The organism is Sphingobacterium sp. UBA7855 (genome assembly GCA_002500745.1).
Classification (GTDB): domain Bacteria; phylum Bacteroidota; class Bacteroidia; order Sphingobacteriales; family Sphingobacteriaceae; genus Sphingobacterium.
On sequence record DLST01000016.1, the window covers coordinates 32,386 to 147,728 of the forward strand.

The 115,343-nt window shown below is 40.5% G+C and carries 92 protein-coding genes, 1 tRNA gene and 1 other annotated feature (1 of these 94 running past the window's edge); of the genes, 41 read left to right on the top strand and 52 right to left on the bottom strand.

Annotated features, from left to right (window positions below):
• Nucleotides 1–79 precede the first annotated feature (79 nt).
• The 6 genes from B2107_RS13900 to B2107_RS13925 form a co-directional block, all read right to left on the bottom strand.
• Nucleotides 80–153: transfer RNA gene (locus tag B2107_RS13900), tRNA-Asp, on the bottom strand.
• Between the two features lie 73 nt (nucleotides 154–226).
• Nucleotides 227–1,300 carry a peptide chain release factor 1 gene (gene prfA / locus B2107_RS13905; protein WP_293956251.1) on the bottom strand — a complete coding sequence of 358 codons (1,074 nt, stop codon included), beginning with the start codon at nucleotides 1,298–1,300 and terminating at the stop codon, nucleotides 227–229.
• A 98-nt stretch (nucleotides 1,301–1,398) separates the two neighbouring features.
• Entirely contained in the window at nucleotides 1,399–1,728 is a 330-nt protein-coding gene (locus B2107_RS13910) for a DMT family transporter (protein ID WP_293956252.1), read from the bottom strand.
• A 61-nt stretch (nucleotides 1,729–1,789) separates the two neighbouring features.
• Entirely contained in the window at nucleotides 1,790–2,380 is a 591-nt protein-coding gene (locus B2107_RS13915; RefSeq protein ID WP_293956253.1) for a Crp/Fnr family transcriptional regulator, read from the bottom strand.
• Complete coding sequence (locus B2107_RS13920) at nucleotides 2,362–3,117, bottom strand: UDP-2,3-diacylglucosamine diphosphatase (protein WP_293956254.1); 756 nt, start codon at nucleotides 3,115–3,117, stop codon at nucleotides 2,362–2,364. Before B2107_RS13920 ends, B2107_RS13915 begins: the two co-directional genes overlap by 19 nt.
• A gap of 59 nt (nucleotides 3,118–3,176) precedes the next feature.
• A complete protein-coding gene (locus tag B2107_RS13925; protein ID WP_293956255.1) occupies nucleotides 3,177–5,306 on the bottom strand; it encodes a M1 family aminopeptidase in 2,130 nt (709 codons plus the stop codon).
• Between the two features lie 360 nt (nucleotides 5,307–5,666).
• On the opposite strand from B2107_RS13925, the gene B2107_RS13930 reads away from it, so the two are divergent.
• The gene (locus B2107_RS13930; RefSeq protein ID WP_293956256.1) at nucleotides 5,667–7,790 is read left to right on the top strand and encodes a prolyl oligopeptidase family serine peptidase; all 2,124 of its coding nucleotides are present in this window, start codon (nucleotides 5,667–5,669) and stop codon (nucleotides 7,788–7,790) included.
• Nucleotides 7,791–7,904: 114 nt separating this feature from the next.
• Here B2107_RS13930 and B2107_RS13935 read toward each other — a convergent pair whose 3' ends face one another.
• From B2107_RS13935 to B2107_RS14020, 18 genes are all read right to left on the bottom strand, one after another.
• Nucleotides 7,905–9,143, bottom strand: a complete 1,239-nt coding sequence (locus B2107_RS13935) for a thioredoxin family protein (protein WP_293956257.1) — start codon at nucleotides 9,141–9,143, stop codon at nucleotides 7,905–7,907.
• A gap of 111 nt (nucleotides 9,144–9,254) precedes the next feature.
• Nucleotides 9,255–10,442, bottom strand: a complete 1,188-nt coding sequence (locus B2107_RS13940; protein ID WP_293956258.1) for an aminopeptidase C — start codon at nucleotides 10,440–10,442, stop codon at nucleotides 9,255–9,257.
• 267 nt (nucleotides 10,443–10,709) lie between these two features.
• The gene (locus tag B2107_RS13945) at nucleotides 10,710–11,762 is read right to left on the bottom strand and encodes a TerC family protein (protein ID WP_209578728.1); all 1,053 of its coding nucleotides are present in this window, start codon (nucleotides 11,760–11,762) and stop codon (nucleotides 10,710–10,712) included.
• 1 nt (nucleotide 11,763) lies between these two features.
• Nucleotides 11,764–12,735, bottom strand: a complete 972-nt coding sequence (locus tag B2107_RS13950; protein WP_293956259.1) for a polyprenyl synthetase family protein — start codon at nucleotides 12,733–12,735, stop codon at nucleotides 11,764–11,766.
• Between the two features lie 47 nt (nucleotides 12,736–12,782).
• Nucleotides 12,783–13,349, bottom strand: a complete 567-nt coding sequence (locus B2107_RS13955) for a DUF3109 family protein (RefSeq protein WP_293956260.1) — start codon at nucleotides 13,347–13,349, stop codon at nucleotides 12,783–12,785.
• A 5-nt stretch (nucleotides 13,350–13,354) separates the two neighbouring features.
• The gene (locus B2107_RS13960; protein WP_293956261.1) at nucleotides 13,355–14,140 is read right to left on the bottom strand and encodes a DUF3108 domain-containing protein; all 786 of its coding nucleotides are present in this window, start codon (nucleotides 14,138–14,140) and stop codon (nucleotides 13,355–13,357) included.
• Between the two features lie 117 nt (nucleotides 14,141–14,257).
• Complete coding sequence (locus B2107_RS13965; protein ID WP_293956262.1) at nucleotides 14,258–14,779, bottom strand: DUF2480 family protein; 522 nt, start codon at nucleotides 14,777–14,779, stop codon at nucleotides 14,258–14,260.
• 61 nt (nucleotides 14,780–14,840) lie between these two features.
• Entirely contained in the window at nucleotides 14,841–16,940 is a 2,100-nt protein-coding gene (locus B2107_RS13970; RefSeq protein ID WP_293956263.1) for a peptidylprolyl isomerase, read from the bottom strand.
• Between the two features lie 245 nt (nucleotides 16,941–17,185).
• Complete coding sequence (gene lptC / locus B2107_RS13975) at nucleotides 17,186–17,854, bottom strand: LPS export ABC transporter periplasmic protein LptC (protein ID WP_293879497.1); 669 nt, start codon at nucleotides 17,852–17,854, stop codon at nucleotides 17,186–17,188.
• Nucleotides 17,820–19,145, bottom strand: a complete 1,326-nt coding sequence (locus B2107_RS13980; protein ID WP_293956264.1) for a hypothetical protein — start codon at nucleotides 19,143–19,145, stop codon at nucleotides 17,820–17,822. The genes lptC and B2107_RS13980 overlap by 35 nt, the downstream gene beginning before the upstream one ends.
• A gap of 175 nt (nucleotides 19,146–19,320) precedes the next feature.
• Nucleotides 19,321–20,304 carry a DUF6427 family protein gene (locus tag B2107_RS13985; protein WP_293956265.1) on the bottom strand — a complete coding sequence of 328 codons (984 nt, stop codon included), beginning with the start codon at nucleotides 20,302–20,304 and terminating at the stop codon, nucleotides 19,321–19,323.
• A gap of 18 nt (nucleotides 20,305–20,322) precedes the next feature.
• Nucleotides 20,323–20,532, bottom strand: coding sequence for a CcmD family protein (locus B2107_RS13990; RefSeq protein ID WP_046672332.1), 210 nt, complete (start codon nucleotides 20,530–20,532; stop codon nucleotides 20,323–20,325).
• 146 nt (nucleotides 20,533–20,678) lie between these two features.
• Nucleotides 20,679–21,341: a cytochrome c biogenesis protein CcsA gene (ccsA, locus tag B2107_RS13995; protein ID WP_293956266.1), complete on the bottom strand. Its 663-nt coding sequence runs from the start codon at nucleotides 21,339–21,341 to the stop codon at nucleotides 20,679–20,681.
• 37 nt (nucleotides 21,342–21,378) lie between these two features.
• Nucleotides 21,379–22,038: a heme exporter protein CcmB gene (locus tag B2107_RS14000; protein WP_293956267.1), complete on the bottom strand. Its 660-nt coding sequence runs from the start codon at nucleotides 22,036–22,038 to the stop codon at nucleotides 21,379–21,381.
• A gap of 78 nt (nucleotides 22,039–22,116) precedes the next feature.
• Nucleotides 22,117–22,515 carry a hypothetical protein gene (locus B2107_RS14005; RefSeq protein WP_293956268.1) on the bottom strand — a complete coding sequence of 133 codons (399 nt, stop codon included), beginning with the start codon at nucleotides 22,513–22,515 and terminating at the stop codon, nucleotides 22,117–22,119.
• Nucleotides 22,516–22,618: 103 nt separating this feature from the next.
• Entirely contained in the window at nucleotides 22,619–24,454 is a 1,836-nt protein-coding gene (locus B2107_RS14010) for an ABC transporter ATP-binding protein (protein WP_293956269.1), read from the bottom strand.
• A 164-nt stretch (nucleotides 24,455–24,618) separates the two neighbouring features.
• The gene (locus tag B2107_RS14015) at nucleotides 24,619–25,179 is read right to left on the bottom strand and encodes a hypothetical protein (protein ID WP_293956271.1); all 561 of its coding nucleotides are present in this window, start codon (nucleotides 25,177–25,179) and stop codon (nucleotides 24,619–24,621) included.
• Between the two features lie 317 nt (nucleotides 25,180–25,496).
• Nucleotides 25,497–26,294, bottom strand: coding sequence for an SAM hydrolase/SAM-dependent halogenase family protein (locus B2107_RS14020; RefSeq protein WP_293956272.1), 798 nt, complete (start codon nucleotides 26,292–26,294; stop codon nucleotides 25,497–25,499).
• Between the two features lie 352 nt (nucleotides 26,295–26,646).
• Between B2107_RS14020 and B2107_RS14025 the strand changes: the two genes are divergently transcribed.
• The 13 genes from B2107_RS14025 to B2107_RS14085 all read left to right on the top strand — a co-directional run bounded on the left by B2107_RS14025 (nucleotide 26,647) and on the right by B2107_RS14085 (nucleotide 38,292).
• Nucleotides 26,647–27,612 (top strand): PhoH family protein, encoded by a 966-nt coding sequence (locus B2107_RS14025; RefSeq protein WP_293956273.1) that lies wholly within the window; start codon nucleotides 26,647–26,649, stop codon nucleotides 27,610–27,612.
• Between the two features lie 149 nt (nucleotides 27,613–27,761).
• Complete coding sequence (locus tag B2107_RS14030; protein ID WP_293956517.1) at nucleotides 27,762–28,712, top strand: phosphoribosylaminoimidazolesuccinocarboxamide synthase; 951 nt, start codon at nucleotides 27,762–27,764, stop codon at nucleotides 28,710–28,712.
• A 33-nt stretch (nucleotides 28,713–28,745) separates the two neighbouring features.
• The gene (locus tag B2107_RS14035; RefSeq protein ID WP_046672339.1) at nucleotides 28,746–29,126 is read left to right on the top strand and encodes an STAS domain-containing protein; all 381 of its coding nucleotides are present in this window, start codon (nucleotides 28,746–28,748) and stop codon (nucleotides 29,124–29,126) included.
• 1 nt (nucleotide 29,127) lies between these two features.
• Nucleotides 29,128–30,039: a ribonuclease Z gene (locus tag B2107_RS14040; protein ID WP_293956518.1), complete on the top strand. Its 912-nt coding sequence runs from the start codon at nucleotides 29,128–29,130 to the stop codon at nucleotides 30,037–30,039.
• Between the two features lie 82 nt (nucleotides 30,040–30,121).
• Nucleotides 30,122–31,180 (top strand): histidinol-phosphate transaminase, encoded by a 1,059-nt coding sequence (gene hisC, locus B2107_RS14045; protein WP_293956274.1) that lies wholly within the window; start codon nucleotides 30,122–30,124, stop codon nucleotides 31,178–31,180.
• 4 nt (nucleotides 31,181–31,184) lie between these two features.
• Nucleotides 31,185–32,324, top strand: a complete 1,140-nt coding sequence (gene hisB, locus B2107_RS14050; protein WP_293956275.1) for a bifunctional histidinol-phosphatase/imidazoleglycerol-phosphate dehydratase HisB — start codon at nucleotides 31,185–31,187, stop codon at nucleotides 32,322–32,324.
• A gap of 1 nt (nucleotide 32,325) precedes the next feature.
• Nucleotides 32,326–32,916 (top strand): imidazole glycerol phosphate synthase subunit HisH, encoded by a 591-nt coding sequence (hisH, locus tag B2107_RS14055; protein ID WP_293956276.1) that lies wholly within the window; start codon nucleotides 32,326–32,328, stop codon nucleotides 32,914–32,916.
• A 21-nt stretch (nucleotides 32,917–32,937) separates the two neighbouring features.
• Nucleotides 32,938–33,690, top strand: a complete 753-nt coding sequence (locus B2107_RS14060) for a HisA/HisF-related TIM barrel protein (protein ID WP_293879509.1) — start codon at nucleotides 32,938–32,940, stop codon at nucleotides 33,688–33,690.
• A gap of 1 nt (nucleotide 33,691) precedes the next feature.
• Nucleotides 33,692–34,444, top strand: coding sequence for an imidazole glycerol phosphate synthase subunit HisF (gene hisF / locus B2107_RS14065; protein ID WP_293956278.1), 753 nt, complete (start codon nucleotides 33,692–33,694; stop codon nucleotides 34,442–34,444).
• Nucleotides 34,445–34,568: 124 nt separating this feature from the next.
• Nucleotides 34,569–35,153 carry a bifunctional phosphoribosyl-AMP cyclohydrolase/phosphoribosyl-ATP diphosphatase HisIE gene (hisIE, locus tag B2107_RS14070; RefSeq protein ID WP_293956280.1) on the top strand — a complete coding sequence of 195 codons (585 nt, stop codon included), beginning with the start codon at nucleotides 34,569–34,571 and terminating at the stop codon, nucleotides 35,151–35,153.
• A 258-nt stretch (nucleotides 35,154–35,411) separates the two neighbouring features.
• A complete protein-coding gene (locus B2107_RS14075; RefSeq protein ID WP_293956281.1) occupies nucleotides 35,412–36,314 on the top strand; it encodes a WD40 repeat domain-containing protein in 903 nt (300 codons plus the stop codon).
• A gap of 123 nt (nucleotides 36,315–36,437) precedes the next feature.
• Nucleotides 36,438–37,658, top strand: coding sequence for an LVIVD repeat-containing protein (locus B2107_RS14080; RefSeq protein WP_293956283.1), 1,221 nt, complete (start codon nucleotides 36,438–36,440; stop codon nucleotides 37,656–37,658).
• A 31-nt stretch (nucleotides 37,659–37,689) separates the two neighbouring features.
• Nucleotides 37,690–38,292: a hypothetical protein gene (locus tag B2107_RS14085; RefSeq protein ID WP_293956285.1), complete on the top strand. Its 603-nt coding sequence runs from the start codon at nucleotides 37,690–37,692 to the stop codon at nucleotides 38,290–38,292.
• A gap of 133 nt (nucleotides 38,293–38,425) precedes the next feature.
• On the opposite strand, the gene B2107_RS14090 is transcribed toward B2107_RS14085, so the two are convergent.
• The 7 genes from B2107_RS14090 to dacB form a co-directional block, all read right to left on the bottom strand.
• Complete coding sequence (locus B2107_RS14090; RefSeq protein WP_293956287.1) at nucleotides 38,426–38,902, bottom strand: GAF domain-containing protein; 477 nt, start codon at nucleotides 38,900–38,902, stop codon at nucleotides 38,426–38,428.
• A gap of 459 nt (nucleotides 38,903–39,361) precedes the next feature.
• The gene (locus B2107_RS14095; protein ID WP_293956289.1) at nucleotides 39,362–39,814 is read right to left on the bottom strand and encodes a hypothetical protein; all 453 of its coding nucleotides are present in this window, start codon (nucleotides 39,812–39,814) and stop codon (nucleotides 39,362–39,364) included.
• Nucleotides 39,815–39,865: 51 nt separating this feature from the next.
• Entirely contained in the window at nucleotides 39,866–40,846 is a 981-nt protein-coding gene (locus B2107_RS14100; RefSeq protein ID WP_293956290.1) for a hypothetical protein, read from the bottom strand.
• Between the two features lie 60 nt (nucleotides 40,847–40,906).
• Entirely contained in the window at nucleotides 40,907–41,209 is a 303-nt protein-coding gene (locus B2107_RS14105) for a hypothetical protein (RefSeq protein WP_293956292.1), read from the bottom strand.
• A 542-nt stretch (nucleotides 41,210–41,751) separates the two neighbouring features.
• The gene (ruvA, locus tag B2107_RS14110; protein WP_293939479.1) at nucleotides 41,752–42,333 is read right to left on the bottom strand and encodes a Holliday junction branch migration protein RuvA; all 582 of its coding nucleotides are present in this window, start codon (nucleotides 42,331–42,333) and stop codon (nucleotides 41,752–41,754) included.
• Nucleotides 42,334–42,365: 32 nt separating this feature from the next.
• Nucleotides 42,366–44,648 carry an NADP-dependent malic enzyme gene (locus B2107_RS14115; RefSeq protein ID WP_293956294.1) on the bottom strand — a complete coding sequence of 761 codons (2,283 nt, stop codon included), beginning with the start codon at nucleotides 44,646–44,648 and terminating at the stop codon, nucleotides 42,366–42,368.
• Between the two features lie 93 nt (nucleotides 44,649–44,741).
• On the bottom strand, nucleotides 44,742–46,166 hold the full coding sequence (gene dacB / locus B2107_RS14120; RefSeq protein WP_293956296.1) for a D-alanyl-D-alanine carboxypeptidase/D-alanyl-D-alanine endopeptidase: 1,425 nt from the start codon (nucleotides 46,164–46,166) through the stop codon (nucleotides 44,742–44,744).
• Nucleotides 46,167–46,403: 237 nt separating this feature from the next.
• On the opposite strand from dacB, the gene B2107_RS14125 reads away from it, so the two are divergent.
• A complete protein-coding gene (locus tag B2107_RS14125; RefSeq protein WP_293956297.1) occupies nucleotides 46,404–48,179 on the top strand; it encodes an aminopeptidase P family protein in 1,776 nt (591 codons plus the stop codon).
• Nucleotides 48,180–48,338: 159 nt separating this feature from the next.
• On the opposite strand, the gene B2107_RS14130 is transcribed toward B2107_RS14125, so the two are convergent.
• From B2107_RS14130 to B2107_RS14165, 8 genes are all read right to left on the bottom strand, one after another.
• Nucleotides 48,339–50,192 carry an alkaline phosphatase gene (locus B2107_RS14130; RefSeq protein ID WP_293956299.1) on the bottom strand — a complete coding sequence of 618 codons (1,854 nt, stop codon included), beginning with the start codon at nucleotides 50,190–50,192 and terminating at the stop codon, nucleotides 48,339–48,341.
• Nucleotides 50,186–51,706, bottom strand: a complete 1,521-nt coding sequence (locus tag B2107_RS14135) for a RagB/SusD family nutrient uptake outer membrane protein (RefSeq protein ID WP_293956300.1) — start codon at nucleotides 51,704–51,706, stop codon at nucleotides 50,186–50,188. The genes B2107_RS14130 and B2107_RS14135 overlap by 7 nt, the downstream gene beginning before the upstream one ends.
• A gap of 180 nt (nucleotides 51,707–51,886) precedes the next feature.
• The gene (locus B2107_RS14140; RefSeq protein ID WP_293956302.1) at nucleotides 51,887–55,234 is read right to left on the bottom strand and encodes a SusC/RagA family TonB-linked outer membrane protein; all 3,348 of its coding nucleotides are present in this window, start codon (nucleotides 55,232–55,234) and stop codon (nucleotides 51,887–51,889) included.
• Nucleotides 55,235–55,301: 67 nt separating this feature from the next.
• Nucleotides 55,302–56,246, bottom strand: a complete 945-nt coding sequence (locus tag B2107_RS14145) for a FecR family protein (RefSeq protein ID WP_293956304.1) — start codon at nucleotides 56,244–56,246, stop codon at nucleotides 55,302–55,304.
• 100 nt (nucleotides 56,247–56,346) lie between these two features.
• Nucleotides 56,347–56,874: an RNA polymerase sigma-70 factor gene (locus B2107_RS14150; RefSeq protein WP_293956305.1), complete on the bottom strand. Its 528-nt coding sequence runs from the start codon at nucleotides 56,872–56,874 to the stop codon at nucleotides 56,347–56,349.
• A gap of 136 nt (nucleotides 56,875–57,010) precedes the next feature.
• Nucleotides 57,011–57,235 carry a hypothetical protein gene (locus tag B2107_RS14155; RefSeq protein WP_293956307.1) on the bottom strand — a complete coding sequence of 75 codons (225 nt, stop codon included), beginning with the start codon at nucleotides 57,233–57,235 and terminating at the stop codon, nucleotides 57,011–57,013.
• A 38-nt stretch (nucleotides 57,236–57,273) separates the two neighbouring features.
• The gene (locus B2107_RS14160) at nucleotides 57,274–57,588 is read right to left on the bottom strand and encodes a hypothetical protein (RefSeq protein WP_293956309.1); all 315 of its coding nucleotides are present in this window, start codon (nucleotides 57,586–57,588) and stop codon (nucleotides 57,274–57,276) included.
• A gap of 34 nt (nucleotides 57,589–57,622) precedes the next feature.
• Nucleotides 57,623–58,693 (bottom strand): S41 family peptidase, encoded by a 1,071-nt coding sequence (locus B2107_RS14165; protein ID WP_293956311.1) that lies wholly within the window; start codon nucleotides 58,691–58,693, stop codon nucleotides 57,623–57,625.
• Between the two features lie 577 nt (nucleotides 58,694–59,270).
• On the opposite strand from B2107_RS14165, the gene B2107_RS14170 reads away from it, so the two are divergent.
• From B2107_RS14170 to B2107_RS14210, 9 genes are all read left to right on the top strand, one after another.
• Entirely contained in the window at nucleotides 59,271–60,998 is a 1,728-nt protein-coding gene (locus tag B2107_RS14170; RefSeq protein WP_293956312.1) for a hypothetical protein, read from the top strand.
• A 10-nt stretch (nucleotides 60,999–61,008) separates the two neighbouring features.
• The gene (locus B2107_RS14175; RefSeq protein WP_293956313.1) at nucleotides 61,009–64,506 is read left to right on the top strand and encodes a DEAD/DEAH box helicase; all 3,498 of its coding nucleotides are present in this window, start codon (nucleotides 61,009–61,011) and stop codon (nucleotides 64,504–64,506) included.
• 13 nt (nucleotides 64,507–64,519) lie between these two features.
• Nucleotides 64,520–64,822: a hypothetical protein gene (locus B2107_RS14180; RefSeq protein ID WP_293956315.1), complete on the top strand. Its 303-nt coding sequence runs from the start codon at nucleotides 64,520–64,522 to the stop codon at nucleotides 64,820–64,822.
• The gene (locus B2107_RS14185) at nucleotides 64,806–65,459 is read left to right on the top strand and encodes a hypothetical protein (RefSeq protein WP_293956316.1); all 654 of its coding nucleotides are present in this window, start codon (nucleotides 64,806–64,808) and stop codon (nucleotides 65,457–65,459) included. Before B2107_RS14180 ends, B2107_RS14185 begins: the two co-directional genes overlap by 17 nt.
• A 6-nt stretch (nucleotides 65,460–65,465) precedes the next feature.
• Nucleotides 65,466–66,227 (top strand): hypothetical protein, encoded by a 762-nt coding sequence (locus tag B2107_RS14190; RefSeq protein WP_293956317.1) that lies wholly within the window; start codon nucleotides 65,466–65,468, stop codon nucleotides 66,225–66,227.
• Between the two features lie 108 nt (nucleotides 66,228–66,335).
• Nucleotides 66,336–66,707 (top strand): hypothetical protein, encoded by a 372-nt coding sequence (locus B2107_RS14195; protein ID WP_293956318.1) that lies wholly within the window; start codon nucleotides 66,336–66,338, stop codon nucleotides 66,705–66,707.
• Nucleotides 66,708–66,827: 120 nt separating this feature from the next.
• The gene (locus B2107_RS14200) at nucleotides 66,828–67,151 is read left to right on the top strand and encodes a hypothetical protein (protein ID WP_293956320.1); all 324 of its coding nucleotides are present in this window, start codon (nucleotides 66,828–66,830) and stop codon (nucleotides 67,149–67,151) included.
• A 131-nt stretch (nucleotides 67,152–67,282) separates the two neighbouring features.
• On the top strand, nucleotides 67,283–70,534 hold the full coding sequence (locus B2107_RS14205) for a SusC/RagA family TonB-linked outer membrane protein (RefSeq protein WP_293956321.1): 3,252 nt from the start codon (nucleotides 67,283–67,285) through the stop codon (nucleotides 70,532–70,534).
• Between the two features lie 135 nt (nucleotides 70,535–70,669).
• On the top strand, nucleotides 70,670–72,190 hold the full coding sequence (locus B2107_RS14210; RefSeq protein WP_293956323.1) for a RagB/SusD family nutrient uptake outer membrane protein: 1,521 nt from the start codon (nucleotides 70,670–70,672) through the stop codon (nucleotides 72,188–72,190).
• 48 nt (nucleotides 72,191–72,238) lie between these two features.
• Here the strand turns inward: B2107_RS14210 and B2107_RS14215 are convergent, their stop codons facing one another.
• Both B2107_RS14215 and B2107_RS14220 read right to left on the bottom strand, forming a co-directional pair.
• The gene (locus B2107_RS14215) at nucleotides 72,239–73,327 is read right to left on the bottom strand and encodes a Gfo/Idh/MocA family protein (protein ID WP_293956324.1); all 1,089 of its coding nucleotides are present in this window, start codon (nucleotides 73,325–73,327) and stop codon (nucleotides 72,239–72,241) included.
• Nucleotides 73,328–73,341: 14 nt separating this feature from the next.
• Entirely contained in the window at nucleotides 73,342–73,989 is a 648-nt protein-coding gene (locus B2107_RS14220) for a hypothetical protein (RefSeq protein WP_293956325.1), read from the bottom strand.
• 584 nt (nucleotides 73,990–74,573) lie between these two features.
• Here B2107_RS14220 and B2107_RS14225 point away from each other — a divergent pair.
• The 7 genes from B2107_RS14225 (at nucleotide 74,574) to B2107_RS14255 (ending at nucleotide 86,437) form a co-directional block, all read left to right on the top strand.
• Nucleotides 74,574–75,194, top strand: a complete 621-nt coding sequence (locus tag B2107_RS14225; protein WP_293956326.1) for an RNA polymerase sigma factor — start codon at nucleotides 74,574–74,576, stop codon at nucleotides 75,192–75,194.
• 63 nt (nucleotides 75,195–75,257) lie between these two features.
• The gene (locus tag B2107_RS14230; RefSeq protein ID WP_293956327.1) at nucleotides 75,258–76,247 is read left to right on the top strand and encodes a FecR family protein; all 990 of its coding nucleotides are present in this window, start codon (nucleotides 75,258–75,260) and stop codon (nucleotides 76,245–76,247) included.
• Between the two features lie 116 nt (nucleotides 76,248–76,363).
• Complete coding sequence (locus B2107_RS14235) at nucleotides 76,364–80,017, top strand: SusC/RagA family TonB-linked outer membrane protein (RefSeq protein WP_293956329.1); 3,654 nt, start codon at nucleotides 76,364–76,366, stop codon at nucleotides 80,015–80,017.
• A 12-nt stretch (nucleotides 80,018–80,029) separates the two neighbouring features.
• On the top strand, nucleotides 80,030–81,682 hold the full coding sequence (locus B2107_RS14240) for a SusD/RagB family nutrient-binding outer membrane lipoprotein (RefSeq protein ID WP_293956330.1): 1,653 nt from the start codon (nucleotides 80,030–80,032) through the stop codon (nucleotides 81,680–81,682).
• Nucleotides 81,683–81,747: 65 nt separating this feature from the next.
• A complete protein-coding gene (locus B2107_RS14245; RefSeq protein WP_293956331.1) occupies nucleotides 81,748–82,941 on the top strand; it encodes a purple acid phosphatase family protein in 1,194 nt (397 codons plus the stop codon).
• 159 nt (nucleotides 82,942–83,100) lie between these two features.
• Nucleotides 83,101–83,940: a glycerophosphodiester phosphodiesterase family protein gene (locus B2107_RS14250; RefSeq protein WP_293956332.1), complete on the top strand. Its 840-nt coding sequence runs from the start codon at nucleotides 83,101–83,103 to the stop codon at nucleotides 83,938–83,940.
• A 133-nt stretch (nucleotides 83,941–84,073) separates the two neighbouring features.
• Nucleotides 84,074–86,437 carry a glycoside hydrolase family 3 N-terminal domain-containing protein gene (locus tag B2107_RS14255; protein WP_293956333.1) on the top strand — a complete coding sequence of 788 codons (2,364 nt, stop codon included), beginning with the start codon at nucleotides 84,074–84,076 and terminating at the stop codon, nucleotides 86,435–86,437.
• Here B2107_RS14255 and B2107_RS14260 read toward each other — a convergent pair whose 3' ends face one another.
• The 6 genes from B2107_RS14260 to B2107_RS14285 form a co-directional block, all read right to left on the bottom strand.
• On the bottom strand, nucleotides 86,438–86,848 hold the full coding sequence (locus B2107_RS14260; protein ID WP_293956334.1) for a hypothetical protein: 411 nt from the start codon (nucleotides 86,846–86,848) through the stop codon (nucleotides 86,438–86,440).
• A 55-nt stretch (nucleotides 86,849–86,903) separates the two neighbouring features.
• Nucleotides 86,904–87,938 carry a sialidase family protein gene (locus tag B2107_RS14265; RefSeq protein ID WP_293956335.1) on the bottom strand — a complete coding sequence of 345 codons (1,035 nt, stop codon included), beginning with the start codon at nucleotides 87,936–87,938 and terminating at the stop codon, nucleotides 86,904–86,906.
• A gap of 160 nt (nucleotides 87,939–88,098) precedes the next feature.
• Nucleotides 88,099–89,535, bottom strand: a complete 1,437-nt coding sequence (locus B2107_RS14270) for an alpha-L-fucosidase (RefSeq protein ID WP_293956336.1) — start codon at nucleotides 89,533–89,535, stop codon at nucleotides 88,099–88,101.
• Nucleotides 89,536–89,607: 72 nt separating this feature from the next.
• Nucleotides 89,608–91,188 (bottom strand): SusD/RagB family nutrient-binding outer membrane lipoprotein, encoded by a 1,581-nt coding sequence (locus B2107_RS14275; RefSeq protein ID WP_293956337.1) that lies wholly within the window; start codon nucleotides 91,186–91,188, stop codon nucleotides 89,608–89,610.
• A gap of 11 nt (nucleotides 91,189–91,199) precedes the next feature.
• Nucleotides 91,200–94,424, bottom strand: coding sequence for a SusC/RagA family TonB-linked outer membrane protein (locus B2107_RS14280; RefSeq protein ID WP_293956338.1), 3,225 nt, complete (start codon nucleotides 94,422–94,424; stop codon nucleotides 91,200–91,202).
• A 3-nt stretch (nucleotides 94,425–94,427) separates the two neighbouring features.
• Nucleotides 94,428–95,615, bottom strand: coding sequence for an ROK family protein (locus tag B2107_RS14285; RefSeq protein WP_293956339.1), 1,188 nt, complete (start codon nucleotides 95,613–95,615; stop codon nucleotides 94,428–94,430).
• A gap of 250 nt (nucleotides 95,616–95,865) precedes the next feature.
• Between B2107_RS14285 and B2107_RS14290 the strand changes: the two genes are divergently transcribed.
• From B2107_RS14290 to pnp, 4 genes are all read left to right on the top strand, one after another.
• Complete coding sequence (locus B2107_RS14290) at nucleotides 95,866–97,077, top strand: acyltransferase family protein (protein WP_293956340.1); 1,212 nt, start codon at nucleotides 95,866–95,868, stop codon at nucleotides 97,075–97,077.
• 103 nt (nucleotides 97,078–97,180) lie between these two features.
• Nucleotides 97,181–97,459, top strand: coding sequence for a 30S ribosomal protein S15 (gene rpsO, locus B2107_RS14295; RefSeq protein WP_046674145.1), 279 nt, complete (start codon nucleotides 97,181–97,183; stop codon nucleotides 97,457–97,459).
• A gap of 550 nt (nucleotides 97,460–98,009) precedes the next feature.
• Nucleotides 98,010–98,771: a hypothetical protein gene (locus B2107_RS14300; RefSeq protein ID WP_293956341.1), complete on the top strand. Its 762-nt coding sequence runs from the start codon at nucleotides 98,010–98,012 to the stop codon at nucleotides 98,769–98,771.
• 183 nt (nucleotides 98,772–98,954) lie between these two features.
• Nucleotides 98,955–101,141 carry a polyribonucleotide nucleotidyltransferase gene (pnp, locus tag B2107_RS14305; protein ID WP_293956342.1) on the top strand — a complete coding sequence of 729 codons (2,187 nt, stop codon included), beginning with the start codon at nucleotides 98,955–98,957 and terminating at the stop codon, nucleotides 101,139–101,141.
• Nucleotides 101,096–101,190 (top strand) — a sequence feature (Trp leader region). It overlaps the preceding gene by 46 nt.
• 58 nt (nucleotides 101,191–101,248) lie before the next feature.
• Here pnp and B2107_RS14310 read toward each other — a convergent pair.
• The 4 genes from B2107_RS14310 to B2107_RS14325 all read right to left on the bottom strand — a co-directional run bounded on the left by B2107_RS14310 (nucleotide 101,249) and on the right by B2107_RS14325 (nucleotide 106,680).
• Nucleotides 101,249–102,910 carry an IPT/TIG domain-containing protein gene (locus B2107_RS14310; RefSeq protein ID WP_293956343.1) on the bottom strand — a complete coding sequence of 554 codons (1,662 nt, stop codon included), beginning with the start codon at nucleotides 102,908–102,910 and terminating at the stop codon, nucleotides 101,249–101,251.
• Nucleotides 102,911–102,932: 22 nt separating this feature from the next.
• Complete coding sequence (locus B2107_RS14315; RefSeq protein ID WP_293956344.1) at nucleotides 102,933–103,688, bottom strand: hypothetical protein; 756 nt, start codon at nucleotides 103,686–103,688, stop codon at nucleotides 102,933–102,935.
• Nucleotides 103,689–103,993: 305 nt separating this feature from the next.
• Nucleotides 103,994–104,320, bottom strand: a complete 327-nt coding sequence (locus tag B2107_RS14320) for a DUF493 domain-containing protein (RefSeq protein WP_293956345.1) — start codon at nucleotides 104,318–104,320, stop codon at nucleotides 103,994–103,996.
• Nucleotides 104,321–104,397: 77 nt separating this feature from the next.
• Nucleotides 104,398–106,680: a GH92 family glycosyl hydrolase gene (locus B2107_RS14325; protein ID WP_293956346.1), complete on the bottom strand. Its 2,283-nt coding sequence runs from the start codon at nucleotides 106,678–106,680 to the stop codon at nucleotides 104,398–104,400.
• Between the two features lie 148 nt (nucleotides 106,681–106,828).
• On the opposite strand from B2107_RS14325, the gene B2107_RS14330 reads away from it, so the two are divergent.
• Nucleotides 106,829–107,839 (top strand): LacI family DNA-binding transcriptional regulator, encoded by a 1,011-nt coding sequence (locus B2107_RS14330; RefSeq protein WP_293956348.1) that lies wholly within the window; start codon nucleotides 106,829–106,831, stop codon nucleotides 107,837–107,839.
• On the opposite strand, the gene B2107_RS14335 is transcribed toward B2107_RS14330, so the two are convergent.
• Nucleotides 107,829–108,209 (bottom strand): methionine-R-sulfoxide reductase, encoded by a 381-nt coding sequence (locus tag B2107_RS14335; protein ID WP_293956349.1) that lies wholly within the window; start codon nucleotides 108,207–108,209, stop codon nucleotides 107,829–107,831. The genes B2107_RS14330 and B2107_RS14335 overlap by 11 nt on opposite strands.
• 438 nt (nucleotides 108,210–108,647) lie before the next feature.
• Here B2107_RS14335 and B2107_RS14340 point away from each other — a divergent pair, with 438 nt between their 5' ends.
• The 5 genes in view from B2107_RS14340 to B2107_RS14360 are tightly spaced (at most 37 nt apart) and all read left to right on the top strand, a layout consistent with a single transcriptional unit that may run on beyond the window.
• Complete coding sequence (locus tag B2107_RS14340; RefSeq protein WP_293956350.1) at nucleotides 108,648–109,910, top strand: cytochrome c3 family protein; 1,263 nt, start codon at nucleotides 108,648–108,650, stop codon at nucleotides 109,908–109,910.
• A 37-nt stretch (nucleotides 109,911–109,947) separates the two neighbouring features.
• Nucleotides 109,948–112,962, top strand: a complete 3,015-nt coding sequence (locus B2107_RS14345; protein WP_293956351.1) for a TAT-variant-translocated molybdopterin oxidoreductase — start codon at nucleotides 109,948–109,950, stop codon at nucleotides 112,960–112,962.
• A 29-nt stretch (nucleotides 112,963–112,991) separates the two neighbouring features.
• Nucleotides 112,992–114,476, top strand: coding sequence for an NrfD/PsrC family molybdoenzyme membrane anchor subunit (gene nrfD, locus B2107_RS14350; RefSeq protein WP_209578659.1), 1,485 nt, complete (start codon nucleotides 112,992–112,994; stop codon nucleotides 114,474–114,476).
• 6 nt (nucleotides 114,477–114,482) lie between these two features.
• A complete protein-coding gene (locus tag B2107_RS14355) occupies nucleotides 114,483–115,019 on the top strand; it encodes a DUF3341 domain-containing protein (protein WP_293956352.1) in 537 nt (178 codons plus the stop codon).
• Nucleotides 115,003–115,343: the 5' portion of a c-type cytochrome gene (locus B2107_RS14360; RefSeq protein ID WP_409529476.1), read on the top strand. 298 nt of this gene lie beyond the right edge of the window; 341 of the gene's 639 nt are visible here — the first part of the coding sequence; it begins with the start codon at nucleotides 115,003–115,005; its stop codon lies off the right edge, out of view. The genes B2107_RS14355 and B2107_RS14360 overlap by 17 nt, the downstream gene beginning before the upstream one ends.

Below are 115,343 nucleotides of genomic sequence, written 5' to 3' on the forward strand. Positions count from 1 at the left end.
ACCAGCTGAACTACCAGACCTAAAAATCTTAAAAACTTATTTTGTTAAAGAACGTAAGAGATTACTCTCTCTTTTGAAGCGGTCTGGACGGGACTCGAACCCGCGACCCCATGCGTGACAGGCATGTATTCTAACCAGCTGAACTACCAGACCTCAACCCTTCTCCTCAGAAGGTGTGCAAATATAGCGTTTGTTTACGTATCTGCAAAGATTTTTTGAAAAAAAACTAATCTACTTGGCCGTCTTTCATCTTCTCTGCATTCTCTGCAAATTGCAGTGCATCGATAATTCCTTGAATATCACCGTCCATAATTGCCGGTAAGTTGTACATTGTCATTCCGATACGGTGCTCGGTCACTCGACCTTGTGGGTAATTATAGGTACGAATCTTTGCCGAACGGTCTCCTGTTGATACCAATGTTTTTCTTTTTGCGGCGATGTCGCCGTTCTTTTTGTTCAACTCGAGCTCGTAAAGTTTGTTACGCAACATCTCCATCGCTAACTCACGGTTGGCCAATTGGGAACGTTCGACCTGACAAACAACAACGATACCCGTCGGTTTATGTGTTAATTGTACTTTTGTTTCTACCTTGTTGACGTTCTGTCCACCGGCACCTCCCGAACGGGACGTCTGTAATTCAATGTCACCTGGATTTATCTCAACATCCACATCTTCCGCCTCAGGAAGAACTGCTACTGACGCTGCGGACGTATGTACCCGACCTTGTGTTTCAGTATCTGGAACGCGTTGTACGCGGTGTACACCTGATTCGTATTTCAGTTGTCCATAAACGTCTTCACCGATTACCTTTAATATTACCTCCTTGTAACCGCCAGAAGTTCCTTCGGTAACATCCATGACCTCATTACGCCAACCTTTCGTCTCAAAATAACGGGTGTACATGCGATAGAGGTCGCCAGCAAATAAAGCTGCTTCATCACCGCCCGATCCCCCACGAATTTCGATAATGGCGTTTTTCGCGTCTTCAGGATCCTTCGGAATCAACATTAAGCGAATTTCTTCCTCTTTTTCTTCTTTTGCTACGTATAAAAGATCCAATTCCTCTTTAGCCATCTCACGAAGTTCTTGATCCTTCTCGTTCATGATGATGTCCTTATTAGTGTCAATATTGCTGACCATATTTCTGTAAATATGGTACTGATCCACAATCTTGCCCAAATCTTTGTATTCTTTATTCAATTTGGCAAAACGTTTCATATCTTGCATGGTTTCAGGGTTGCTCAATTCAGCTTCCACTTCTTCCCATCTTTCCTTTATCGCTTGTAATTTGTCTAACATATTTCAAAAATGCTTCTTCTAGGAATGTATGCCCTAGGTTACTATTGAGTGTACAAAAGTAAGGAAATTTTGTTGCTTTTAAACTACCTAGCCGGCTATTAATGAGAGGAAACTGCTTTTAGTCCCACAATAGAGGCAATGAGTGTGAAAATAAAGAATATGCGCCAGAAATCTGCTGGCTCCTTGAAGAAAATGATTCCCATTAAAACTGTTCCTACGGCACCGATGCCAGTCCAAACAGCGTAAGCTGTACCTAGCGGAAGTGTCTGTGTAGCTTTGATCAATAAGCCCATACTCGCAAAAAGGAAGACCACAAAGGCCCCATACCAAAGCCATTGTCCAGTCCCCGTTGCATCTTTCGCTTTGCCCAAACAGGTGGTGAAACCAATTTCACATAATCCACCCAATATTAAAAATATCCAGTTCATACCCTTTTCTTTGTTTATAGACAAAGTTCCTTCTTTTGGGTGATAATAGTTTTTACAAATGTTAAAAATTTGCATGAATATTCGCTCGAATCCGACTTAAAGTAACTTGACTGACACCAAGATAGGAGGCGATGTAACCCAGTTTGATGCGCTGGATATATTGGGGATATTTTTGAAGTAACTCGGCATAGCGCTCTTGGGCAGTATTAAAGAGCTTGGACATGGTTCGTTGTTCGGCCTTGATGAATTCGAGTTCAGCCATCTTTCTTCCCCAGTTGGCAATCGCGATATCATTTTCATAGAGCTCAAAAAGCTGTTGTTGGTTAATGCGATAAACAACACTGTCTTCCAGCAAATCGATGTTTTCGTAACCTGGGGTATCATGCACATAACTATTCATGGAAATGAGTGTTCCACCGGGTGAAACAAAATCAAGGGTAATCTGACGTCTGGGCGTCTCGTAATAAACCCGGGCTAAACCCGAGGCCAAAAAATAGATGTCTTTTTGCGTTTTGTCCTGTTCGATCAATAGGGTATTTCTTTTGACTGTGATCTTTTTACTAAGCTGCTCCAATTTTGAAGTGCTTTCTACCGAAAGAAAGTGATAACCATTCAGGCAATCGGATAGCGAAATTAAGGTCTGCCCGCCCATTTCTCCAAACGTAAAGTTTCACCATCCCACACCGCATAGGTATGGTAGTTTATCCATTCGCCTAAATTTATGATGCGGCTATTGGCATTCAGGTTAATGTCATAGGGAAGATGTCGATGTCCAAAAATATAATAGTCGTGATGCTGTATGGACTCAACTTCCTTCGCATAGCCAATTAGCCATTCTTTTTCTTCACCCAAAAACTTTTCGTCCTCATTATTCGAAAGCCTGCTATGTTTTGACCAGCGTGTCGCGATTCCAATGCCGAGATTTGGATGTAAACGTGCAAATAACCATTGACAGATGCGGCTCCGAAATATTTTTTTGAGTATTTTGTATTTATAGTCTCCCGAACCTAAACCATCGCCGTGGTGAATATAGAACTTTTTGCCATTGAGCTGCAGTTCCAATTCATCGTCTACGATTTTTACGTTCAATTCCTCTTTAAGATAATCAAACATCCACATATCGTGATTCCCTTTAAATAGGGTAATGGGAATGCCCAGGTCCGATATTTCTGCTAATTTACCCAAAAAGCGGATGTAACCTTTCGGAACAACCGTGGTATATTCAAACCAGAAATCAAAAATATCACCAACAAGATAGAGCTGTGCAGCATCTGTTTTGATCTGTTCTAGCCACTGTATAATTTGCAGCTCCCTTTCCCGTGAACGTTCCAACGGATACGATCCAAGATGAAAGTCGGAGGCAAAATAAATTTTTGTTCTTGTTGACATGTGGCCAAAACTAAAAAAAATGGCGGCGAATACAAAATTCGCCTCCACAATATAATTTGCTATGATTTAGATAATTCAGAGATGAGCGCCTTTAGATATTCCGTGGCATCGGGATCAATGCGCTTCAAAGACTGCTGAAGTTGATCGGGATAAGCACTTTTTATCGCCATGATTGAACTTGCGATAACCATATAGGATTTGTCGTTTACAGCTTTCAGAATTAGGCTTTTGTATTTTTTGTCTTTAGTCTGCGCAAGCTTTTGAATGGCAGAGGCGCGGATAACAGAGGCTTCGGATTGCTCTGCAAGTGTCGAGATTGTTTTTTCTGTTGACTTGCGGACGGCGGGATTGCTTAGATCGAGACCTTGAATTGCTGTTGCAGCAAGGTCGGGATCGGTATCCTTTAAAGCTGCTGTTAGGATTTGCTGGCTGATGGTATTTGTCGGATTTTTTGAGGCGTAGGCAATCGAACCGACGCGGTTGGCAAAGGAAGGTGCATGCTCATATTGATACAGATAGTCGGCAGCTGACTTATCGATTTCAATTTGACCAACGAGCACTTTTTCGGGATCAATATCGATAAATTCGACAGCAGCAGGTACGGGAATCATCAATTGAGCATTCCGCTTGTTGAGTTGGAAGTTCTGTCTGATCTTTCCATTTTTTGTATAGATATCGACGACCAATGGAAGTTGGAATGTCTGCACGGTAGAATCTTGAATTTGGGCTACGTTCAGTATGACACTGTTCTCTCCAGTTCTTGTCGTGATCTTCAAAATTGGATGCCCACCTTTGTAATACCATTGATTGAAATACGGAGCCCAGTCTTTGCCAGTCACCTCTTCCATAGCGAGGCGGAGCTGTTGCGGTTCGCCGGTTTTAAAAGAATTATCTGTCAAATATTTTTTTAGCGATTGATAGAATGCTTCATCCCCCATCTGTGCTTTTAGGGCATAGAGAATCAATGATCCTTTCGCATAGCTGATGTTATCGAACATATCTTCTTTATCGTGATAATAATAGCGTGCTAAAGCTGCACTCTTTCCATTTTTAGTCGTGTTAAGGTAAGACTGGAGTTTTTCAAACCTCGATTTATCGCCACGATCTTTACCTCCGTCGTGTTCACGCCAGATAACCTCGCCGAAAGTAGCGAAAGATTCATTCATGGTCAGATTGGACCAAGATTCTGCGGTGACCAAATCGCCAAACCACTGGTGAAAAAGTTCGTGTGCGATCGTTCCCTCCTGATTATCGTCCAACAATTCACGTTTCGTCTTTTGTACATGTTCACCGTGCAATGTTGCACTGGTGTTTTCCATTGCACCTGAAACATAATCACGACAAACAATCTGTGCATATTTATTCCATGGGTAAGGGACACCCAGCGTTTTGCTATAAAAGTCCATCATGGCCGGCGTCTTCCCAAAAATGTCCTTGGCATAGGGCGCATATTTCGGCTCTAGGTAATAGTCAACAGGGATATTATTGTACTTATCGGCATAGATTTTGAAATCGCCAACGGCCATCATAAACAAGTAGGGGGCATGTGGTAGATCCATTTTCCAGGTATCCGTGCGTGTACCATCCTGATTCTTTTGTTGGTTTATCAACGCTCCGTTCGATAAACTCACATAGTTATCAAGGACAGTCATCGAGATTTCGGCGGTGGTCTTTTGATTTGGACGGTCGATGGTGGGAAACCATGCTGAAGACGCTTCGGTTTCACCTTGTGTCCATATCTGGCGCGGTTTATTTGGCGTACGCTCATCAGGATTGATAAAGTAAAGTCCTTTTGCATCATTGATTGCTGCACTTCCCTGTGCTTTTAATAAGTTGGGCTTTGCAGTATAATCGAGGTATATCGTGTACTTTTCTTTTGCGAGATACTTGCGGTCGAGTTTGATCAAAATCGAGTTGTTGTCATAGCTGTATTTTAATGGGACTAACTGCTGGTCATTAACCAAAGACACCTGTTTGATATCCATTCCTTTTGCATCGAGGCGGAGGGAGTCTGTCGGGTAAAAATGGGGTTGCAATGTAACCCACTCTTTTCCGTAGAGGAATTGATTTGTATAGTCAAAACGTACATCCAGCCTGGTGTGCACAAGATTATTAATCTTGGTCGGGGTGGCTCTATACTGTTGGTCCACTGGTAGTTGTTGACCCTTGCTGACGCCCGTTTGCAGCATGGAAATTCCTATTAAAAGATATATGATTTTTTTGAACATGGTTTTAGTAAATCAAGATTTAAATAAATCTAAAGAAATTTCTGCGGTCCTAGAAATATGCAGCTAAGAAATAAGCAAATGCTATTGGGTGTTTTATCGTTTGCGCTATCACTGATAGACGGATAACGATCTTGTTGTAGCACTTTTCGTACCCTATTGTGGTCGTCAGTTAACGATGAATTCGCACTTTTTAAAGTAAGATTTCCAAGATAAATACAGCCTGAGAAGCATAGGAGGTCGATAAATTTGTTTATATTCAACTCAAATATTCAGATACTAGGTGAATTGAACTTAGGTTGGTTGAAACAAGTATACGATTTTATGAAAAAGAAAAATTTTGGTCTTATCCTCATGATGATAGGTATGGCAGGTACGGCGACAACTGGTTATGGACAACGGTTAACATATCCCACGACAACGAAAGGGACCGTCGTGGATGAATTTTGGGGGGAAAAGATTGCAGACCCCTATCGCTGGCTGGAAGATGATCGTTCAGCGGAAACAAAAAACTGGGTAGAGGCTGAGAACAAGGTCACATTTGATTATTTGAATGCAATCCCGTTCCGCACAAAACTGAAGGATCAATTAACCGAAATATGGAATTATGAAAAAATAGGAACACCCTTTAAGGAAGGGGGCTATACTTATTTTTTTAAAAATAATGGCTTACAGCAGCACGCGGTGCTTTATCGTAAACTAGGGGATAAAGGTACAGAGGAAGTTTTTTTGGACCCGAATACCTTCTCGAAAGATGGATCGACTTCATTAGCGGACGTTTCATTTTCTAAAGATGGTAGCCTAGTCGCCTATTCTATTTCTGAAGGCGGATCGGACTGGCGGAAAGTCATTGTACTGAATGCCAAAGATAAGTCACCTGTGGGAGCCCCACTCGTAGATGTTAAATTCTCCGGTATCGCGTGGAAAGGAAATGATGGGTTTTATTATTCAAGCTACGATAAGCCAAAAGGGTCTGAACTTTCTGAAAAAACAGACCAACATAAATTATTTTACCATGAACTAAACACAGCACAGTCTGACGATAAATTGATTTTTGGAGGTTCTGCAACACCAAGGCGTTATGTAGGTGCTTCGTTGACAGATGATGAACGGTACCTCATTATCTCCGCAGCAAATACGACGACGGGAAATGAACTGTATTATCAGGATCTCAAGCAGCCGAATAGCAAGATTGTTTGCTTACAGGACCATTTTGATGCCAATACAAATGTCGTTGACAATATTGGGGACAGTTTCTTACTGGAGACAAATTATAAGGCTGCCAACAACCGTTTGGTTAAAGTAGATTTGAAGAATCCTGCAGAGGAGAACTGGAAGGATGTTATTCCGGAGACTGAAAATGTCCTTTCGATCAGTACTGGAGGGGGGTATCTTTTTGCAAATTATCTGAAGGATGCCGTTTCTGTTGTGATCCAATACGATTATACCGGTAAGAAGATTAGACAAATAGAATTGCCTGGCATTGGTACAGCGAGTGGCTTTTCGGGTAAAAAGACAGAAAAAGAAATCTATTTTGGTTTTTCAAATTACATTACACCGTCTTCGAGCTATAAATTTGACGTAAATTCTGGAAGCGCTACACTTTATATCAAGCCTAAAGTAAAGTTTGACTCGGATCAGTATGAATCTAAACAGGTGTTCTACACATCCAAAGACGGTACGAAAGTTCCGATGATTATTACCTACAAAAAGGGGATCGCTCTGAACGGTAAAAACCCGACGATTGTGTATGGTTACGGGGGCTTTAATATCAGCTTAACCCCTGGCTTTAGTACTTCCGTTGCGGTGTGGTTAGCAAATGGTGGTGTTTATGCTGTTCCGAATCTCCGTGGGGGCGGCGAATATGGTCAGAAATGGCACGATGGTGGTAGGCAGTTTAACAAATTGAATGTCTTTCATGATTTTATTGCAGCAGCCCGTTACCTGCAGGAGAATGGGTATACATCACCGGAGTATACCGCTTTAAACGGAGGATCCAATGGTGGCTTACTTGTTGGGGCGACAATGACAATCGATCCCAAAATTGCTAAAGTTGCTCTTCCCGAGGTTGGTGTTTTGGATATGTTGCGTTACCATACTTTCACGGCGGGTGCAGGGTGGTCCTATGATTATGGTACGGTCAGTGATAGCAAAGAAATGTTTGACTATCTGAAAGCGTATTCGCCGGTGCATAATGTGAAATCTGGCGTTTGCTACCCGGCAACAATGGTCTTTACCGGAGATCACGATGATCGTGTGGTGCCGGCGCATTCCTATAAGTTTGCTTCAGAGCTTCAGGCAAAGCAAGCCTGTGATAATCCTGTATTGATCCGTATTGAGACAAAAGCCGGTCATGGTGCTGGAAGGTCTACAGAGGTTCTGATCAATAGTACTGTGGATAAATATGCTTTTGCACTTTGGAACATGGGAATAAAGACATTAAAGTAAACAGGCAGCTCGAAGCTTCAAGATGAGGTTGCTATCGAAATAAAAGTCCCGATCCTTAATTGGATCGGGACTTTTGTCTTTATGGATGATCAGGATAGGCTCTTATGGTTACATTTAGTTTTCCCAAGTTTTTATTCCTTTCATCATCTTTTCAAGCGTTTCTTGATAGATCGGACGATCATCCTCACTGGCCATTTCGACGGCTTTGTTTTGCCACTTGATCGCTTTTTCTTTTTCCCCTTTTTTATAGAGTAGATTGGAGTAGGTGTCTAAGAATGCGCTGCTCGGATCTTCAATGATCGATTTTTTGCTCCAGCTTAGTGCGGATTCAATACAGGCCGGATCGCTGCTGTTATTAAAGATAGTCCAGGCAAAAGTGTTTAATTGATGTGGCGTAAAATCTTCTGATGATAGATAATCATTGATGGTATTCTTCATCGCCACATAATTTTTCACCTGAAGGTAATAGTGTGCTCTAATCTTCTTGAACATCGGAACGAAATCGATGTCCGGATATTTTGCCGTCAGTTCATTTTGATAACTATCCCAGTTAGGTTCGTGCTTGGCGTCTATTTTTATCTGGAATAATTCGTTGACGACAACATTTGCCAACGTACGGTTGGCAATACCGGGTGACTCTAATAGGATATCTATTTTTTCTTTATTGTTCCGGATCAGATTAAAAGCTTTGGAATTGGTAAATTTTGCTGCAGCTAATAGAATATGCACGTTCTCCTTTTTGAACAACTCATCTGTCGCTAATGAATTTGCTAAGGTATTTTCTGCCTTGCGCGCAGTGTTTTCATCGTAGGCAACATTCGCTGCTTTTAGCATCTGCTTTGCCGTGTAGATGTCCTGCGGTCTTTTATCGAATTTTTTTAACAGGGTGTAATACTGTGTTTCGGGATTTAGCCCATCCATTACATGGCCGACAAATTCAGGCGCATCGCTTGCTCCAACAATGCGATGTACAACTTGTCCATTGGGATTAAAGATAAGAAATGTGGGAAACGATTGAATATTATATTCATTAGAAATAGCACGCGCATCGGCATACCATTTTTTGACGTTGGTATTGTCAGATTCTGTGGAATCCATTTGTACCCTAACACTCATAAAGTTTTGATTGATGGGCTGTCCAACCTGTTCTAGTGGAAAGATTTCATTACTCATGTATTGGCATGGACCACACCAGGTCGCAAATAGCTCCATTAAGATAAATTTGTTTTCAGCTTCTGCGCGCTCCTTTAGTTGTTTCCAACTCAATCCATTTATAAATTTCACACCCTTAGTCTGGGCATGAGCCAAATTCCCGAATAAAATCGTAAGGCACAATGCGATTATACTTCTCATACTCACTCAACAAAAGATTCATAATTATGCTTAAGTTATCAAATTAATCTGAAAACAAAAACACCTCGGATGTTTTAATTTCAGAGGTGTTTTTGCGGATTGATAAATCGTCTATTTAATATTTATCTTAGCCTTTAAATCTTTTGTTAGGCCGTCTTTGTGTAACATCAAAGAAGTTGTTTTGTAACGTACGAATTCTTTTGTGGCATATAAGTAACCGTGGTAGTCATTTGTTGTGCCCCAAGAGTTTTTAACGATGTAATATTCTTTTCCGTTTTGATCTTTCACAAGACCGACAATGTGCATACCATGGTCATCAGTTGTTTGCCAGTTGTCAAAAGCTTTTTGTCTTTCTTCGGCTGTCACTTTTAGTTCCGGTTTAGGACCCACGAACATGGTTGATTTTTCTTGCTCTGTCATTTCCTCGAAAGGTTTTTCAGGTACATAAGCAACTCCGTTTTTCCAGGAGAAACCTTTTTCAGATACGTCAGTTGCCCAAGCCACAGTATAACCCTTTTGTAAAGCGTTGTCAATGATATCCGTTAAATCGTTCATTTTAACGTTATAAAAACGGTCGAATGACCAGTTGTCTGGAATCAGCAATACGAACTGGCTGTAATACGGATGATCGGTTACGGAAGCAATACCGACATAGTCGTCTGGATTGATACCGATTACCTGATCTGCAAAGGTACGTGGTGTGTAGGATTTACCGTTATAGTCAAATTTCTCAGGAACCTCTCCAAGGTATGAATCCATGGCAGCGGTATAGGCTTTCTCCCAGTTTGGTGTCAATGTTTTGCCCTTCACTACTGCCCCCAACATAGCGTCCAACATAGAAGTCATTTCGCCAAAGTTGTTACGGGTAGTACCGTAGTGGAGACCTGTATACGCAGATTGCGGCATTGTCCCGTATTTACGAAAGGAGTTCAATACATCATGGAATTGACCGCCCTCGCCCAATGATAATCCACCATGAAGACGTACATAGGTACGTGCTTTGTCTAAGTATGTGTTCCGCGCAGTATAAATCTGAGATATCTCAACCGGTTTTTTACCCATACGAATCATTTCAGACTCTAGAAAAGAATTACCTGAATAAGACCAACAAGTACCTGATGAACCTTGATTTTTGATGGATGTGTTGCCTAGGTTGATGACTTCAGTAAAGGTAAATCCAGATTTGCTATTGTCATTTTGATTTGCTTTTAGCGCATTGATCAAATTGTCTTGTGCTTGTACTTGGAAAGACGCTGCAAAAAGTGAAGCGGCTAGTACAATCGTTTTATTCCAATTCATAGTTAGTATGTTGTTAATTTAATGTGGTGCTAAAATAAATAAATAAAATTGAGTAAGATCAATTCCTCTGTAAAATAATTGTGCTGAAAAATCTTCTGTTTTTATGTTAATGTACTGCTAGACAGAAAAATTATGAAAGTTTTCTAAGGTTAAATAGGAATGGTCAGAATTTTTATTCTGACCATTATATTTTGTTTAGTCTATCATGTGCTGCCGATTGCTACAACATTTCACCACGATAAGCATAATTTTTTCAATCCGTTTCGCCTAATCCGCGATGGAAGACTTTTTTGGAAAAAGTAGCGAAGCAATAATACTTAAAGCGAGGATACCGATAATAACAATAAGTGAATGTGTTGTCGTAAAGCCAACTTCAGCCAACCAATGGTGGAGCAGCATCTTTAGTCCAATGAAGACCAATAAAAACGCTAAACCTACTTTGAGGTATTGGAACTTGTGTATGATATTGACCAATAGGAAAAACATTGACCGTAAGCCTAGAATCGCAAAAATGTTCGAAAAAAATACGACATAGGGGTCTTTGGTAACGGAGAAAATCGCAGGAATAGAATCCACGGCAAAAATGAGATCGGTAAATTCAATCACCAGCAATACGAGAAAGAGCGGAGTCATGTATTTTACACCGTTCTCGACATGGAAAAAATGTCCACCATCTAGTTTCGGAGTTACTTTAAAGTAGCGCGAAGCGAATTTAACGACCGGGTGATTCTGTGGATCGACTTCCTCTTCCTGGTTGCGGTTAATAAACATTTTGACACCTGTAAAGACTAGGAAAGCGCCGAAAACATACAGAATCCAGCCAAACTTAGCAATAAGGGTGGCACCAAGGAATATAAAAAGAAAACGCATAATGATTGCGCCCAAAATACCCCAAACCAAAACTTTATGGTAATAACGCTCTGGAATACCGAAAGAGGTAAACAGTAAGACCATAACAAAGATATTATCTACTGACAAGGCGTATTCCACAACATAACCAGTAAGATATTCCAGGCCAAGATTCTTATTATAGACATCGAGACTGGCTGCTAGATCGCCGGGAATAATTTTAATATCGTGGTGATGTTTGGCGATGACCTCTTGGAGGTGATTCAAATCATGGATATTGTGCAGTTCAAATCCATAGTGACGTAGCAGCCAATAGAAGCCTAAGGAGAATAAAACCCAAATGGCACTCATAATACTCGCCATCTTCAGGCTGACAGGTTTGTCGCCTTTAGAAAATAACCCAAGATCTATTGCAAGCATAAGCGCAATAAAGATGAGAAATCCACCAAAAAACATTAATTCGTGACTCATTTTATTTTTTTCTTTCTGTTGTGTATTTTACCAATTGCTCCAATCCGACTTTGTATTCGCTGTCTGGAAAGTCTTTCAATATTCGAAATGCATCTTGTTGGTATTCCAGCATCTTATTTGTCGCGTATGCTAACCCACCACTCTTACGGACAAAATCAATGACTTCAGCAACTTTTTGCGCATCCTCATTGTGGTTTTTAACTAAATTAATGATTCTTCGTTTTTCGCTGGCAGTAACTTGATGTAATGCATAAATGAGCGGTAAAGTTATTTTCTTCTCTTTGATATCATTGCCGAGGGGTTTGCCGACGTCATCTAGACCAAAGTCAAACAAATCGTCTTTAATCTGGAATGCAATTCCAATTTTTTCACCAAATTGATGAAGTTTATCTACTGTTTCCTGATCTGCATTTGACGAGGCCGACCCGCAAGCACAGCAAGAAGCGATTAGCGAGGCTGTTTTTTTTCGGATCACTTCAAAATAAATAGACTCTTCAATATCCAGTTTACGAGCCTTTTCGATCTGAAGCAATTCACCTTCGCTCATCTGTTCAACAGCTTCAGATACAATTTTTAGTAAGTGATAATCCTGATGTTTTACGGAAAGGAGTAAACCTCTTGACAATAGAAAATCACCCACCAAAACAGCAATTTTATTTTTCCATAGTGCATTGATTGAAAAAAATCCTCGACGTTCGTAGGAATTGTCCACCACATCATCATGTACCAAAGATGCCGTGTGCAACAACTCTACAAGAGCAGCACCACGGTAAGTGGATTCATTAATTCCGTTACATATGCCCGCTGAAAAGAACACAAACATCGGCCGCATTTGTTTGCCTTTACGTTTGATCAAGTATTGTGTAATGCGATCCAACAAGGGGACGGAGCTTTTCATCGAAGCTTTGAATTTTTTCTCAAACGCTTCAAGTTCATCGACAATAGGACGTTGAATCTCTCTTAATTTTGACATGAATTAGGGTGAAATACCAAAATAGTTAAAGCTTAAAGATAGTGATTTTATGACAACTCTTCGGCTGCTTTCTCCAGATTTTTGTACCATTCCTCACCGTAAGTGCGGATTAGCGGATCTTTTAAAAACTTAAAGACAGGTACCTGCAGTTCTTTCCCGAATGAACAGGCATCTTTACAGATATGCCAACGATCATAGTGAAGCACGTCAAATTCGGGATAATGTGTTGTCCGTATAGGGTATAGGTGACACGACACAGGTTTTCGCCAATGGATCTCGCCGAGTTCGTAAGCTTTTTCAATAGCACATTTTGTGATGCCATTTTCCCAGGTTACATAGGCGCATTCTTTATTACCATCAACACAGGTAGTCGTCAGATCACCATCGACATCAATGACATATTTGCCTTGCTCCTCAATCGCTTCAATACCTTTCGCTGTCATATAAGGCTTTACTTTAGGATAAATCTCCTCCAAGATGACCTTTTCATTTTCCAATAACGGGGCGCCCGAATCGCCTTCTATACAACAGATTCCTTTGCACTTTGATAAATTGCACACAAAGTCATTGTTGATGAGATCTTCGTGTACCAATACATTTCCTACTTCAATCATTCTACTTATTTTGAGTAGCTTGCTCGTTGTCCCAATTTGTACTTTAATCCACTTGCTTCCAGTAATTCTAACGTTACTGAGCCGATTAAAATATCGACATTGGCTTTGACCGGAATACGGTTGCCATCGTTGGTTACCCACAAATAAAGCTTGCTATTTTTTTTAAATATACGTCCCGGTTTGATTTCGGGACTGAATTTGAGGCACTCTAATGTGCCTAATTCTGTTTTTATCTTTTCTATTCCAATATATTGTATGCCTAAGGTAGCAATCTCATCATTCAGAAAATAAGTCAGCTTAAAAGATTCTCCCGGTTTAACCGTTGACAGATCCAGGTTGCGCGCAAAATAGTAGGAAGAAAGTAAGTCAAAAGTTTGATCTACTTTCGAATTAAATGTTCCTTTATTACCGACAACGGTATTTGTCGCTTGGTTGAAGCGTACCTTATCATTCCTTCTGTACCCACCTTCGCGAATGTTTTCGGTATAATAATACGGTAAAAATGTTTTACTGTTAATATACGAATTGTATTCATTGCGCACCGTATATATCGCAAAGGCACCTGCAGTCTTACCTGCTGCATATAAATGAAAGGAGGGGTTTCCAGCTCCATCCTTTGTATCTTCAACAGTTAATGTTCCTGTTGCGGCGGAAATAAAACCATAGCGGAGTTTATACTTTAATTTCTCCCCACCTTTAAATGCAGATTCTTTTAAATGCGGTAATTCTTGAGCAAAAGCAGTACTTACTACCACGGATAAGTAAAAGAGCAAAGTCGATATAAGTTTCATGTAGGTAAGTTTACGAAATTTGTTTGAAAAGGAATGTTAATTTCATTCAAATAAATTTAACTTTTGGGATTAAATGAGACGTTCATAGACAATGACTTATACATCGGTGTGATTGGATTACTTAGGCTGTACTCGTTTAAATACAGGTACGGTAGAACAAGGCTCGCCATACATAATGCTTTTTGCCACTTTGCTTAGTTTTACCGTAAACTGTACAAATACAGACTCTGGAATAAAGGTGTCGCCACAGCCCTTTACTACTACACGCTGATCCCGAAATTGTTCCATGTCAATCCGTTCAATAGCTGCAGCATACTGCATGCGTAATAGTTCATCCGCGTCTCCGAAGATGATTGTTGCTGCATAAGGTTCCAATTTGTTGGCCAATAACATGTAAGCCCAGGTAGGCACAATGGCATCTGCACTACAAGTAATTGCTACATGTTTACCGGCATATTGCGACCAATCGTTTGTCTTAATGAACTCGCGGAAATCCTTTTCTTTAAGAATCAAGCCATGGAAGAGATTATCCTTAATATCATATACCACATTGTCTGCTTGTGGATGGTAGTTGGCCAAGTCAACTGTGACTAACCCACTTTGCGCAACTTTGTTGACAATATTTGTTTGAATATCCATATTTACATCAAAAAAAAGCCGGACGATAATTCGTCCGGCTACAAATTTACTTAAAAATCTTTTAAAAGAATTTCACTCTATTGTCAATGATTTCAGCTTTGTCTTGTAATGCGCGGAAAATAGATCCCCACGCGCGTTGTGCTTTAGCTGCAAGCATTTGTTTCTTTTGTCCGTTGATATCGGAAATAGCGGCAGGATTGGTAAAACCGTTTACCTGTACGACATAAACTCCTGTACTTCCTTCAATCGCTTTGGAAGGTTTATTCGGCTGTAGTCCAAAAACGGTACCAACAACCTTGTTTTCCAATGCAACACCAGGGATAACTGGGTTTGCAAAGACAACATTTTCAACGTTAATCGCTGATTTACCCACTTTTTGAGCAACTTGATCGATAGAAGATGCACCTGCTAAAGCTTTGTCAAATTTCTCTTTCAAAATCTTCGCTTTAACCATATTTCTTACTGCAGGCTCGATATCTTTTTTAACGGCTTCCAAAGAAAGTGTTCCTTTAGGTTGTATATCAACCAGACTTGCTAAGATATAAGAAGTTTCAGTCTCAAATACTTTGTCCGAGATATCGCCTTTTTTAGCATCAAAAGCCCATTTAATTAAATCACGCGGTGCTTCATTACCATCTAATACATTGTCCATCGCTGTTACACGTGAAGCTGTTTTTGCTTCTAAACCAAGTTTTTTCGCTTCCTGAGCAAAGTTCTGTGCTGTAGCGGCAGATAAGAATGCTGTTGCTTTGCTATGCGCATTGTTCAACGTTTCTTTTCCACTGCTGATCACTTTATCAATAATGGCAACTTTCGCATATTTTGAACTTCCTGTTTGCTTTTCAATTTTGATAATATGCACACCAAATTGCGATTTCACAACTTTGATATCACCTGTTTTTCCTTCGAATACAGCATTCTCAAACTCAGGAACCATACGACCTCTTGTGAATGTCCCTAGTTCACCACCATTTGTTTTGCTTTCTGGATCTTTGCTAAACTGAACTGCAAGCGCTGCAAAATTGTCTCCTTTTTGAATCAAACCTTTGATCGAGTCAGCTTTTGCCAGTGCTTTATCAACACCACCTTCAGCTGTAGGATCCAATAAGATATGAGATGCTTTTACGGAGTCAGGACTTACGATCGTAGAAACAACTTTTGCGATTTCATACGCGTTGTTGTTTAAAAAAGGTCCGACTGTTGTGCCAGCAGCAACGTTGAATACAACGGAATCCAAAGAAGGACTCAACTGTCCTTTTTTCACATACGTGAACGGATATTTGTTGTCAGAATTGATCGAAGCAAACAGGGAGTCGTCTTTGGCAACGATTAAATCCTGTTTCAATTTGTTGATGGTCTCTTTCACCGCCAAAGAATCTTTAGCAAGAGGTTTTGCATCTACAGTTACATATTGAATTGCACGAGTTTCTTCTTGCGTTTTGAACATGTTTTTATGTTCATCATAATATTCTTGGTAATCAGCATCCGTCAATTTAGCATCTGCGTCTTTGACAGAAGCATAATCTAAAAGAATATACTTGAAGTTTGCCAATTTATTGCGCTCTTGGTATTCTTCGTTTGCTTCCAATGAAGTAACGTATACGCTATTGGAAAGCAACTCGCCGTATTTGCTGCTTAAACGTTCATCTCTGACGCCTTCAAGTAGGGTATTCCATTGATCGTAGACAGCAGGATTATTATTCACCTGCCCTAAGAAGGTCATCAATTGACTATGGTCAAACTGTCCCGTTTGTGGGTTAGTAAAAGCTTGAACGATTTGAGGTGAAGGATTTGGCCCTTTTACTAAATCATTTAACTCTTCTTTACCGACAGTCAAACCGATTTTTTCAATCTCTTTTTTCAAGATCTCTCTTGACAAAAATTGATTCCAAACTTGTTGAACAGCGTATGTTCTCATTTGAGGAGTCACTGCGCCTCCCATTTGTTGTTTGAACATTTCTTCTGTTTGTTCAACTTGTTGATTGAACGCAGGATATTCAATTTCAGTTCCGTTGACTTCCCCTACACGATTTTGATGTCTCGCCCAAAAAGGAGCTCCCCCCCGAACGACATCGCCTAGTAAAAATGCTAAAATTGCGATAGCCATAGCTGCGGTCAAGATGACACCCGCTTTGTTACGCAAAAAGCCCATTAATCCCATAGTCTGCTTATTGTGTTTATATTGTGTAAATACTTGTATTTCGTTAATTTATGCATAGCATAGCAAAATGCGGTGCAAGATACAATTTTTATAAAAAAAAATGGAATATTTTCCTGAATGTAGCAAAACAAATTTCAAAAATAATTGTATAAACCGGAGTTCTTTATTCCTTTTTTGTTTAATAGATTCGTTATAAAAGACTTAATCGTATAAACAAACGATCGATAGGGGAGGTTTGAACCCTATTATTTTCCCAAAGAAGGGAATAGATTGTTGTTGGTGATAATGGTGTAGCCAGTGGCATTTGCTATATTGACATGTTTGAAATCTTTGTCTGAAGTAAATGATGACCCCTGTAAGTTGCCCCGATTATCGCGAAAGAAAGCCGTTATCGGAACGTGATTATAAAATATCCTGTTGCTGTTGCTATCAACTTGACTTTCGTCATAGATGATTTCTTCAGTTTTGATGATAGATCCGTCAGCCATCGTTACTACAACGTTTTTTGTGAAAGTGGTCGTCTTCTCTTTTTCCCTACGAATGGCGTGGTCGGAGGTGATGCGTTGCGTTTCCTTTAAATTGTCATCGTAAAAGATGATTTTGATGCTTTTTGGAAATTCGTATACTTCGGTACTATCGTGTTTGATACGCATTTCAGGAGCGGTAAGATTGGCTTTTACCCGTGTCGAATCGCTATAGATGATGTCTACATGACGTGAGATGTCGACCGCCTCTTCCTTTTTCATGTTGGCAATCCGGTCCACCTCTTTTAAATCAGGTTCACAGGAGGTCAATGAGAGCGCCCCTAGTAAAGATACGATTACTAGGGGCGATATATTTTGGATTATGGTTGAAGCAAAGGTCTTGCGTACCATCGGATTAATCAAATTGTGTTCTTCTAAACCAGCGGTCATTTAAGGTAAAGCCTATATTAAAGTTAATATAACGTTCACGTAAGAGGCTATTGCTGATTTTGCCCATTTGCCCAAATTCTGCTGAAAAGTTTATTTTAGAGAAAGCTCCCGAAAATTGATTTCTTGCAAACGGGAAACCAACACCAACAGTAACAGCCATATCGTTGATATTTTGGTTACTTAGGAAATATTGCGTTTTGTTATATCTAAATCCAAGCCGATAATCTACTCGGTTCAAATACCTAAGCGAAGTGACATCGGGGGTAATTTGACCGCCAATCGCTACGCCGTAATTCTTGCGAAGCTCATTTTCTCCTTTTCTAGTCTGAAATCTCGACCAATCTGCGTATTTAAAATCAGCACCAACTAACCAGCGGTTGCTACGCGCAAGCGTGATACCGACATTATGCTTCAGTGGAAGGGTCAAATGTCTGCTACTGCGGTCAGAAATAAAGGTACTGTCCAACGGGATATTTTGGTTGTCCGGATCAGAAGAAGGGGTAGTTCTCGTATTAAATATTGTTGTTCTCTCTTTAATATCATTATTCAATGAACCAGAGTAACCAAAGGTCAGTGAATATTCCTTATTTAATGGTTGCTCGTATTGTAAACCATAATCAAAGATAATACCTTGTATTTCGCGTTTATTCTGTTGCTGGGTATTCAATGCTCCCGATGAAGGGAGAAATTCTACACGGCTATAATCATTTAAGGTTCCAAATAGATAAGACATGTTGGCACCGATACTTAGGCCTTTCACGATGCGTACCCCCCAACCAGCATAGGCTTTTGTCAAACCACCTTCGCCGGTGAAAACTTTCGTGTAAGGATCAGCATTTGAAGTTCCTGTTGAAGATGTCCGATAACCAATATCGGAGTAGGGAAGAATACCCAAACTGATCCCGCCAAATCGTTTCATGGGGAAAGTCATGGTGATGTGGCTAAAGGCAAAGTCAGCCGTGTTATCTGATCTGGTTGTTGAATTTAATTGTGTGTAATTGCCATATAGACCAGCATCAAAGGTGGTAAACTGTGTGGCAGAGTAAGATGCAGGATTGCTCGGGTTGGTGTTGTATACGCCATTGATTCTTCGGATAGCGGTATTCACACCCCCCATACCTCTATATTGTGGCAATAAATCCTCTCGCATCTGACCAAGTCCAAATTGAGAGTAGGGTGATGCGGATGTCGTTTTTTGGGCAAATGCGGTAGTAGAACTAGCTAAAATTCCCCCTGCTAACAACAGTTGGAGTGATTTATTTCTTAGAGAGCTTGTAAAGCGTTTCTGCATGGTCAATCTATAAAATTGAGAAACTAATGTTTATTTAGTTTTAGTGAAATTTTCGAGTTATTTGACTCTGATATTAAATGTTCTTTGCTTTTAATCGCATACAAAACTATTCAATTTTTGCGAGCTTGTTAAGCCGATTTTGTTAAAAAAGGTTAAACGCTTATTGTACAGGGTTTTAGAAAAACTGAAAGTAGATTATGGTGAGTGTTATAATGGCGTATACGACCTCAAAAAACCATTTCTTTTTGGCATAAGTGAAATAGTAAGCCATATAGATGGCGATAGAAGGTGCACAAAGTAAAAAATGGGCTTCAGTTAGTTTTTTATTCCAGTAAAATGACACTACCGCCAGGCATAACATAAAGAACAACAGTTGAAATGACTTGCGAATATGCACGACACTTTTAAAAAAGTTGTCTTTTAAGACCATTAAGAAGAGTATTAAAGTAAAGATGACCGGTACAAGTACCAGATAGTCGACTAATTGAATACGGATAGCCGTAGGAAATTTGTACGTAAACGGCAGCCAAATCGTATAAAACTGCTCCATTTTGCCCATCCAAAGATAGATTACCGCCAAGATAAAATACACCGTGGCCAAGCCGAGTAGAGGGGTGATCCATTCGCGCCAGTTGAAAGGTCTGAAAATGAGTAATCCTATCCACAGTAAGCCAAACATGCTTAAGAATGGAAAGTAGACCAAGCTTCCAATGCCTACAATCATACCAAGATCAAACATTTCGGCTTTAACATCCGTCTGCCGATATAAGGAGAGCAACTTGCTTAACATCCATATCGAAATAAAATTACAGATCAGCGTTGGAGATAGCACTAAAAATGGTAAAAACAGGCTGGCCAATGTCATGTACATCAAAGCGACCAGAAAGCTAGGTTTCCCGAGTAAGTTAAAATGGCTTGTGATGCGATTGAGTAGTGTCGCCTGGAAGATGGTTAAGATCAGCGTGATAAAAACATTGGTAGCAGGAGAAAGGTTGATTAAATTATTTTCTCCCAATAGATTGCCCAATGCAGGTTCAAAAATTACAGAGTCAAGTTTATCCGGAAGGTGCAAAAATATTCCTAAGCATAGCACAAAGCCTACGAGCGATAGAAATAAAATATTAATGGGTGAATAATTTCTAAACTGACTGATAATCATGGTGTTGATAAATATGTGCTATTTATTCTTTTTTTCCAATTTGCTGATACGGCGATCGAGCAAGAAAAGAAAGAAAGCCAAACCTAGAAAAATGACCAACATGACCAATACAACAACGTAGATCTTACCTTCGCTACGTAACCCAGTCGCCATTTCGACATCATCTTGTGCAAATGTGCTCAAAGTCGATAAGAGTAGTAAGGCGATTGACAATGTTATTTTTTTCATTTGTTTAAAAAATTATTCGTATCGCTTTCAGTGTTATACAAGATTCGATACACGTTGTTTAAATTATATAATACCCTGTTTTTTATGGATTAAGCTTTAGCCGATTTCTCTATTTTAGAAACAAAGCATCGGATTAGCATTCAATTCTATGCATTTAAATCTTTCTTTTCGAGCAAGCGTACCCTATAGCGCATAGTACAGATCCAGGTGGCTATTAAAATCCATCCAATAACAGAACTGTAGAAGGTCGGGCGTAGTTCGTTACTCATTTGAAGATCAGCAAATGTGCCATTCCCCCCGCTACCAGGGTGTAGCGAATCTGTTAGTTTGGGTAAGATATAGATAAGTACAATGATAATCGGAAAGGCAAAAATATTGTATACTGCAGAAATCTTCGCTCTTTTTTGTTCTTCTTCCAATGCATTTCGGAGAACAAGGTATGCGAGATACATCAATGTTGCGATCGCAGAGCCATTTAGTTTCGGGTCGTTTGGCCACGGCTCACCCCAGGTGATATTTGCCCATAGCATACCCGTTGCAAGTCCTAAAAAGCAGAACGTGATACCCGTGTTTACGGCCTCTATAGCCATTAGATCATAGGCTTGTTTTCCGGTATTGAGGTATTTAATGCTGTATACTACAGAAACCAAATACATCGAAATCATAGCAAACCACATCGGAACATGAAAATAGACATTACGTATGCTTTCATGTAGGATAAATAGACGGGGAACAGGGCCTAAAAGCCCATTAATAATAACACCACAGATAATCACTACCGCTAATACTTTCCACCATTTTTTTCTCATGGTTATATTGAATTTAGTTTTTCGTCAATGCTTCTATTTAATCTCGCCAAAGGTACGGAAATAACAACAAAGAAATAGTGATGGTGATTACATTAATTGCGAGTAATACGATTATTTCTTTACTGCTTGAAGCTCTTTCCAAACCTTCAATTGCATTGCGAGATAGCTTTATTAAGACGATCAATAGGGGGATAATTGCTGGAAAACTAAGTATTGCCATTAGCGTACTGTTGTTTCCTGCTTTGGAGCTAATTCCAGAAATCATGGTAAATACAGTGGAAAAGCTAATGCTTCCGAGCATGACCGATAAGAAGTAGAGTATCGGATCGCCGATGGGATTTTTGAAAATGGTTGAATACACAAAATAGGCGATGGTAGCCAATAGTATCATCACCATCATATTGTAGATGATTTTTGCTAAAATGATCGCTCTAGGATCAACTAGTGAGTAGTAGTACAGTTGACGGTTGGGGTTTTCTTGGACGAAGCTTTTGTTGATCGCATTGATTGAAGCGAAAAGCATAATAATCCAAAACAATGCATTCCAAGTAGTCGTATCAACTGATTTAAATGCTTGATAGCAGACGAAAACAGTTGATACGACATATAGTAGAATTCCGTTAATAGCATATTTTGAACGCCATTCCAGAATGATGTCTTTCCGAATTAAAGTTTTTACTTGTTGCATCAACGTCATATGCAGCAAAGATACAAATGTATTTTAACCACGATAGTGACCAGCAACATCAATTCCTAAAAAAGACGTTATTTTTACTTATACGTTAGAAATTTTAGACTTCGCAGCATCAGTTGTATCATCGATTTTGCTTGCCAAGTTTTGAGCTGCGCCGTTAGCGTGTTCTAAAGCTTCTCTGCCAGCTTCTTTCGCCTTGTTTTTTAGTGCATCCGCATCCTCTGTCGCCTTGTTGAAGGCAGCCTGAGCTTTCGATTTTAAATTATCTAATTCAGATGAAGCTTTATTGGCTAATTTTTGTGCTTTCTTAGCTTCTTTCTTAGAAAGATCTTTCAATGATTTAGTTAAGCTCTTAATGCCATCATTTGCACGATCTAACTGTTTTTTTCCGTCATCAGTTCCTAAAAGATACCATGCAGCAGCTCCCGCAGCCAATCCTACCAAAGCAAATGCTACTAATCCATTTTTGCTATTTTTCATAATTCCTCTATTTTGTTATATATTCAAATGATAATCAAGTATGATACCAAATGAACAATCACAGGGTGATTTTGTTTAAAAAGAATCAATAATTAACAAAATTTTACATATCGATCTTTTGCTGTTTCGATTGGAGGTTGTAGAGGTGTTGATAGAGGCCGCTTTCTTTTTGGAGCAGCTCAAAGTGGGTGCCGCTTTCCGATACGATGCCGTTTTCGACAACGATAATTTTATCGGCATCGATGATGGTAGATAATCTATGCGCAATGATAATCGAAGTACGTCCGCGCATTAATTCTTCCAATGCCTCTTGTACCTGGCGCTCAGATTCTGAATCTAGTGATGAAGTGGCCTCGTCTAAGATAAGAATGGCAGGGTCTTTTAACAGTGCGCGTGCAATAGCTATTCGCTGGCGTTGCCCGCCAGAGAGTTTAACGCCACGTTCCCCAACGAGCGTGTTATAGCCTTCCGGGAAATTCAGGATAAATTGGTGTGCATTGGCACGTTTAGCAGCGGCAATAACTTCGTCTTCTGATGCATCGAGTTTGCCATACGCAATATTTTCGCGTATAGTTCCTCCAAACAGCAATACATCCTGCGGTACAATAGCGACCTGATTACGGATATCGCTTAATGTGAAATCGGATGCTGGTCTGTCGTCGTAGCAGACTTCACCTGTATTGACCGTGTAGAATTGTAAGATCAATGAAGCGATTGTTGATTTTCCTGTACCACTTGGTCCGACTATGGCAATTTTATCTCCTGCATGGGCTGTAAAGTTGATGTCTTTTAGAATTTCAATATCGGGACGACTTGGGTAGGCAAAGGAAACATGATTGAAGCTTAGTTTGCCGGTCATTATTTGGTGAACTTCTTTACAATTCGGCTTCACATTGAGGTTTTCTTGAGGTTCATCCAAAATTTCCAAAATGCGTTCACTTGCCCCTAAGGAGCGTTGGATATTGGCGTAGAGTTCAGGAAAACTGCCCATGGATCCTGCAACAAACATCGAGTATAGGATGTAGGTCGTCAGGTCGCCGACAGTCATTTCGTGGATAGCAACTAATGCTGCTCCATACCATATAACAGCGATTACTGCCCCAAAAATACAGAAGATGATAAATGAAGCAAATGCACCCCGAAAAGTTGCCCCTTTGACGGCAAGTTGGACGACAGAATCCATCTGTCTGCTATAACGGTTGAACTCGAAATATTCATTGACAAAAGCCTTCACATTGCTGATCCCTAATAAAGTCTCCTGAACGATACTGTTTGATTCAGCCATTTTGTCTTGGGCCTGTCTCGATAGTTCGCGGATAAATTTTCCAAAGATGATGGCCGCCACAACGATGATCGGTAAAATACAAAGATTCATGAGAGCAAGCTTGGGCGATACCCAAACCAATAGGAAAACACCAAAACAAAGACTGATCAACTGCCTTAGGATTTCAGCTAGTGTGGTGGTCAAGGTATCCTGGATCTGCGAAAGATCTGCAGACAGCCGGCTGTTTAATTCCCCAACACGACGGTTGGCAAAAAATTCGATCGGTAAGGAAATCAGTTTTAGATAAGTATCCTTGCGGAGGGCCGCCAATGTACGTTCTGCAATTTCAACAAAAATACGGATGCGAAAAAAAGAAACGACTGACAGAAAAGATAATATAATAAATGCAATGCCACCGATGTAATATACTTCTGGAGGAAGCCAGAGATATTTTTGCTTACCTTGAGCAGCATCGATCATTGCCCCAAGCAGCGCTGGGAAAGCTAACATGGCTAAACTGGATAATACCAAGAAAAACATGCCTATTCCAAATTTAAACCGATAAGGTTTTAAATAGGTCAATAATTTTGCAGCTCTCAACAGGAGCTCCTTATTCAATTTTGGTTTTGGTAGATCCTCTTCTTGTTTATTGCCGCTGTTGAATCCTCTTGCCATATCCGCTACTTCAAATTTTGTTGCGAGGACAAATGTAACGAGATTAAAAACAATTTGCTATCATACTATAGTCAATTTTTTCACCAATAGGCTGACTTTTTATTATCCAATGGCTGTTTAACTTGTTGGCTATGGTGTCAATCCAGGCATTTACCTATTGTATCCTATATTTTGTCGTTCCGTAAAGGCTTGCTTTGCACGGATTGTTTAGCTTTGGCCGTGTAGAGTAGATAGCCTAAGACCCCGATTACAAGTAAAGCAATATAAAGGAGAATAGTGCTTATACCTCCATTACCTGATGTTTTGTCAACTTGGCTACGCAATTTTTCGTTTTCTTTCTGAAGCTTGCTAATGGTGCCGATGTAAGCAGAAACCTGTTTGTCATAATCTATTGCCAGCTGCTGAAATTTGTCTTTTTCGAAATCTTTGATTTTAAGAAGTTTTTGTGTTTCAAGAAAGATATTATTATCGGTAATCACAATATCTTTAAGGATGTCGATACTCTTTTGCATGTCTCCTTTTGATTTAAATAGACCAAAAAGGCCCGTTTTTTTGGTCAGACTGGTGTCATAAGCACCAAATTTCTGTTGTCGGGCATTGAGTAGTTCGTTTACATGGTTCCGCTGTACTTCGTAAGCGCTGGAATCTGGATTGGTTTGAGCGTTGACTTGTTTCAGGAAGCCGGATAGAATTGTGAGCAGAAAAAGTAGTTTTATAGATCTCATGTATGTTGAACAATTTGTATAATCAAATATCTAATTTAAAACTAACGTTTGCGGTAAGATTTTGTTTTATTATCGTGCTTGTAATCCGGTCGTAGCTGACTTCGCCCTTCGTTCGCCATCTGTTCGCCCTTTGTTCGGAAATTGGCTACCTTGGTTACACCTTGGGCCCACTGATTGTCCACCTAATCAGTGGACCCAAGGTGGGCAATCAGTGGGCGCAGCGTGGAGCGGCCCCGAATAAGGGGCGAAGCAGTTGCGAACAGATAGCGAAGCGATTACTAGTAGCGATGACCGCGGGTTGACGCTTGATAATTGTTTTACGATACGGAATCCTTAAATTCTATGCGAATTACGTTGGAGTCATCGTCATGAAGTCCAAGGAGCTGGCTTGCATTGCCTTTATTGATGGCGATTTCGAGATAGTTGGAAATGCCGAATAAGCACAGTTTTTCCCCTTCGCCTACTTCGTTGTAGTGCCAGGAAAGGTTGGTGATGGTTTCATTGCGTTTGAAGTAGAGTACAAACTGCCGTCCTTTCTGTACCTTATTGAATAAATCTTTGGAGATGTTGGTGATGGCATTGCCAAAGGCATCCACATAAATGACATTGCCTCTAATCATATCTTTATCAAAGATAGGCTGCAAGGTCACTTTTTCAATCAGCTGTTGCATTGGCGTTCCGACATCTTTGAGTTTTCCGCCTTTTGCGATGTGACAAGCAGATTTAGATAGAATGTCTGCTAATGGAAAATGTAGATACCGCAAATCCTGCATTAAGTTGAGTTCGTAGAGTTCTTGCGGCTCATTGCCATTCAACAATAGGCTGAAGATACCGTTGTCGGCTCCAACAAAATAGTGATCATTATATTTCATGCCGATATACCTGGATTCTTCATGAAATAAGGTGTTGATCCCGATGATATGGACAGTCCCTTTGGGGAAATAATGATAAGCATTTCCCAATACAAAAGCGGCTCGAGGAATATTAAATGCTGGGATCTCATGAGTAATATCAACAATATTGGCATCAGATAACTGCGTTAAAAGACTCCCCTTTAGCGCTGCTTGATAAAAATCTTTATGTCCTAAGTCTGTTGTTAATGTAATTACTGCCATTATAATCTAAATCCTAGATTGAATTGCTGTCGAATTCCCGTAAAATATACCCCGTAATTTATCCAAATAGAGAACAAAATTACTATTTATCAGGTGATTTGTAAAGCTAATTGGAGAACTTATTTTGATTATCTTTTCTTTTCGGTTGATATACACCGACATAGCATAAATTTCACGTATATTGACATGTTTGCACCTTAGACATTGCCCTCCAAATATGCATTCTTATTCTCGTTGTTTGTACGCGCTATATTCTTGGTGGTTTCGTTAGAATACGTTAATTTTGAATAGTGTTATACAGCAATGATATTGTGTAATGGCTACAATCTAATTAATTCTAAATAGATAAAATTTGAACGAATTACTAATTGCATTAGATGGTCTGAATTTGCCCATATTATGGGGAGCAGACAATGAGCACTTCGATTATTTGAAGAAGCAATTCCCTAAACTGCGGATTGTAGCTCGCGGAAGTGAAATGAAAGTGCTAGGAGATGCGAAGGAATTGGACCTGTTTGAACACTCTTTTCAGGAAGTTGTGGCCCATTTGGAGAAATTTAACAACATTACCTTGTTGGATTTTGAAAATCTGCTGGGAGCAAGTGCAGGTTCTGCCGCTCAACAGGAAAAGGAACTCGCTTCCAAAAATGCTGCTTTTGGATCCGAACCAATCGTATATGGGCCTAATGGTCTGATTGTACGTGCACGTACCCCCAACCAGCGGAAGATGGTGGATAGTATTTCCAAAAATGATATCTTATTTGCTATCGGACCGGCAGGAACGGGAAAAACCTATACTGCCGTTGCTTTGGCTGTTAGGGCACTCCGGAATAAAGAAATCAAAAGGATCATTTTGACGCGGCCAGCTGTTGAAGCGGGAGAGAATCTGGGATTTCTTCCGGGCGATTTAAAGGAAAAAGTAGATCCTTATTTGAGACCCCTTTATGATGCCTTGGATGATATGATTCCTGCCGAAAAACTCAAAGGTTATTTGGAAAACCGCACCATCGAGGTGGCACCATTGGCGTTTATGCGGGGACGTACGCTCGACAACTGTTTTGTCATTTTGGATGAAGCTCAGAATGCAACAGATATGCAGTTGAAGATGTTTTTAACGCGGATGGGGCCTACGGCCAAATTTATTGTTACTGGTGATATGACACAAGTGGATTTGCCGAAGAAAAATCAGTCGGGATTGTCAACGGCGATTCGCTTATTAGACAATATCGAAGGGATAGATATTGTTCACCTCAGCGGTGGAGATGTGGTACGGCATAAATTGGTGCGCCGCATTTTAGAAGCATACGGCGATATTTAATAGGCTGATACCGAAAGTAAGGTGTTGTTTTCCGCTAGAAATAAATGAGTACAGCGAGCTCATAAAATAAATGCTGTATAATCCTGCCTGGCATGAAGGCGCCATTCGCAGATTATAATAATTATTTACAGGTGTATTTTACTTTGAACATGAATGCTATAAAAGAAACAAATTTTAATTTTGAAAACCAGACTGCTTTTTACAGAGGAAAGGTACGTGATGTGTATACGATTGCCAATACGTATTTGGCAATGGTAGCTTCCGACCGTATTTCAGCATTCGATGTGGTGCTTCCACGTCCTATTCCGTATAAGGGGCAAGTTCTGAATCAAATTGCAGCCAAATTTTTAAAGGCTACTGCTGATATTATTCCAAACTGGGTGGTATCTGTGCCGGACCCAAGTGTGACCATTGGCCAAATGTGTGAGCCGTTTAAAGTGGAAATGGTTATCCGTGGTTATTTATCTGGCCATGCCTGGCGTGAATATGCGGCAGGTAAACGTGAAGTTTGTGGAGAATCATTGCCAGAAGGGTTAAAGGAAAACGACAAGTTGCCTGAACCTATTATTACGCCGACAACGAAAGCAGCGGTCGGACACGATGAGGACATCTCACGTGCTGATATTTTGAATAAGGGCATCGTAAGCGAAGAGGATTATGTTCAGCTCGAGCAATATACCAAAGCTTTATTCCAAAGAGGAACTGAAATTGCAGCACAACGCGGTTTAATATTGGTGGATACGAAATATGAGTTTGGTAAAAAAGATGGTCAAATCGTGTTGATTGACGAAATTCATACACCGGATTCCTCGCGTTATTTTTATGCCGAAGGTTATCAAGAACGCCAAGATCGAAATGAGCCACAAAAGCAACTATCAAAGGAGTTTGTACGGAAATGGTTAATCGAAAACGGTTTTCAAGGAAAGGACGGACAAACTGTTCCAGAAATGACGGATGAGATTGTAGCTTCCATTTCTGAGCGCTATATTGAACTATACGAACATATTGTCGGAGAAAAGTTTGTTTACCCAGAACAGGAAAATGTGCTTGAACGGGTAGAAAGAAATGTGGCAAACGCCTTAAAAGCGCTAAATTATTAGTACATTGTATCCTCAAATAAAGGAGATCAACTCATGAAGTATACCATTGATAAACACGATCGCTATATTGTCATAGAACCTCATGTCGATGTGATAGATGCGGATAATGCAGCTAAACTCAAAGGAGAGTTTTTGTTGCGGAATACGATTGGACAACGGAATATTGTTTTGGATATGATCCACGTTAAGCAGACGGACGAGGTGGGGATCCGTTTAGGGGTACTCGCACATCGGTTGTGTCAATCGGTTGGTGGCATATTCATTTTGGTAAATCTCTGTCCTACATTAATGGATATGGTTCGTGTTTCGCATTTGGACAAATCGCTAAAGATTGCACCATCTTTAAAGGTTGCTGAAGATTTAATCTTTGCGCATGAACTGGAATCTGAATATCGGGGGGCAATCGAGGATTAATATGAAGTTTGAAGTTCTGATATTAGGAAATAGCTCAGCGACGCCGATGTTTGATCGTCATCCGACCAGCCAGGTGTTGAACTTTAATGAGCAATTGTTTTTGATCGATTGCGGAGAAGGCACACAGATGCAGCTCAGCAGATATGGTATCAAGAGCAATCGTATCGGACATATATTTATTAGCCATTTACATGGAGATCATTATTTGGGCTTGGTGGGTTTGCTGTCATCCATGCATCTTGTCGGCAGAAAAAGTGATCTCCATCTGTATGGTCCTGCCGCGTTAAAAGAAATCTTAGACTTACAGTTTCTACATTCTGAAACTGTTTTACGCTATAACCTTGTTTTTCATCCAATTTCACCTGACGCACCGGGTGTTATTTTTGAGAATAGGACATTAAGGGTCAGTACATTCCCGCTCAAACATCGAATTGCTTGTACGGGATTTCGCTTTGATGAAGGGCCGCGGGCAAGAACCTTACTTGCCGATGTGGTACAAGCCTTGAATATTCCTACCGTTTATTATCCTGTGATAAAAAAGGGGATGGATTATGTCGACGAAAGCGGTAAAGTATATGCTGCAGATGAGTTAAGTCTTCCTGCACCACTGTCGCGCAGCTATGTCTATTGTTCGGACACGGTACGTACAGCAGATTATCTCCCTTTTGTTCAGAAAGCAAATCTCATGTATCATGAGTCTACATTCTTACATGATATGGTGGATCGTGCTAAAGAGACATTTCACACAACAGCCTTTGAAGCCGGCGAGATAGCAAAAGAAACCCATGCCAAAAAATTGCTGTTGGGTCATTATTCAGCACGATATAGAGATTTACAGCCATTATTGGAAGAAGCGAGGTCGGTATTCCCCAATACAGAGCTTTCGATAGAGGGTACATGGTTTTCAGTATAAATAAGCGCTCCGATGAATAATTGCTTATTATATTGCATATGATGAACAATTTATCTAAGTTTACGGCTCTAATTTTTTTATAATGGATAATCCATTCAACTTAAACAATCTATTACGGGAAAATATTAAGAAGCTCGTACCTTATTCATCCGCAAGAGATGAATTTAAAGGGGAGGCATCCATATTGATCGATGCCAATGAAAATCCTTTTGGATCCCCACTAAGCCATGATTACAACCGATACCCAGATCCTCTCCAACATCAACTCAAAGCAAAGCTTTCTAAAATAAAAGGCGTACCAGCAGAAAATATCTTTTTGGGAAATGGAAGCGATGAAGCAATTGATATTTTATATCGTGCTTTTTGTACGCCCGGTGTGGATAATGTGATTTTAGTTCCACCAACCTATGGTATGTATGAAGTTTCTGCCAACATCAATGATGTTGCCTGTAGGAAAGTCAACCTTACCGCAGATTATCAATTGGATTTGGAGGGTATTGCCAATGCAATAGACGCTCATACGAAACTAATTTTTATCTGTTCTCCGAATAACCCAACCGGAAACTCAATCCGTCGTCAGGACATTGAAACGATCCTGAATAATTTTCAGGGGCTGGTGATTGTGGACGAAGCTTACATCAATTTTTCCGCTGTAAAATCATTTACACAAGAATTGGCAGAATACCCCAATTTAGTTGTGTTGCAGACATTGTCCAAAGCCTGGGGCTTGGCAGCCTTACGCTTGGGTATGGCTTTTGCGAGTAAGGAGATTATAGCTGTTTACAATAAAATTAAACCTCCATATAACATTAACCAGGCCACACAAGATATTGTACTGGAAGCTTTGGATCAGGTGGATCAAGTCAATGACTGGATCAAAGAAACCGTAGCGGAACGCGAAAAACTCGTGCGCGAACTGCTTGAACTGGATTATGTGCATCATATTACACCTTCGGATGCTAACTTTATTTTGGTCAAAATGGATCAACCTCGGGAAGTTTACGACTATTTGGTTCAATATGGAATCATCGTGAGGGACCGGTCTAAAGTCGAATTATGTGACGGATGTTTGCGGATCACTGTTGGTACACCGGCTGAAAATCAAACATTATTAGAAAAACTTAATCAAATCAATAAATAATACTATGCCTGATAACTTAAAACGTGTACTGTTTATAGACCGAGACGGAACATTAATTTTGGAACCAGAAGATGAACAAATTGATTCTTTTGCCAAATTAAAATTCTATCCTGGTGCCTTGCAGTATCTGCCACGTATCGCAAAGGAACTGGATTTCGAATTGATCTTGGTTTCCAACCAAGATGGTTTAGGAACGTCTTCCCATCCGGAAGAAAATTTCTGGCCAGTCCATCGTTTTGTGATTGATACGTTTGCAGGGGAAGGGGTGGTATTTGCCAAAGAGCATATCGATAAAACTTTTCCATATGAAAATGCAGACACGCGTAAGCCGGGGATAGGTATGTTGGGGGATTATTTTGATGCATCAAAATATGATTTGAGCCAGTCTTTTGTTATTGGTGATCGTGTAAACGATGTTAAACTGGCACAAAACCTCGGCGCAAAGGCAATTTGGCTACGTGCTAACGATCAATTAGGTGCTTTGGAAAACTTAGCGATCGATTCAACTGTTATAGCTTTAGAAACAACAGATTGGAAGACCGTATATGAATTTCTTAAATTGGGCACGCGTACCGCCGAACATCATCGTAAGACTAACGAAACAGATATTTTTATTCAGTTGAATTTGGACGGTTCGGGTAAGTCAGACATTGAGACAGGACTGCCGTTTTTTGACCATATGTTGGATCAATTGGCTAGACATGGGGCATTAGACTTGACCATTAAGGCGAAAGGGGATCTTCATATAGACGAACATCATACCATCGAAGATACAGGTATCGCTTTGGGGGAGGTATTTTTGAAAGCCCTTGGTGATAAGCGCGGTATTGAACGTTATTCGTATACATTACCGATGGATGATTGTTTGGCTCAGGTTGCATTGGATTTTGGTGGTCGAAACTGGATTGTATGGGATGCAGCTTTTAAAAGGGAAAAAATTGGCGATATGCCTACAGAGATGTTTTTTCATTTCTTTAAATCCTTTTCGGACGCTTCGCGATCGAATTTAAATATAAAAGCAGAAGGCGAAAATGAGCATCATAAGATCGAAGCAATCTTCAAAGCTTTTGCTAAATCCATCAAGAAAGCGGTGAGACGCGATGCTGATCACATGCAGTTGCCAAGTACGAAGGGAGTATTGTAAAATGATAGGAATTATTAATTATGGTGCGGGGAATATTTTTTCCTTAACAGCGGCATTAGATCGGGTAGGACTCTCCTATGGGATGATCAACACGGCGGAGGAGATCGATCTGTACGATCGGATTATCATTCCAGGAGTTGGGCATGCAGGTGCAGCGATGGATAAATTGCACGAGTCTGGACTCGTGCCTTCTATCAAGGCGTTGCGTAAGCCGGTGTTGGGCATTTGTGTAGGAATGCAATTGCTAACTGATTTTTCAGAAGAGGGAAATGCAGAAATGTTAAAGTTAATTCCTTTGAAAACCCTTCATTTTGATAGCAAAAAGGCAGGTAAAGTGCCACATATGGGGTGGAATAGCGTTTCTGTACAAGAAAATAATCCTTTATTTGCACACATTCAAAATCAGACTTATTTTTATTTTGTCCACTCGTATTTCATTGAATTCGATGACAGGTATACCGCTGCAAAATGTGTCTATGGACAGCCTTTTTCAGCGGCAATTTCCAAAGATAATTTCTTTGGTGTGCAATTTCACCCCGAGAAATCCGGGAAAGCAGGTGAGCAATTATTGCTCAATTTTTCAACTATTTAAATTGACTAAAAACATTCAACTATGTATATCATTCCAGCAATAGACGTTTTGGACAAAAAGGTTGTCCGTCTGAGAGAAGGCAACTATGACGACGTTACAACGTATGCAATCAGCTTAGAAGAGCAGATCGAAAACTATCATGCAAATGGTACTGAGCTGGTTCATATCATTGATTTAAACGGAGCAAAAGGAGACTTCAGTAATCAGGCCTACTTATTTGATATCATCCAAAAAACAGAAATGAAAATTCAATATGGAGGTGGTGTCAGAAGTATAGAAAAGGTAAAGGAACTGGTCGATGCTGGTGTTTATCGTGTCATTGTGGGAACCCAGGCCATTACAAATCCTTCTTTTCTGGAAGAACTGGCTACCTTGAACGAAGGGAAAGTGAAGTATGCGGATCACATTGTAATAGCTATCGACGTATTGGATGAAGTTATTAAATATTCGGGCTGGTTGGAAAGCTCGCCAATCAAATTGATCGAATATATTGATAAATGCTTGGTATTGGGATTCTTTAGGTTCTTATGTACCGATATTAGTAAAGATGGTAAATTGGGCGGTGCTGGTGTGGAATTGTACCAAAAGTTGTTGAGCCATTCTCCAATTATCAAGCTCATTGCTTCTGGTGGAATCAGTTCAATGGATGATATTCAGAAACTTCAGGAATTGGGTGGAGTAGAATCTGTAGTTGTTGGAAAGGCAATCTATGAAAATAGAATCTCGATCGATGAAATCAAAGATTGGAATTTAAAATCGTTAATCAGATTTTAGCATGCTTGCAAAACGTATTATTCCTTGTTTGGATGTTAAAGACGGGCGAACTGTAAAAGGCGTCAATTTCGTAGACTTGCGTGATGCGGGTGATCCTGTTGAGCTAGCCTATGCGTATTCCCAACAGGGAGCTGATGAACTCGTTTTCCTGGATATTACAGCGACACATGAGGGTCGTAAAACAACAATTGATTTAGTCAAAGCGGTCGCACGTCAAGTCAATATTCCTTTTACAATCGGCGGTGGTATCAATGAAATTAAAGATGCTGATATCCTGTTGAATGCAGGTGCAGATAAAATTTCCATCAATTCAGCCGCCGTACGTAATCCGGCTTTGATTAATGAAATGGCAGCTGCTTTTGGTGCACAATTCGTTGTAGTAGCGGTAGATACCCGATCTATTGAAGGACAAAATTTTGTGTATTTGAGCGGTGGACGTATAAAGACCGAGTTGAATACATCAGAATGGATCGTTGAGGCACAGGAGCGAGGAGCAGGAGAGATTTTGCTTACATCGATGGATCATGATGGTACAAAAAATGGCTTTGATAATGGCTTTTTAAAAACCATAAATGATCAGATCCATATTCCGCTTATAGCTTCTGGAGGTGCGGGTAATCAACAGCATTTTGTGGATGTTTTTCAACAAGCTAACGTAGACGCTGCTTTAGCGGCCTCTGTCTTCCACTATGGCGAAATATTGATTCCGGATCTTAAAGCTACGTTGCAGCAAAATGGAATTGTCGTAAGATAGGAAACAGGATTGAAGACCAATGATCAAAGAGCAGTACGTCATACACTTGCTGAATGAAGTCCTGAGAAGTTAAACAGGAGCCCATGGCTCTTCGAGAATAATTAAAAATTGAAATACTAAAATCATGTTAGATTTTGCAAAAAGTGACGGCCTCGTTCCAGTGATTGTGCAGGACTTCCAAACGTTGGAAGTCTTGATGTTGGGCTATATGAATGAGGAAGCTTGGCAGAAGACTCAAGCAGAGAAACGTGTCACGTTTTTCTCCCGAAGCAAAAATCGCCTTTGGACAAAGGGCGAAGAGAGTGGTAACTTTTTGAATGTAAAAAGCATTCATATTGATTGCGATAAAGATACCGTTTTGATCAAAGCAGACCCAATGGGGCCTACTTGTCATACAGGGAGCAGAAGTTGTTTCAGTACAGACTTTAATCAAAATTTTCTGTTGGAGCTAGAGCGCATTGTTAATAATCGGTATGCGCATCCGTCAGACGAATCTTATGTTAACCGTCTGCGTTCTCGTGGCATCAATAAGATTGCGCAAAAGGTGGGAGAGGAAGCGGTTGAAACAGTCATTGCAGCTTTGACCGAAACTGATACTGATTTTATCAATGAGACTTCAGACTTATTGTTTCATTTGATCGTATTGTTGCGGGAGAAAGGATTTTCTTTAGAAACAATTGCGAAAAATCTGGAAAGCAGACATCAATAGGTGTTTGGGCAATGGGATTGCCGTTGAACAAAATCAGAAGTGGTCAGCAGGCTTTAAGCTAAGATGACAAAAGAATCTCAGAAGTGCAGTATATTTGTGGATATACTGCACTTCTTGTTTCTACCGGCGAACAATTCGTATTGCTGTATTGATCGTTAGCGGATCACAGTTCAGTCGGCGGAAAATTTAATCCTACAGCATAAAAAATGGATATCAACTATGCGATCTGGATAGAGAAGGAGTTTTAGCGAAATTACTATGGATATTACATTAAAATCAACATTACCAGGACATCAAAACCCTATTTTTTGTGTAGAAAAAGGCTATCACCCGCACACTTTTTTTACCGCCGGTAACGACAAGGGTGTTGTGGAATGGGATATTGAAAACAATGCGTTTAAGCGTATTCTCTGTGCGGTAAGTTCATCGGTTTACGCTTTACGGATGATAGCGGGAACACCGATTCTGGCCATCGCATTGCGCGAAGGTAAGCTGCTTTTTGTACATGTAGAAGAACAAAAGCTTGTAGCAAGCATACAACTAAGCACCAAAGCTATCTTTTCATTGGTCCATATGCCTTGGAAAAATGAACTGCTGGCGGCAGGTGAAGAAGGAACATTGTATGTCATTGATTTGGAAACCTATAAAAATATTTACGAAAAACGTATATCCTCGACAACAATTCGGGCAATTGCAATTGACGAAGGACTTGGACGAATAGCTTTGGCCGATAAAGATGGGCAAGTTTATATGTTGGATAGTGCCGACTTTCATATGATTACTGATTCAAAATTGCATAGTATGCCCGCCACGTCTTTGGCTTTTATCGATAATAAATTGCTAAGTGGTGGACGGGATGCGCAATTGGTGATTTCAGACCCAAATCAATTGACGAGTAATTTTTCCTTTGTACCTCATCTTTTTACCGTATACGGTATATATCCCCATCCAAAAGCGCCAATTTTTGCAACTGTCAGTCGGGATAAATCGTTAAAATTCTGGTCAGTAGATGACTTTGCCTTATTGAAAAATATGAGCCGAGAGAAAATGCAGGATGGCCATCATTTATCTATAAATGCGGGAGTATGGTCTGAAGATGGGAAATATTTCTTTAGTGTGAGCGATGACAAACTCGTTAAAGTCTGGGAATGTCATTTATAGAAGATTGATCCGGAAAAGCAAACTATCCGGGTAGAAAAAAAAATTAGATTGTTTGTAGCGAATTCATAAGTATATCGTTAACTATAGAGATTGTAAACTTAATTGACCTCATAGTTATATTTTATGAAAAGAATTTGGATTATCTTATTGGGTTGTATAGCGCTTTCGAGCTGTGATAAGATCGAAAGTAAGGGAATGTATCTGGCTCGCGTGCCAATATTTGAAACAATGGAAAGTATACGGGCTAAAGCGAATCCCGTAAGCGGCCCTACCGCTATTGTTCAAGCTGGAAAGATCTATATTTATCAAGATTATTTGTTAATCAATGAACCAGGGAAAGGCATTCATATCTTTAATAATGTAGATCCGTCAAAACCTCTGGCGATGGCGTTCTTAAGTATTCCTGGAAATGTGGATCTTGCGGTTCTGGATGGAAAGCTGTATGCTGATAGTTTTACAGATCTGTTGACCTTCGATCTGGAAAATCCAGCGTCACCCAAGTTATTGACACGAAATAAGGACGTGTTTAAGGTCTTGCTTGAAATGGATTATATCAATAATACTACAGATCGCATCATTACAGGATACCGAGATAGTCTTGTAAGCTATAGCCAAAAAGATAAATATTCACCCTATGACCGAAAAGATAATGTTTATTACGAGACCAATTCGGGATCGGGGCAGGGCGGATCTATGGCGCGATTTACCATTGCTAATAAACATTTATATGCTGTAGATCAAACGACATTACACCTTTTTAACGTACAGAATGCGAGTCAACCTGCCTATGTAAAGGACATCAAGATAGGCCCTGGTATCGAAACAATTTTTCCTTTTAAAAACAACCTATTTATAGGCTCCAATACAGGTATGGTGATTTATGATATCACCACAGCATCGGCTCCCGTAGAGCTGTCGCGTTATTCGCATATTCGTGCTTGTGATCCTGTGGTAGTTAACGAGAAATATGCCTTTGTAACTTTACGGGCTGGCGTAGTATGTGGTGGACAGCAGAATCTATTGGAAGTTATCGACATCCAAGACCTGACAAAACCGATGTTAAAAAATACCTTCACGTTGGAGAATCCCCATGGCTTGGCGCTCTCAGACCAAACCTTATATGTTTGTGAAGGAAAATTCGGATTGAAGTCATTCGATGCCAGTGATGTCAGCCAAATAGGCAATAAGCTTCTCGAAACTCAAAAAGAACTGACGAGCATAGATGTGATCGCCGGATCAAAATCGCTAATCGTTGTTGCAGAAAAAGGTGTACATCAATATGATTATAGCAATAAAGCCAAACTTAAGGAATTGAGCATTATTCCTATTATTGGTTCCAATTAAAAAACGATTCCAAGAGCTTCATTATTCTGATATGAAAAGATTTTCAATAGCCATTTTGGCTTTTCTCGGTTATTTAACTGTTGATGCCCAAACAAAAAAATATACAAATCATAATGAATTTTCGGTTTTAACTTATGGTCCTGCCTTTCTCGAATCTGGATTTGGCCTGCATACATTCCATGGGCTGCAGCTCCATGAAAATATCGCTCTGGGATTAAATACAGGGGTGGATAGGTATCCAGTAGACGGCGAAGGATCAAAATGGTTTCTTCCGGTCTCAGCCAAAGTGAATTATGTAGAATTTCCTGAAAGAAAGCGTAGTTTTTTTGCAGGATTGGATTTAGGCTATAGTTTTACTTCCTTGAATAAAAATGCAGTCGAGAACAATTTAAAATATGAATATCGGGGCGGCTTGCTGATAAACCCACAGCTGGGTTGGCGCTTTAAATTTAATAATTCGGCGAAATATTGGTCATTGGCAACAGGATATCGGTATCAACACTATAGCCGAAAGGACACGTATACGCGACCCTCAGCAAGCTTGCCAGAAATTGATATCTGGTATGGAAGAACACAAATAGATAAAAAATATGACCTGCACCGTTTTACTTTACAGGTCGGATTTGGTTTTTAGGTATCGATCAGATGTTTTTTTTATGAACAGTTATCGATTGCTTGAATTGTAAAAAAATAGCATAAGTATACGGTTTGTTTTTCAAATCTAGTCCGATACTTATGCTATTTCATTCGTTGGTTGTGGAGCTTATTTATTCGCTGTCTAAAAGCAGTAATATCTGTTTAAGGTATTGCTCATCGACTTCATCAAAACTATTTAATTCACTGCTGTCAACGTCCAGCACACCGATAATCTGTCCCTGTTTAAAAACGGGTAGCACGATTTCTGATCGCGATAGTGAGCTACAGGCAATGTGTCCCGGAAATTGCTCCACATCCGGAACAATCAATGTTTTTTCTTGTGCCCAAGCTCCTCCGCAGACACCACGACCTTTCTTGATACGCGTGCATGCAACAGGTCCCTGAAATGGACCTAATACCAGCTCATCTCCATCTATAAGATAGAAACCAACCCAGAAAAAATTGAATTGTTCTTTCAATGCAGCAGCGATGTTAGCCAGATTGGCAATTTGATTAGGCTCGCCTTGCAGTAATCCTCCAATTTGAGGAAGTAAATTTTGATATTGTTCTTCTTTGCTACCTTTAGCTATTTGTAAATCCTCTGCCATAAAAATCTATCTAAAAAAATAATCATGCATTTGCTATGAGGACTATACTGCCAAACATGCTTTGCTTGCTCAGAAAGCTACAGTACATGTCATGTCTCAACCTGCATGAAATGAAAAAGCACTAATACGCTGTTCAAAGTTAAGAGAATATTAGCGCTTTCACATCAGGCGAATGTTATTATTTCTTTGTGTTGATAATGTTTACCCGAATGTAGTCGCTTCTTTTGCCGGAAGGGGTCACAACAATAATCGTCAGCTAAAGACTTATCTCTTTACCATTAATGATAACAGGCGGATGATATTCATCATACAATTTGTAATTTTCTAATATTTTTGAAGTTCCATCCTGCATTTGCCTATTATAATGTTCAGTATACATAATCTTTGCGTCTGTATGATTTGGAGCAACCAGATTCGCAATAAAATCAGCTGTAACCTGATATCCCCCTTGGTTATACTCTATCCCTTTAATATTGCACCGGGATAAATGTTGAGTTCCATTGATTGATCTGTAATAGTGAACATCTGGGATTTATATTTCTGATAGAAATATAATTTATTTGGATCAGGCGTTGGAGCATTACTGCCATTAACAATGATACCGGGACTATCTTTATAACCACCTGAGCCTGCTTTTGGCTTAAAGGGATTATCTTCATCAGGAGGAGTAGTCAAGTCTGCTCTTTTCCCTCCTGCTGATCTTTTGCCGGACACATTATTTTCCGGATTAGATCTTGAACTAACGGTAAAATCTTGGATCTTCGGTAATCTTAATTGATCCAAAGCGTTTTTACCGTTTCCGCTGTCAAAGTCAGATTCGAATTTTGAACAACTAACTATTGAAAATAGCATCAATAACAAAGGAACATACTTAGTGATCCTTTTAAAAAAATAGTTCATTCTACTTTTCATATATTTAAGAATTGATAGGCATAGGTCTCCCTGGCATACAGGAAACATGAATTAACTCCCTAACGGCATTCCATTACCAATTGACCATTTCCGGGTCCTTTTCTCCTTTAATTGGCCTTTTTCATCATAAATGTTATAACTAGCACTTACTACATTATTCTGAATATTATAATCAGTAATTTTTATGGAATAATCTGCCGGAATATTATTTGTCTCCTTTAGGTTATCTCGCCAGATCACAGCCTGCTTTCCAGCCCATTTGTCCTCGACACTGGTGACTATTTGCATCCGACCTACATAGCCGTCATTTAAGAACAGCATATATTCATAGTTGTTAATAGGAATATTCCATAAATTACCAGAAGGATAGTAAGCATCAGAAGCATCTATATCCTTCGTATAACGAATGGAAAAATCTCGCTCATAACAGACCAACTGCGTACCACGCTGTCCCAACCCCATATATCCCCCGCCTCTATTGAGGTCTTTATCCGTGCCCTCCCGGACCAACAACGAATTACCATACCACTGCACTAAAGAATAAGGAAAGGTTACATAAGCCCAATCCAGAGGCTGTTCTACCTTATACTTTTTTGTATAAAACTTTTTGCTGTCAAGATCGATATTCGCCAAAAGCTGGATGTATTTGTTCCTAGTCTCTAGATCATCAAGCACTATCTCCAAAGATAGGGACGCTTGATCTCTGTTAATAAACCTATTTGGAGCAACCAAATCAACAATCAAATTGCGCATATCACTAGGTATTTCAGTAGAATCAATAGTCGGGCAAACTTCTGAAAAGATCGTCTTCCCATCCTTATTATCGACTCTAATCTCTAATGTATTGTCCAGTGTATTTACCACATAGTATTGATTCCCCACACTATCGGTTTTAGCTTGGGTTCTCCATTTTTCATTTTTCTTCTCAGGAACATCTGGAGTATCTTTCTTACATGAGAATAAGAAGCATGCCATTAGTAAACATACACTTAAAATCCCTAAACCCTTTTCTCTATATGTTGTATTCATCATCATAAAATATATTTAATGGTCAATTCTAAACGTCGTTTTAAACGTCGAGATATCTTTTAGCTATTTTGCAGTATAGTAAATCGGCAAACCTGGATCACTCGCAGTAAATGTGCCTACATTCTGTGCAATAAAATCAGATACGCCATTAGGACTTGGATTGATCAATAACTGGATCACATTATTGCCGATTGTACTTCCCAAAACTTGAAAGATTGATCTAGTAGGTTTAAATGTGTATGTCTTTAGGCCTTTAAGTCCCGAGTTAGGCTCAACAGTTCCACTTGGAATGAGATCTTTTGAACAGGAGGTAGTTAAAACCAAAAATGATGCTATCAAAGCAATACAATTTAGTTTCTTTTTCATAATTTAATTATCTTAGTTTATAATTAGCTCTAAAACAGGAATGAACTATATATTAAAATTATAAAAATTAAACTTTAATAATAACTAAGGGATAACAAAACTACCCATTTGTGTACTGATTAACGCTACCTATTTAAGAAAAAATTGACCTTATTTTGCAGATATTTAAATAGCAATATACCGATCAGTGAAGTCCAGATCTAGATCATTATTGGATTTTCAGAAGTCTAGACGAATGTCGTATTTTTAAGCGTTGCTTTAGATGCTTGAAGAAGACTTCGATATGTAAGCGCTATCTATATATGTTCGCTACCAGAGAGGCCCTCCATGCAATATTATTGGTGAAAAAGTGGTACTCATTACCTTGGTGCTGTCCCAAAAGTGAACCATTAATAGGGCGCGAAGTATTGCAAAACCGAGGTTAGGAAAAAGACATAAATGAACGCTAAGATTCCTTTATGTCTTTTTCGCTACAGCATATGCAGTACGTATGTGTGATCCGATGTTTGTTGTTGGATTAGTTCAGCAAAAACGTATCTGCATTAAAGTCGTTTCAGTGCTAATTTGATCATATCCTCTACAGAAAGATTGCTGTCTGTTTTTAGAATGGTATTTAATACTTTCTCTGCCGCGGCTTTGTTGAACCCGAGCATAACAAGTGCGGATAGCGCTTCGTCCGGTATGGATTGGGACTGAATAGATGTTGCCAAAGCTTCGAATCCCTGCTTTTTTAATTTATCCTGAAGTTCCAAGATAAGACGTTGTGCTGTTTTAGGACCAATTCCCTTAATCTTTTGAATCAGTGCGACCTGCCCATTAACAATGGCAGACTGGATCTCATCTGGTGTGTTTGACGACAGGATCATACGACCTGTATTGGGACCTATACCCGAAACAGAGATCAAATTTTCAAATAGTTTTTTCTCACCTTCTGTTGCAAAGCCATAAAGTGTATGAGAATCTTCCCGAACTTGAAGTGAAATGAATAATTTGCAGTTTTCCTGATCTTTGATTTGAGAAAAGGTATAAAGAGAGATGTGGACATAATAGCCAATCCCACTCACATCGATAACAACGTGAGTGGGGGCTTTATATGTTAATTTTCCGTTGAAATATTCGTACATAGTATACGAATATAGGAAGATTTTAAGCTATTCTATAAATTTTTAAGATGTGTCTGTACGTCTACGACGGCAATGGTAACCATATTGACGATTTCGCGTACAGAGCTATCCAACTGCAAAACGTGGATGGGTTTGTTCATACCTAAAAGAATCGGCCCTACAGCTTCCGCCTCACCAACTTCTTGCAATAATTTATAGGCAATATTCCCCGATTCTAGGTTAGGGAACACAAGTGTATTTGCTGATTTTCCATTTAAATAGCTGAATGGGAAGTTTGCTGTCAGCATTTCGCTATTTAATGCGAAGTTTGCTTGTAAATCACCCTCAGCAATGATATCAGGATATTGATCGTGTAGAATCTGTGCTGCAGCTCTTACTTTTGTAGGCGTTTTTCCTTCACTTGAACCAAAGTTAGAATACGACAATAGAGCGATACGTGGCTGGATATTCATGCGCTTAACGGCTTTATCCAAAAGCAAGGTAATGTCGGCCAATTCTTGTGCAGTTGGATCTTCGTTCACCGTTGTATCCCCCATAAAAATTGGTCCTTTTTTGGTTAACATCATATACATTCCTGCGACGCGACTTCCTGGTTTAGCCCCGATCACGTGCAATGCCGGACGGATCGTATTCGCGTAATTTTTGGTCATACCAGAGATTAAGGTATCAGCTTCGCCAAATTCCACTAAAGAGGCTCCAAAATAGTTGCGGTCATACATCAGCTTACGGGCATCATATTTCGATATACCGCGACGTTGTCTCTTGATGTACAGGTGCTCGATAAATTTCTTGGAACGCTCTGTTTCACCATCTACTTCAGCAATGGGATCGATGATTTCGAGGCCATCCAATTCAAAAGCATATTCTTTAATTAGGCGTTCGATTTTATCTTTTCGGCCCAAAAGAATAGGAACCGCAATGCCCTCTTCTTTGACAATCTGTGCCGCGCGCAGTGTTTTATAATTGTCTGCTTCCGCAAAAACAACACGTTTAGGATCTCTTTTAGCAGCCATAGTCAAATTGCGCATGATCGCATCATCTTTACCAAGGCGTTTACGTAGCGCATCGCTGTATTGATCCCAATCTTCTATTACGGTCTTTGCTACACCTGATGCGATAGCGGCTTTCGCAACAGCCATAGAAACTTCCGTGATCAAACGTGGATCTGTAGGTTTTGGAATAATATATTCTTCTGAGAATTTTAAGTTATTGGTATTATAAGCCTGATTAACTTCTTCCGGAACGGGTTGTTTCGCCAAGTCAGCAATCGCACGTACTGCCGCAATTTTCATTTCTTCATTGATAGCAGTTGCACGTACGTCCAACGCACCTCGGAAGATATAAGGGAAACCCAATACATTGTTTACTTGGTTAGGATAGTCTGAACGACCCGTACCCATGATAATATCGTTACGTGTTGCCATCGCCAAATCGTAAGCAATCTCAGGATTTGGATTTGCCATCGCCAATACAATTGGGTTTGGAGCCATCGATAACAACATTTCTGCCGACATGACGTCTGCTGCCGATAGACCGATAAATACATCTGAATCTTTGACAGCGTCTGCCAGGGTATGAATATCGCGATCTGTTGCATATTGTGCTTTCATACTGTCAAGATTTTCTCTATCCGTACGGATTACACCTTTGCTATCCAGCATCACAATATTTTCTTTGCGAGCACCTACTGAAATATACATTGCTGTACATGACATTGCAGCTGCTCCAGCGCCATTGACAACGATTTTTACTTTTGAAATATCTTTACCGATAATTTCACAGGCATTGATCAATGCTGCACCGGAGATGATTGCCGTACCATGTTGGTCATCGTGCATCACAGGGATGTTCATTTCTTCTTTCAGACGGCGTTCGATTTCAAAACATTCCGGTGCTTTGATATCTTCCAGGTTGATACCTCCAAAAGTAGGTTCCAATGCTTTGACAATGTTGACAAACTCATCGACATTTTTGGTGTCCACTTCGATGTCAAATACATCAATGTCGGCAAAAATTTTGAATAATAAACCTTTACCTTCCATGACTGGTTTACCAGCTTGGGCACCGATATCGCCTAAACCCAATACGGCTGTACCATTACTGATAACGGCAACAAGGTTTCCTTTTGCGGTATATTTATATGCATCTTCTTTGTTCTCAGCAATAGCCAAACATGGCTCCGCTACACCAGGAGAATATGCTAATGACAAGTCTCTTTGCGAATTTGTTGGTTTGGTCGGAACAACAGCTATTTTACCAGGTCTACCCATAGCGTGGTAATTTAATGCTGCCTGTTTACGATTAGTGTTACTCATTACGATTTTATTAATTTAAGGCTACAAATCTATCATTCTTTTTGATAATTGAAAATTTTTACCAATATCTTATTATTATTAGACAATAATATGTTACTTCAGGACATCCAGTAATTTAAACATCTGCTGCCGCATAATAGAAGCCGGTCCTGAATAGTTGTTGACCAGCAAAGTATACGTAAACGACTGTCCTGATTTATTGGTATGCACACCTGTATAACCAAGTACGCCGCCAATTGTTCCGCTTTTCATCTTCATATTGTTATAGGTGGGAAGACTTTCGTAGAAAGCGGGGTACCAGTTTTGTTTTTGTGCATATTGCATAATCTTATTCATGGCAGCTGTGGTCACCCTATTTTGAGGTGATAGACCAGAGCCATCCATGCTATTAAGTTCACTGGATTTTATGCCTAGTTTGGCATTCCAATATTTCTGTATATAATAGGCGCCATCGTCGGTGCCTGTTTTACCCGCTGTTGTATAAGCGATGGCTTTCAAAAGGGCTTCTCCATAGAGGTTAATGCTCTTTTGGTTAAACCAGTAGACAATTTTGTCTAAGGTTGGGGAAAGGTGGATATCCAGGGTTTGTTTTTTTGAAACATCGACCGAACCCATCTTTGTCCCGGTGGCAGGTAGCTCGCTGGCAGAAATACCGTTATTGTTTAAGACTTCGTTTAATTGATAAGCGAGATCATAGGCCGGGTCTGGCGAAGAGAGCTCAATTGTTTTCTTGAGATCCTGTCCGTACGAACCACGGACAAATATCTTGGTCGAATAAGGGGCAGCATAGGCGTATACATTGTCGCCACTTCCTGCTTTACCCGTAGTTGTTTCATTGATAATTTCCAGGTAGGGAACATGAGCGGTATAGCTCAGGATCTCCGCTTTGGCGCCAACCTTATTGCTTGGACTGAAATTTACGCCAAAGGCGTTCTCACACCAATTGAGTGACGAAATTCCCGCACCGTAATAGTTCCCCATATCGGTCCAGATCCAGCCCCCTGGAAGCTGGTTCCCATTATAAAGCCTGTCATCTGCGATGATGGCGCCATTTATACTTTTGATACCGGCATTTTGGATTGCTGCAAGCCACTTGTTCAGTATTGTTGTTGCTTGAGTCTCTGGGTAGCGGGCGCTGCCAAGGGTGGGGTCACCCGTACCTGTCACAATAATATTTCCGTTTAACATACCGTTTTCGTCGATTTCACCGGTATAATACAGGGTTGTTTTGAACTGAAAATTCTTGCCCAAGAAGTCCAATGCCGTTGCCGAAGTGATTACCTTCATGGTGGAGGCGGTCGCCAGTCCGATATTTTCATTTGCTGCGAATAGCGTTTGTCCTGTTTTTCCATCGAAAACTATCAATGAGCTCAAACCATTCCTGAGGCTTTCCTGATTTTGAAACTGTGTAAAAGCATCTTGGATTTTACTGCGAAGATCCTGTGCAAATAGTGGAGTGGTAACGGTCGTTAACGCGTAAGTGGAAAAAGCTATCGTACTTAGCACAAATTGGTTCATATATCCTATTTTTTATTGTCCTATGGTATATTTTCATATCCTGAATTACATGCGACGAAACACGGCTATCTACATTCGTGCAGGCAATCATGGATATTTCGTCGGATGTATCATGATGACTTGAACACTGCCTTATTTTTAGGGGAAAGCGTTCGCTGTATTCGTTTGTTTTATTTGGCTTAAAGTTAGGCATTCGCCCCTAAAAAATCCTAACTTGCATAAAATTGTATAAACGACATGAAGCATATCGAAAAATTAGCTGCTATTCGTGAGGCGATGAAGGTTCAAGGAATCGACGGCTATATTATCCCGTCATCAGACCCTCATATTAGTGAATATTTACCAGAACGTTACAAATGTATTGCTTGGGCATCCGGATTTACAGGTTCCGCAGGCACTTTGGCTATCACGCAGGATTTTGCGGGACTTTGGACCGATTCTCGCTATTTTGTTCAAGCGGCAGAGCAGTTGGCAGGAACAGGTTTTGAACTGGTGAAATTGAAAGCACAGGGAGCCGCAGAATACGCGGATTGGTTGGGAGAGCAGCTGGGTGCTGGCGCTAAAGTTGCTTTTGACGGCAATCTCGCTTCTTTATTGGTGGCACAATCTGTTCAGCATACCCTAGAGCCCTTGGACATTACAGTAGATGGTCATGTTGATCTGCTGTCCTCCTTATGGGAAGGACGTCCAGCGCTGCCCCAGGCGAAGGCTTATCTATTAAATGAAGCTGCGACAGGACAATCTACCGTTTCTAAAATTGAAGCTGTTCGTGCCGAAATGAAAAAGAATAGAACGGCGGCGCATCTCATTTCATCTTTGGACGACCTGGCCTGGTTATTAAACATCCGTGGTCAGGATGTGCCCTGTAACCCTGTTGTTTTGGGCTTTGTAATGATTACAACCGAAGATAGTACACTTTATATCGAACCATCGAAACTAAGCGCTGAGGCGACGGAGCAACTGAAAACGTATGGAGTGCGAGTGGCGCCCTATGAAGATGTTTTTAAAGCGATTTCAGCATTGGATGTGGCGTCAATTCTTATTGATCCCAAACGTACCTGTTTTGCCGTCTTTGACAGCATACCTAAACAGGTTAAAATTGTTGAAAAAACAAACCCTTCGACGAGTTTAAAAGCTATTAAGAATACAATTGAAATTGAAAATAATCGCCATACGTTTGTAAAAGACGGCGTAGCGTTGACGCGTTTCTTTAAGTGGCTGGAAGAAAATGTTTCTTCCGGTGAACTTTCCGAATTATCTATCGCAGATAAATTGCGCGAGTTGCGCGAGCGTCAAGAGGGCTTTGTTGACGTCTCCTTTACCACAATTGCCGGATATTTGGACCATGGTGCCTTACCGCACTATTCGGCAAATGAAAAATCAAACTATATGTTAGAGCCTAAGGGGTTGCTATTGGTAGATTCTGGAGGGCAATATCAAACGGGCACAACAGATATTACACGTGTAGTATCCCTCGGTGCTGCGACCCAAGAGGAAAAGGAGGATTATACATTGGTACTCAAAGGAACGATAGAAGGCTCTCAGGCCATTTTTCCGACTGGAACACGCGGCTATCAGATCGATGCGATAACGCGTCGTCCATTGTGGGAAACATTACGCAATTATGGGCATGGTACCGGACATGGAGTAGGCTTTTTTCTGAATGTGCATGAAGGGCCACAGGTGTTTAACCCGGCGGCAATCGATGTTGCGGTTGAACCTGGCATGATTACTTCAATAGAGCCTGGATTGTACCGTGTAGGAAAACATGGGATCCGTATTGAGAACTTAGTGTTGACCCGTAAAGCAGGTTCTTCTGAATTTGGCGATTTTCTAGATTTTGAGACATTAACAATATGTTATATCGCAACTGATTTGATCGAGAAGTCCCTATTGGATAAGAAACATATTGCCTGGTTGAATAATTATAATCAATGGGTTTACGATCAATTGTCGACGCATCTTAATGCGGAGGAAAAGAACTGGTTGGCAGATAAGTGCCAAGCAATTTGATCCCGATAAAATGAAGATTAAACCGCAAAGGCTTTCAAAGTCGCTGTTCTAAGCATGCGATCCGCGGCAAGGCGGCCATTCAAATTGATGAACTATAGAAATGAAACCCCCCGGTATAAACACCGAGGGGTTTTGCGTTGTATGAAGGCTTCAAATGGATTATTTCAACCGATACGCTTGAATAATCTTTTTAAAAACTGCTGTATTGTTGTAGATACCAATAAAATGCTGTGCGCCGGGACCATAAGCAAAGACAGGTACCATAATGTTGGTGTGGTCATCGCTGCTGAAATTTCCTCTTATCGTTCCTTTTTTATAATTGGCATCCAATAGGGAAAGTCCGCCAGTTTCGTGATCTGCAGTGACAATAACGAGTGTTTCACCATCTTGGTCCGCAAATTTTAGGGCTTCCCCGACAAGCCGATCAAAGTCATGCTGTTCGGTAACAACATAGGGGAGATCGTTGGCATGGGCTCCATAGTCAATTTGTGCACCCTCGGCCATGATAAAGAAGCCATTGTCATTTTTAGACAAAAGCTCAATCGTTTTTGAGAGCGAAGTTTTTAACATTTCTCCCCGGCCATCGAGTATTCTTCTTGTCGCAGAATCCGCCAGGAGCACCAGCTGTTTGCCCGATGTCGCTTTTTCGAAATCATCTAAATTTTGCTGAAGCTGATAACCTTTTTCAATCAGTTGCTGCATTAATGTATTATCCTTGTTTTTAACAAAGCTTTCGCGACGTGAACCCACTAAAATATCCACATGGCTATTTTTAAAATCTGCTGCAATTTCCTCCGACATAGTCCGGTCGATCTGATGAGCATAAAATGCCGCAGGGGTGGCATCGGTAATATCCCCGACACTGATGATGCCACTTTTGATCCCATGATGAGCCAATGTATCTGGAATCGAACTGATGGGTTTACCATTGGCATCCACACCGATGTACCTGTTATTGGTTTTATGTCCAGTAGCCAAGGCAGTCCCTCCTGCAGCAGAGTCGGTAAAATCCGAATTGGATGCTTCGGTGCGCGAAAGACCAATATGTTTCATGTTGATAATATTGGACTGACCAAAATTGGCACTTAAACCTGCCTGTATTTGAGCCAAACCCATGCCATCACCAATGAGTAAAATAACATTTTTGACCTTGCTCGTGGCGCCATCGTTTTTATAGGTTGGCTGATAAGGAACGTAGGCCTTTGGATTTGCATATTCGACTTTAGCGCTGTTTAAATAGAAATTCTTAAGCGCAGTAGGATGGTCTGTATTGATCCAATCTACACCCATGTGACCAAGTTCTTTCCAACTATTGGGGCTGTCTTTTGTTGCCCAGAAACGAAAGGGCTTGCCCAATTGATGCGCCTTGTCTATCACAGATTTCATCTTTTCAAGGTCGGGTGGAGTAGGGGTCCCTTTGCCATTCCAGACTGAATACTGTTTAATATCCTGACTGATCATGCCAATATGTTTGAGCTGTGCCGGCGTATAGTCTTTTTCCGGCCGGCCATCAAAATAAATCATCGAAGGATAATTGTCGAACTTTTCGGGCGGTGGGATTTCACCGCTGACGACAATTTTAATGGCGGAAGGATTTTTCTGCTGGTCGAATATAGATTCGTTGCCCTTCAAATCGGCCAACAATTTAGACAGTACCTGTTCGTAATTTTCCTTGATATCAATCACGAGCTGCAAGGTCTGCTCAGGTTTGGCATAAGGTTTATTCCCGTTCTCCTTAAAGAAAGCAATTAAAGGGTCGATGTAAAGTTTTTTTAACGTTTTCCCTGGTTTGATCTCACCGCTTTCATGGGCAACGTAAAGCTCTCCATTGCGATAGAAGACGTCCGCTTCGATAGAGCCCATTCCAGCATAATAAGCCTCCAACAGCGGGATTTGCTGTTTGTAATCATTATGACTATGTCCGGCATTGGCAGTCAGTTTCTGTTGTGCAGAAACCGACTGAATGCTTAGGCCTGCAAATAGCAGCCACATTAATTTATTGTTTTTTACCATCCTGGGTTTTGTTTAATGACACCGGAACTGTTGTCGATCTCGCGTTGTGGAACAGCCCACACGTCATGTACTTGCGGATTGAAATTTCTAGCTGGCCAAATGACCGTACCATCGAAATCGTGTAGAGGTTTAGCATAGGTAGCTTGTGCATCACCCCATCTGACCAAATCGCGGTGACGGTCTGCCCATTCCCCAGCAAGCTCATTGCGGCGCTCACGTTTTAAATCTACAAGCGTCATTCCGCTTTTTGCCAACAAGCCCGCTCTCTTGCGGATTTTATTTAATTCAGTATCGCCAGCACCGGAGCCATTTAAATTAATGGCGGCTTCAGCCTTGATCAATAGTACTTCGGCATAGCGCATCAATGGAACATTTAGATCTGTAGTGCCATTATCTCCATTTGGATTGACATGTGTTGGAATAGGGTCTTTATAGGAAAACGGCTCCATGTATTTCTTGAATTGGTAATTGGATGTAGCGCCGCCGTCTTTTGTGAAAGTGCGTTCATTGCCGAAAAACTGAAATTTGTCCCCAGGTTTCAAGATTGTTGCTTCACGGCGTAGATCGCCAGATTCAAAAGAATCGTACAGTTCTTTGGTCGGTAGATAATAGCCCCAGCCATTGTAGATTCCCCAGGCCTTGTTGGTGAGCATAACTCCAGGAAGCTTACTTCCCCATCCAGTACCGCCACCATTTGGCGTACAGACCACCGACCAGATATATTCTTTGGACCAGTTGTTGGCCGCTTTAAACACATCGACAAAATTAGGCAGTAAATCATGTTTGCCCGAATTGATCACCATATCTGCATATTTGGCCGCATTGGTATAGTCCTTTTTGTACAGGTATACTTTTGATAAATAGGCCCATGCCGCAGTTTTGTGCGCTTTACCGTAATCTGAGGTATTCATGTCTGAGAAATAGGGAAGGTTGTCGGCCGCTTTTAATAGTAGTGAAGTGATGTAATCGTAATTTTCGTTAACGTTATTGGCTCTGGCTACCGGAACAGAAGCATCTGTTTCAGGTGTAACAATAGGCACCCCCGCCTTGTCGTTACCATAGTTTGCCGCCAATTGAAAATAAACCAGACCTGCATTGAAATAGGCATCGCCAATGATCTGTTTCTTTCGCGCTTCATCCATGCTTATAGTGGGAACATGGATAATAATATCGTTGGCCCTTTTTATAATCGCATAGCGCATGCTCCATTGCGATTCGGTATAACCACCACCGATATAATTGCGGTTGAAATTTTTGATATTGTCGGCTTCCGGTTTGTTACGTCCTGTTACCATGTCGTCACTGGCATTAATAAACCAAAACATTCCGCGGCCGTAATAATCCTCTTCATTGTATTTTTGATACATACCAGCCTCCGCTTTGATGGCATCCTGTTCGGTTTTCCAAAAATTCTGCGCGGAAGGAGAGCCCTCAGGCGTTATATCCAACTGTTTTTCGCACGATGCAAAAAGTGCTACTGCTGCTATTGCAAGGTATTTAATATTCGTTTTCATCGTTTTATTTTTTTAATGACTGATAAAACCTGCGTAAAATCGTCCGTCTGTGAATGACAACTATTATTTTTCGGTTTCATCCTTTTTATTTTTCTCGTTTTAATAATCGATAAGATCTTAAACTCAATAATACTTGAATGAGGTCGCCTTCGTTTAGATCCCATTGGCATTCTGCTAAGATTAAAAATTGACATTTAGACCGAAAATAAAGCTTCGGGCTTGTGGGTAGCGTCCGACATCAAGTCCATTGTTATCCATACCAATTTCCGGATCAAAACCAGTGTATTTTGTAAACGTTAATAAGTTGTTCGTAGTCGCATAGACTCTCACGTTTCCGAGTTTATATCTGTCAGTCAAAGATTTTGGAAGTGTATACCCTAATGTGACATTTCGGATACGAAGGAAAGAACCATCTTCGATATAGAAATCTGATGCATTAAAGTTTCCGTTGGCGTCTGAGCTTGAGATAATAGGCACTTTCCCATTCGGGTTTTCTGGTGACCATGCATCGAGGATTCCTACTAATTTGTTGTACGAAGGACCGCTCGCGCTGTAGGTTGTTCTTTTGATGGCATTAAACAATTTGTTTCCTTGTACACCTTGTGCAAAAATATTGAGATCAACGTTTTTGTAATTCGCATTGAAGCTCAGACCGTAAGAAAAATCAGGATAAGCACTTCCGGCGTAATAGCGATCTTCAGGTCCGATCGAACCATTCCCATCGATGTCTACAAATTTGAAATCGCCCGCTTTTGCATTGGGTTGAATTTTTTGTCCATTGGTATTTTTGTAGTTATCAGCTTCTGCCTGACTCTGGAAGATACCATCGGTCTTTAATACGTAGTAACTGTAAAGAGGTTGGCCAACAGTAATTGTCAACGGAGCTAGCTCATTTCTAAAATTAGTACCTACTGCGATATTGTTCAATCCAGGTGCCAATTCTTGAACGTTGTTGGTCAATTTGGTTAGGGTTGCATTAATTGAGTACGAAAAATCTTTATTTTTAGCACTACTATACGTTAGTCCTAGTTCAATACCTTTATCTTTTACTATACCACCGTTAATCGTTTGTGTGCTCAAACCCGCTGTTCCCGGAAGAGGTTTGGTTAAGATCATCTTATTGGTTTCTTTGACAAAATAATCTGCTACCAAGCTCAATCCGTTCAAAATTCCAAGATCTAAACCTATATTTGTTTGTTTACTTTCAGCCCATCGCATATCCATATTGGGTAATACATTCTGAGCATATCCATTTTGTAATTTTGGGTTTTCACCGAAATAGGCATCGGCGCGAATAAGAAGAGGATTAACATCCAGTGGGTTTAGGTTGGCTAGACCACCCAATTTACCGTAACTTGCTCTTATTTTAAGCTCGTTTAACCATTCTACAGATTTCAAGAAATCTTCTTTGTGTAGAGCCCATCCGGCAGATGTTGAATAATAGTAGCGCGCTCTATTTTCTTTTAATGGAATGATGGATGAAGCATCTCTTCGACCAATTAAGGAGAGTAAGTATTTTTCATTGTAATTATAGTTTGCCCGTAAGAAAAGAGACGAAAGTGCTGTGGCTCCATAACCACTTTCCGACGGTTGTATTGTGTTCGCGTTATTCAGGTATCTGTATTGCTTGGATTCGTCGTCAAAGCCGGTTCCTGAAGCATTCAAATAACTACTTTTGGTTTTTTGAAAACTATAACCTCCGGTCAAATCAAGTTGATGATGGTCAAATTTGGTTTTATAATTTAGGACTTGTTCGGCAAGGATATCATTTGCGTCATTCGCTCTTTCCACCAGACTATTGCTCAAAACGGGTTTACCTATTTCAGGACGTTTTGGTGTAAAGCTTTTATATCTAATGTTCGATTTTGTAATGCTTAAGTTGGATCTAAAAGTTAAGCCTTTTGCCAACTGGATGTTGGCGTATGGATTCACAACCAGCACATTGACCGGATTGTTTATATCGATGCGCATTAATTCGGCAACAGGATTAATGATATCACCGTAATCGCCAGGGAATGGACCCGGTAGACCAGCAAAACTACCATCGGCATTATAAGGTGTTCCATTGGTTGGATAATAAATGGCCGACAATAGCGCTCCTGTATAGTCGCTGCTTGTATTAGCGCCATTTCCATTGGTACTGCTATAGGAAAGATTTTCACCTATTTTTAACCATGGTGTAACTTGATGCTCTGAGTTTATCCTGAAGTTGTAACGCTGCGTTTTCGTATTGAGTACAATACCTTCTGCTTTGCGGTAATTGAAACTTAGGTAAAAATTAGATTTTTCATTTCCGCCATTAATTGCGCCATTGTAATCTTGCAATGTCGCGTTTCTAAATACCTCATCCATCCAGTTTGTTTTGGTCACTAAACCTTCTGGGTATTTCGCCGGATCGAAAGCTGGTAAGATGGTCGTCCCACCATTTTTTGCAGCTGTTGCAGCGACCTCGGCACGTTGTTCGGCGTTTAAAGGCTGTAATTTTCGCCATGCACTTTGTTGACCTAACTTGGCATCAACGCTAATTTGCATCTGTCCTTTTTTTCCTTTTTTCGTGGTGATCAATACCACACCACCAGAAGCTCTGGCACCATAGATCGCTGCCGATGCATCCTTTAATACGGAAATAGACTCAATGTCGTTGGGATTTAATTGTGGAGTACCTAAGAAGATCGAACCATCAATAACATAGAGTACACTTTCACCATTGATACCACCGGCACCCCGAATATTGATACGTGGGGGGGATGTCGGATCGCCACCTTCATTCGTAACAATAACGCCTGGCGATTTACCGGCCAATACTTCGCCAACACTGTTGACAGATCTAGACGATAATTTGTCAAGTGATACCAAGCTGACAGCACCTGTTAACGTCTCTTTTTTCTGCGTTCCATAGCCTACGACGACAACTTCGGATAAGGTCGAACGTTCTTCGCTTAGTGTAACATTAATGACCTCGTTTTCGCCGACTACGACTTCCTTGGAATGGAATCCGACCATCGAAAAAGAAATTACAGCTTGCGGTGCAGCCTCGATTCGAAATGCACCTTTTATATCTGTTGTGGTTCCTACCTGCGTACCCACTACTTTTACAGATACACCTGCGATGGCAGCTCCCAATGTATCTCTTACAAAACCTGTCACGATGCGGTCTGCCTTGATGTTTGTTTGGGTGTTCAAAATTACATAGTCCTCCTTTTCTACCGCATTGATTCCAAGTTTATTCAAGAGGGAACGAACAGGCTCGGTTTTAAAGCTACCGCTTAAAACTGTGTTCCGTTTTTGCAATAGCTCGGGATTGTAAACAAAATGAAGGCCCGAAAGACTTTCGATTTTGTGAAGAATCAAATCGATTTTCTCGCCCTTGCTTATGTTGATGTTTACACTGCTTTTGTCCAAACGTTGGGCCATACCGGGTGAGGCCATTAGTGAACTGCAGAATACCGAAGTAATCGAAAATGCAATGCAGGGATACTTCATGATCCGATAAAAAGAGAATTCTCTTTTGAATGCAGGTGTTTTCATTTTTTTGTAATGATTAGGTAATGAATTGCTCATGGTGACTAAGATGTTTTAGGTAAATTTTTAGACATTATTTGTGGATTTTAAATACTTTATCCTTTTCAATCGTGCTGTACTTAAGGTGATGTAGGCTGCAGATGATATCCAGTATTTCTGCTGGATTTTGTGTGCTATTGAATGTGGCTGTTGTTTTGAGAGATCTAAGCGATGTATCTTTTAAGATAATTTCAATGTTGTAGATATATTCCAGTTTTTTTGCGACCTCTTGGAGGTTTGTTCCATCAAACGCTATGGCGACAGCTGTATTTTTTTCGACCAAGCTACGCGAAGATTGTGCGGTTTCTTTGCTGTAACGTAGACTTTGGTTTTTGGTTAATATACCTAAGATTTTATCTTGTTGCTGTACTGCCACCTTACCGGTAGCGACGGTGACTTCGACTTGGTCGGAAGCCTGATAAGCTTTTATCCGAAAGGAGGTACCCAATACTTTAACCGCTAGCTTGGATGCAAGCTGCACCTGAAATGGGTGTTGTTCGTCGTGGGCAATAGCAAAGAAGGCTTCCCCTTCAGTAAGTGCTATTTCGCGGATATTTCCCTTGAATTTACTTGGATAGCTGATTTTTGAAGATGGTTCCATAATAATTTCCGAACCATCTGCCAATACAATCTTTTTATGTTCACCTGCAAGGGTTGTGGTGACGATCTGCGCAGATGGTGCGATAGGTTGATTATTTACTTTCCAATAAAGAAGTCCTATGGAAGAAATCATTAAAATAGCGGCCGCTATTTTGAATACAGGTGAATATAGCAGGGAAGGTCGTTTACTTTCCTTTTCCGAAATACTGGATTGGATATTGGTCAATAATTGTTCGCGCAGTGCTGCTTTGCCTTGCTGTGGGATTTTTTTGACTGCATTATCCAGTTGGGCGTACCAATCTTCGACTTGTTTAATCTCGGCGGCGCTGGCCTCTCCATTTAAATATTTTTGCAGTAGCTGCTTTGCTTTTTCTTCCATCATTTGAATACATGTCACTTCAAATGGGAAATGGTACTAGCGAGAAATGTTAGGAGTATATTAATTTATCGTTAACACGCAGATAAAATGGGAGAAGGGGTTAAGAAAGGCTTTTTTTGAGCAGTTTCATCGCCGAGGTAATTTGGTTCTTGACAGTTTGTACGGAGACATCCAGCTCGCTGGCAATTTCTTTGATCGATTTTTCTTGCTTTCGGCTCATGGTGACAACCAGTCGCATACGTTCGGGAAGTTGTGTTAAAGCTTCTTCAACTTTTTGCTGTGCATCTTTAAGGATGAGCAGGTCGTCCGCTGAATCTGCATATTGCTGGTTCATTAAAGTAGCTAATTCGGCTTTATGAACATCTTTAACCGTTGTACTCCGAAAATGGTTGATTACTTTAAATTTTACTGCGCCATGTAGGTAGGCTGCCAAACCGCCAGATATGATGACCTGTTCGCGATTTTCCCACAGCGAAATGAAGATTTCCTGGGTAATGTCCTGAGCGATATTTTCGTCACCTATTTTCTTAAAAGCTGCATCAAATATGGCTTCCCAATACAGATTAAAAATCTGTTCCATGGCAAAGTGATCACCCTGCTTCAATGATGCTATTAATAATTCGCTCACAAAATCAGTTTTAGTTGGACAAAGCTAATAACTCAGTATTCCTTTAAGGTTAATAAATCTTAAAGCATATATGTCGTCTATTATTAAAATGAATGTTGGGGATTTCTGCTGAAATTGGGCGGTATATTTTTATTCTTTATATTCCTCTTCCGGTCTTCCAATTCTTTCCCATGGCATTCGAGGTGATTAAGATGTATTTGTTTGGCCAGACCAAATTACCCACCTGATCGAGGATATAGAAATTCGGGGCTTTGATGGTATCCAATAAGTTGTCATCTTTATCTATATATAACCAATCATAAGCCCAGATCGCATGGTCGTAGTTAAACCTGCCCAGAATGAAATAGGACGAATTAGTCACCGAATAAACTAAGGAATTTCAATACCGTATATTGTAAGTTATAGCCTGTTGGCGCGTAATATTAACCGCTGATTGGACAGATGATATCGGGAAGGAGTAGCGCTAATTTGCGGGCATCCCATAAAATAGATGCGATCTTTATCGGGGGCATAGACCTCTTTGATCACAGCAAGACTTGCCAGATCGACAACCATCTTTCTCGAACCTCGTTCAAAACCGTTTCCGCCCGGTATAAAATAAATCGCACCGCTCTTTTTGTAGTAATCTTCAGACAAAGGACTCACTTGCTCTTTGCAGGAAGAGAGCAGACCTATCAAAGCACTTATTATTCCCATTTTTAAGATATTTTTCATACTCGCCAACGTTATACATTATTGCAATTATTGATTATTCATTGATGTAACGCACCGCAAAATCGATCCAGTCTGTAATGGATTCATCCAGATAGATATCGGGCTGTATACCTATATTGTCAATCGGATATTGTGGTAGTCGAGTAGATCGGTAGGTCGGCAAAAGGAGCTGGTAGTTGTCGCAACCAAATTTGAACTCACGTATAGAGCCATAGTCAAGGGCACCCATACTCGGGGTTCCCATGATTTTTACTTTTTTGCTCTGGCGGGAACTAAATAAAAAATTCTCCGCTGAACTGGCTACATTTCTATTGGCTAGGATAATGACCTGTTGCGGACTTTTTTTATTAATAGCAATTGTATCTATGATCACTTTCTTGTCACCATACAGGACAAATTTTCCAATATTCTCCCTGTATTCCCGAAGATCTTCGTCAATTCTTTTTACTTCATTCAGAGAATCCTGCTTGATATTTTTGATGGCATAATCACGCAACCCATTGACTAAGGTTTGTGTCGCAAAAAACTCAACACTCATAATCCGGATCGGGTTAGTTAAGATATAAGGCAACAGCGGCTGGTATACATCGTCCGTTCCGCCACCGTTGTTTCGCACATCTATAATAAGTCCTTTACTGTTTTCGATCTTTTCTTTGTTTTTTTCAATCAGCTCTTTGAAAGGGGCTATGTTTTCATACCCGAAGCTTGAGATTTTAATATAAAATATATCGGGACTGATCGATTTTGAACTTATTTCGTCTTCTGGCTCTACCTTTGGGTTTTCGGTACTTGTCTGTGGAGCATTTTTCTTTTTGGAAAGATCATCTAAGACAATGTGTTCATCGTGGAAGAAGTCAAGATATTCCTGCAAAAGTTGCGTACAAGTCCAATTTGAAACCAGCAAGCTTTTCTTCGTCAATATATTTTTTTTAGCTTGATACAGTTCCTTATTCTGCTTGGTCTTTTCTGGAAAACCAGGGTACTCGCTCTCTATTTTTACAATTAATTGCTTAAGTGCCTGTGAGCAGTTGCAGGTGGTTTGACCATATATTGGTCGAACAATGAAAACAAGACAAAAGATGAGGAAAAATTTGGTATTGGTCATGGATATGGTTGTTAAAATTAATGCAATTTAAGAAATAGTGTATTTTCTGAAAGCTTAAAAATTGAATATCCTAAAAATAGTAGAAATATGGAATTGTTTCGTGAGGTGTTTACAATTCTTAGCATATATTTATAATTTGTAAAAGCCAGAAATAAATAGTCATCTGTCTATGTACAGGCCCGTATCCCTTATTTAAAACTTAAATGATAAAAAATATTTTGATTTGGTCTTGTTTGTTTATATATTTGTATATATAAACTATATTAATGTATTCTATTTTGTTTTTCTTATAATCGGAAAACAAGGTGTTTTCTCCGTCTTTATTGCCAGCGACGTTGAAACACTTTTTCGCTAAATGAATGATTTGAATACATGTTGATTTAAATGCTGGTATTTCCTAAAAAGCCAAGGGGCGAACGTCTGTATATTAAAACGTGTTGAACCCTATGTAGTCCCCTTGGATATTATACTATTTTTTTTACAAATTAAGTATTGATTATTTGCAATAATGATCTGTAACAGTTTGATCTGTTGGGAGTTTTTGTTGCGCTAATTGTTTAACCTTAAATCATTTAGTATGGAAATTAATAGCCGATTAATTATTGATAGGCTTTCTCAGCGTATGGATCTCGATCGTGCCTTTTTCGTTAAATATCAATTTCTCGATAAGGAATCCTATCATTTAGTTTTAGCGCTTAAACCCGTGAGTGGGCTTTCGCACAAAGTGCTAAAACCGATTGTGGAGTTGTGCTTGATCGATCAGGAGAACATTTCATTTGAATTGATTTTCGCGCCAGAATTAAAGAATAAAATAAAGCTTGGAAGCTTATTTTATTGTTATGCAGTCTTGCCTCAGCATGAGATTTTTGGTTGTTCGCGAAGCAGTTCTATCCTTAGTAAAGGGAAGGAAATACGTGGCATATTGGATCTCTCGGAAAGGTATTATGAAAAGACGATTGCTGTATCCGCGGAGTTTTTACAGGGAGCACAAACATTTGCAGAAATCGCTAATTATCCCCGCGCATTATTTATGGTTCACCAAAGTTTGGAAAGTCATTTGAAACTGCTTCAGGTAATGGTGGATGGGAAGGGCAATAACGTACATAGTCTTGACAGTCGCATTCGGAATCTGCATACCCATTTCCAGACGTTCAAATCTGTCTTTATGGGAGAGACAGACGAAGATAAGATGCGTTTTGCATTATTGGATAATTCTTTTAATGCGGTTAATCAAAACAGAGATCTGGATATTTCGGCTGTCGATGCTTCGCAACTATATGATCATTGCATCGTATTACAGGCTGGGATAGAAAAGTTGTTCCGCTACTTTACAGATGCCTTAAAGGCTGAATACGATGTGCTTGTGAAAGCAGAAGCCGCCGCTCAAGCAGAACTGGAAAAGAGCAAGTTGGCCAAAAAGAAGGAACAGGAGCAAGTCAACGTTGGTGCAGACTTTCATAGTTTCCCCTGGCCAGCACGGTATCAGGGCGATATACAGGAGATGTTGCGTCAGCTCTGTCAGGAAAATAATCCCGAGCAAATCATGTTGATCAATTACTATGTCAGCGATGCCCATGGAAAGGGGTTGTTTGATTTTCCGCAGCAGGACAATGGAAATGCCGAGATCTACCTTGTTGTGATAAAAAAGAAATTGGGTCACTGTCATTTTCGAAAAGTCGCTTATGGTCAAGTTACTGCAGTTGTAGCTTTTTTGAATACCGACTTCTTGGAGACAAAATTAAGCCAAGGCAGCCGGTTCTCCCATACCATATGGAATGAATCCGTTGTCCTCTACCGGCATCCGCGTTATAAACCAACTTATTCGGTTGTGCCTGTCGATTGGCAGAGTACCATATCTAAGACTTCGATTTCATGGACTCGGAATTCAAAACTCATGCAAGATCTTGTTGATGTTTTTGCATTTGATGGTCTTTCAAGTCCGCAATTGGCCGTGTTATTTTTAAATCAGCTGACCTCTATCGGCCTTTACAGTTATCTCTATCTACGGATCGGTTATGCACCGATGTACGTAACTATGGCGGATCTGGTGGATTGGACTTGCATCTGTGATAAAAAAGTCAAGGAATTTTTTACAGCCAGAGGTGATGTAGAAGAAATATTGAATGCAGAGTTATTAAAACAGATGAAAGGCAGGGTCTACGAGCTTCCTCTGGAATTGGCCCAGCTTGATATGGACTACTTCAGGTCAAAAGCGAGAGAAATTACAGATTTCTTTGTCGATCTCTGTGATCAGAGCATACGGTATATGGAGCTAAAATCAGAGGTTAGGTGCAATAAGCAATAAAGAAGAATTTATGGGAAATAGTGTTGAAAATCTGGGGCTAGCAACAGATGTTGCTCCGATTATACCTGACAAAGAGAAGAATAGCTTTATTATTCCTTGGGAAAACCAAGAGGTTCTTTATATTTCATCAGACTACTTTCTTAAGCACTATAAAGGAGAAATACCACTGGAAGATTTCAGCCTTTACAGTTACAGCGTTAGGATAATCAAAGTCAACAAGTTTAAATGGCCATTTTCTCTAAGAAGAAAAGGAAATTATAAAAACAAATATCTCAAAATCGATCTCGAGATCAAAGAAGTCGGATTGAAGGTTAAGTGTGATTGTAAAAAGCGTCATGATGGTCCGTGTGATTATGTAATTATTGGGCTTTATCGTAAGTTTTTACTCAGTAATAAATTCTTACATGATTTATATGCAAAAGATATTGCCATCCTGCCCGAAAGTCAGCATAAGTTCTTTCAATTGGGTATTTCTAGACTATATTACCGCAATGATAAGGTTTGTATTGAAAACCATAAGCAATTTGGTCAGGTATATAATTATTTCGAACACCAGGAGCTTGAATCGGAATTGCTACATGCAGCATCTGAAAACCGATGGCTGGGACAGACTGGGGAGCCTTTTCCGGATTTTATGTATGTTATTCCTACAGAGCGTCAGGTGGACGGACTGCCCTTTTTAATACCTTTTGAAATAGACGGTAAGATAAATTATTTAGGAGAATTGGGTAATGGGTTGACGAATTTTGCTGATAGTGATGTGTTAAAAATCGATTTATGTCGTAAGATTTTAGCCTTTTCCAAAAGTCCACAGAGACAAATAAGGGATCGGGAACAAGATGACTTACGAAATGACTTTGATCATGTGGAGAAGGATTTTATTATCAGTGCTTGGCGTAAACTTTTGGAAAGAAAATTGGATCAAAGATTACGTGTTGCCTTTGTCGATAGGAATAATTTTAAAACCACAATCGAAAACTTTAAATATCCAGCCAAATATCGTACAACTTATCGGAATGTGATTTTGGCGGGCGATGATCTTAGCCTGAAATTTCATTTGAAAGAATACAGCGATCACCTGCTTCTATCGTTAATTCTTGTCTACAAAGGAGAAGAGTTGAAAGACTATACATCCGAATGTCGTTCCAATTTCTTCTTTATCAATCTAAATGAAGATGAGTGTCTTTTTGTTGATAATCTACAAAAGGAGTTTCTATTACGTTTCTTTCACAGTATTTCCACTAAAATCACGGTGTTAAAGAGAGACTATGAAGACTTCTTTACGCGTATGTTGATTCCATTGTCAACATCCTTTCATATAGACCTTGAACCTTTAAAAAAGGATACAGTTTTTATTTCTAATACCGCTCATCAAGTGTCTCAATTTAAGGTTGCGGTGGAGAAAGACGACGACGATAAATTAAATTTCGAATTGAAAGCTATGCTGAGTGAAAAGGAAGAATATATAATTCCATATGGAGGAAACTTGATTTTAAAATCGGAAAATGGAACCTGCCTATATACTGAGCGAGATCTTGTTGGCGAGAATGAGTTTAATACCTTTATTGAAACACAGTTTCCAAATTTGAAAAGTTGCAGCAATAGGATGGTAAAGCGCTTGGAATGGCAGGCGTATAGCAACAGAAATAGACTGAATGAATTTATAAAAAAATGTAAGAGCAAGGGGTACAAAACTATACTGAACAATATTTCAAAGGGAACTTATCTGCTGCCGCACCAACTGAAATGGGAAGTATTGGATATTCGTCAGGACAATAATGTATTTTCCATTTACATGATTTTCAAATTTGGAACAACGACCTATTTACCGGGAGAGTTTGAAGAAAAGATCGTATACAACTACAGTAGCATTCAATTGGCGGATCAATCTTTCGGATATATCAAAGCTTCAGATAAAGCATTATTTGATGTACTGTTTAATTATGCGGTGGTTGAAACCGACTGTCTTAAACTCACTTCAGCCCAATTGCTATCTTTCCAAACACAGCTGGATCGAATTGATCCTCGTATTATTCAAAATAGCCTAGCTGAACGTCGAAAGAAATTATTAAATACGGATGAAATAGCCCTGTTGGATGTTCCGAAAGAGATCCAGGCAGAGTTGCGCCCGTACCAACAGGCCGGATTTAGCTGGATGGTATTCTTAAGCGATTTTCAATGGGGCGGTATCTTGGCTGATGATATGGGATTAGGGAAAACCTTACAGGCAATAACGCTTTTGGAATATTTCTATCAAAATAATCCAAAGGCAGCCCCCTCAATTATTATTGTACCCAATTCTCTGCTATTCAATTGGCTGGCAGAATTTAAGAAATTTTCCCCAAATCGTCGGACAACTATTTATCATGGACAAAAAAGGAGGGAAATCACGGAAATAGAGAACGAATCCATCTTGATTACGACCTATGGAACAGTTATGATGGAGCTTGATTTTCTTAAATCCCAGTCCTTTAGTTACATGATTTTAGATGAGTCGCAGGCGATAAAAAATCGTAATTCAAAAAGATTTAAAGCGCTTACTGAGCTAAAATCTTGCTATCGAATAGCGATGACAGGAACACCTATTGAAAATGGCGTGGAGGATATCTATGCACAAATGAGTATGGTCAACCCGGGTTTTTTTGGAACTTATGGTAATTTTAATAACACCTATCGGGGGATCAAAGATGAAAATACAGCGCAAGAAACTGTCCTCGGCCTCCAAAAGATGATCCAACCTTTTATTCTTCGGCGTACAAAAAAACAGGTTGCTTTGGACCTTCCTGAAAAGACCGAAACAATTCTCTATATGGATATGCTTCCCGAGCAAAGGAAAATTTACGATAAGGTCCGGAAAATATTCAAGGGAGAGATTGAAAATAATCTGAATAGCGCTGATTCCACGAAATCCAAATTTTTGGCGATCGAGGCGCTGCAAAAACTACGACAGCTTTGCAACTCGCCCATTCTGATGAAAGATGGTGGCTTTGGGCATGAATCTATTAAACTGGATTTTATTGATGAGATCATGGATGAAGTGGCTCCAAATCATAAGATGCTAATCTTTTCGTCGTATACTTCCATGCTTAAATTGGTGGCTCAGCGCATCGAAACGAAAGGAATAGCATATACCTACCTCGATGGTAAGATGAATCAAGATCAGCGGCAAAATGCGGTCGAAAGATTTCAGAACGAGGACGAATGCCGTGTGTTTCTCATTAGCCTTAAAGCGGGAGGAACCGGCTTAAATCTAACGGCTGCCGACTATGTCTATATTTTGGACCCCTGGTGGAATCCTGCTGCCGAAGCACAGGCGATAGATCGTTGTTATCGAATAGGGCAAGAAAAGCATGTGATGGCTTATAAGATTGTTTGTCGGGATTCCGTTGAGGAGCACATCTTAGCACTACAGGAAAGTAAAAAGCGACTATCCGAAGGACTGATTTTAGATGAAACAAATCTGATGAAATCGATCAGTAAAGAAGAGTTGCTTAAATTATTTGAATAACCAACTGTACACTATGATGATCAAAAAAGTATCTACACAAACAGCATCTTTTGAAGGAATGATGCGTACACAAGATTTTCAGCTTGGATATACTTATACTGGATTGCATGTACAACAAAATATTGTTGGACTATCGAAGGTGGAGTTTGTAGCTGGTGGCACAGCTCATTGGCAATTGTTTCGGAAAGTTGAGGAAACGGTGATGGTTAATCTCCAGATTTATCCATGGCATTTGAAAAATGTGCTGTATGTACTGATCCAGCAAAATGGATTGGTCGTGAGAAATCGAAAGGGGGAGTATGCATCATTTAATTAATGATATTGGCAGAGAGAGATTTCGCGCAGAATTTTCCATGTACTATGCGGGTATTATTTATCTCCTGATATTAAATCGGATCAGCTGCGGTTTTACTCGCGAAGAAATGGCTTTCTTAATGGGACAAAAGGAGACTTATGTTAAGGAAGTGGAAGAACTCAAAATACCGGCTGGAAATCTTGAAGTTATGGTCCACCTGAATTGGGTTTTCAACCGTAGGAAATTCGATATCAGTAAATTGGATAATAAAATCAGCTATCCGTTTGAGTTCTCCATTTGGGAAGAAAAAGGTATCCGCTACTACCAAATGGAATATTTTATCAATGCCGTAGAAACCATAACTTTTTTCCAGTTAATGGAAGAAATCAGCCCCGAATATTCAGCACAAGCTGAACAGTATACAAGCGATTGCATGGCCGTGGAACTCCTTTTGGATAAGCTTATCCAAAAAGATTATTTTAAGAAATACAGAACGCCGCTGGAAATTTGGCGCTATACGGAAAAATACCTCGAAGAAAATATCCGCGTGAAAAGCTTGATGCGGGAACTTGAGGTTTTCGTAGGAAAGAAAGGAAGCGCACCGCTGCGTAAAACTAAAGCCAAAAGTTTTGGCTTCCGCTATATTGAACATAAATAAAAAAATATGGAAGATATTACTGGAGTACCTTTAGAGGTACCTCGAAATTTTCGGTTGATATGTGAGCTTTTTGGCATCACTGCACCAGCTTTTATTCAATTGTTTTTAGATCATTACTCTTTTATAGATCAAAATTTTACAGATAAGTCAAGCTATAATATTGCCACTAGAGCCGTACGTTATATCAACGATAAAATTCCTAAAGGCGATAATCCTTTAAAAATTGAATTCGAAAAGAACGAAAAGGAAATGGCGGTGAAATTATTGCGACGTCAGGTAAAATTGGCAATCAATAGAAATTATAGCACGGGCGAGCGCAGAAATAAAGGCCGTAAGATCACTGCACAGATCTATGACCTCTTTGCTACTAAAGTGCGGCTTAAAGACCGCATCTATTTAAACGAAAACATATCCTTTAAATTGAGCAAGGATTTTCTGCTGACTTGCATAATAAATTGTATTCATCCATCGCATTATATCAACACCATGATGCAACAGGTCTCTACAGCTGAATTTTTAGCAGCAATGCACCTGGATAAAGCTACCTATAATCCAGTTTTGGGACTTATTCATCGTGTCCATGATGGTTATGGAGATCTTATTGATTGGGAATATCGCCATACGCCTTTTTTTAAACGATTTATCATGGATTTACAGGAACTCAATAAACGCTATTTTTTTTATCGCGACCTCGATAAAAGAATAGCGCTGTATGAGGCCTGGCTCGATCGTATTTTGGAATCCAAAGATGAAGAGTTTGAGTTATAAATGAATTGTGGAAAGCTACTTGTCTTTTTATAAAGGAGGACTTGCATCAAAGTAGTTAGACAGGTACGATATGGATGAAGCCATTGATCACTTTTTAAATGAATAAATATGAAAACATTAGAAAATATTAAATTAACACCAGCATTTAAACAATTTTGCGACCTTTTCAATTTCACAGCGGAAGAAGTTGTACAGGAATTTATTGATAAAATTGACATTGCTGAGTATATGTGCGATCCAATACACCCCGACCGTTGGGCTAATGTATTTGCGATGGAATATTTGATCCAATATACGCAGTCCGAAAATAGTATCGTTGAATATGGGGAATTTGCAGAAGAGTGGGTGAAAATGATGGATACAAACGAGGGAGACCCTGTCGGAAAAACAAGATCGCTATTAGATGCTTGGCATAAAAGAGTTTTAGAGGATCGTATTCATAGTATTATGAAAGAAGATGAAGGTAAGGATACAGTATAATTTTATGTTAAATTTGATCAACCTTGTAAAATACATCAAAATGTGTAGACCTAGCTAGTCAATGGTAAGGTACCTATAGTGATTATAACATGCAATGAAAATGAATTGCTATATTGTAGCATGCACGCAAAACCTGAACAACGTAAAACATCAATAGTGCCAGCATTATTCAAAGTGCTTATTGGTACTATTGGTGTTTTTGCTATTTTGACAGTTTGTTTCTATCGCAATGAACTGTACGTCGATGGTAATTTAACGGTAGGATTTCCCTGGATATTTTATAGGGAAGGAAGCGGTTATAGCCCAGATCTTAATGAGCAGGTTGGATACCATGAATTTGAACCTCTAAAATTGATCGGCAATATTCTTTTTTCTGCTACTTTATATCTTCTGATTCTATTGATTTATAGCTTTGTTAGCAGGAAGCTTAGGAATAAATCTTAGGCTTTTTGTTATCCTTTTGTTAAGTTTTCATAGCTTGCTAACCCGGTTTAGTTAAAAACTGTTAACGTTTTATTGACCCTGCCTTCATATAGCATTTGTAATCTTGTACCCATAAATCAAATGCGCTACTTATGAAATTTAAAGCCAACAATGTCTTTTGGTTGTTATGTGCCATCGCAGCAAGCTCACCCGCTGTTCAAGCCAAACCGCTCACACTAACCCCATCGCAATTTACGCATGTACAAGGAATCGTAAAAGGTCGTGTCGTCGACGCCCAAGGACGTGCTGTCGCTGGAGCAACCGTCCAAAATTTGAAGAGTAAAAAATCTGTTCAGTCTGACGAAAAAGGAAATTTTCAGATCGAAGCTGAAATGGGCGATAATCTGAGTATTTCCTTTATTGGGTATAGTAGACTCGTGCAAACTGTCAGTCAATCCAATGGGCAGATATTTTTCCTACAGACCGATGAAAACACACTGGAAGAGGTGACCATCTCTATCGGATATCAGCGGATCAGAAAGTCGGACGTCACTGGCGCGATCGCTAGCGTTAAGGCCGAGGAACTTAATTTGAGCGCACCAAAATTATCCCAGGCATTGGTTGGTAAAGTAGCAGGTGTACAAGTCATGCAGACAAGTGGTGCCCCATACGATGGCACCAAAATGCGTGTCCGCGGAATGGGATCGATTAACGCTGGTTCGGATCCACTATATGTTATTGATGGTTATCCAGCAGGCAACAATTTAAATATCAACCCCAATGATATTGAGTCTATCGATGTGTTAAAGGATGCCGCTTCTGCAGCCATCTATGGTTCGCGAGGCGCGGGCGGTGTTGTATTGATTACAACCAAGCGTGGTAAGGAAGGTAAAAGTAATGTAGACTACGAAGTATTGGGTGGCTTTGGTCAGCTTTCCAAGAAAATCGATGTTTTAAATTCAGAGCAGTTTATTGATCTCCTGATTGATGGTCGTAACAATTCCTATAAAGACCTTCTGGCTACGAAAGGGATCGCCTGGAGCGACAGTAGACGCTTTGATGATAATAAAACACGTATTGCCAATGTCGGAAATGCCGGCTCAGTAAGTATTCCTGAAGATTACTATGACTTTGCGTCTGGTACAGCAAAAAAAGCGAAATACGATACCGATTGGCAGGATGCTTTATACCGTAATGCACCTTTCCAACGTCATAATCTCTCTACCTATGGCGGTAACGAAAAAAATCGCTATTTCCTAAGTGGATCTTATCAAAATCAGCAGGGTATCATGCTTGGGACGGATCAGAAAGTCTTTAATTTCCGCGCCAATATCGATAGCAAAGTCAGCAAGAGGTTGACCGTTGGCGCTAATGTATCCTTTACGTATAACGACAATAACGAGGTGACGACAGGCCGTTACGATAGAAGTCCGTCTATGGCAGCTCTAATCTATCTGCCGACACTGCCAGTTTATAATGAAGATGGAACCTATGCCAAATACCTGATGGCCGATCTTTCTGCCAATAATTATGGTATCCAGAACCCTGAAAACCCATTGGCTTATGTCACTGAGATTAAAAATAACCGTCGTGGAAAGCGAGGTTTATACAATGCTTTTGCTGATTTCTCCATTATGGATGGTCTAAATCTCAAAGTAAACGGTGGATTGTCTACTTATGACGAGAAGTATGATTATTTCCGTCCGACAAGTATATCCGATGGAAACAACAAACCGTTTTCACCGCAGGCCATTTCTGCTGCTTATGCAGATGCCAAGACAAAAAATGAATTGGACAAATTGCTGGAAACAACGTTAAACTACAACAAGACCTTTGGTGGGAAGCACCAGGTATCCGCATTGTTAGGTTATTCGGCTCAACGAACAGATTACGATTATCAAGGTGTAAGAGCCAACGGTTTTAATAACAATGCTATAGGAGAAATTACCGACAAGGGAGCCGATCCTTCTAATTTCCAATTGCTAAAAGACGATACGTTCAAACGCATCACAACGCTCCAGTCTTATTTTAGCCGCGTAAACTATAGCTTTGATTCGAAGTATTTCCTTTCAGCTTCCATCCGTACCGATGGTTCATCGCGCTTCGGGCCAAATAATAAATGGGGAACCTTCCCGTCGGTTTCAGGTGGTTGGACGCTCTCCAAGGAGGAGTTTTATACCGATTGGTTAGGACAACAGTCAACGGTCAAACTAAGAGCGAGCTGGGGACGTAGTGGAAATAATAATATTGGTGATTATCGCGCGTTATCCGTTATCAACTCGCCGGCGGGTGTAATCCTTGGCGATAAAGTGGAGACTTCCTATACAGCAGGTGATCTGCTCGACCCAAAATTAGGCTGGGAATCAACCTCGCAATACAACGCTGGTCTCGATCTCGGTTTGTTGAAAGGCCGCCTCAACATTATGACCAATTTCTACCTGAGCCGTTCCTTCAATTTACTATTCAACCAACCACTTTCTGCTGTGTCTGGATCAACAACGATCTTAACCAATCTCCCTAATTCGAAGGTGCAGAATAAAGGTTTTGATTTACAGGTGGATGCTACGCTGATTCGTAAAAATGAATTTGAGCTCGGATTGAGCGGGAATATCAATGTCAACAGAAATAAAGTGCTCGATCTTGGTGGGGCTTCTACAATATTGACAAATGGTGCTGAACGCTCTTACTTAACGCATATTACGCAAGAAGGAAGCCCAATTGGTATGTTCTACGGCTTTAAAGTTCTTGGTGTTGCAACTGAAGAGAATTATAAAACTGTGGCACCTTCAGCGGCTTCAACAACTCCGCTACAACCCGGAGATCTTTATTTTGAAGATGTAGATGGCAATGGTATCGTCAATGATGCCGATAAACGGGTGATCGGCAATCCGCATCCTAACTTCACCTATGGCTTTGCTCTTAATGCGCGCTATAAGGCTTTTGATCTAAGGGCATCATTTAATGGCTCCCAAGGAAATAAAGTATTGGATGGCTATGATTATTACCTCTACAATATGGAAGGCTCTGGCAATCAATATGCCGATGTGGCACGACGCTACCGTTCAGCGCAAAATCCGGGAAATGGTAAAGTATACCGGGCATCGCGTGGCGGTACGCAAAGTAACAGTACCCGTCTTTCTGATTTTTATCTGCAGGACGGTTCATTCTTGCGGATGACAAATATTGCTTTGGGCTACAATCTTCCCAAAGGTCTGGCAGAAAAATTAACGCTTTCTGGGCTAAGGGTCTACGCTACTGTAGACAATCCATTTACGATTTCTAAATACAAAGGCTACAATCCAGAACCGGATTACAATCAGCGTGGTAATTTGACTCCGGGTGTGGATTATGGGCTTTATCCATTGGTGCGGTCGTATAACCTTGGCGTGAAAGTCACTTTTTAATAGCAGTATGTAGGAGCTATTTGTACAGCGGAAATATTAAGCAAAAACCTATGTCAATAGCTTCAGTATAGTAACATGCAGTCCTATGAGCACCCTTGGGTTATATGGACTGGTAAAAAATAAAAAAATAACAGGATGAAAAAAAGATATATATTACCCTTTGTTTTGTTGGCATTGTCTTCATGTACCAAAGATTTCTTGAATCAGAAAAATCCCAATGCTGTCACAATCGATGATTATTTCAAATCAGAGAATGATGTGCTTTTGGCCATCAATGGGCTCTACCAGTCCCTTCGTTCGGGGAGCACACTTGGGGAATCGAGTACTTTGTATAATGAGGAACGTTCGGATAATAGTGGACGTAATGATAATCAGTCCAATGCCGGGGAGCCTTTCCAATTCAATGACTTTTCGTTGCTGCCGAGCAATACCTACCTCAAGACACATTGGTCGGCTATGTACGCCGCAATCAGTCGCTGTAATGCTGTTCTCTCGCACGTTGATGAGGTGACCTTTACAAGTGCGGAATTAAAAGGACGTTATATTGCGGAAGCGAAATTCATTCGTGCATTATTATATTTTCATATGGTACGTAAATTTGGAGATATACCATTATCTACGGTACAGGTGACCAGTAAAGAACAAGCAAATGAATTGGCTTTTCGTCAGAAAGAATCAATTGTTTACGAGCAGATCATTAAAGATTTGACCGAGGCTTTGTCCAGCAATCTTCCCAATACACAAAAAGATTACGTTATTGGCAGAGCGTCTAAAGCGGCCATTAATGCAATTTTGGGACAAGTATACCTCACTTTGGGTGCGACACAAACATCGGGGAGTGCAGAAAATTTTGCGAAAGCAGAACAGTACCTCAATGCGGCTTACCAAATGCGTACTTTTGGTAAACTAAACGAAATTCCTTATGCCGATGTTTTCGATGTGACCAAGAAAAATAGTTGTAAAGAACTTGTTTTTCAGATTCAGTACAAACAAGGTGACCAAAACTATAGCTCGAGTATTGCCCGTAATTACCAGGCGCGGGGGGAGACCATCAATTCACGCTATAACGCTACAGGTGCTGGCGAAGTTGCAAAACTAGATCTGATTAAAGATTACGAGCAAGACGATATCCGAAAAGGCTTCTCGGTAAAGTTTGCAGCGAATACACAGGTTAACGATTGGTTTGTAACCAAATTTAGAGATAACAGTGACGCTGCCGGTACCAATGGTTGGGGTGGAAACGACTGGATATTGATCCGTTACGCCGATGTGATGTTGTTGTTGGCAGAAGCAAAACATCACTTGGGTAAAGATGCGGAAGCTATCGCGCTTTTGGATCAGGTACGTGAACGTGCGGGATTGCCATCTTATGCAACGGCTATGCTGAATACGAGCTACCGTAGTAAATATCCAACCTTAAAAGAGGCCATCTTGCATGAACGCCGTGTAGAATTGGCATTTGAAAACCAACGTTGGTTTGATTTGATCCGTAATTATACTGCACAGGAACTGGTGACTTATTTCAAGACCAAAAGCCAGGCTGATTATGGAAATGCTAAAATCTCCAATATCTCGACAAAAGATCGATATTATCCAATTCCTTTTGATGAATATAAACTGGATCCGACACGCATGTATCAAAACCCAGGTTATTAATCGAATAGTACACACAAGGTCGGTAGATTAGCTATCTACTGACCTTGCTTAGTTTAGAACGATGGTCTTTCCTTCTTTAGCCGATCGTTTTGCAGCTTCCAGAATCTCGACTACGATGACATTATTATTGATTGATCCGAGATCATTTTCTGGTGGCACGGCATCTTTCAGAACCTGTTCAAGATAGGCAATATGATGCTCAAAATACGGGATCGCAGTCGATACAGGTTTAGGTGGATCATTCTGCTGTTTGTATTTTAGAAGTTCTTTGTCATTTTTGGCGTAGAGCTGAGCTTTTGTGCCAAAAACCTGCAGATCCTTCACACTGTATGGCCAGGCCCAGGAAGCTTGAATAATACCCGTGCTGCCGTCACGGTAGCTTAGTATGATGGTAGCGTTGTCATCGACTTTTGGATAAACCTCAGGTTTGAGCTGTTGTGTAAAGGCTGTCACTGAAATTGGCCTTTCTCCCTTTTTGAGCCAGGTCATCAGATTGGCGCCATAACAGCCAAAATCCATGATTGCACCGCCGCCATTTTTTTTCGGATCAGTGAGCCAATCCAGAAAGTAATCGCTGCATCCAATTTCCTTTGGACCTTCGTGCCCGTCTTTTACAAGCATACGTGTGATTTGTCCAACTTCACCGTTATCCACCAATTCCTTCAATTTCTGATTGCTTTTATACCAGGTCGTTTCGTAGTTTACCAAAAAGGGTGTTTCGAACTGTTTGGATAAATGTGCGATCCGTTTTGCGTCAGAAAGAGTGGTCGCAAGAGGCTTCTCTACCATTACTGGGATTTTGAGTGGGAGACAGGTCTCCGCGACGTCGATATGCTCATTGGTTGGATTGTAGGCCAGTACTGCATCCGGTGTGACTTGTTTCAATAAGCTGGGTAAGTCATGATAGAAGATTGCGTCAGGTAAATTATACTGCGTTCGTATTTTGTTTGATAGGGTTTGATTCGGTTCAGCAATACCGATAATATCCACTTGCTTATCCTGATATAAATTTAGGAGCAAGAATACATGGTCGTGGTTGAGCCCTGCAACGGCTACTTTAAGGCGTTCACTGGCGTCTGCAACCTGATGGGATAATAGAATAAGCAGAAAAGTTATTTTGATCAGATGCTTCATCATGTTAAGTTTAGATTTTATAAATAGACCGATTTGTGGTGGGGATGTCCTTTATAGATCCAGGTGATCTTGTGGTGAGACCGGATGATTTCGGCAACGATGTCAAAATAAGTTTCTCCCTGCCCCGCTTTTAGTTCCTCTATTTTTTTTTGAAAATGTGTTTGATTAAATGGGGATTGTGTGCCAAGTTTTCCCTGGTAATACGGCAAAGTGGTTTCGATGCCCAGTGATGCGCTGCTGTGGTCAATATCTTTCCAGACAATAGCATGTGAAGTCGCCTCTTTAAAAGTACCAAATCCTCCGTACAGCAAATCGTCAAAGCCATCTAGACTACCTATCTTCCAACTTTCATGGGACATGTAGACGGCATTGATTTCTTCGTAAAAACTGGCGATACTGTCAATTTTATTACCATCGATAAGTGCCACGCCGAGATCGGGATTGCTTCCCAGAAGTTGCTTAAAATCTGGCCAGAGGTCTTCCCCGGGAAATACAGTTCCAGCTGCTTTGTTTTGCCATTTGTTCAACAATTGAATAAGTTCGGTTCTAATGTTACTGGGCTGATAGGTCAATGAACATAACAATGACCTTAATGCGGTGGCATCCGAATCACTGACCATAAAATGAGCAATAGTACCGACCAATTTCTTTTCATCATTTTTCATCTCCGACCGTAGTTTTTAATCTTCAAAATATCCTGATCAATCCGTTTGCGGTTTTTTAACCGATTTAGCTGCGATAGTGTAGCAACTCTTGTGAATATACACTTTCAGTTTGGAATTGTTGTATTCGGATAGCAACATCCTAACGATATTGTTTTCCTGAGCGGCATCGTTTTTAGTAAAGTGAATTAAAAAATGTCCCTTGTTAAAAATTCGTTCTATGCAGGTAAAAACAACTGGATATGGGGTTCATTACAGGAAAGTTTCGTGTGTTTTGCTTATAAGTGGTTGTTAACATAAAGTCCATTGGTTACAAGTTAATTAACATTGTTGTTCACATTTTAACTGTTCCCTTTTTAGCTGGAATGCCTAATCGTGCTAAATAAGGCTCCATCTTTTTTTTAACAAAAAATCTGCTCAATACGAGAGAGTTAACATGTTTATTAACAATTTTTAGGATGCTTTTTTACAAACACCAAGCGGTGTGTATTTAAATAGCGCAGTTTATTCAAATAGTGGAGTACATTCGAATAAAAGCTTCCCGTTAAATTAACATTTTGATAATCTACCGGGGCTATCTTTGCGAAGTGAACACTACCGAAGCCAAATTTGATAACCACTATGTGCTGCGCTTTAAAGAAGGTGACTCCATTGCCTTTGCCTATTTCTTTGAGCGGTATTGGGAGGATCTATACACCGTCGCTTTTCGTCATCTTCGGGAAGAGGATCAGGCTAAGGATCTTGTGCAGGAAGTATTTATCCACGTCTGGGAAAAACGATCGCTCGTGAGTACTGAATACTCCGATATGAAATTCTATTTCCACAAAGCCCTCAAAAACAAAATACTGAATTACTACGCCTCGGAACGTGTACGAAAACAGGTCCTGGAGAAATCAATGGAACGCATGGAAGCTTTTTCCAATTTGGATAGCCAGGCCTTTGCCAAGTATAAGGCGCTGGAGGCTATTGTGGATGATTCGATAGACAAATTACCTAAATTGATGAAAGCAGTCTATCTAATGCGTTCTGACAATTATTCAATAACACAAATTGCCAAGGAACTTAATCTCGCAGAACAGACCGTTAAAAACTATTTGTCGGAAGCCAAAAAGATCATGCGCCGTGAATTAATGCAAAGATTTGCAGACCATGATTCTGTATTTTTATTGCTTGCGGGTAGCTATCTCCTTTATGATTATTTAATATAAAGAACATATTTAATTAAAGTACTTTCGATGTTCTGACCTGTATTCTTATAAAAATTATTGCAGGTGGATTTAGAACGCTTTAAACTTATCATAACAGATTATCTCGGAGGGAAATTGACTGAGGAGGAAAAAGGTCATGTGGACGACTGGTATGAGTCCATCTCAAATGAAGACACTAATTCCTTTATCGATGCAAATCATCGGGAAAAAATCAAACAAGACTTATTTATTCGTGTAGGAATAGCTGAAGCACCTGTCGGGGCAAAGAAGGTGGCTAACATACCGGTCAGAAAATTTTCCTGGCTTTCAGCAGCAGCGGCTATTTTAATCGTAGGAGGCATCAGTCTGCTATTTTTTCAGCACAACCCGATGTCGCTTTCTCGGAAGCGGACAGAAACGATCGCATTATTGATGGAAACGGTTACGAACGCCGGCGAGTTGAAAGAAATTCAGTTACCTGATGGCACATCCATTTTTTTAAACGGAAATACACGTATCCGCTACGATCGTAAGAATTTTGCATCAAACAGAAAATTCTTTTTAGATCGAGGGGAAGCATTCTTTCGGGTCAGACGGGATACTTTACATCCATTTAAGATAGAAACAGGCAGCGTTTCTGTTGCAGTACTAGGAACATCATTCAACGTCAACAATTCGATGTCTACTAAACAGGTGACGGTCGAAGTAAAAACGGGGCGGGTGAGTGTTCTAAATGCCAAAAATGGAGCGAACCATATCCTTACGGCAGGTAAGGCCGTCCGGTACAACGTAGCTCATAATGGCTTTGAAACTTTCGATAGTGATCCAGCTTACATCAGTCTTTGGACACAAGGTGGTATGCAATTGAATAACATCGGCTTCAAGGAACTAAAAGAAGTAATCTATAACCGCTTCGGCGTTATGCTGCATACCGACAATCTGAATACCGATTCGTTCAACTATTCGCTGATGATACCGCATGTAGAGTCATTGAACCAGGTGCTGACTATCGTTTGCAACATTCATCAAATCAAATTTAGGAGGGAGAAAAATGAAATAATCTTGTACAAATAAGCTGTAAGGAGCAGATCAGCATCCTTTATCTGCTCAAGAAAAGTGCTCATCTGGCAAACCGCTAAATCGACCAGTGAGCACCTGAATATTCATGTTTAAAACATTCATACAAATATATGTATAAAATAATTAAGCTTACCGGACTTGCCACCAAGCTTGCGCTTTGTTCCTTGGTGTCTTGTGCCGTCGTCGACAGCCAGGCTAGGGTACTGGATCGGGGTAGCGCTGCACATTGGGATACTATCACTATCCATCTCTTGAATGGTAATGCCGCTCAGGCAATAGCACAACTTTCAAAAGTAACAGGTCAAGCCATTGGCTATGATAGAAAAATGCTGCAGCTAGAGCGAATTTCAATTGCACAAAAGACATTTCAGCATGCAAGTTTTGAGGAAGTTCTTGCGTATATCCTGAAAGGAACAAACATTCAATCAAAAAGAGTTTTAGGAGGAGTTGTACTTGTTAAAAATGGAAATAAACAAGAGCTGTATGACTTGAAATTACAGTTGGTCGATCGCAACAAACAACCCATTCGCGGAGCCTCTGTGCGTATTCCGCTCACGGGAGAAAGTGCTTTGTCTAATGCAGATGGTGAAGTAACCATCAAGTTGGCTGCGGGCGTGTACAATGTGCTGATAACCCACATCGGCTATGAACCAAAAGAATTGACTGATCTGAAGCTCGATGCTGGTGCAGCAGCTGTACGCCAAGTGATCTTAAACGATGATGACAACAAATTGGATGAAGTGGTCGTGACTGCATTGGGAATCAAACGTCAGGACCGCTCATTGGGTTATGCCGTTGGTAAAATCAAAGGTGAAGACATCAATCGCGTAAATAATGATAATTTTTTGGTTGGTATGGCAGGTAAGGTGCCCGGCGTATCCATTAGCGCGACAGGGCCCACTGGCTCGAGCGTGAATATGGTGATTCGGGGGGCGTCATCGCTCAGTACAGACAACCAGCCACTGTTTGTAGTGGATGGTGTACCCTTGATGAACAGTTTAAATAATATCGGTCAGATCGGTGACGACAATAAAGTGGATTATGGTAATGCAATTGCCAACATCAATCCCGAAGATATTGACAATATCTCCATCTTGAAGGGGCCAAGTGCAGCTGCGCTTTACGGCTCACGTGCAGGTAATGGTGTGGTGCTGATCACCACCAAAAGTGGTAAGAATGCAGAGAAGATGACCATTGCCGTGACTAGTAACACAGTATTTGATATCCCGTATAAATTTATTGAATTGCACAACAAATTTGCCAGTGGTACTTTACCTTGGCGACCCGGTGATCTGCCTGGTAATTTGGTGATCGAGGAAGAGTCGAGTGTTATGGTAGGCCCCGCACTGGATAAGGGGTATAAAGCTGTGCAATGGAATAGTCCACTTGACGAGAACGGTAAGCCCATTCCTACGGAACTAAAAGCATACCCAGATAATATCAAAAACTTTGTCCAGACTGGGGTCACAAGTACCAATGGAATTTCCCTAAGCAACAGAAGCGAAAAATTGGATTATCGTTTCTCGTATTCCAATATGGCCAATAAAGGAATTATTCCCAATTCGGATCTGTTCAGAAACACCTTGAATGTTAATTCGACCATGCGCCTTCGCAACAGCCTGACATTGGGCCTGGCATTGGATGCCAGTAGAAATAACTCCAACAATAGGCCAGCGGGAAACCGAGGAACCAATCCGATGCAAGCGGCCTATGAAGTTGCTCCACATATCAATATAGTAGACTTGCAGGATTATTGGCTGCCGGGACAGGAGCAGATTCAACAACGTTCGCAGTCTATTGGTAATCATAATAATCCCTATTTTCTTGCTTATGGGGTGAACAATGCGTTTACAAGAGACCGCGTCTTTGGCAACCTGAGGTTGGATTGGACTATCAAAAAAGACTGGACTGCAATGCTCAGGTATGCAACGGATATTTATTGGGAAAATAGGGAGACAAAAATCCCTTACAGCTACACCAACGAACCGAGAGGAGCCTATGGTATTGTCAATTTAATGAATATGGAGCAGAACATCGACTTTCTGACAACTTACACTACAAAATTGGATGCCTTTCAGGTCACAGGCTCATTGGGTGGAAATCTGCGCTATAACCGAGGAAAATCGGTGCAAAACACGTCAAAGAATGGCGCTGGACTCATCACACCGGGGCTCTACACATTGGCCAATATCAGTCCACTGAACCTGGATTTCTACAGCACAATTTCTGAAAGAGCTATAAACAGTGTTTACGGACTGGTCAATCTAAGTTATCGGGATATGGTTTATTTGGATGTGACTGGGCGCAATGACTGGTCCAGCACCTTACCTGTAAACAATCGATCCTATTTTTATCCTTCGGCATCTCTAAGTGTGTTGGCCAACCAGGTATTTTCTTTGCCTAAAACGATCAATTTGGCAAAACTGAGAGCTGGTATTGCGCGCGTGGGAAATGATACTTATCCCTATAATCTCTCCAATGTACTGAGTAATCCCGGTAGCTGGGGTGACGTGCTGCGACTAACCCGCTCGGGGTCACTCTTGGTTCCTAATCTGAAGCCCGAAATTGCAACATCTTACGAGTTTGGACTGGATCTGGGCATGTGGAATAATCGACTGAAGTTTGAAGGAACCTATTATAAACTGGAAAACAAAAACCAAATTATTTCAACAACGCTTCCGGGGTCAAGCGGCTTTAACTCCAAAAATATCAACGCCGGACTGTTGAGCAGCCGCGGTATTGAACTTGCTGTTTCCGGGCGACCTATCGCCAAGGAAAATTGGACATGGGATATTGGTGTCAATTGGCACCGCAATCGTACTCGTATCGACAAACTTTCTGAAGGAGTAGAATTTTATACGTTTTGGACTGACGGCCGGGGGGGCGCTCGTACCTACGTGGGAGAAGAGATCGGGGATCTATATGATTCTAAGTTAGTGACCGTGGAGGATCAGTCATCACCTTATTACGGGTTTCCAATTCTAAATAAAAATGGTTCGTGGCAGGCGGTCAGGATAAACAATAGCCGCAATAAAATCGGAAATTTTAATCCCGATTTCACGATGGGCCTGCAGTCAAGTCTTCGCTATAAAAAATGGACAATGAATATCGCTGCGGATATGCGTTTTGGAGGCAAGTTCATGTCGCAGACCTACCGCTATTTTGAATCTAACTTGACGACACAGCGCTTTCTTGACCAGATGATCAATCCTATTGGAATGACGGGCGAAACGTTGCGGAATTACTTGATTGATAATAATCTTGTCCGTGTGCAAGGTAATAGATATCCCATTGTTGGAGGACCAGGCGAAGAGTATGGTGGTTATCCGATCAGTGTGGGTGGTCTTGTTGGCAATTTTGGGGTGTTTAATCCGGGCGTTATCGCACAATATGATGCCAAAGGCAACATTACCGGATATACAGAGAATCTTGGTGGTGAAGGAACAAAATATATCGCTTATTCAGATAATTACCCTTGGGATTTTATGAATGCAGCGACATTTGATGCTTCTTTTATCAAGCTTCGGGAACTGTCCTTTAGCTATGATTTATCAGGAAAATGGCTGAAACGTCTCGGAATAGAGAATAGTAGTGTGGGAGTCTATACCCGTAACCTGATCTTATGGACCAAAGCGAAAGTGGGTATAGATCCGGAAATGGCCTTTCAGCCGGAAACTGGTATTGGATTCAAGCAGGGGATTGAACGCTATAACGTGACCCCTTGGTCGATGCCTATTGGATTTAAAGTAAATGTGACATTTTAATACACGACATAAATGAAAAATCAGTTGAAGCGCTTCACCATGGCGTTAGTGGGCCTTGGGATCGTATGGAATATTTCAGCTTGTAAAGATCTGACCGAACTTAATATTAATCCGAACGGCGTAAGTGAAGAGGATGCAAATCCCAATCTTTTGCTGCCAACAATACTAACAGGGGCGGCAAAGAAATACAATGAATTGAGTTTCTCAGATCTTGGCGGAGTGATGCAGCATACTCAATTAGATGCCTGGTTCAACTCACATAATGATTATGAATGGACTGGGGGAATTTTGAGTTGGGATGCTTATTACGGATTTTTACGGGACAATGAGCTTATGCGCAGACGGGCGGAGAAATTAGGACTGGATTTCCATAAAGGAGTTTCTTTGGTGATGCGCGCTTACTTATTCGGATTGGTGACTGATCTCTGGGGGGATGCGCCTTATACAGATGCGTTGAAGGCGGAACTCGGAGATGCAGTCTATAATTTTCCGAAATATGACGGACAGGAAGTTATTTACAGGGGTATAATAGACGAATTATTACAAGCTAATGAACTCTTGTCGCGGCCAGATGCCTCTTATGAGGTACTAGCGAATGCGGATGTGTATTTTGGCGGAAAGGCTTCAAAATGGCGGCGATTTGCCAACTCATTAGCTTTGCGGTATTATATGCGTCTTTCGGAAAAGTCTCCTGCTTTTGCCAAACAGGGGATTGAAAGTATTGTTGCCAATCCCGATAAATTTCCAATTATTACGAGTACCACTGATGATGTATTGATGGATTTTGTTGGAAATAATGCAAATGACTCCTGGCCGTCAAATACGGTTTATGATGCCAGTGGAAGTAATTTTAGACGAATGAAAATGTGTGCAACACTGGTCGACCGACTACAGGAACTTGGCGACCCCCGTTTGGCGGTTTGGGCAAGAAAGGTAGACATACCCATTGAGATCCGCAGCAATGAGCCCGCAGGTACAGATAAGATCGTTAATGGTGTTCGGATTGTATCGCCAGATGTCGTCAAAGGTGTTCCCGTGGATACCGATAAGGAGTATGTCGGACTGCCGCCAAGTGTATCTAAAAACCCTTCAGCCTACAACCTCAATCCAACGCCCGGGCAGACCTCGATCAATCCGCATGTTTCTTACCTGAATGATAGCTATCGTTCGGCGAAGGGAAGTTTGTTAAAAGCACGTTTGCTTTCTGCTGCCGAAGTTAATTTTATTTTGGCTGAAGCAGCCTGGAAAGGATGGGGGCTGCCTGAGTCAGCGAAGACCTATTATGAGCGTGCTATACAGGAATCTCTGGCAAGCTGGGGAAGGGGTGCAGACTATTCCAACTATATTCGTCAGAAAGGGGTGGCGTTTGAAAATACGCAAGTGCAGATCATTGAACAAAAATGGATCGCAAGCTGGTCAACTGCCGCACAGTCCTGGTTTGATTATCGTCGCACAGGGTACCCCGCTCTAAAGGCCGGCCCCGCAGCCATTCGTACACAACTTCCGGTGCGTGTGCCTTATATGCAAACCGAAATGAGTGTGAATCAAAAAAATGCAGAAGAGGCCTTAAAGCGCATTGAGAAGACAGCATATTCACAGGCAGATAATGAAAATAGTGCCTGGTCAAAACCTTGGTTATTGCAAGGAACAAACAAGCCCTGGTAAGTCTTGATCGTAAAATGAAAGTCATTATAACCAGCGGTTCAATCGCTTATAAAATCAATATAAAAATGAAAATAAAACATATTCTACTTGTTATCGGCGTTTGCTGTACTTTATTGGAAGGGAAAAGCCAGACCACCAACGCGTATAAACAGCCAGACCGGATTACATTGACTTGGTCCGATGATCCCAGCCAAACGCAGTCTGTGTCGTGGCGCGTCAACGCGGATAAGACTAAAATGATTGGTCAGGTTGTTGAAGAACTGAGTAATCCTGAACTTGAAGCAAAAGCGATATCAGTACAGGGAATAGGAGTGTCTCTGGAGCAAGGGCAACAAACCGACACCTATGGACAGGTAACCTTCCGTGACCTGAAACCCGGAACGGTCTATGCCTATCGGGTTGGAGACGGCACCATTTGGAGTCCCTGGAACCAATTCAGAACTGCAGAGCGTTCTGGCGGCTTTTCGTTTATCTATTTGGGCGATGCACAGAATGACCTACGGTCACGATGGGCACGTGCCATCCGTCGTGCTTATCAACAGGAGGCGAATGCACGCTTTATTGTTCATGCGGGCGACCTGATCAATCGTTCGAATGCCGACGAAGAGTGGGCAGAATGGCATGAGGCCGCGGGATTTATTCATCAGATGGTCCCTGCTGTTCCAACACCGGGGAATCACGAGTACCGTCGCGACTCGCTTGGGAAGCTTGTACTTGACCCGCATTGGAACGTACAGTTCAACTTGCCTAAGAATGGCCCTGAGGACATGCAGGATGCTGTTTATTATTTGGATTATCAGGATCTGCGTATGATTTCCCTAAATTCTCAGTTGATTATGCTAGACTCCACCGCGGCAGCAGTACAGGAAAAATGGCTGGAGAAAGTGTTGTCATCCTCACCAAAAAAATGGAACATCGTTGTGATGCACCATCCCGTATACTCCACGGCTAAAAATCGTGACAACACCATCTTGAGAGAACGCTTTAAACCTATTTTTGAGAAATATGGGGTGGATTTGGTTCTTCAGGGACATGATCATACCTATGCACGCGGAGGACTTGGTAAAAAGCGTCCTATTTACCTTTTATCCGTAGCCGGACCGAAAATGTATGAGTCAGATTCCGAACGCTGGATGGATCGGGCAACCTCACAGACGCAACTCTATCAGGTCATTAAACTGAATAACAATAAGCTGTATTTTTCAAGCTACAAGCTGAATGGTCAGCTGTTTGATTCATTCGAGTTGTCTAAAAAATAAACGAAAATGACGGAAAGTAATCCATTCAAACCGGAAGACTTTCCGTTATTTTAATTGCGGGATTCAATCCATTAAAAGATTAAGATCTATCTGCGTCGAGATGGCTGGTTTATACGGTATAACAAAAAGAGATTGCTTAAAAAAAATAGCTATATAGCAATGAAAAAGATTTTATTTTCTACTATCTTACTGGGAATGATAGTGAGTTTGACCACAGTGTTATATGGTCAATCAGCTGATTTGATTAAAAAGTTAAATCAAAAAAGTGTTCACATTGCAGCGCACCGGGGCGCTCATTTAAAACAGCCGGAAAACTCCATTGCTGCGATTGAAGAGGCCATTCGGCAAGGAGCTTCCGTCGTAGAGGTCGATGTACGGGCAAGCAAAGACGGTGTACTGGTACTGATGCATGATAAAACAGTGAACCGTACGACAACGGGACAAGGAGAGGTCGCCAAGCATACTTATGCTGAGCTTCAAAAGCTCCACTTACGCACCCAAGCTCATGGAGGCGAATCGGAACATGTTATTCCGACCTTATCAGAAGCTTTGCGTGTAGCAAAGGGGAAAATCCTCGTGGATTTGGATTTTAAAGAAGATCGGAAAGAATTTGTCAAGACAACTTATACGCTTATTGCACAGGAGGGGATGGAAGACCAAGTATTGTTTTTCCTTTACGATTACAAAGACATGCCGAAGACTTACAAACTCAATCCGACGATCACGCTGTTCCCCAGAGCACGTAGCATGGCTGACCTAGCGGCTATACTCAAGATGGGATTAACGACGGTTGTCCACCTTGATGAGTCGTTTATAGAAACCGAAGAACTAAACCGGCTGCGCGAACAAGGCATTTATTTTTGGATGAATAGTTTGGGGGAATATGACGATCAGGCGGCGAAGGACGGAAGCATGGCTTATCGGTCTTTATTGGAAAAATATCCGTTTGTGCGCCTTATTCAGACCGACCAGCCAGGTCTGTGGCGTGAAGTGCTCTAAGGGGAATCAAAATTTAACTTGATTATTGATGCTAAATCGTTAATTTAGTGTTTTGGAAACCGGTTGCATAGCCTAGTGCTGTGCTAATCCGGACCATAATAAAGCACAGAAATAAAAAAACAATAATCCATTTATGAAAGTCCGTATATTACTTTTGGCCGCAATGGGAGCATGGCTCTGTCCACCACTTCAAGCCCAACAATTTCCGTATAAAAACCATACTTTGCCTACCGAAAAGAGGGTAAGTGATCTGTTGGGAAGAATGACTGTGGAGGAGAAGGTCGGGCAGTTGAGTAAATTGCTTGGCTGGGAAATGTATACGAAAGATGGAAAGCAGATAACGGTTAGCAATAAATTACGGAAAGCAGCGAAAGAGCAACATATTGGGTTATTGTGGGCGACATTGCGCGCTGATCCTTGGACACAAAAAACCTTATTGAATGGTCTGAGTCCGATAGAAGCCGCGCGTGCTACAAACGCCATCCAACGTTATATGGTGGATAGTACACGACTGGGGATTCCGTTGTTATTGTCTGAGGAGGCGCCGCACGGACATATGGCTATTGGTGCAACCGTTTTCCCTACTGCTATTGGGCAAGCGAGTACCTGGAATCCGCAGTTGATTCAGGATATGGCAGCGACGATCGCTAAGGAGACCTATGCAGTGGGCGGTAAAAACGGATATGGTCCTGTGCTTGATTTAGCGCGAGACCCCCGTTGGTCGCGTACCGAAGAGACCTATGGGGAGGATCCCTATCTGATCGGTCAGATGGGAACTGCAATGATCCGTGGTTTTCAGGGTGAGAAGCTAGGGCAGCACGATAAAATAATAGGTACATTGAAGCATTTTGTCGCCTATGCTGCTCCAGATGGTGGGCATAATGGTGAGTCTGTTTCATTTGGCGAGCGTAGCCTCCGGCAATATTTCCTTCCGCCTTTTGAGCGTGCTGTAAAATCAGGCGCTGGGTCGGTCATGACCGCATATAATAGTATTGACGGTATTCCGTGTTCAGCTAATCCTTGGCTGCTAAAAGACGTTTTACGTAAAGACTGGGGATTTGCCGGCTTTGTTGTGTCGGATTTATTGAGCATATCGGGGCTCAACGGCGGTCATGCTACTGCTGCTACTGGCGAAGACGCCGCTTCGCAAAGTATTCATGCGGGACTGGATGTTGATTTAAGCGGGACTGGTTATGGTGCAAATTTGCTCAAGGCTGTGCAGCAAGGGCTTGTTGAATCTGCTGTTCTCGATACAGCAGTTGCCCGTGTATTGCGGATGAAGTTCAATCTTGGCCTTTTTGATCAACCTTATGTGGATGAGAAATTAGTTGCTCAAAAAGTCGCTACACCACAAAATAAAATGCTTGCGAGGCAAGTAGCCCGCGAGTCGATTGTTTTGCTAAAAAATGATCAGCAACTCTTACCCTTAAGTAAATCGTTGAAACGAATAGCAGTTATAGGACCGAATGCTGACAATGCCTATAACCAGCTGGGCGATTATACCGCGCCACAGGCCGAAGGTAAAATTCAGACCCTACTAATGGGAATCCGGTCTGCAGTTGGTAAAAGTACCAAAATTGATTATGTTAAGGGCTGTGCAATACGGGATACAAGTCATTCGGATATCGCTGGCGCCGTAGCTGCTGCTAAAGAGGCTGATGCGGTGATTTTAGTTTTAGGAGGTTCAAGCGCACGTGATTTCAAAACCTCCTATCAGGCAACCGGAGCAGCGAATGTGGACCCCAATACCGTGAGTGATATGGAGAGTGGAGAGGGTTTTGACCGCGTTTCGCTGGATATGATGGGCGATCAGATCAAATTGATGCAGGCAATACAGGCAACAGGAAAACCCGTTGTACTTGTAACAATTATGGGGAGACCATTAAACTTGAATTGGGCAGCAGAACATGTGCCTGCGATTGTGAACGCTTGGTATCCGGGACAGGAAGGAGGCTCGGCTATTGCAGATGTCTTGTTTGGCGACTACAATCCGGCAGGAAGATTACCGATTTCAGTACCTCGGTCGGTTGGGCAGCTGCCAGTACATTACAATCATACAAAACCCAAACATCATGACTATGTAGAAATGACGGCCAAACCATTGTATGCTTTTGGTTATGGGTTGAGCTACAGCAATTTTGAGTACACCAATTTACAGATTTCTTCGAATGAGTCTGAGCATGATTTTACGTGTACGGTGTCGTTTGATATTGCTAATACGGGAAAAATAGCTGGCGATGAAGTTGCTCAGTTATATGTTGTGGACGAGGTGAGTTCGGTGGTGACACCGGTCATGCAATTGAAGCGTTTTGAGCGTCGAAATATTACAGCAGGAAAGAAAGAACGTTATTCTTTTCAATTGACCAAGGAGGACCTCAAACTTTGGAATGCAGGTAATGAATGGAAGACAGAAAAAGGCAGGTTTAAACTTTTGGTCGGCGCATCTTCGGATGATATCCGGTTGAAGGGAACATTGGAATTAACGAAGGATTATTAATTAATCCTTCGTTAATTTATAGATATAGCTATTATTTTGATAGGGAGCTTTTGTTAAAGTTAGATCGTTTCCATCCACTAAGTAGGTGTAATTGTGGTTCAATATTAAAGCCCAGTCAAAATCTGCTGTCCAAAAATTCTTATCTTTGAAAATAATTTGGTCGCCGTCAATCTCATATGTACCTGAGCCACCTGCGGGAAATCTGTTTTTGTTTGCTGTACAAAAGAAACTGTCCGCTTTAAACCGTACAGTTACGTCTCCAGTGAAGGTTTGGTCCTGATTTTTATAGTTTACTATAAATTTTCCGGAATAACTTCCCTCGAGATACAGGTTTTGATTAGCAGCTTCCTTTGAGCAACCTACGCATACGATACATGCTAATGATGTTAATATTTTTGATATTGATTTCATAACTTGGTTTTTAGCATATAACGAAGTTACTGCCATTTATGTTACACCTCGCAACTTATTTGAGCACAATATGCTTGATACTTTTCCTATTCCAGGTATAGGTGATGTGGATGAGGCCATTGGCGCCCTGAATGATTGTTGGATAAGAATACTCGTCGTTCTTGACACCATCTTCAAGGGTTAAGACATCTTTCCATAGTAAACCATCCTTCGATATGGCGACATGCAGTTTTGTGCGTCCTTCCCACCAGTCGTTGCCAGCGATGGCCGGATTGAAGACAATCATAAATAAACCGTTATTTAAACGGATGGCATCAGTTGCTGAATTTGGATTGAGTAAATTGGTTGCTTGCCACGGTCCCCAGGTAAGGCCTTGATCTGTTGTGAATGCTGCCATCACCTTATTTTCTTTACTTCGACAGAGCACCTGAATGCGTCCATCTGTGTGTTGGATGACACTGGGTTGAATCACCTGGACACTCGTATCAGGGCGAATCGGACTGATGGACCACGAGCGGCCATGATCCCGGCTGATTTCTAGATGAGCTTTCCAGATTTCTTCCTTGGACTCCGTGCTGGAAGGGGAGAGAAGCAATCCGTTTTTTAAGGTGAGTGGTTTATTCTTGATTGGCCCCAATATACCTTCAGGCAATTGTTGCGCTGCTGACCAGCTTGTTCCTTTATCTAGCGAATGTTTGACATAACCTTTCCATTCTCTGGGATTGGGCCCTATTTTATAATACAATGAGAGGGTGTCACTGTGGGGGTATTGATAGAAGACCGGATTCCATGTTGGGAAGCGGTTGTCGCCAAGGATTCCATCTGCAATCTGTACAGGAGGCTGCCATTGCCCATGGTGATATAAGGAGCTCCAGATAACCACATCGGGGTTAGATTCGTGTGTGCCGCCGAACCAGGCTGCCAATAAGCTGTCTTTTCCGATGACTTGAATTGTGGAGGCATGGCATTGCTTGAATGGAACCTCACCTGCGTGGAAAATTTGTTCTGAACGGAGAATTTGCGGTTTGTAGGTGGCGCAAGAAGATAGGAGCAAAGTAAATAGTGTCGAAAGTAAGGTGATTTTTCTCATTAGAATTGACGGTTTAAAAACCTGAATTGTTGGTTTAAGTATCATTTTCTTTTTCCTGTACAGAAGTTTTGGGGGCCAAAATGTACAGGTGTTGGACTCATAATTGCTGACTTTGTAAAATGATAAAATTGCGCTGAATTAAATCCAGCGCAACTTTATTCTATTTGCTTTGCAATTGGATTGCAGTAGCATAGTTAAATCGTGTAGCAGGGCTTCTCAACGTAATTTGGTTACCGCGTTGAGACCAGTCCAATTTACCTTTATGACCTAAAATAGCGATCTTTTTTACAATGAAATTATCAGGTACTTCGAAAATATATTCATTGGGCTGTTGGTAAGTATCACCTTCAGAGAGATGGAATACATTGACCACTTTACTGTCCTTGCTTCGGGTGTAGTAGTAGTCACCTTGGTGATACGGGGCAATCGTCCGTGTTGCAAACACGGCAGTTTGATTAATTTTCATCCAGTCAGCCAGTTCGTTCAGGCGATCGTAAGCTGCTTGATCGTAGTCTCCATTAGGGCCGGGCGCTATGTTTAATAGGTAGTTTCCGCCACGGGAAATAATCTTCACCAAAGTTTCGACAAGCTTCTTGGTTGGTTTGTAGTTATCGTTGGGAACATAGCTGAACGAATCTCCCATGGTGATGCAGCTTTCCCATGGAATATCCAAAGGATGTTCAGGAATCGCTTGTTCGGGGGTAACATAATTTTCCCAATTTCCGGGTACAGTACGATCTACGACAATAATGCCGGGTTGATTTTTTCTCGCCATATTACCGATGCGGTCCATGTCGATATTCTGATCCATTTTGATGGTCCGTTGCCAGTCAACAGATTTATCGACAGTTTCTAAAGGGCGTACCTGGCCACCATCCAGCCAAAGGATATCGACTTTGCCGTATTCTGAGGTCAGTTCGTTGATTTGATTGTAGGTGAAATCTTTGAATTTTTGCCAGCGATCTGGATATTTTTTAGGGTCATAATTTACATTTCTGTCTTTTGGTGGAAAGTAGGACCACCAGTAGTAATCCGAGTGCCAGTCCGGTTTGGAGAAATAAGCACCAATTTTAAAACCGTCATTGCGGAAGGTATTGAAAATTTCTTTGGTCACATTTGCCTTTGCGTTTGTCGAAAATGGTGTTTTGGAAGAAGTGATTTTATAATCCGACTCTTTGGTATCGAACATGGCAAATCCATCGTGGTGTTTAGTCGTAAAGACGACATATTTCATGCCGGCAGCTTTTGCGGCATCGGCCCATTTTTGTGGATTGAAATCCGTAGGATTAAAGGTGGTCTGTAAATTTTCGTAGTTCTTGAGGTATTCAAAATAGGTTTTACCATGTTCAGGTTTGCGTTGCGTCCAGCCTTCATCTTCGGGACAGATACTCCAGCTTTCCACAATTCCCCATTGGCTATACGTTCCCCAGTGCATGAAAAGTCCAAACTTCATATCTTGCCATTGTTCGAGATTTTCAATCACTAAAGGATCAGTCGGTTTATGATAGCCAGCAGATACGTTATGTGCCTGGCCGAACGCAAGTGTTGCGCTTGAAGCGATCAACGCAGTGGATATAATGGTTTTTAGTTTTTGCATGTATAAATATAGTGAAAGTGATAAAAAGAAAGCCACCTTAGGTGGCTTTCTATAATTAAGCGTGAAATGGCGTTAGTTAACGTCCCAGAAAATTTTGGTTGTTCTGGTGTCTTTTGAACGAACAGCTTCATAATTTTCAAAGTTAACTGAAATCTCTCCAGTAGGATATAAAAATCTTAATGGAAGAGTCGAATAATTTGCAGCTCCTGCTGTTAGGACAGTAATTTTGGGGTATCCCGTCCTTCTATACTCCGACCACGCATGTTGCGCTTGCAAAAATCCATAGTGAAGCCATTTTTGCGTCAAAATCAATTCTAATTTTGCTGTCGAGGTTCCAGCATATTTTGCCGTTGAATTTTCGACGAAATTTGCGATTATAGCATCAGAAGGTTTGGTTTCTGTTTTCAACCCCGATGTATTTAAATTATTTAGATAATAATAAAAAGTAACAGACTGTTTAAGCGCTAAATCATACGCTACCTTTGCATCAGCATCACTTCCCCATCTTAAAAGCGCTTCGGCTTTAGCAAAATTCGTCTCAGACGCTGTTGCAACAATACCTGGTAGTTTAGCATTATCAAAGAATGTTGCGGAATCCAATACAGCATATTTCTGATAATTTGTTAGAATATCATTTTCGGTAAATGTTATAGGCATAGCATTATACTCCTTATTTGGAGTAAACACATTGTCTTTAGTAACACCGAATTTGTCGTAAAATACAGGGATACGCGGATCGTTTGCCGGTTTCATTGTTTTATTCAACATAAAATCTGTAGCATATTGATTATTTCCTTCTGTCAATGCCTGGCGTAATGTACCCGTATAAGTTGTTAACGGTTGAAGTAAAATATCAGTGGTGCCAGGTAAATAATTTGCATTAGCAGAACCGTCTACCAGTGGATATGTACTGGGATTATTCAACATTTCTAAAACTTCAGTTTTCGCTTTACTTTCATCAACATTTGAGATGCGCATTAATAAGCGTAGACGAAGCGAATTGGCATACCTTCTCCATTTGTCAATACCACCACTATTTAAAATATCAAATTTCGAAAAATCACCATTCGTTGCTGCTTTGCTAAAATACGTGTTAATCGCTTTTAAATTATCTATAAAAGAATAATATAGCTCTTTTTGATCATCGAATTTTGCTTTTTTAGAAATACCTGTTAACGGTAAAGCTCCTGCCTCTGAAAATGGAATGTCGCCATAATTGTCGATTAGTTTTGATGCTTCGTCGTACATAACAACTTTTCCAGCCTGAAGGAAAATTTCTTCTTTAGCTTGGTTTTCTGGTGTTAGGGCATTATAGGCAGCTTCCATTTTTCTATAGACACCAAGAACTCCAGGAGCATAAAAATCTGTCCAATAGCCATAGGAATAACTATCATTTGGTTGATACATCGTATTGCTCGGTATAAAGGAAGCGGTTTGTGTATATATGGCTTGATTTGATAGAATAAATGTTCTGTAATGCCAATACGATGGGCGAACTCTATCGTTATTTAACAAATCGGTGAAAAACCCAGGTATACTGGCTTCCGTCGTTTGGTCGGGATTATTAAACGCATCTTCCAATTCTTTTTTACATCCAGTAAACCCTAGGGTAGATAGCGTTAAAATCAATAGTATATAAAATGATTTGTTCATGATTAATACGGTTAAAAATTAGCATTCAATGAAAATCCAAAACTTCTTGTTGCAGCGTTAGACCCGACATCTACTCCTTGTGACCACCATTGGTTTCCAACTGGAGATTCTGGATCTATGTTTTTAAGTGTTCTATAGAAGTAAAATAGATTTCTTCCTAATAATGATACTCTAAGATTGTTCAATTTCAACTTTTGTGTTACTGAAGATGGAATTCGATAACTTACAGATAGTTCCCGCATCTTAATGAACGAGTTGTCATAAACAGCTCCTTTTTCAGACCACGAATCTGCCCCCCATGCGAAGGTGTTCAAATAATAATCTGCTGCACTCAGATGTACATCATTTTTCTTACCGGTATTTTGATTAACACCATCTAACGTAACTCCAGTTTCTCTGTATTCCAAAGTGTTTTCATATGCACCTGTTCCCATGGCATATTTTTGATTTTCAGAAACCATTTTACCTCCGAAACGATAATCTACTGTGAAATCTAATGAGAAACCCTTATAGTTAAATGTATTCGTCATACCACCAATTGCTTTGGGTAATATATTTCCAGCATATTTGTACTTGGTTTTATCAATCACGTAGTAACCTTCATTGGAAATTAGATTATTGCCTTGTTCATCTTTAGCAATATCATAAACATAAATATTACCTAATTTTTTGCCAACTTCGGCGACAACTTTTAGAGAATTTTCATCGGCACTATAGAACGTTAGCATATCTCCACCACTACTTAATTTATCCACCATTGTTCTATTAAACGAGTAGTTTAATCGCGTATTCCAGCTAAAGTTTTCATGTTGGATAGGAGTTGCCGTTAATGAAACTTCTAAACCATTGTTAGAGATGCGTCCTATATTGTCTGCTTGAAGCGTAGCCCCTACAGATGCTTCTTTCGTTAAATCGATAATTTGTTTGTCGATATAGTTGTCATAGTAGCTGATATCTAGACCTAGTCTGTTTTTTAGAAATTTTAATTCTAAACCATACTCCCATTCATATTTCATCTCGGGCATAAGTGCTAAATTGCCATACTTAGAACTGTATGTTAGTGAAGGCACAGAACCATTAATCGTCCCTAGAGGAGTTTGAATGTTTGCAATAGTTGCAGCATATATTCCAGCATCATTTCCTACAATACCGTAAGATAATCGTAATTTACCGAAATTGAATTTTTCAGACTTTATATCGAAAGCATCACTAAATATAAAACTTCCGCTAACCGAACCATATTTGTAGTTGTTGTTTCCTGGAGGCATGGTTGAGGAATATTCCGAGCGGTAAGTACCATCTAAATAAGCAAATCCTTTATAACCAATATTGGCCATTCCGAAAAAAGCATATTTAATTTTTTTCTTACGATCATTCGTTGTTGTTGCTGGGGCATAGCTATTGCTGATACTAAACCAGTTTTCTTTTACTAGTCCACTTTGTGTAGTCGAAGATTGATCGTCATAGTTTTCTTCCCTAGATTGGAAGCCTGCACTTACACTATAATCCCAATCACTGTTAATTTTGTTTGCATAGGTAGCCAATACATCACCATATAATATAGAATATATCCCCTTTGAAGTACTAAATCCACCCGAACTGTTAGTTGTGGAGTTATAACGCGTTGCATATTCATTATATTGTTTATTGGTAATCGCTGCGGAAGTAAAATCATTACCGATACGACCTCTTAATTTCAAGTGATCTACGACTTCCCAATTTAAAGTGGCACTTGTTAGTAAACGATTTTCTGTCTCGTCGTAACTGTTTTTATATTGAGACCAGAAATAATCTAACAAATTGTATGGTCGAATAGTGTATTTAAAATCCTCGTCGCGTCCAGTACCAAATGCTGAATATTTGTACCCATCGGAAGTTTGGTATTTCTCCTTTAAAACCGACATATCTTCTGTACGACTAAAGAAACCTCCATAGGATCCTAATACCTGTCCGAGTAACGCCGAGCGATTATGTGTTTTTGTGTTTGTATAGTTAGCTACGAGATCCAATGATAGTTTCTCGTGCATCTTTACCGTACTATTTAAGTTAAAGGTGTTTCTGCTTTGTTTCGAACCTGGACTTGTACTTTTGTAATCCATACGCGTACCACTTAGGCGATAATTCACCTTGTCTGTTTGGTTGGAAATTGCAAAGTTAATGTTCGAATTGTAGCCAGTGTCAAAAACATCTCTAAAGTTGTTCTCACGCGCTTCATATTTTTTTGTGGTTCCATCCCACCAACTTACTTCTTCACCAGTAAATTTTGGACCGAAGTTACCGTAAGAACGGAAATAAGGGCGTCTTCCTGATGGCGATTTTGAATCGGTGATCCAACCTTCTTCGGTGGCGCCATTCGCTACATTGGTAGCGGCGTCGTATCCTGGACCATAGATGTTTTGGAATTTTGGTAAGAATGCTGCACGTTCTATTGAGCCGTTGTAGTTAAAATCAATGCCTAATCCTCTTCCTTTAATACCTTTTTTTGTTGTGATTACGATAACCCCGCTTGCTGCATCAGAGCCATATAGTGCACTTGCTGCAGATCCTTTTAAAACCGACATGCTCTCAATGTCAGCGGGATTGATATCTAACATACCATTACCACGGATACGTTGATCATCCCAATAGTTGTTATTGTTGGCGCCTTTAGATCCGTATTGTTCATCATTACGAATGATTACACCATCGACAACATAAAGTGGTTGACGTTGATAATTTAGGGAGTTAATACCGCGGATTTGAACGTTTACAGCACTAGATGCTCCCCCCGGCGCTGTCGTAATTTTTAAACCAGCGACTTTACCGTATAGTGCGGAACCAAAGTTTGTGTTTCCTGCTTTAGTTAGTTCTTCCGCTTTGATTGTACTAACAGAATAGCCTAAAGCTTTAGCCTCTCTTTTGATTCCCATTGCTGTTACTACAACTTCGTCCAAAGCGGATGCATCTTCCGTTAATTTGATATTAAGTGTTTTTGAAGAACCAACAGTTATTTCTTGGGATTTGTATCCAACAATAGATACCCGTAAGACTTCGCCCGGCGATGCTTGGATCGTAAACGACCCATTACTTCCGGTTTGCGTACCGCGAGCTGTTCCTTTTACAGAAACTGTTGCCCCGGATACAGGTCCCTTCGCATCTGAAACTATTCCAGAAATGCTTTGCTGCGCATAAAGCGATGTCGCACTAAAAAGTGTGCATAGCGCTAATCCTGCAGTTTTTTTGTAAAATAGACTCATATTCTACTGATTAATTTGTGTGTAACTAGATTTAAATATTCGGTGTATTAGGTTTTCTACAACAAGGCACATTGTACCTTTTATTTGCGCATCTTTATGAAGTTCAGAGATTGTTAAATGTGTTGTTTTAGCAATCTCAGGTATACAAAATTCATTTAGCGCAATTTGAATATGCGGTTCTAATATATGACCAACTTCAGCACCGCGGCCGCTGATCAATATCTGTTTCGGATTTAAAATATGAATTAAGGTCGAAATACCTTTTCCAAGCATATAGCCAATTTTTCCTATATTATTTATAGCAACTTGATCACCTACTCTGATCGAATCAAACAATGCTTCGAGTTTATTGTCGTTACTATTTATAAAAGTGCTATAAATTGAATATTGCTCATTCTCAATATCATTCTCGACATATTTTATAGCAGCATTGAGTGAGGCTACAACTTCTAGGCAACCCCTTTTGCCGCAAGAACAGAGCATTTGGTTATCTGCTAAAGGGATGTGGCTAAATTCACCCGCGTATCCGGCTGTTCCTTTAAATATAGTGTTATTGATGATTATTCCCAGTCCAACACCCCAGTTAAGATTAATAATTAAAGAGCTCGTGATGTCTTTTGCTATTCCCAATTGTTTTTCTGCCAACGCAATACATCGAGAATCATTCTCTATCACAGTTGGTATATTAAATCTTTTCTCGATATTACGCTTAAGATTATATAGACCATGAGCTTTGGGGTAAGATTCATTTATGCCTAATTCGCTGTTGACAAATCCAGGTATACTCACCCCAATGCCGATGAAGTTTTTAAGTGATATTGTAGACTTTTGTAATAATTCTTCCGCACGCTTTAATATGGTATCCAGCGAGGATTTTTCCTTTAATTCTACCGCTATATCGCGATATTCTGCAATCACCTTATTCTGCAAATCAGAAATCGAGATTGTAGTAAAATACTGATCGCATGCGATTGATAGGATATAGTTGTCTGAGTTTTCGTTTATGGTGTATTGAATCGGTCGGCGTCCACCAGTTGACTCTGCAAATCCACATTCAACAATTATATTTTGCTCAATTAACTGATTAACAACCTTAGTTACAGAGGGAGTGCTTTTTGCTATCTTTTTAGCAAGATCAGCAATTGATAGCATCGATTCAACATAAAGGTTTATTAATATCTCGTTTTCCATTGTAAATGAATGGTTGGTAGAAGTCGGTTAAACTTTCGTTAAAGATATGTTAAAAAAAAAGTAAGTTCCAAAAACTTTTTGTTTTTTTTTAAAAAGTTTGGCTTTCTTAGTTTTTAAAGCGATGAAAGCTGCTAATCATTGTAACAAGCTTGTCACTAAAGAACTCCTGTTTATGCTCCTTAATTGTAAATTAGGCATAAAAGTGAATATCAAATAGCTTATATTTACCTTCTAATTATAGTATCTGATTATGAAACAACGCTATTACTCCTTGGATGTCTTTCGTGGAGCTACTGTGGCACTGATGATTATGGTGAATAATCCGGGGACATGGGCTCATATGTTTGCACCGCTAAAACATGCAGAATGGCATGGTTGCTCACCTACAGACCTGGTTTTTCCTTTTTTTCTTTTTGCAGTCGGTAATGCCATGTCGTTTGTGATACCCCGGTTGCAGGAAGCTGGTCCAGCTGTCTTTTGGAAAAAAGTCCTTAAGCGTACAGTTTTGATTTTTGCCATAGGTCTGTTTATAAACTGGTGGCCCTTTGTCAAGTGGGAGGGGGCTGAACTGGTATTTAAACAATGGGTTGACGGAACTGATCCAAGTCGGGGTATCCGTATCTTCGGTGTATTGCAACGTATTGCTGTGGCCTACTGCTTTGCATCAATTCTTGCTTATTATTTTAAAGAAAAAACGATTATCTGGATCTCTGCAATCATACTATTGTTATATTGGGCAATTTGTGCTATTGCGGGTGGGGTAGATCCTTATAGCTTGGACGGCTGGTTTGGTACAAAGTATGATATCGCCATTTTGGGTTTACCGCATGTCTACAAAGGGGAGGGGGTGCCATTTGACCCTGAAGGCCTGATGAGTACCTTGCCTACCATAGTACAGGTCGTGTTTGGATATTTAGTCGGTGTATTTATTAAAAAACAAGGTGAGGTGGACTGGCTGTGGAGGAAAGTTCCCGCTTCAAACGAACCGCATTTTAAATTGTTGGCGGGGATGTTTGTGACCGGATTTATTTTGGTCGTATTGGCGTGGATATGGGCATTAGGCTTTCCGATCAATAAAAAAATATGGACAAGTTCGTATGTACTCTATACAACTGGTTTGGCAACCATGACGATCGGTGGTATGATCTGGTTTATCGAGGTGCAGGGTGTAAGAAATAAATTGACACAATTTTTTGATGTTTTTGGTAAAAATCCGCTATTCATCTTTGTATTGAGCGGTATTCTTCCGCGCTTTTTAGGACTATTCCGTATCCCAGACGGCGTTAAGGATGACGGTACACAACAATATATTGATGCTTTCGCTTGGTTCTATAAATATGTTTGCGCGAAAATACCTGGAATCCCGGAAGTTGGCTCTTTTGTTTATTCGCTCTGCTTTCTGACGTTGATGTGGGTAATCTGCTATTGGTTGGATAAGAAAAAGATCTATGTAAAGGTATAATAGCATCTGAAACTTTGCTTGTTAAATATTTTGGCAACCAAATACTTTTGCTATCTTTGCAGCCAATTAATAAAATTTTTAACGCTTTAATATTATTCAGGAAATGTATTTAAGTAAAGAGTACAAAGCTGACATCTTCGCAGAATTTGCTGGATCAGCTACAAACACAGGATCTACTGAAGGTCAAGTTGCTTTATTCACTAAGAGAATTGCTCACTTAACTGAGCACTTGAAAAAAAACAGAAAAGATTTCGGTACACAACGTGCCCTACAAATGTTAGTAGGTAAACGTCGTTCATTATTAGCTTATCTTTACAAAAAAGATATCAACCGTTACCGTGCGATCATTAAAGGTCTAGGTTTACGTGATATTATCAAATAAGCTTTTATACAAAGGTGTTAAGAAAGCCATCCAATTTTTGGATGGCTTTTTTGTGTTTATACAGAAATGAGGTATTCTTATTTTTTAGCAAAATTCGGCACAGATTTCTTAGCGAAGTATTGTAATAAATGTATACATTTTTAAAAGGATGGTCAGCTTCTGTCCCGAGGATAAGCGTGATAGCGTAGCCATACAATATTAGTCGAAAAAGACAGAAAATTGAAATAAGAAATGGAATATAGCGGGATGGGTTACGCTAGCTTCGGGCTTCGGCTGGAAGAGCCCTTTGATAGGGGGCAAGTTAAGACCAAGTTATTGCCAAGTTCGCCCTGTAAGCAGTTTGAGTGTACAGTGAGTCCACGTTGAGTCCACCTTTTAAGCTGCTCTCACTGTGCCTGTATGTTTTTTACAAGTCGGGAGCGGGACGAACTTGGGGCGAACTTGTCCATAAGCAATTTGCAACAAAGTCCCTTGAAAATTGCAATATTTATAATTGTCATTTTACTCGGATTTGTAATTTATTAAAAATCAACAACATGCTTGATTATAGATGCTCGCAGTGGTATCTTTAGGTATGGGAATAAATGATAATGGATTTATCAGGGGCCTAGTTGGCCCACTGGTAAATAGAAAAGTTGGTAACAAAAACTACCTGCAGAGCAGGCCACATCGTGTCAAACAGACGGAAGATACGAAGCGGGCAGGTAAGGATTTTGGAAATGTAAGCCGTGCCGGTGCACTGATGCGGATGTGTTTTGGCGAAATACATCAAGGGCTTCATGACGGGCAGATGGGCAATCGGCTAAATAGGCAGATCTATCGTGCAATAAAGACCAACCTCGATTCGGATAAAGGTAGCCGTACACTGAGCAACAGCATATTGGATAGGTTGGTGAATTTTCAGTTCAATGAAAACTGCCACATGCACGATTATTTTTTTATCGATCCTGTAGTTTCCATGAACAAGAAGAAAGATCTTAAAATATCATTCCCGGAGTTTGATATCAAAAGAGCGCTGGTCCTTCCTGACAAATGCAATGCAGTGGTATTCAAATTTCATGCCTTCTCATTTGATTTTGATGAGTTTGAACTCACAGAAATAAAAGGGGTAGAATGGGAATACGATGTTAAGTATAAAGAGAATGTGATACCGGCAAAAAACTTGACCATTAAATGTAACGATTTTGTCGGTAGTTCAATATTTGTGGGATTTACTATGCTGTATCTGGAAAAGGGAAGCTATCGGTCAAATGTGCTCAATGAGATAGATTTTAATCCAGCTTCGATTCTAGCAGCTTTTCAGCTTGTGTAAGGTATAAGGCACATTTTGGGAAACGAAAATAAAAATTGAATTGATAGATAGTATTTGCGTATTTAGCCTGCTGTTAATTGCACTAATCTTAATATTTTAATTTACCTTTGTGCTGAAATCTAATGTATTTAAAATATTGGCATGCTGCCAACAAGACGAAAAGCATGTCGCAAACAAGATTAAATGAATTACAACGAAATTAAAACAACCATCGATATGGGTAATGGCACCCAGATCGAATTGTCTACAGGGAAATTGGCAAAGCAAGCTGATGGTGCTGTAGTATTAAAACAAGGCAATACGATGTTGCTAGCGACAGTCGTTTCTGCTAAAGAAGCTAAATCTGGTGTCGATTTTTTACCTTTATCTGTAGATTATCAAGAAAAATATGCGGCAACTGGCCGTATTCCAGGTGGTTTCTTACGTCGCGAAGCTAGATTGTCAGACTATGAGGTGTTGATCTCCCGTTTGGTAGACCGTGCATTGCGTCCTCTGTTCCCTGAAAATTATCATGCAGATACTCAAGTGGCGATTAGCTTAATTTCTGCAGATAAAGATATTATGCCTGACGCTTTAGCAGGCTTGGCTGCTTCTGCGGCGATCGCAGTATCTGATATTCCTTTCAATGGTCCTATTTCAGAAGTTCGTGTAGCAAAAATTGATGGTCAATTGGTGATCAATCCAAAATTATCTGAACTTGAAAAAGCAACTTTAGAATTTATCGTTGCTGGTTCTGCACAAGATATTGGCATGGTTGAAGGTGAAGCAAAGGAAATTTCTGAAGCTGAAATGGTTGAAGCCATTGCTTTTGCACACGAGGCAATCAAAAAGCAAGTTGCAGCTCAGGCGGAATTGGCGAATCTGGTTGGTAAAACAGTTAAACGTGAATACAATCATGAACCAGAAAATTTAGAATTGAGAGATTCAATCTTTGCAGCTACTTACGATAAAGTGTATGCTATTGCAAAATCAGCATCTACCAAACATGACCGTTCTGAAAGTTTCGCGAAGATTGCAGAAGAATATAGAGCAACAATGCCTGAGGAATTGGATGATGATACAGCGTTCTTGTTTAAGAAATATTTCCACGATGTGCAGTATGATGCTGTTCGTAATCTTGTATTGGATGAAGGAATTCGTTTAGATGGTCGTGACGTACGTACAGTTCGTCCAATCTGGTCTGAAGTAGATTACTTGCCTGCTGCGCACGGTTCGGCTGTGTTCACTCGTGGCGAAACACAATCATTGACTTCGGTTACTTTGGGTGCTAAAGATGATGAGCAAATGATCGATGGTGCTTTTATCAACGGTTACAATAAATTTATTCTTCATTACAACTTCCCTGCATTCTCTACAGGTGAGGTCAGACCTAACAGAGGTCCGGGTCGTCGTGAAGTTGGTCACGGTAACTTAGCGATGCGCTCATTGAAACAGGTTCTTCCGGCAGACAATGAAAATCCATATACTATCCGTGTGGTTTCTGATATTTTAGAATCGAATGGCTCGTCTTCTATGGCAACGGTATGTGCTGGTACATTAGCGCTTTTAGATGCTGGTGTGAAATTAAAAGCGCCAGTTTCGGGTATTGCCATGGGATTAATTTCTGATGAGAAAACTGGTAAATATGCGATCTTATCGGATATCTTGGGTGATGAAGATCATTTGGGAGATATGGACTTTAAAGTAACGGGAACTGAAAAGGGTATCGTTGCTTGTCAAATGGACTTAAAAATCAATGGTTTGAAATGGGAGGTCTTGACGCAAGCGTTGGATCAAGCAAAAGAAGCGCGTTTGCACATCTTAGGCGAGATGAAGAAAACCATTGATGCTCCTCGTGAAGATTACAAACCTCATGCGCCACGTATCGTTCAATTGTTGATCGATAAAGAATTTATTGGTGCTGTAATCGGACCAGGTGGTAAAATTATCCAAGAGATGCAACGTGAGACCGGTGCTACGATTTCAATTGAAGAAGTTGATAACAAAGGTGTTGTTCAAGTATTCGCAGATAATAAAGCCGCTATCGATGATGCCGTAGGTCGTATTAAAGCAATCGCTTCTAAACCAGAGATTGGTGAAACTTACGAAGGTAAGGTGAAATCGATCATGGCATTTGGTGCGTTTGTTGAAATCATGCCAGGTAAAGATGGTTTACTGCATATCTCTGAAATCGACTGGAAGCGTCTTGAAACAATGGACGGTATCTTCAAAGAAGGGGATAAAGTCACTGTAAAATTGTTGGATATTGACAAACAAGGTAAGATGAAGCTTTCACGTAAAGCATTATTGCCACGCCCGCCAAGAGAAGACAAGCCAAAACAGGATAAACCTGCTGGCGAAGCTCCTGTAGCTGGTGCCGGTCAGGAATAACCTGTTACTGAATAGATAAAAAAAGCCCGCATAAAGCGGGCTTTTTTATGTTCTACTCGTTTCAAGAAAATTCAACAATGAATATCGGGAACTTATTCAAGCGAATACTATTTGTCCAATAAGGTGAAATTATCTTTATGTGTCACAGATTGTCCAGCTGTAACGATGGTTAATTTCATTGCGCCCGGAGACACGTTGGAAGGTACCGTTACCAATATGGTATTGGAAGATACGCTATTGGGAGATACTGCTATTGAACCGAATTTGACAACGGTATCGTAGTTTTGGACAAATCCCGATCCTTTGATCGTTAAAACTGTTCCAGGTACGGCAGATGTCGGATTGAAGGAAGTAAAGGAAGGACCCACGATCTCGAAGTCACCAGGAACAGTGACTCGTTTGTTTGGAAATTCAATGCTAATTTTTACATTACCTTCGGGCATACCATAAGGAACAGTTACCTGCAGATTTGTAGCAGAAGTGGCTGTACCACCCGCTTCTATTGAACCAAAATATACCGTATACCAAGTTCCTGAAATAAAATTCCCAGTAATATTGATCAGCTGCAATGAACTTCCTGACTTAGGAGCAAAGCTCGTGGCTGAATAACCCATAATTTTTAATTTTCTTGGAGCTTGTACTTCGTGGGGGCCTACCTTCAAATAAAGGGAATGATCGCCTTCCGAAATATTACCAGGTATAGTGTAATGGTAAGTATTTCTGTCGGAGAATGAGACATCCGTGTAACTTCCTGTACCTAGTTTCACTAAAGGGCGTCCCTCGCTACCATCGCTCATTGTCGGAAAATTAGTGCCTCGAATTAGGATAGCCTGGCCCGGATAAACCGACTCGGGCGAAAGCTCACTGATCACTGGCGGAGTGACGGTGAAGGTTCCTAATACTTTTTTCTTTCCATTAATGGTTATCGCAAGATCTGAACTTTCCTTGACGGTGAAGGGTACATTGACTGTTGAGTAATAATACGTGGGATTAATCAGTTGATTTCCCATTTCAACCTGAATGTTTGAACTGCCATAATAATCGGGTAGATTATCTCCGGTAAATTTCAATTTTGAGCCCACAGGACCCGATTTGGGCGAGAAATCTTTATAATTTGCTAGCATCTGTAAGGAACTATTGCCGGCTGGAGTGGATCCAATCTTTATAGAAACGTTGACAGAATTACCATGGCTGGCTTGTATACCACTAGGTACCTCCGCGCTTATTTCGGTTGAGCTTACTGATACAGTCTTAGCTCTGACATTACCGATCGTAACAACGGTATTGTTGATGGTCGCATCGAAAAATGTTCCCACAATTTTGATAATGTCGCCCGACATAGCCATTTTTGGTGTGATGTCTCCCATCGAAGGACTTGGCAGATTGATATTCAGCATTGCCCCAAAAACAGTACCCTTAGCATCCCGTAAATAGGATCTCACCCAGATGGTATTGTAGTAGTTAGAAGATAATGCACTGTCCACTCTAATCTGTTTACGAAACTCTCCCTCTTTAGCATCTTTGCCCAATGAAACTTTTATACCCTTATTTTCCCCGACTTCTTGCGTTGAATTATAAACAAAGCCATATTCTAAAGTCTCCTCACTCCCTGTTTTCCCAATGTTTCCAACAACCTCAAATGAGGTGGATGATAGTGCTGTAACCGATAAGGTCTGCACAGCGGGAGGCGTAAAATCATCTTTCTTACAGGAAAAAATTACTCCAGATAACAAGATAAAAACAATACAAAGTATTTTAGTTCCTTTCATAATAATCAATTAGCTATCGTTTTTAAAATGAATATCCTACTCTGACACCGTTCACCAAAGAGCTTTTAAATGTCTTGGTTTTGTTTTCGGAAATATAAGAGCCATAACCAGGGTCAGTGCCGATCACTGTAACATCAGGTTTTTTATACTTTGTGTGTAGATAGCCTAAATTAAACTCATATCCAACAAACAGTCCTTTGGATACGTAGAAATCAAATCCCGCAACTGCGTAGCCTCCAAATCTTGTATAACCATTTGGAACCAACTGCATCGATGTATAATATCCATTGTTGGTCTGTTGATAGATTACCTCCATCGAGGCATTCTTTAAATTCATTGTATAGGCGCTGGTCGATAGTTCCTGTTTGGTGGTTTTTGAACCTATGGAGACGTCAAAGCCAATATAGGGCGACAGTCTGGAGCTGCCTTTAAAATGCTTTTCTATACCAAAATTGACATCAAGTGCTGTACTTTTTCTGTTATTGGAATTAAAATAGCCGTTTGTACCATAAGGGTTACCATAATTTGCGGCGGAATCGAGTACGTCAATCCCAATTCCCAATCGCAAAGCAAGATCGTCCTGGATAAAATATCTTCCTTTTATCTGATTTAGTGCATTGTTTAAGCTGAGATTTCCTTTAAAAGGGTTGAAATTCAGTTCGGTAACGAAACTACCTTTTTTTGATTTAATACCTTCGTTTTGGTTGTCAACCGGGGTTTGCGCATAGGCAACACTGGCCACTCCTAATAATAGGATAGCCGATAAGATTCTTTTCATAAAATATATTAAACTAACGGGATAAATATAGCGCTTTACAAGCTATTTTCAAACCTTTTGTTAAAGTTTTAATTGCTATGATAGGGTGGGTGATCAACCTCCGGCTATAGGTGTGAATTGAATACCATATGTGTAATACTATGGGACAGCCAGAAATCAATAGCCAGAAATTTAGGGTAAATAGTTAGTTAGTTGTTAATTGATTCTTAATATCAGTGCGATGAGCGCCAACATTATCGAAGGGATGTCTTTGTAGGTGAATGAAAATAAACAAATCAGGCTGTNNACAGCCTGATTTGTTTATTTTATAACATGATAACACCTTTGATCTTCGCGACTTCTTTGTAGAAGTAGATCACCTGGTCGGCGTCTTTTACGTTCAAGTTTACCGTAATTGAAGTATACTTACCTGTTTTGGAATCCTTAAAATCAAACCGAGCACCTGTTTCATCAAATACACGTTGGATCTGATTGAAGTGATCCTGATCTTTTGGTAAGATAAATTTATACGTGTAGTCCTTTGGAAATGTTTCTAAGTCTTCTAAACGCTCTTTAAAAGTTTCATAGAAGTCTTTTGGATTATCACCTCCATCGGGGATATCTTGTATATTGATGTTTTTGTAATCTGCCATGTTTTGTTTCTCCTTAAATATGTTATTAAGGTATTAACAAATATTAATCCAGTAATGTTTTACTGACAATTTTTCAGTTAATTATTGTCAATGCTTGAAGGCCAATCGGCTTTGTTTTTACCAAAGTTTTTGTTTGGTGTTGCGCTCATCTCGATTTCCATCTGTCCACCTACTAAAAGCTGTGCATGGGTAATGAACGTTTTAGAATATGGTTTGCCATTCAATTTGATCGATTTGATGTATTGATTTGCTTTGCTTTGGTTTTTAACATCGATTGCCATTGTTTTGCCATTTGGTAAATTGATGTTCGCATGCTGCATCATCGGGGATCCGAAGACATAAACACCACTCATGGCATTCAGTGGATAGAAACCCATTGCTGAAAAGACATACCAGGCACTCATTTGGCCTACATCGTCGTTTCCACAAAGGCCTGCAGGGCTGTTTGTATAAAATTCAGTCATCGCTTTACGTGCCAACGCTGCTCCTTTCCAAGGTTGCCCGGCGTAAGCATACAAGTAAGGGATGTGATGATTTGGTTCGTTGCCCTGCGCATATTGGCCAATCAGTCCTGAAATATCTGGAGAGGCTTCACCACCAAGATCGGATGACATGGTTGTAAAATAATCCAGCTTTTTCAAAAATTTCTCCTCGCCACCGAAAAGGTTGATCAGACCTTTGACATCTTGAGGTACCAGCCAGGTATATTGCCATGCATTTCCTTCGCAATAATCATTCTCGCGGTGTTTAGCCATCAATGGATCGAAAGGTCTCCGAAATTCACCATTTGCTTTTTTACCGACAAAATGACCTACTTCCTTGTCAAAATACTGCTCATATAGTTTGTAGCGTTTTTTGAAGTAAGCGGCATCTTCGGTTTTTCCAAGTTTCTCCGCAATTTTGTAAGCACCAAAGTCTGCGATGGCATACTCAAGGGCCCAGGCGACAGATTCATTCGGCATGCTGTCTATCGGAATGTAGGTGAGTTCACGCGCATATTTTAGTCCGTGGTCATTACCCATGGCTGTTGTCTTAACTGCTTCCCAGACCAATGGATAATCTTTCTCGTCAATGATCCCTTTTAGGAAGGCATCGGCAATGACTGGAATAGCAGGTAATCCAACCATCGTGTTGGTTTCATTACCTTGTAAGTGCCACATGGGTAGTTTACCTTGTTGCTGATAGATTGCCAACATGGTTTTGATAAAGTCCTGGTTGATTTTGCGGTCTTCCAAGATGGTCATCAGCGGATGAAGGCCACGGTAGGTGTCCCAAAGGGAAAATACGGTATGGTTGACAAAATCTTGTTTTTCATAAACCTGTTTATCGGTGCCCATATAATCTCCATTTACATCATTAAAAATCGTAGGTGCAAAGTAGGTATGATATAGTGCGGTGTAGAAGATGGTTTTTGTGTCTTTATCAGCTTCGAATTGGATTTTATTTAATGTTTTGTTCCAACGTTGATCTGCCTCTTGCTTTACTTTTTCAAAATTCCAGCCTGGAATCTCTGCGTTGATATTATTCAGGGCATTGGTCGAGCTTACCGGAGAAATACCGACTTTAAGTTCGATGGTTTTGTTTTTAACAGCATCAAAGAATAAAGCCGCTTTGATTGCCTGTCCTTTGAATGTCGTTTGGCCTAATTTTTCCTCTTTTCCGTCGAAAAATCTTACTTTTTGAATCGGTTGTGAAGTTCTGATTGCAAAATATAACTTTTGGTCGGTGGCCCATCCTGTTGAAAAGCGGTAACCAACGAAGGTGGAATCATTAACCTGTTTGAGGTAGGTGTCTGTTGGTTTATCCCAATTGATGTGGTAACCTAAATCGACCAAAATATGGGCATTGTCCGTCTTTTCATAACGATATTGATGATAGCCCACTCGTTCTGTTGCCGTCAAATTTGCCTGCACCTGATAGTCATCCAAATAAGCACTATAGAAACCAGGTTTGGCGACTTCATTTTCCTTTTTAAAAGAAGATCCATAACCGGTACTCATTTTGTTGAATTCCGCTGGTGTTAATTGTAATTTTCCGTTAGCAGGAACAATCATCAGGTCGTTGAGGTCGCCGATACCTGTTCCGCTTAGGTGGGTATGGGTAAAACCCAAAATTTCCTGGCTTTTGTAATTGTAGCCACTGCACCAATCCCATCCGTTGAACTTGTCCCAAATCTGTGGAATTTGAGTTGGGCCTAGTTGCACTGCACCTAAAGGTACATTGGCGCCGACAAAGACGTGGCCATGGTCTGCAGACCCAATAAAGGGATTGACATATTGTGTGAGATTTTGCTGGGCTTGCGCGCAAAATGGCAAAATTAGTGTGCCCAACACTGTTTTGAGTAGTTTATTTCCTGTCATAGGTTTTGTTCGGGTATTTGAAAACTGCTTAAAATTAGTAAATAAAACCTTTTAGCGCAATTTTATTATTATTTTTAGTAAATTGTCGTTAAATTTTTTACTTTAGTAATCTTCGAAATAAAAAACTTAACAAACCTACTACTACTACATGAAGAAACGTATTCTGATCAGTGATATCGCAAAGGCGTTGGGGATTTCTGTCACTACTGTGTCCTTTATATTAAATGATAAGGCCAAAGAAAAGCGTATTAGTGAGGCTTTGACTAAACGGGTGCTGGACTATGTCAAAAAAGTGGGTTATAAACCCAATGAATTGGCCAAGAGTCTCCGCACGGGGAAGACGAAGATTCTGGGTTTGATTATCGAAGATATTTCCAATCCTTTTTTTGGTAATATAGCACGCCTGATCGAAAGTAAGGTCTATGAGCAGGGGTATCGCATTATTTATTGTAGTACGAACAATGATGTAGAAAAAGCGAAGGAATTAATCCAGATGTTTTACGATCGACAGGTAGATGGTTTTATTATTACCCCATCCGATGGACTGGAAGATACGGTAAAGCAGTTGCAGCAGAATAATATTCCAGTAGTCCTTTTTGACCGGTATTTTCCCGGGCTTGAAACAGACTATGTTGGGGCCGACAATTTTCAGGGGGCTTTTGATGCAAGTGACCATTTGTGTCAACAGGGGTATAAACGTATTGGATTTGTATCGCTCTATTCTGATCAGACCCAGATGAAGGAACGCGCTGAGGGATATCTGAAGGCGATGGACAATAATAAGCAGCAAAGTTTTATTCAAAAGATCCAGATGGATGCATCGGACGAAGAGGCCATGGAAGCGTTGCGGGAGTTTATCTGCGAAAATAGGCTGGATGCTGTATTGTTCTCAACAAACTATTTGGCTATTTCTGGTCTGAAAGCTTCTAAAAAGTATAACTTTCCGATGCCTGCCGTGATTGCTTTTGACGATCATACAGCCTTTAAATTGGTCGAACCCTCAATAACCGTGGTTTCGCAGCCGATCAAGGATATTGCAGAGAACCTGATCAATATTCTGTTGCTTCGTCTTCAAGGCAAAATAAAAGCAACACGTAAAATGGTGTTGCCTTGTGAACTGAAGGTCCGGGAGTCGACAAAAGTAAAAGTTACGTTGTAGGATCGGCTACAAATTTCATTGAAATAGAATTAACGCAGTGACGCGTATTTTTTGTCGTAAAGCCTTCTCCGAGGAATACATGGCCTAAATGCGCGCCACAATCACTACAAAGGATTTCAGTGCGGCGACCATCGGCATCGGTGATCCTTGTAATTGCCCCAGGAATTTCATCATCAAAACTTGGCCAGCCACAGCCAGATTCAAATTTTGACTCCGAACGGTATAATGGGCTGTCACAACGGCGGCAGATATAAGTTCCTTTGTACTTATTGTCTAAAAGTTCGCCTGTAAATGGGCGCTCGGTTCCTTTATGTACAATAACATATTCCTCTTCTTTACTCAACGGATTGTATTTTTTGTTTTCTTTCATCGCTCTTGTGTTTGTTTATATTTAGAGATATGCAGAGCTGATATATTAATGAATTTTTTTTATGCTTTCATTTTTACTCTGAAGGGCTATCGATCCCCGTTTTTAAAGTTACGCAATTGGTACTAAAAATACACCTTTTATATAAATCATAGTGCCGCGTCTTTAGCTATTTTAAACTGTCATGGAATTGTCTTATATTTGAGTGGCTATCCAAATGAAAAGTTGTAGCGATGGAACTACTTTAATAGCGAAATGTTATTTTATCCTTGTTTAAACGCAATTGTTTAGAATGATTATAAATTGATATTAAAGGTCACAAAATTGTCAGCGATTTATTAATAAATCATACTTTTGTGGCATTGTTAGGGGGGTAGTGGCTCCTTTAACCATGGGAGTTAATTTTTTACATTCACAAATAAATAGTATAAAGTGCTAAATATGAGAACTATCTCATCCGTTTTGGGAAGCCTTGCGAGGGTGGTGTCAACGAGTTTGATGCTATTATTTGCCGTTACGACGTTGCATGCGCAAGATGTCAAGGAAGGTGAAAAAATCTTCAAATCTAAGTGTACATCCTGTCACGCCATTGACAGAAAAGTGGTCGGTCCTGCTTTGAAAGGGATTCCAGAGACGAAAGACGAAGCTTGGTTAATCAAGTGGATCAAGAACTCTCAGGCTTTAATTGCGTCTGGAGATGCTGAGGCGATTAAAATCTTCGAAGAGAACAACAAGCTTGTGATGACTTCTTTTACTGATTTATCTGACGATCAGATCAAGTCGGTATTAGCGTATATCACAGATGCGTCTAAGGAGAAACCGAAAGAGGCTGCTGCTGGTGGCGCTGGAGCTAAAGATGATAACGCGTCTATGTTCATGATTTTGGGCTTGATCGCAGTTGTTGTTTTGGCTGTAGTGGTTATCGTGGTGTTGAATCGTGTGATCCGTACCTTAGAAAATGTAATTGCTAAAAACCAAGAAGCTATTGCTGCTCAACAGGAGCCTGAAGATAGCCAACGTTTTGTGAAGTTTGCGAAAGCATTCGTTAAGAACAAAAAGTTGGTTGGTTTTACGGTATTGATGTTGGTTGCGTTATTAGCTGTAGGCGGTTGGAAAACAATGTGGAACGTTGGTGTTCATCAAGGTTATCAGCCAGTTCAACCAATTAAGTTCTCGCACCAAATCCACGCTGGTGTTAACAAAATTGAGTGTCAATACTGTCACGGTGGAGCATTTAAATCTAAAAATGCGTCTATTCCATCGGCCAACGTATGTATGAACTGTCACAATACAATCACTGCTTCAGAGCATTATGATGGTGAAATTTCTCCGGAAATTGCTAAAATCTACCGTGCATTGGATTGGGATCCTGATACGCGTACTTACGGTAATAATCCGAAGCCAATTCAATGGATTCGTATCCACAACTTGCCTGATTTTGCTTACTTCAATCACTCACAACACGTTGTAGTGGCTGGTGTGGAATGTCAGACTTGTCATGGTCCAATTCAGAATATGGAAGAGGTGTACCAATACTCTCCATTGACGATGAAATGGTGTGTTGATTGTCACAAAAAGACAGATATCAAGTCAGATAATAAGTACTATGAAGATTTGATTAAAGCACACGAAAGAATTAAGAAGGGTGAAAAAATGACTGCAGCCATGATCGGTGGTCTTGAGTGTGGTAAATGTCACTATTAATAATTATTTGAAATACGCAATCTTATATACAGCTTAAATGGATAGCAATAAAAAATATTGGAAAGGTTTGGAAGAGTTAAATCAAACTCCTGCTTTCGTTGAAGGAAGCAAGGGTGAGTTTGCCGAGTCTATTCCTGTAGAAGATGTATTAAATGAAGCTGGCTTGAGCACAAAAACTCCTCGCCGTGACTTCTTGAAAGCATTAGGATTTGGTTTGGGTGCTGTTTCTTTAGCGGCTTGTAACCGTACTCCTGTGCATAAGGCAGTTCCTTATTTGATTAAACCTGAAGAGGTAACTCCAGGTATCCCTAACTACTATGCTTCGACGTTCAACGGTCAAAGTATCTTGGTTAAAACTCGTGAAGGTCGTCCGATCAATGTTGAGCCTAACCCGAATGCAATTGGTTTGAACCAAGGTTTGGATTCAACGACTGCTGCTTCTGTATTGGATTTATATGATGAGTCCAAATTGAAACAGGCACAATTGAAAGGTCAAGATGTGGAGTGGTCTAAATTGGATGGGGAAGTTGTTAAAGCGTTAAATGCTGCGGCGTCTTCTGGTAAACAAATTACGATCGTTTCTAATACGGTAAACAGTCCTTCAACTTTGGCAGCTATTGCTGCTTTCGGAACGAAATTCCCTACGGTTAACCATGTACAATACGATGCTGTATCATACAGCGGTATTATTGAAGCAAATAAAGCTTCTTTTGGTAGAGCAGTGGTTCCTTCTTATAATTTTGAAAATGCAAATGTGATTGTTTCCGTTGCGGCTGATTTCTTAGGAACTTGGTTGGCAGGTGAGGAGCATACACAACAATACGCTAAAAATCGTGACTATAAATCGTTGAAAAACGGAAAAATGTCACGTCACGTGCAGTTTGAATCTGGTCTTTCCATGACGGGTACAAATGCTGACGCTCGTATCGCTATCAAACCTTCGGAAGAGGGTGCTACGTTAATCGCTTTATATAATGCAATTACTGGTCAATCATTGGCTGGAGCAACTGCAAACAAAAAAGCTCAAAAAGGTGTCGCATTAGCGGCTAAAGAATTGGTGAATAGCAAAGGCGCAGCTGTTGTTGTTGCAGGGTCTAATGATGTCAATGTACAGGTGTTGGTTAATGCAATTAACGTTGCATTAGGCGCTTATGGTACCATCATCGACCTGGATAACTATTCTAAACAATACCAAGGTTCGGATTCTTCGTTCCAGGCGTTCTTAGCTGCTGCGAAATCTGGCCAAGTTGGTGTAGCGTTCTTCTTGAACAGCAACCCCGTTTACGATTACTTCAAAGCAGAGGATGTAAAAGCTGCATTGAAGCAGATTCCTTTCACGTTGTCATTCGCGCAGCGTGCGGATGAAACAGCTTCTGAATTGACTGCTATCGCTCCAGCGAGTACTTTCTTAGAGTCTTGGGGTGATTCTAATCCAAAAGAAGGGTTGTATTCAATTATCCAACCAACGATTAATCCTGTTTTCAAGACACGTCAAGTTGAGCAAAGCTTATTGACTTGGGCTGGAAATAATACCGATATGTACAACTTTGTTAAGAACTTGTGGTCTACACAAATCTTAGCAGGTTCTACGAAAAACTGGGATGCTGTATTGCAGACTGGTTTTGAATATAAAGGTGCCAAAGCGGCAACAGCTCCTGCATTTACAGGAAATGCTGCAGCAGCGGCTTCGGCAATTGAAGCATCAGGCAAAGCGATTGCAGGTGAGTTTGAATTGAAACTTTATGAGCCTTCTGCGCTTCGCGATGGTCGTTATGCCAACAATGCTTACTTACAAGAGTTGCCTGACCCGGTTTCTAAAGTAACTTGGGATAACTATGCTGCCCTTAACCCGAAAGATGCTGAGAAGTTAGGATTGGGTGAAGACGGTAAAGTGACTGTAAAAGCAAATGGTGTTGAATTGGAATTGCCGGTTGTACAACAACCTGGACAAGCACAAGGAACGGTTTCCATTGCTGTAGGTTACGGTCGTACAAAAGTAGGTAAAGCAGGTAACGAAGTTGGTAAAAATGCTTTCCCTTTTGCTTCTATCATCAATGGTACTGTGCAAGGTGTTGCAAAAGCAACTGTAGCGAAAGCGTCTGGTACTTACCAATTGGCACAAACACAGACACACCACACGATCGAAGGTCGTAACGTTATTCGTGAGACGACATTTGCGAAATATTTGAAAGATCCTAACTCGGAGGCAGGACGCTTTACAGATAATCACAAAACCTACGATCTGTGGAACAAATACGAGCAACCAGGTCACAAATGGGTGATGGCGATCGACTTGAACGCATGTACAGGGTGTGGTGCTTGTATAGTAGCTTGTAACGTGGAAAATAATATTCCTGTTGTCGGTCGTGATGAGGTTCGCCGTCGTCGTGAGATGCACTGGTTACGTATTGACCGTTATTATACGATCGAAGGAAAAGATCAAGATCTTACGAAAGAGAAGGAAATTGCGAAAGCTTCGGCTGATTTAGATTTCGAAGATGTCACTGTTGTTCACCAACCGATGTTGTGTCAACACTGTGGTCACGCGCCTTGTGAGACGGTTTGTCCAGTATTGGCAACAGTACACTCTTCAGAAGGTTTGAACCATATGGCATATAACCGTTGTTTTGGTACACGTTACTGTGCGAACAACTGTCCTTTCAAAGTGCGTCGTTTCAACTGGTTTGCCTACTGGAATGATTCCCGTTTTGACAACTACTTGAACAATGAGTTCACACAATTGGTATTGAATCCTGATGTTGTTACTCGTTCACGTGGGGTAATGGAGAAATGTTCAATGTGTATCCAACGTATCCAAGCAGGTAAATTGCAAGCTAAGATTGAAAATCGCAAAGTTAAAGATGGCGATATCCAAATGGCTTGTCAACAAGCATGTTCGGCAAATGCAATCATCTTTGGAGATGCCAATGATCCAGCATCAGAAGTATCCAAAGCATTACGCAACGAGCGTGTTTATTACGTACTTGAGGAAATCAATGTTCAACCGGGTATCGGTTATATGACAAAAGTTAGAAACACTTTTGAGGCGTAATCTTGTACAATATTTGAAATAAAAATACTATGTCATCGCATAACGAATCAATATTAAGAGAACCATTAATGACCGGTAAGGACATTACGTATGCAAAAATTACGGATGATATCTTACTACCGGTTGAAAATAAACCAAATAAAGCATGGTGGATTGGTTTTACCGTAGCTGTATTGGGTGCTTTATTATGGGTAGTTAGCGTTAGTTATACCTTTTGGACAGGTATCGGCGCTTGGGGTCTGAATAAAACTGTAGGCTGGGCTTGGGATATCACCGACTTCGTATGGTGGGTAGGTATCGGTCACGCGGGTACGTTGATTTCAGCTGTATTATTAATCTTCCGCCAGAACTGGCGTAATTCAATCAACCGTTCCGCTGAGGCGATGACGATCTTCGCGGTAATCTGTGCGGCGACATACGTTGTTGCTCACATGGGTCGTCCTTGGTTGGCGTATTGGATTTTCCCACTTCCAAATCAATTTGGATCACTTTGGGTAAACTTTAACTCTCCTTTGGTATGGGATGCATTCGCGATCTCGACTTACTTCACCGTATCCTTGGTATTCTGGTACTGTGGTTTGTTGCCGGATATCGCGACAATTCGTGACCGTGCTACTGGATTAAAACAAAAAATCTATTCGGTATTATCATTCGGATGGAATGGTTCGGTTAAGACTTGGCAACGTTTTGAAATCGTGTCATTGATCTTGGCTGGTATTTCCACGCCGTTGGTACTTTCTGTACACACAATCGTATCCATGGACTTTGCCACTTCGGTTATCCCTGGATGGCACACGACGATCTTCCCTCCATATTTCGTGGCAGGTGCGATCTTCTCTGGTTTTGCGATGGTACAGACTTTATTGTTGATCTTACGTAAAGTAATGAACTTTGAGAACTACATCACGATGTTCCACATTGAGTCGATGAATATCATTATCATGACAACAGGTTCTATCGTAGGTGTGGCTTATTTGACTGAGTTGTTTATCGCCATGTACTCTCGTTCAGAATACGAAATGTATGCGTTCGAGAACCGTATGTTGGGTCCATACGCCTGGGCTTACTGGTCGATGATGACGTGTAACGTAATTTCTCCACAGTTATTCTGGTTCAAAAAAATCCGTACAAGTATTCCGATCTCTTGGATCTTATCGATTGTTGTAAACATCGGTATGTGGTTTGAACGTTTTGTAATTATCGTGACTTCATTGCACCGTGATTACTTACCTTCATCTTGGGCAATGTTCTACCCAACTTGGACAGACGTAGGGATCTTTGTAGGTTCGATTGGACTTTTCTTTACATTGTTCTTGTTGTTCTTACGTTTCTTACCGGGTATTGCTATCGCCGAAGTGAAATTGTTGTTGAAATCATCTTCATTACAACATAAAACTAAGTTGGCTCAAGAAGGTGCATTCCCTGACGAACAAGTGAAGTACTTCCAAGAATCATTGGAGAAATATGATTCAGTGACAGAAGAAGAGATTAAAGAATTATCAGTTAGAAAATAATCAGCAATGAGCAATACAAAATATATATTAGGTAGTTTTGCGGATCCCGATGATATGATGCATGGGATCGACAAATTGCAAGCAAACAATATAAGTATTTACGACTGCTTTACTCCGATGCCTATTCACGGTATCGAGGCAAAGCTGGGTGTGAAACCTTCTCGCTTGCCTATCGCAGCATTTTGCTTTGGAGCATTAGGAACGACATTAGGTTTTAGTTTGTTGTATTATACAATGGCGTACGATTGGCCGATGAATATCGGTGGTAAGCCATCTTTTGGTATGCCGAACTTTGTTCCGGTTACGTTTGAGGTTACGATTTTATTGTGTGCTTTGGGTATGGTTGCTACATTCTTCTTCCGTAACCACTTATTCCCTGGACGTGCACCTCGTGTAATGGACTTGAGAGCAACAGATGACCGTTTCATCCTTGCAGTAGATGCCAATGAAAATACAGATCACGCTTTGATCGATAGCTTATTGAAAGAAGCTGGTGCTGTTGAAGTTAAGTACAATGATAGAAAATATGTTAGCTATGAATAAGAAGAATTTACTTGGAACGCTTTGCGCCGCTGTGGCATTGACAGCACTTGTTTCTTCTTGTGGTGACAAAACAACTCGTAGTACAGGTTTAGAGTTTTCTCGTAACATGTACGATCCGCTTGCTTTCAATCCGGATCAACCTAATGCGAATTTTGCTGATGGTAAAACAGCACAAACACCTCCTAAAGGTACAGATCCTATCGGTTTTACTCGTTTTGAGTATGCCAATACATTAGAGGATTATGAGCGTGCCGGAAGAGAAGTAAAAAGTCCTTTGGTCGTAAATGCCGAAAATCTTGAAAAAGGTAAAGCTTTGTTCACTAC

Bases quoted from the DNA above. Each gene is read 5' to 3' on its own strand.
- ccsA (WP_293956266.1), bottom strand. From the start codon at position 21,341: ATGAGAAAAAAATGGTGGAAAGTATTAGCGGTAGTGATTATCTGTGGT.
- B2107_RS14265 (WP_293956335.1), bottom strand. From the start codon at position 87,938: ATGAGAAAAATCACCTTACTTTCGACACTATTTACTTTGCTCCTATCT.
- B2107_RS13950 (WP_293956259.1), bottom strand. From the start codon at position 12,735: ATGTCAAAATTAAGAGAGATTCAACGTCCTATTGTCGATGAACTTGAA.
- B2107_RS14215 (WP_293956324.1), bottom strand. From the start codon at position 73,327: ATGATGAAGCATCTGATCAAAATAACTTTTCTGCTTATTCTATTATCC.
- B2107_RS14195 (WP_293956318.1), top strand. From the start codon at position 66,336: ATGAAAACATTAGAAAATATTAAATTAACACCAGCATTTAAACAATTT.
- B2107_RS14290 (WP_293956340.1), top strand. From the start codon at position 95,866: ATGAAACAACGCTATTACTCCTTGGATGTCTTTCGTGGAGCTACTGTG.
- B2107_RS14320 (WP_293956345.1), bottom strand. From the start codon at position 104,320: ATGGCAGATTACAAAAACATCAATATACAAGATATCCCCGATGGAGGT.
- B2107_RS14170 (WP_293956312.1), top strand. From the start codon at position 59,271: ATGGAAATTAATAGCCGATTAATTATTGATAGGCTTTCTCAGCGTATG.
- B2107_RS14180 (WP_293956315.1), top strand. From the start codon at position 64,520: ATGATGATCAAAAAAGTATCTACACAAACAGCATCTTTTGAAGGAATG.
- B2107_RS13985 (WP_293956265.1), bottom strand. From the start codon at position 20,304: ATGATTATCAGTCAGTTTAGAAATTATTCACCCATTAATATTTTATTT.
- B2107_RS14010 (WP_293956269.1), bottom strand. From the start codon at position 24,454: ATGGCAAGAGGATTCAACAGCGGCAATAAACAAGAAGAGGATCTACCA.
- B2107_RS14085 (WP_293956285.1), top strand. From the start codon at position 37,690: ATGAAAAGATTTTCAATAGCCATTTTGGCTTTTCTCGGTTATTTAACT.
- B2107_RS14115 (WP_293956294.1), bottom strand. From the start codon at position 44,648: ATGAGTAACACTAATCGTAAACAGGCAGCATTAAATTACCACGCTATG.
- hisF (WP_293956278.1), top strand. From the start codon at position 33,692: ATGCTTGCAAAACGTATTATTCCTTGTTTGGATGTTAAAGACGGGCGA.
- B2107_RS13965 (WP_293956262.1), bottom strand. From the start codon at position 14,779: ATGGATATTCAAACAAATATTGTCAACAAAGTTGCGCAAAGTGGGTTA.
- B2107_RS14335 (WP_293956349.1), bottom strand. From the start codon at position 108,209: ATGAAAGAAAACAAAAAATACAATCCGTTGAGTAAAGAAGAGGAATAT.
- B2107_RS13915 (WP_293956253.1), bottom strand. From the start codon at position 2,380: ATGGGCGGGCAGACCTTAATTTCGCTATCCGATTGCCTGAATGGTTAT.
- B2107_RS14340 (WP_293956350.1), top strand. From the start codon at position 108,648: ATGAGAACTATCTCATCCGTTTTGGGAAGCCTTGCGAGGGTGGTGTCA.
- hisC (WP_293956274.1), top strand. From the start codon at position 30,122: ATGGATAATCCATTCAACTTAAACAATCTATTACGGGAAAATATTAAG.
- B2107_RS13945 (WP_209578728.1), bottom strand. From the start codon at position 11,762: ATGAGTCACGAATTAATGTTTTTTGGTGGATTTCTCATCTTTATTGCG.
- B2107_RS14030 (WP_293956517.1), top strand. From the start codon at position 27,762: ATGAATGCTATAAAAGAAACAAATTTTAATTTTGAAAACCAGACTGCT.
- B2107_RS14175 (WP_293956313.1), top strand. From the start codon at position 61,009: ATGGGAAATAGTGTTGAAAATCTGGGGCTAGCAACAGATGTTGCTCCG.
- B2107_RS14355 (WP_293956352.1), top strand. From the start codon at position 114,483: ATGAGCAATACAAAATATATATTAGGTAGTTTTGCGGATCCCGATGAT.
- B2107_RS14035 (WP_046672339.1), top strand. From the start codon at position 28,746: ATGAAGTATACCATTGATAAACACGATCGCTATATTGTCATAGAACCT.
- hisIE (WP_293956280.1), top strand. From the start codon at position 34,569: ATGTTAGATTTTGCAAAAAGTGACGGCCTCGTTCCAGTGATTGTGCAG.
- B2107_RS14255 (WP_293956333.1), top strand. From the start codon at position 84,074: ATGAAAGTCCGTATATTACTTTTGGCCGCAATGGGAGCATGGCTCTGT.
- B2107_RS14245 (WP_293956331.1), top strand. From the start codon at position 81,748: ATGAAAATAAAACATATTCTACTTGTTATCGGCGTTTGCTGTACTTTA.
- B2107_RS14280 (WP_293956338.1), bottom strand. From the start codon at position 94,424: ATGAGTCTATTTTACAAAAAAACTGCAGGATTAGCGCTATGCACACTT.
- B2107_RS14325 (WP_293956346.1), bottom strand. From the start codon at position 106,680: ATGACAGGAAATAAACTACTCAAAACAGTGTTGGGCACACTAATTTTG.
- B2107_RS14275 (WP_293956337.1), bottom strand. From the start codon at position 91,188: ATGAACAAATCATTTTATATACTATTGATTTTAACGCTATCTACCCTA.
- B2107_RS14015 (WP_293956271.1), bottom strand. From the start codon at position 25,179: ATGAGATCTATAAAACTACTTTTTCTGCTCACAATTCTATCCGGCTTC.
- nrfD (WP_209578659.1), top strand. From the start codon at position 112,992: ATGTCATCGCATAACGAATCAATATTAAGAGAACCATTAATGACCGGT.
- B2107_RS13935 (WP_293956257.1), bottom strand. From the start codon at position 9,143: ATGAGAAGTATAATCGCATTGTGCCTTACGATTTTATTCGGGAATTTG.
- B2107_RS14145 (WP_293956304.1), bottom strand. From the start codon at position 56,246: ATGGAAGAAAAAGCAAAGCAGCTACTGCAAAAATATTTAAATGGAGAG.
- B2107_RS14005 (WP_293956268.1), bottom strand. From the start codon at position 22,515: ATGAAAAATAGCAAAAATGGATTAGTAGCATTTGCTTTGGTAGGATTG.
- B2107_RS14095 (WP_293956289.1), bottom strand. From the start codon at position 39,814: ATGAAAAGTAGAATGAACTATTTTTTTAAAAGGATCACTAAGTATGTT.
- B2107_RS14000 (WP_293956267.1), bottom strand. From the start codon at position 22,038: ATGACGTTGATGCAACAAGTAAAAACTTTAATTCGGAAAGACATCATT.
- B2107_RS14240 (WP_293956330.1), top strand. From the start codon at position 80,030: ATGAAAAATCAGTTGAAGCGCTTCACCATGGCGTTAGTGGGCCTTGGG.
- B2107_RS14200 (WP_293956320.1), top strand. From the start codon at position 66,828: ATGCACGCAAAACCTGAACAACGTAAAACATCAATAGTGCCAGCATTA.
- lptC (WP_293879497.1), bottom strand. From the start codon at position 17,854: ATGACCGCTGGTTTAGAAGAACACAATTTGATTAATCCGATGGTACGC.
- B2107_RS14130 (WP_293956299.1), bottom strand. From the start codon at position 50,192: ATGGTAAAAAACAATAAATTAATGTGGCTGCTATTTGCAGGCCTAAGC.
- B2107_RS14235 (WP_293956329.1), top strand. From the start codon at position 76,364: ATGTATAAAATAATTAAGCTTACCGGACTTGCCACCAAGCTTGCGCTT.
- B2107_RS13970 (WP_293956263.1), bottom strand. From the start codon at position 16,940: ATGGGATTAATGGGCTTTTTGCGTAACAAAGCGGGTGTCATCTTGACC.
- B2107_RS13910 (WP_293956252.1), bottom strand. From the start codon at position 1,728: ATGAACTGGATATTTTTAATATTGGGTGGATTATGTGAAATTGGTTTC.
- B2107_RS13930 (WP_293956256.1), top strand. From the start codon at position 5,667: ATGAAAAAGAAAAATTTTGGTCTTATCCTCATGATGATAGGTATGGCA.
- B2107_RS13960 (WP_293956261.1), bottom strand. From the start codon at position 14,140: ATGAAACTTATATCGACTTTGCTCTTTTACTTATCCGTGGTAGTAAGT.
- B2107_RS14190 (WP_293956317.1), top strand. From the start codon at position 65,466: ATGGAAGATATTACTGGAGTACCTTTAGAGGTACCTCGAAATTTTCGG.
- B2107_RS14060 (WP_293879509.1), top strand. From the start codon at position 32,938: ATGTATATCATTCCAGCAATAGACGTTTTGGACAAAAAGGTTGTCCGT.
- B2107_RS14270 (WP_293956336.1), bottom strand. From the start codon at position 89,535: ATGCAAAAACTAAAAACCATTATATCCACTGCGTTGATCGCTTCAAGC.
- B2107_RS14090 (WP_293956287.1), bottom strand. From the start codon at position 38,902: ATGGCAGAGGATTTACAAATAGCTAAAGGTAGCAAAGAAGAACAATAT.
- B2107_RS14285 (WP_293956339.1), bottom strand. From the start codon at position 95,615: ATGGAAAACGAGATATTAATAAACCTTTATGTTGAATCGATGCTATCA.
- B2107_RS13940 (WP_293956258.1), bottom strand. From the start codon at position 10,442: ATGAATTGGAATAAAACGATTGTACTAGCCGCTTCACTTTTTGCAGCG.
- B2107_RS13925 (WP_293956255.1), bottom strand. From the start codon at position 5,306: ATGCTGCAAACGGGCGTCAGCAAGGGTCAACAACTACCAGTGGACCAA.
- B2107_RS13990 (WP_046672332.1), bottom strand. From the start codon at position 20,532: ATGAAAAAAATAACATTGTCAATCGCCTTACTACTCTTATCGACTTTG.
- rpsO (WP_046674145.1), top strand. From the start codon at position 97,181: ATGTATTTAAGTAAAGAGTACAAAGCTGACATCTTCGCAGAATTTGCT.
- B2107_RS14040 (WP_293956518.1), top strand. From the start codon at position 29,128: ATGAAGTTTGAAGTTCTGATATTAGGAAATAGCTCAGCGACGCCGATG.
- B2107_RS14210 (WP_293956323.1), top strand. From the start codon at position 70,670: ATGAAAAAAAGATATATATTACCCTTTGTTTTGTTGGCATTGTCTTCA.
- B2107_RS13980 (WP_293956264.1), bottom strand. From the start codon at position 19,145: ATGCAGAAACGCTTTACAAGCTCTCTAAGAAATAAATCACTCCAACTG.
- prfA (WP_293956251.1), bottom strand. From the start codon at position 1,300: ATGTTAGACAAATTACAAGCGATAAAGGAAAGATGGGAAGAAGTGGAA.
- B2107_RS14185 (WP_293956316.1), top strand. From the start codon at position 64,806: ATGCATCATTTAATTAATGATATTGGCAGAGAGAGATTTCGCGCAGAA.
- B2107_RS14075 (WP_293956281.1), top strand. From the start codon at position 35,412: ATGGATATTACATTAAAATCAACATTACCAGGACATCAAAACCCTATT.
- hisB (WP_293956275.1), top strand. From the start codon at position 31,185: ATGCCTGATAACTTAAAACGTGTACTGTTTATAGACCGAGACGGAACA.
- B2107_RS14165 (WP_293956311.1), bottom strand. From the start codon at position 58,693: ATGACCAATACCAAATTTTTCCTCATCTTTTGTCTTGTTTTCATTGTT.
- B2107_RS14100 (WP_293956290.1), bottom strand. From the start codon at position 40,846: ATGATGAATACAACATATAGAGAAAAGGGTTTAGGGATTTTAAGTGTA.
- hisH (WP_293956276.1), top strand. From the start codon at position 32,326: ATGATAGGAATTATTAATTATGGTGCGGGGAATATTTTTTCCTTAACA.
- B2107_RS14135 (WP_293956300.1), bottom strand. From the start codon at position 51,706: ATGAAAACGAATATTAAATACCTTGCAATAGCAGCAGTAGCACTTTTT.
- B2107_RS14330 (WP_293956348.1), top strand. From the start codon at position 106,829: ATGAAGAAACGTATTCTGATCAGTGATATCGCAAAGGCGTTGGGGATT.
- dacB (WP_293956296.1), bottom strand. From the start codon at position 46,166: ATGAACCAATTTGTGCTAAGTACGATAGCTTTTTCCACTTACGCGTTA.
- B2107_RS14300 (WP_293956341.1), top strand. From the start codon at position 98,010: ATGCTCGCAGTGGTATCTTTAGGTATGGGAATAAATGATAATGGATTT.
- B2107_RS13920 (WP_293956254.1), bottom strand. From the start codon at position 3,117: ATGTCAACAAGAACAAAAATTTATTTTGCCTCCGACTTTCATCTTGGA.
- B2107_RS14260 (WP_293956334.1), bottom strand. From the start codon at position 86,848: ATGAAATCAATATCAAAAATATTAACATCATTAGCATGTATCGTATGC.
- B2107_RS14250 (WP_293956332.1), top strand. From the start codon at position 83,101: ATGAAAAAGATTTTATTTTCTACTATCTTACTGGGAATGATAGTGAGT.
- B2107_RS14160 (WP_293956309.1), bottom strand. From the start codon at position 57,588: ATGAAAAATATCTTAAAAATGGGAATAATAAGTGCTTTGATAGGTCTG.
- pnp (WP_293956342.1), top strand. From the start codon at position 98,955: ATGAATTACAACGAAATTAAAACAACCATCGATATGGGTAATGGCACC.
- B2107_RS14205 (WP_293956321.1), top strand. From the start codon at position 67,283: ATGAAATTTAAAGCCAACAATGTCTTTTGGTTGTTATGTGCCATCGCA.
- B2107_RS13955 (WP_293956260.1), bottom strand. From the start codon at position 13,349: ATGATTGAAGTAGGAAATGTATTGGTACACGAAGATCTCATCAACAAT.
- B2107_RS14310 (WP_293956343.1), bottom strand. From the start codon at position 102,910: ATGAAAGGAACTAAAATACTTTGTATTGTTTTTATCTTGTTATCTGGA.
- ruvA (WP_293939479.1), bottom strand. From the start codon at position 42,333: ATGTACGAATATTTCAACGGAAAATTAACATATAAAGCCCCCACTCAC.
- B2107_RS14140 (WP_293956302.1), bottom strand. From the start codon at position 55,234: ATGAAAACACCTGCATTCAAAAGAGAATTCTCTTTTTATCGGATCATG.
- B2107_RS14080 (WP_293956283.1), top strand. From the start codon at position 36,438: ATGAAAAGAATTTGGATTATCTTATTGGGTTGTATAGCGCTTTCGAGC.
- B2107_RS14345 (WP_293956351.1), top strand. From the start codon at position 109,948: ATGGATAGCAATAAAAAATATTGGAAAGGTTTGGAAGAGTTAAATCAA.
- B2107_RS14020 (WP_293956272.1), bottom strand. From the start codon at position 26,294: ATGGCAGTAATTACATTAACAACAGACTTAGGACATAAAGATTTTTAT.
- B2107_RS14315 (WP_293956344.1), bottom strand. From the start codon at position 103,688: ATGAAAAGAATCTTATCGGCTATCCTATTATTAGGAGTGGCCAGTGTT.
- B2107_RS14125 (WP_293956297.1), top strand. From the start codon at position 46,404: ATGAAGCATATCGAAAAATTAGCTGCTATTCGTGAGGCGATGAAGGTT.
- B2107_RS14105 (WP_293956292.1), bottom strand. From the start codon at position 41,209: ATGAAAAAGAAACTAAATTGTATTGCTTTGATAGCATCATTTTTGGTT.
- B2107_RS14220 (WP_293956325.1), bottom strand. From the start codon at position 73,989: ATGAAAAATGATGAAAAGAAATTGGTCGGTACTATTGCTCATTTTATG.